The following is a 111594-nucleotide window of genomic DNA, read 5'->3' on the forward strand; positions in this document are numbered from 1 at the left end:
CGGAAAAGTCCGGCGGCGCGGTGTGCCATATCGCGCGCGACGACCGCCGCATGGCGCAGATGCGCGATGCGCTGCGGCTTTATGCGCCCGACATGCCGGTGTTCGTGTTTCCGGGCTGGGATTGCCTGCCCTATGACCGGGTATCGCCCAATCCAGAGATCTCGGCGGCCCGCATGGCGACATTGGCGGCCCTGACGCACGCCATGCCGTCGGCCTATGTGCTGCTGACCACCATGACGGCGGCGACGCAATATGTGCCCGCACGCTCGGTCCTGCGCGAAGCAGCGTTTACCGCGGTCGTGGGCAAGCGTGTGAACGAAGACGCGCTGCGTAACTTCCTGGTGCGCATGGGATTTTCGCAATCGCCAACGGTGCTTGAGCCGGGCGACTATGCCATTCGCGGCGGCATCATCGACATCTATCCACCCGGAGAGGGCGGTCCGGTGCGGCTCGATCTGTTTGGCGACGTTCTCGACGGCGCACGCCGCTTTGATCCCGCGACCCAGCGCACCACCGAGAAACTGGACGTGGTCGAACTCGCGCCGGTGTCCGAGGTTATTCTCGACGAGGCGGCAATCACCCGGTTCCGGCAGAATTACCGCATTGAATTCGGCGCGGCCGGCAGTGACGACCCGCTTTACGAAGCCGTCAGCGCAGGCCGCAAGCAGGCCGGGATGGAACATTGGCTGCCGTTCTTCCACGATCATCTGGAAACGCTGTTCGATTATCTGCCCGGTGTCAGCGTCACGCAGGATGACCAGATCACCGCCGCGCGACTGTCGCGCTGGGACGGGATCGTCGATCAGTACGAAACGCGCAAACTGGCGCTGCAACAGAAATCCCGCATGGATACGGTCTACAAACCGGTTCCGCCCGCGCAGCTTTATCTGGACGACGCCGCGTGGGAGGCCGCGTTGGGGGACCGGCGCGTGGTGCAGTTTCATCCATTGGCGCAAGCGTCCGGCCCCAATGTCGTGGACGCGGGCGGGCGGATCGGCCGAAATTTCGCACCAGAGCGTCAGCAGGAAAACATCAGCCTGTTCAGTGCCTTGGCCGATCATGTTCGCAAAAAGATGGAAGACGGCCCGGTTGTCATCGCGTCGTATTCCGAAGGCGCACGCGAGCGGCTTTCGGGGTTGATCGAAGACGAAGGACTGTCCGAGACGATTGCCGTCACCGATATGACGCGGGTCGGCAAGCGGGGATTGCACCTGACCGTCTGGCCTTTGGAGCAGGGGTTCGAGGCGCCTTGGAACGGCGGCAGGATAACGGTCGTATCCGAACAGGACGTGCTGGGCGACCGGTTGATCCGCACCTCGAAAAAGCGCCGCAAGGCCGAGAATTTCCTGACCGAAACGCAATCCCTGAGCCCCGGTGATCTGGTTGTCCATGTGGATCACGGCATCGGGCGGTATCTGGGAATGGAGGTCATCACGGCGGCGGGCGCTGCGCATGAATGCCTGCTGCTGGAATATGCCGAAGGCTCAAAGCTTTACCTTCCGGTCGAGAATATCGAATTGCTGTCGCGCTATGGTCACGAGGAGGGCTTGCTTGACAAACTGGGCGGCGGCGCGTGGCAGGCCAAGAAAGCCAAGCTGAAAGAGCGTATCCGCGAGATGGCGGACAAGCTGATCCGCGTGGCCGCCGAGCGCGCCTTGCGCAAAGCGCCGATCATGGATCCGCCGCCGGGCGCGTGGGACGCGTTCTCGGCGCGCTTTCCCTATCAGGAAACCGACGACCAATTGCGCGCCATCGAGGATGTGATGGCCGACATGCACTCCGGTCAGCCGATGGATCGGCTGATCTGTGGCGATGTGGGGTTCGGCAAGACCGAAGTCGCCATGCGCGCGGCCTTCGTTGCGGCCATGTCGGGCGTTCAGGTGGCGGTGATCGCGCCGACCACGCTGCTGGCGCGCCAGCACTACAAGAGCTTTGCCGAGCGCTTCCGGGGTTTCCCGCTTGAGGTGCGCCCGCTGTCGCGCTTTGTGTCGGCCAAGGACGCCAACGCCACCCGCGATGGGCTGGCGCGCGGCACGGTGGACATTGTCGTCGGCACACATGCGCTGCTGGCAAAAAGCGTTCGATTTCAAAATCTTGGCTTGCTCATTATCGACGAAGAGCAGCATTTCGGCGTCGGTCACAAGGAACGGCTCAAGCAGTTGCGCACCGACATTCATGTGCTCACCCTGACCGCAACGCCGATCCCGCGCACGTTGCAACTCTCATTGTCAGGCGTGCGCGATCTGTCGATCATCGGCACGCCCCCCGTCGATCGTCTGGCCATCCGCACCTATGTCAGCGAATTCGACGCGATCACCATCCGCGAGGCGCTTTTGCGTGAACATTATCGTGGCGGGCAAAGTTTCTTCGTGGTACCGCGCATCTCTGATTTGCCTGAGATCAAGGAATTTCTGCGCGAACAGGTGCCCGAAGTGTCCTACATGGTCGCGCATGGCCAGATGGCGGCGGGTGAGCTGGATACCCGCATGAATGCCTTTTACGACGGCAAATACGATGTGCTTCTGGCGACGACCATCGTGGAATCCGGCCTTGATATCCCGACCGCCAACACGATGATCATTCACCGCGCCGATATGTTCGGGTTGAGCCAGCTTTACCAGATCCGGGGTCGGGTGGGCCGCTCGAAAACCCGCGCCTATGCGTATCTCACAACCAAGCCGCGCGCGAAGTTGACCAAGACCGCCGAAAAGCGCCTGCGCGTTCTGGGCAGCCTCGACACGCTGGGTGCCGGGTTCACGCTGGCGTCCCAGGATCTCGACATTCGCGGCGCTGGCAACCTCTTGGGCGAGGAGCAGTCCGGCCAGATGCGCGATGTGGGGTACGAACTTTACCAATCCATGCTGGAAGAGGCGATTGCCAAAATCCGCTCGGGCGAAATGGAAGGGCTGTCAGAAGCCGACGATCAATGGGCACCACAGATCAATTTGGGCGTCCCGGTGCTGATCCCCGAGGAATACGTGCCCGACCTCGACGTGCGGCTCGGCCTTTATCGGCGTCTGTCCTCGCTCACCACCAAGGTGGAACTGGAAGGCTTTGCCGCCGAGCTGATCGACCGGTTCGGAAAGCTTCCCAAAGAGGTCAACACGCTAATGCTGGTGGTGCGCATCAAGGCGATGTGCAAGCGCGCCGGAATTGCCAAGCTCGATGCCGGGCCCAAAGGGGCGACGATCCAGTTCCACAACGACAAATTCGCCTCTCCCGAAGGGCTGGTGGATTTCATCAAGGATCAGAACGGGCTCGCCAAGGTGAAGGACAACAAGATTGTCGTGCGCCGCGACTGGAAGAAAGACAGCGATAAGATCAAGGGCGCGTTCTCGATCGCTCAGGATCTTGCCCGCAAGCTCAAGGACGCCAAGACCGCAAAAGCCTGATCGTGGTCATAGGCCAGGAGGAGCAGCGGTGATCCGGGAAGGTGAGGGGTGATCTGGAGCGGGTGAAGGGAATCGAACCCTCGTCTGGAGCTTGGGAAGCTCTCGCTCTACCATTGAGCTACACCCGCCGTGATGATGTTCTTACGACGACAATCAAACGCCCTCAAGACAAATTGCGCGCCGTGACCCATAGCACCTTCGATGGGTGCATCATGAATCGAACACGTCCGTGATGTCCAAGTCGCGGCGCAACCGCGCGCGGGCGCGGGCCAGGCGCGACATGACGGTGCCGACGGGAATATCCAGTTCTGCGGCCAGTTCCGACGGCGTCAGCCCGTCGAGGGCAACGCGGCGCAGCAGGGCGCGGTCGGTCTCGGGAAGCGTGTCGAGATGGGCCAGCACTTGCGAACACAGACACGCGAGCCCGGCATCCTCGACATTCGGTCCGCAATCATCCTCAAGCGGGGCTTCCCGCGCCGCGCTGCGTGCGCGGGCGAGGGCTGCGTGCCGCAGCGCGGTCATCATGTAGGGCAGCGGGCGATCGATGCGCGCTCCGTCCGCTTTGCGTTGAAGAACCGCCAGATACACCTCGTGGCACAGGTCTTCGGCGTCTTGCGGGCTGCGTGACAGGCGACGGGCGCGGGCCAGCAGACGGGTGTGGTTTTGTATGTCCATGAGCTTGGTATGACAGCGGGAAAATCCCCGACCAGCCCGGCGTTTTCCGCCGATGGCGGATCGCGGCTCTTTTTCAGCAAGCCTTCGCGCAACCGGCAGCGGTATTTGGGCAGGACGGCGCCGCTCTCTGGCAGAGTGGGACGCCCCGGGCGATTGCCGCCTCATACATCGTGAAGGCCGCAACGATGCGGTGCTTCTGATAAACGACAAACTTGGAGAGACCCATGAATACGACATTTACACGCCTGATCGCCGCAACCATCGTTGCCCTGCCGGTTGCTGCAATGGCCGCAGATTACACGACGGCGGACGCCAATGCCGACGGAATGCTCTCGATGGAAGAACTGCAAACCATCTTGCCAGAGATCACAACCGACACCTTCATGGCGGCGGATACCGATGGCGATGGCCTTCTCAATGCGGACGAGCTTGCGGCGGCTCAGGCAGACGGCGTTCTGCCGGCGTCTGACGGCTAAGGCTTCAGTCACACGCGTGGCCCCGTCGGCACCCCGCTCTTGGGGCCACGCAACTCATCACTGGCAACGGCCACTTGCGACAGTCGGTGATTTCACTCCCGCAGGGCGTGAAAATCCTTCAGCCGTTTGCCCACTTCATCGACGAACAATCCCGGAAGCGGGCTGAGATCGCTGATCCGATCCATCCGGAAGGTCGCGAAGTCACCCGCTGTCTCGTCCCAGACGACGCAGGTCCAGATGCGACCCCAATAATCGAGATGCAGCGGGCGGATGTCGTGATACATGCCTTCGCCGTCAAGTTTCACCCGCAATTTCTGTCGCGCCCGGATCGCCTTGCGAAACGTGGGCATGTGGCGAAACCCCTGGGCGGCTTCGGCGAACGGGTAGGTGGCAAAGCCGAACCGTGCCTTCGGGGTGCCCACATCCTCGGGCAGTACGGCGTCGATCTTGTCTGACAGGGCGCGCGCGGCGTCGGCAAGTTCCGCCTCGTCCCCCGCGCCGACAGCAGCCAGCCCGATATGCAGCGCCTCAAGCTCTGTTTGTGTCAGGTTGAGCGGTGGCAAGGTGATCATCGCCCGCGCGGTATAGCCCGATCCCCGCGCGCCCTCGACGGGAACACCGGACGCGGCGAGGGTTTCCATATCGCGGTAGATCGTGCGGATCGACACGCCAAGATCCTGCGCCATCGCTTCGGCGGTATGCAACCGTCCATCCTTGAGACGCTGCATCAGCGCGTAAAGACGGTCGGCGCGTTTCATCTGATTCCCCTCGCAATTGCGGGACATACTGACAAAAACCTGACAAGTGACAACCTCTTGACAAAAAACCTCTCCAATTCGCCGCACGCGCGGCGCTTTGGCGCTTTTCGGCAGGCTCCAAAACACATAGATACGCAGCGAAACGCGCCGCTCGGGGCGGCAAATCTATTCAAAGGAGAGAGCCATGCTCAACAATATCGGCCTTCCCGGCCTTCTGCTGATCGCCGTCGTGGTGCTGGTGCTGTTCGGCCGCGGCAAGATTTCTTCGCTGATGGGCGAAGTGGGCAAGGGGATCACCGCGTTCAAAAAAGGCGTCAGCGAAGGTGGCAAGGATGACGAGTCCGACGACGCGCACAAGGCCGTCGACGCCAAGGATGTCACCCCGACCACCGACACAAAGACCGAGCACGCAGCCCGGCCCGTGACCGACAAGGACAAGGTGTAAGCCCCAATGTTCGATCTGGGCTGGACCGAGCTTCTGGTGATCGGCATTGTCGCGCTGATCGTCGTGGGACCCAAAGACCTGCCGGTGCTGTTTCGCAGCCTTGGCCGGTTCATGGGCAAGGCCCGCGGCATGGCGCGCGAATTTACCAACGCGATGAATGACGCGGCGGATGACGCAGGTGTGTCCGATATAACCAAGACATTCAAATCCGCGACCAACCCGGTGTCATCGGCGATGGACAGCGTGAAAGAGGCGGCAAAATCCATGACCGATCTCGACCCCACCAGCCACACCGGCAAACTGTCCGCCGAACGCGAGGAAGCCCGCAAGAAGATCGAACTGTCGGCTGCCAAGGCCGCCGCCGAACGCAAGGCCCGCGAAGCGACCGAAGCCGCCACCAAGGTGGGTGAGCTGGAAGCCGCGCTGGAAGCGGAACCGCCTGCCAAGACGCCTGCCAAATCGCCTGCCGCGACGAAAGACAAGACATGAGCGCGCCCGACGAGATCGAGGACAGCTCTGCGCCGCTGATCGAGCATCTGGCCGAACTGCGCAACCGGCTGATTCATTCGGTGGTGGCGTTCATCATCGGCATGATCCTGTGTTTCACCGTGGCCACGCCGCTGTTCAATTTCCTCACTAACCCCCTGTGCGAGGTGCTGGCCGAACGCGGGCAGGATTGCGACCTGATCTTCATCAGTCCGCAAGAGGGCTTTTTCGTCGCCATCAAGATCTCGCTTTTGGGCGGGTTCATGTTGGCCTTTCCCTATATCGGCTTGCAGATGTGGCGCTTTGTGGCGCCGGGTCTGTACAAGACCGAAAAAGGCGCGTTCCTGCCGTTTCTGATCGCCTCGCCCTTCATGTTCATCCTCGGCGCGTCCTTCGCGTTCTACGTCGTCACGCCGCTGGCCTATGATTTTTTCCTCGGCTTCCAGCAATTCGGTGCCGAAGGCCAGGCTGTTGTGGACGAAGATGTCACGCAGGGCCTGTCGGTGGTCTTTCAGGGCTCGGCGCAGGAATATCTGAACCTGACGGTCAAGTTCATCGTGGCGTTCGGGCTGTGCTTTCAACTGCCCGTTCTTCTCACGCTGATGGGCAAGGCAGGGCTGGTCAGCGCCGAAGGTCTGGCAAGGGTGCGCAAATACGCGGTCGTGGCGATCTTGCTGCTGGCCGCACTGGTTACACCGCCCGACGTCATCACGCAGGTGATCCTGTTCGTCGTGGTGTACGGCCTCTACGAAGTGTCGATCCTGCTCGTCCGCCGCGTCGATCGCAAGCGCGAGGCAGACCTGCGTGCGCAGGGGCTTTGGATGGACGATGACGATGTCGACGATGATCCGCTGATGAAGGAGTTCGACATCGAGGAAAACGAGGACGAGGATCCCCTGAAGTGAGCGAGCCGATAGAGCGGATCGCAGCGGCGCTGGAGCGTTTGGCACCGGCGCCCTATGCCGCCCCCGATTTCGATGCGGCAGACGCCTTCGTGTGGCATGTCGATCCCGACCACTTGCAGCCGGTGCGCGATGTTTCTCGGGTCGCGGTGGATCTGCTGGTCGGCGTGGATCGCAGCCGCGACACGCTTCTGGCCAACACCCGCCAGTTCGCCAAGGGTCTGCCCGCCAACAATGCGCTTCTCTGGGGCGCGCGCGGGATGGGGAAATCCAGTCTCGTCAAGGCGATCCACGCCGCCATCCTGGCCGAGGGCGCGACGGTGAAACTGGTCGAACTGCAACGCGAGGATCTGCCAAGCGTGGCGCGATTGCTCAACCTGCTGCGCGCCTCGTCGCATCGCTTCCTGCTGTTTTGCGACGATCTGAGCTTCAGCCATGACGATCAGCATTACAAATCGCTCAAGGCGGTGCTGGACGGTGGTGTCGAAGGGCGGCCGGAGAACGTGGTGTTCTACGCCACCTCGAACCGCCGCCACCTGATGCCGCGTGATATGATCGAAAACGAACGCGGTTCCGCCATCAACCCCTCCGAGGCGGTTGAAGAGAAGGTGTCGCTGTCAGACCGGTTCGGCCTGTGGCTGGGTTTTCACCCCTGCGATCAGGATGCCTATCTGCAAATGATCCGCGGCTATTGCGATGCGTATGGCGTCGAGATCGACGACGCCACCCTGCGCGCCGAAGCGATCGAGTGGCAAGCCACGCGCGGTGCGCGCTCTGGCCGGGTGGCGTGGCAGTATTTCACCGATCTTGCGGGCCGTAAGGGCAAGTCCATCTAGACGCCGTCGGCTCGCTGCGCGAGCCGACCTGTCGGGAGCACGCCCCGTTTTTGTGCTATACAAGACAAGACGACGTCAGGCGCGGCGACGTCGTCCGCCGGTTCGGCCCGCGCGGCCACGGCCTTCATGGCCGGCCTTGGGGGCCTGCTTGTTGAACTCGATCCAGGCGCTGCCACCGGCATCGTTGTTTGTCAGGAAATTGGCGGCACGGATTGCTTCCATTTCCTTGCCGGGGCGCGGTTTGGTTGATCCAAGGCCGAACAACACGCAAAACGTCTCGTCGTCCATATCGGGCAGCACGATTCCGGCCGCTTCGACTTCGGCTTTCTTCTCGGCAATCTTTGTGGGACCGACGGCGATTTGCACCGGGTTCATGATGGCTGACGTCATGCCGGCGGTGATCGCCATCGGCAGGAACGCGTTGTTGATGCCGTGCCGATTGGGCAGGCCAAAGCTGATGTTCGATGCGCCGCATGTGGTGTTGACGCCCAGTTCGTCGCGCAACCGGCGCACGAGGGTAAAGACCTGCAATCCGGCGGTGCCCATCGCGCCGATCGGCATGACCAGCGGATCGACCACGATGTCATGCGCCGGGATGCCGAAATCGGCAGCCCGCTCGACGATCTTTTTCGCCACGGCAAAGCGCACGTCCGGGTCTTCGGAGATACCCGTGTCGTCATTGCTGATCGCGACGACCGGCACGTTGTATTTCTTGACCAGCGGCAACACCAGTTCCAGCCGTTCTTCCTCGCCGGTGACCGAGTTCAGAAGCGGGCGGCCTTCGGCGGCGGCAAGGCCGTTTTCCAATGCGCCGGGAACCGAGCTGTCGATGCAGAGCGGGCAATCGGTGACCGCTTGAACATGCTCGACCAATTGCTTCATCAGTGCGGGTTCGACAAAGTTGTTGTCGGCATAGCGCGGGTCTTCGGCCATCTTGTTGGAGAACACCGCACCCGAGTTGATGTCGAGCACGTTGGCACCGGCGGCGACCTGTGCCAGCGCATCCGCTTCGACGCGGGAAAAATCGCCGCGCTCGAGTTCCTCGTTCAGGATCTTGCGCCCTGTCGGGTTGATCCGCTCTCCGATCACGCAAAAGGGTTGGTCGAACCCGATGATGGCGGTTTTGGTTTTTGATTCAATGATCGTGCGGGTCATGCAACGACTCCTTTGAGGCGCGCCAGCAGATCTGGCAACGCGATATCTGTAAAATCCTGAATGCTGTCCTGCGCACCGTGCGCGCGCAGATCCTGATCGCTCAGCCCGGAGCGGACACCGATGGTGTAGGCTCCGGAAGCGGCGGCGGCCTGAACGCCGGTTGTGCTGTCCTCGAATGCAATGCATTGGGCCGCCGGCATATCAAGCGCCTTCATCGCTTGCAGATAGGGTTCGGGATGGGGTTTGCCACGGGCACATTCCTCACCGATGACCATCGTCTCGATGGCCCCGCGTGCGCCGATGGCCGACAGCATGGCTTCGGCATTGAGGCGCATGGCATTGGTCACCACCGCCACACGCCAGCCGTCGTTCTGCGCGGCATGAAGAAGGTCGAGCACACCCGGCATCGCCGGGTAGGGGGTTGGCAAGCGGTCCCGGAATTGCGCCTCTTTCCATTCGCTCAACCCTTGCGGGTCTCCTTCGTCCGGCAGGTATTTGGCGAACACATCGACATTGAGACGGCCGTGCACGTTCTCCATGTAAAACCCGTCTTCCATCACCAAGCCGCGGTCGGCCCAGAGTTCCCGGTAGACCTGTTCGTGGATGTCGTCGGAGTTCAGCATGGTGCCGTCGAGATCGAAAAGCAGTGCAGGCATATGCGTCAGTGTCCCGTGGCCGGAGCGGTCGCCGCGCCGCCGTGCTCGATCGCCCAATTGGCGTTCGAGCTGATTCCGCCCAGCGGGAAGAAATGGACCTGTTCGATATTGAAATCGGGATTGGCGGCCTTGTGTGCGGCCAGCTTTGTCACGATGTCGGTCGGCTCATAGGGCAACAGCAGTTTGGACACATCCATCGCGCGCTTTTGCAGCACCCGCAGCGACGGGCCGACACCGCAGGCGATGGCGAACTTGATCAGGGTTTGCAACTTGGCCGGACCGGCGATGCCGATGTGAATGGGCAGGGTGATCCCGGCCTCCGCCAGATCGTTGGCCCATTGGATGATCGGCTCCGCTTCGAAGGCAAACTGCGTGGCCAGTGCCATCTTCGCGTCGGTGCGCTCGGAGAACGCCTGCTTCCAGCGCAGCGCATCCTCGACATTGCGCGCGCCGCCATCGGGGTCGATGTCGCGGTTGCCTTCCGGGTGGCCTGCAACATGCAGGCGGGTGAACCCTGCCTTGTCGAACAGACCGGTCTCCATCAGTTGCATCGAACTGTGAAACTCGCCATGCGGTTCCGCCACGCCACCGGCCAGCAGCAACGCCTGATCCACACCGGCCTCGCCCTGATAGCGGGCAATCCAGTCGGCGAGGGTGGCCTGGTCCTTGATGATCCGGGCCGGGAAATGCGGCATCACCGGAAAGCCGTCCTCGGCCAGACGGCGCGCGGTGGCGACCATGTCTTGGATCGGCGTGCCGTCGATATGGGCGATATAGACGCGGGTGCCGGGGGCGAGAAGGGCGCGGAAATCGGCGATCTTTTCGGCGGTGCGCGGCATCACCTCGATCGAGTAACCGGCAAGAAACGCTTCCATTTCGGGAGTGCCGGATGGACGCTCGATCTCGCGCTTGCGGAAATTCAAAAGTGCCATGATGGCCTCCCTCAGGGTCATGGGGCCTTAGGCCCAACCTTCGTTGTCGATCAGCGCGATCAGCCGCGCCTTGTCGTATTCCGCCTCGATGCGCGCCACTTCGGCGGCGCAGACCTCTTGCGGGTCGCCCTCGACCGCGTAGGGCTTGGCCTTGCGCCATTCGGCCAGATAGCTGTCGGTGTCTGCCGCACCGATCTTCATCGCGGCGCGGTCAATAGCCTGTTCAAACCGTTCGGCCAATTGTGCCTTGGCCCCCCGGCGGCCCTTGCCGACGATCACCTGCGCGGGAATATCGCGCCAGTAGACAAGTGTTACGTCCGCCATCGGGTGAATCCTTCGTGTTCTGAATGCCTTCGTAAGCGAGAGCGCCATGCGCAAAGGGTCGGTTTTCGACTTAACCGCTTCTGTCCGCGACGCTGATCGCACAATAGAACAGGGCTGTGGCAAATACGATGCTGCCGGAGGCCCAAAATCCTAAGGCTTTGCATGAGCGCGCTTCATAACGCAGCCGTGTGCGTGACGAATCTTGCGATAGTTCCTCAGCGCGCATAGAGTCGGGGTAACTTACATATTCGGAAGGCGCGTAGTTATGGCGCCAAAGCGTCCCAAAGGTGCGGGCGCATTCCCGAAACCGGTAGAGAGCCCCGCGCCGTCCAGGCCCGATCCATCCGAGCTTTATGCCGCGCTGGATTTGGGCACGAACAGTTGTCGCATGTTGATTGCCCAACCCAAGGGCAACCAATTCCATGTTGTCGATAGCTTTTCGAAATCCGTACAGTTGGGGGCCGGGCTTGAAAAGTCGGGCCGGCTCAGCCGCACGTCCATGAACCGCACGATTTCGGCCTTGCGCGTGTGCCAGCAAAAGCTGCGCCGTCACGATGTGAGCCAGATGCGTCTTGTCGCGACCGAGGCCTGCCGCCGGGCGCTGAATTCGCGTGAGTTCATCCATCAGGTCAAGCGCGAGACCGGTCTCAACCTGGAGATTATCCAGCCCGAGGAGGAAGCGCGGCTTGCGGTGATTTCCTGCGCGCCGCTGGTCAGCACCAAGACCGAGCAATTGCTGGTGGTCGACATCGGCGGCGGGTCGACCGAACTCGTCTGGATCGACCTCAGCGCGGTTCCGGCTTTCGAGCGTCCGCGCGCGATCATGCGGCTGCACGCGGGATTTCATACCAAGGACAGCCTGTTTCCCGCCGCCCGTGTGGTCGACTGGATCAGCGTGCCGTGGGGCGTTGCCACCCTGCGCGACCAGTTCTCCGATGTGGAGAGCGACAGCGCGCGATACGCGCTGATGAGCTGGTTCTTTGAGGAAAACCTGACAGAATTTGCGCCCTACAAGGACGAGCAGGCCCGCGAGGGGTTCCAGATCGTCGGCACCTCGGGCACCGTCACCACTGTTGCGGCCAGCCATCTCGGGCTCAAGCGGTATGATCGCAACAAGGTGGACGGGTTGCGCATGACCTCGGACCAGATCGAAAAGGTGATTTCCAACTACCTGCACCTTGGCCCCGAGGGGCGTTTGCGTGACCCGCGGATCGGATCGGACCGTCAGGCGCTGATCATGTCGGGGGCCGCGATCCTTCAGGCGCTGTTGCGCTGTTGGCCGACCGATCGCCTGTCAGTGGCCGATCGCGGGCTGCGCGAAGGATTGCTGTATGCACAGATGTCGGCAGCCGGCGTGCTGGAAGACGGCACCTACTAGCCAAGCAGGCTGATGATGCGTCGCAGGGCAAGTTCATAGCCCTCGACGCCGAACCCCGCCAGAACGCCGTCGGCGCGGGCCGAGACGTAGGAGTGGTGCCGGAACGACTCGCGCTTATGGACATTGGAAATGTGCACTTCGAACACCAGACCATCATAGGCGTTGAGCGCATCGAGAATGGCAACGGACGTGTGGGTGAAGGCACCGGGGTTGATGATGATCGCCGCCGCCTCGTCGCGGGCGCGGTGGATCATGTCGATCAGGTCGCCTTCGTGGTTGGATTGCATTGCCTTCAGATCAAGCCCACCCGTACGGGCAAGACGGTCGCACCGTACGGTTACGTCCTCCAGCGTGTCGGACCCGTACACCTCCGGCTCTCGCTGTCCGAGCAGGTTGAGATTGGGACCGTTGATGAGGAATACAGTCTGGGACATGCCGCCGCTCCGCCAAGTGATGTGTCAGCAGTGCCAGCTTGCCACCACGCGCGCAAGACGGGCGCGAGCGTGGCACGCCGGCCCGTGTCAGCGGGGTGACAGGCGATGTGTCAGCTGTCGGCCCGGTCCATCAGGGTGCGGATGTGGCGCGCGAAGACCCAGGTGACGGGCACGCCCAGAACGGCACCACCCCACAGCGCCCAGTGGAGCGGCAGGACCGGCGCGCCGAGCCATGTGGCAATAAGGTTGGCAAAGAACAGGTTCACCGCCACCGCCCCGACGCCGAACGGGTAGAGAACCAGAGCAATGCGGCCCACGCCCCAACCCGACGGTTTCATCTGCGCTTCACCAGCACGTGCACCGCGACGAGCGAGGCGACGAGTGCAAGAGACGCGCCAAGGAACAGCCATTCGGCGGTGGCCGATTGCGCTTGGGGAATGGGGCGCTCGAAAGTTTCGGCAAAGGCCAGCGCGGGGAACACCGTGAATACGGCGCAGAGTAGTCTCAGCATGGTCAGCTCTCCTGAGTCAGGGTGCGATAGATGTCCGGCAACACGCGGGTGAGCCGGGAAGGACGGGGCAGCAGGTGAAAGCCGCCGCGTCCGAAGATGCGGGCAAACCAGTCCTGACCGTCTTCGTCAACCACGATCCCGTGGACGGTCTGGCCGAGACGCCGCGCTTCCGCGACGGCCATGTGGCTGTCCTCGATGCCGTGCTGGCCTTCGTAGTGGTCCAGATCGTTGGGTTTGCCGTCGGTCAGCACGATCAGCAATTTGCGCGCCGCCGTTTCCTCGGCCAGTTGCGCGCTGACATGGCGGATCGCGGCACCAAGGCGGGTGTAATGTCCGGGCTTGAGGGCGCAGATATTGTCGATCACCGCACCGCTCATTTTCTGGTCAAACGACTTGCAGCGGGACACGAAGATCCGGTCGCGCTTGAGCGACGAAAATCCCCAGATCCCCAAGCGGTCCCCCGCCGCGTCGATGCCACCGGCCAGAGCGGCCAAAGCGTCGCGTGCCACGTCGATGACACAGGTGTCGCCCACGGCCGATTCCGTTGAACGGGACGTGTCGATGAGAAAGGCCACCGTCAGATCACGCTGGGTCTGACGCGAGGCCATGAACACCCGGTCATCGCAGCGCCCCGTCGCCTTGAGTTCGACCTGCGACGCTATCAGCGCATCCAGATCAAGCTCGGAGCCGTCGATCTGGCGCGTTTGCATGATCCGGCGCGGGCGCAGCGCCTCAAACTGGCGGCGCACTTCGGCCATGCGCTTTTCGTTGGGCACGAAGCTGTTGTCGGGATCGGGTTCGACCTCGGCCTCAAGCACACGGCAGTGATCGGGCATGTAGTCGCGCGAGCGGTGGTTCCACTCGGGATAGGTGTATTGCGCCGACAGACGTTCGTGATCGGCGTCTGCCGGCGACAGATCAAGGTGCAACCGCAACCGCGTCGCCGCGCGGCGGTTGTTCTTGGACAGGGTGATGTTGTCGTGATCCTCCGCCGCTTTCTGGGCGTTTTCGTCGTCATCATCATGGATCGAGCGGTTGAGGTTCATCGATTCGACCCAGGACAGGATCGATTCAAACCGGTGCAGGATGAAGCTGTCCTTGCGATTCGCCTGATCGCGATCCTTGCGGAACCCGAGCTTGCGGGTGGTTGTCGCGGCAGCGGCGGGCAGGGGCGCGGGGTCTTGGTCGGATTCCTCTGCGGCGGCGTCGCCGCGACCGGCGGGCGCGAATTCGAGCCAGATAGGAACCGGTGCGAAGGTCATGTATTTCTTGGTGGTTGCGGCATCGGATTCATCGGTCAGCGTGTCGCCACCCAGACCCCGGCGCAACGCCTGTTCGATCTCGGCTTCGGCTTTCGGCAACCGCACCTTGGGGCGGGTCGACAGAATGTGGACGGCCATTGCGGCATAATCCTCGCGCAGTCCGGGGCAGTTGGCAAAGACCGTCTGTCCAGCCGCGATATTGGCGCGGATCATTGCGAGATCGCGCGCCGGGCCGTTTTTGGCCTCGGTGTCCAGTTCGTCGGGATCCCCGAGTGCCGCAAGCGCGGTGAGCCAGAAATAGGCGCTGCGGTTCAGGGCGGCATCGGGAAAGACGTCGATCACCGGCGGCAGGCGCAGGCGTTCGCCGTCAAACGCCGGCAGATAGAATTTATCGCGTTCCGTCGCCAGCTTGCGGGTGTGCGAGCGGCGATGGCGGGTGACGATTTCGGGGGCCTCGCAAAACTCGACCCCCGGAGCGCCGCCAAGAGCGCGGAACATCATCGTCAGGCTAAGGCGCAGCGACGCCAGCGTCACCGCGGCGTCCGGATAGGACGCCTCGGCGCCGATCCCCACGGCGTAATCGTGCCAGATATTGCCGACGGTTTCTTCCGGCTCCATCAAGTCAAGAGGATGCAGCGCCATAGCTTTTTACCCGTATACAGTCGTGACCAGATCGCGCAACGCGGTCTGGATGTCTTTGTCATCGCTCAGCGGTTCGATCACCGCAGCCTCAAGCGCCTTTTCGACGCCCATGCCACCGGCCATCAAGGTGGCCGCGTAGATCAGCAACCGGGTCGAGACGCCTTCTTCTAGGTCCATGCCCGACAGGTTGCGGATATGCCCACCCAAACGAACCAAAGGTGCCACACGGCCTTTTTCAAGGCCGCTTTCCTCGGCGACCACCTGAATCTCGGTCTCGGGATCGGGAAAGTCGAACGTGATCGCAAGGAACCGCTGGCGGGTCGAGGGCTTCATGCGTTTCAGCACGTTCTGGTAGCCGGGGTTGTAGCTGGCGATCAGCATGAAACCGGGAGGGGCGACAAGCTCTTCGCCGGTCCGGTCGATCATCAGCGTGCGGCGGTTGTCGGTGAGCGGGTGCAGAACGACAGTCACGTCCTTGCGCGCCTCGACAACCTCGTCAAGATAACAGATCGCACCTTCACGCACCGCGCGGGTGAGCGGGCCGTCGACCCACTCGGTCTCGCCGCCGCGCAGCAGGTAGCGGCCGATCAGGTCGGCCGCCGACAGGTCGTCATGACAGGCAACGGTGTAGAGCTTGCGCCCCGATTGTGCCGCCATGTGTTCGACAAAGCGGGTTTTGCCGCAGCCGGTCGGCCCCTTCAAAAGAAGGGGCAAACCGTTTTTGTGAGCCGCATCGAAGAGCGCACATTCATTGCCGGACGCGGCATAGAACGGCGCGATGGGCGGTTTCGTATGGGCGTTCATCTTCATTCCCCCGGAATAGGCTCGGATGTGCCCTGTGCAGGGTTGGCGATGCCCGGTTGGACGATCTCGCGCTTGCGGACGACGAAGATCGAATAGATGAACAGAATCGCACCGATCACGACCGCCAGACCCGAGCCGAAGCGCATGATGTAGAACAGGATAAGCTCATCCTGCACACTCATGAAATACTCTCCCAGCACACGCTGCATGTGCGTCTGGATCACGCCTGCAAAGGTCAGCGTGAAGGTCATGAACGCCATGCCGCTGGTCATCAGCCAGAACGATCCCATGTTGAGCACCTGGTTATAGGGCTCGCGGTTGCGCAGGATCGGCATTGCGTAGGTGATGATCGCAAGGTTCATCGCGACATAGGCACCGTAGAACGACAGGTGGCCGTGAGCCGCGGTGATCTGCGTGCCGTGGCTGTAGAAGTTCACGCCGTGCAGCGTGTGCAGGAAGCCCCAGACGCCCGCGCCGAAGAAGGCGACGGTGGCAGACCCAAGCGACCACAGGAGGGCGGCCTTGTTCGGGTGATTGCGGCGGCCCTTCCAGACCATGATGAAGGCGAACGACATCATCAGGAAGAACGGGATCACCTCGAAGGTCGAGAAGATCGAGCCGACCCACTGCCAGTAACCCGGCAGACCGATCCAGTAGAAATGGTGCCCGGTGCCGAGGATGCCCGAAAAGAGCGCCGTGGCCACGATGACGTAAAGCCATTTCTCGATCACCTCGCGGTCAACGCCGGTCAGTTTGAGCAGCAGGAAGGCGAGGATCGCCGCCATGACCAGTTCCCACGTCGCCTCGACCCAGAGGTGAACGACGAACCACCAGTACATCTTGTCGAGCGACAGGTTGTCGGGGTTGATGAACGCAAACACCCAGAGCAGCGAGAGCAGCCACAGACCCATCAGCAACACGCCGGTGATGGCCGTCTTGCGCCCGGCAAGAACCGTCATGGAGATGTTGTAGAGGAAGATCAGTGCGGCCACGAGGATGCCGACCTTGACCCAAAGGGGCTGTTCGAGGAACTCACGTCCGCCATGCACCTTGAAGCCATAGCTGATCACCGCACCAAGCGTGCCGATCATCAGTATCGCCAGTTGCAGATAGGCCAGTTTGGTCGAGTGAATCTCACGCTCTGATTCCTCGGGGACGAGGAAATACGCGGCACCGAAGAAGCCGAGCAGCAGCCACACGATCAGCGCGTTGGTGTGCACCATGCGGACGATGTGGAACGGGAAGATTTCCGCGATGAAGTTGGGCTGGACATAGATCCAGCCGACGGTCAGGCCACCCAGGACCTGCACGGCGAACAATGCCATCGCACAGGCGAAATAGGCATAGGCCACTTGTTGTGATTTATATTTCATATCTTTGCCTCCTTAGCCTGCGTCGTTGGGCGGCCAGCCCTGCGTATCGGTCTGATCGGCCCAGCGAAGGAATTCCGCCAACCCGCGCTTGTCCTCTTCGGACAGCTCGAAATAGGGCATCTGGCGACGTCCCTCGATGCGGCTTGGCTGGGCTTCGATCCAGGCATCCATCATCTCGTATGCCCCCTCGGGATCGTCGGCCACACCCCAACGGGTCATCACGTTGCCAAGTTCGGGTGCGAAATACGCCCCTTCACCGTGCAAGGTGTGACAGTTGATGCAGCTGTTGCGTTCCCACACGTGTTTGCCATGCGTGACCTCTTCGGACAGCGGCATTCCGGCGGTTGACGTATTTACCACGTATCGGTGGCTTTGCACGGTTAGCGCGATAAAGACGACGACGAAAAAGATCGATCCGCCGTAAAAGATATTTCGCGCCCGCGACTTGGTCAGGAATTCGGCCATTCACGGGCCCCCCTCATCTGGTTGCAGTCAGCCCGCTTTCTATCTGCGGCCGCCCGAACAAAGTTTGCGCAAACGCAACGTTCGGGGCAAATGAATGTGGAAATATCGCATTCCTGATCGGGAGCGTCGGAACGCGGTGGTTCAAGAAACAAGGACATGGGACGAAGCCGATCTGTCGGTGTTCGACATCATGGGACAATGGCCGGAAACGGCGCGGGTGTTCCTGCGGCACAAGATGTTATGCGTCGGGTGCCGGGTGGCCCCGTTTCACACGATTTCAGACGTTTGTGCGGCGTATCATCTGGATGAAGCGGCCTTTCGCGGCGAATTGGCCGGAGCGGTCAGCGAAACGCGCCGTTCTCCGCCAGTATGACAAGCTCATGCGGGCGCGACACGATGATATGCTTGCGCCGGCTTTCGACGATTCCCTTTTTCTCCCACGCGCTCATCAACCGGCTGACCGTGTGCAGCGTGGAGCCGGTCATCTCCGAGAGATCCTGACGGGTGATCGGAAAATCGACCTCGATTCCGTGCTCGGTCTTGCGGCCCATCTGGCTGATGAGTCGCAACAGCGCGTTTGCCACACGTTGCTCGACCTGTTGCGTCGCCAACTCGACGATCCGGTCATGCATCTCCTGCACGCGCCGCCCCATTGTCGTGGTGTTGGCCAGCGAAAACCCGCTGTAGCGCGTGTTGAATTCGGGCCAGAGGCGCATCGGCCAGGACAGGGTGATGGTGTCGGACGCTGCAATCGCGCTCGCGGGGTAGTGAGTGTGGCCGAGGGCGACCGCAATGCCGAACAACTCGCCGGCAGGGATGTGCAGGACGGTGACATGCTCGCCCTGCGGCGTGACGCGCACGACGCGGATATAACCGTCCAGCAGAACGTGAAAACGTTCGGCCGGATCGCCCTCGTGGAATATCGTGCTGCCGTTGGGAAAGCGCTGCGACGTCGATTGGTCCAGCACTTCTCGGATCTCGGCTCTGGTCATCCCGGCGAAGGGTGCGAGATGGGTCAGCAGGCTTTCATCGAGTTTTCGCATGGTTAATCCAATTCAAGATCATGCGTCTGATACCTAACGCGGAGGGGAAAGCCGACCCCTCATTTTGCATAACGACTGGCACAGAATCAAAGACCCGGCGCAGCGGCCCGGAGCGACGGAGCTTGACATTCATCAAGGTCCGCCGATGCCTGTGCGGGTAGGGTGGAACGTGATAGAGATCGAGGCCGAAGATTTCTGGCAGACGTGCATTCCAAAACCGGACAGGAGCGCCATGAGACATTCGACAACCCGCCGCCGGTTCCTGACCATTCTGGCCAGCTCGGCCGCCTGCGCCGCGCTTCCGGCGCAGGCGCGCGAACAGCACAGCTGGACCGGTCGGGCGATGGGTGCCGAGGCGCGATTGACGATCTCTGGGGCGATGTCGGCGCGTGATGCACGAGCGGTGTTCCGCGCCGTCGAGCATGAATTGGCGCGGCTGGAACGGGTGTTCAGCCTCTACCGCTCGGAGTCGCAGATCGTTCAACTGAACGACACCGGAGTTCTGAAGTTTCCGGCACCCGAGTTGTTGGACGTCTTGAGCCTGTGCGGTGTTCTGAACGACGCAAGCGGCGGCGCTTTTGATCCCACGGTGCAGCCGCTTTGGCTGGGCCATGCAAAGGCGACGACGCAGAACCGCGCCTTGAGTGCCAGCGAAGAGGCCGCGTTGCGCGATGCAATCGGGTGGAAATCGCTGCGTTTCGATGCCAGCGAAGTGCGGTTTGAGCGATCAGGCGGCGCGCTGACGCTAAATGGTGTCGCGCAAGGCTATGTGAGCGACCGCATCGCCGCATTGTTGCGCGCACGCGGGTTGAGCGACGTTCTTGTCGACATGGGAGAGATTTCCGCAGGCGGGCAAACCGGATGGCCTGTCGGTATCGCGACGCCGCAGGGCGCTATCGTGGAGCGGATCACCTTGAGCGATCGCGGGCTTGCGACCTCGGCTCCGATGGGAACCTTGCTTGCGCCCGAGCGGGGGCTTGGCCACATCCTCGATCCTCGCAAGACAGGCGATGCGCTGCACAGCCTTGTGTCGGTCTCTGCACCTTCGGCGGCATTGGCGGACGGATTGTCGACCGCGTTTTGCCTGATGCCGAAACCGGCCATCACGACCGCTCTGGCCCGGTTTCCCGATGCCAGAGTGGAAGCGCTGACCTGAACACGGGCCTAGTGGCTGGTGCCTTCCGAGAACGTGATCTTGTTGAAAACGTTATACTTTCCGGACGGCTTGCGCATTGGCAGGCGTTGGAGTTCTTCGAGCGTTTTGGCGTCGTAAACAATCACTGCGCCGTCATCTTCCCAGACCGACACAAGCGCATGATTTCCATCGCGGGTAAATTCGACATGCGCGACTGTCGCGCCCGGTTCGGGGCGCATCGTCTTGACGATCTCAAGGCTTTCCTTGTCGATGATGTGCATCACGTCCTTGTTGGGGCCGAAAAACACGTCTGCCCAGATGTAGGGCGATTTTTCGTGGCTGCGCAAAAAGAAGCCCGGCCCCTTGGTGTCGATGGTTTTCAGCACGCTCCAATCATCAGTGTCGATGACCGACAGCTTGCCTTCCTTGAGGTGCGGCGTCGCCATGACGCGGCGGCCATCGAGTTCCCAACTGATGCCCGACCCAAGGTGCGGCATACCGGGAAGGGGAAGTTCGGCAATCTCGCGCCCGACATTGAGGTTCACCACGACGCCACGCGCGCCATCGCGGGACGCGCCGATCAGGTGGCGATAATCATCGGTGAAAAAGAAGTCGTCCAAAGGCTCGGCAATCTCGATCCGACGGCGGGCAAACAGCCCTTCGGAGGAGGCAATCGCCTCGATCATCCCCTTTTCGCGGCTGTGCACGAAGCCTTCGTAAACCGGCTCTGCATCAGGGTCGGTCGCCACTTCCCAGATCTCGGGCGCGTCTTTTAGCGCTAGAATGAAACTGTCGCGTTGCGGTGCCTGATACACCGCCGAAACGCGGCTTTCCTCGCCGCTTTTGGAAATGATCGGCATCACCCGCTCGACGCTCAGGTCGTCCGCGGACAGCAGGGTCAGGGTCATCGGCAGGTAATTGGCGACCGCCAGATGTTTGCCATCGGCGCTGATGGCGATGTTCCGGCTGTTCAACCCGGCGCGGACGCGGCCCACCTGTTGCAGCGACCAGATGTCGTATTTCTGCACAAAGCCGTCGCGCGACATGATGTAGACATAGCGCCCATCGGGCGAAAACTTTGGCCCGCCATGTACCGCGAACGGGGTCTCGAACCGGTCCAGAACCTCGAACGTGTCGCCATCCAGAACGCTCACATGATGATCGCCGGTTTCCACCACGAGCGTGATGTTGAGCGGATCCGCGTCAAACACCGGGGCGTCGGCGGCGGTGTAGTCGTCATCGAGCACGCGGGTGGCGGCGATGTCCTCCGGACCCCATTGCGGCACCTGCGCCAAAGGTGTTTGCAGAAATTCGCCAATCGCGGCGATCTCGGTGGCGTCCAGTTGACCCGAAAAGCCGGGCATCTGGGTCGAGACACGGCCCTCGGCGATGACCGCTTCAAGGTTCGGGCCACGCATCCGGCCCAGCGTTTCCGGGATCAGGGCAGGGCCGATGCCGCCCAAGCGGTCATCGCCATGGCATTCGGCGCAATGGTCGATGTAATCCGAGGCAGCATCGGCCAGGGCGAAATTGACGTTTGCGGCAACCGCGCCGGCGGCCAGAAGACTAGGTAAAACGATGCGCCGGATCATGGCGTTTTCCTCGGAATGGAGTGACGGTCAGGCGGTCGGCATCGGCGATGCCGATCTCTTCGTTGCTGAGATAGCAGGCCGGATCTTCGGCCCAGGGGTCGCCCGTCAGTTGCAGCGCCCGGATACGGGTGTTGCCGCCACAGATGGATTGATGCGCGCAGGCCCCGCACCGGCCTTTCAGCGGGCGCGGACGGGTGCGCAGCTGCGCCAGCATCGGATCATCGCCGCTCCACAATTCGGAGAAGGGCGTGTCCTTGACGCTGCCGATGGTGTAGTCGGACCAGTAGGTATCGGGGTGCACCTTGCCCTGCGGGTCGATATTGGCGACGCCCAGCCCCGAGGAATTGCCGCCCCAGGCTTCGAGGTGGTCGATCAGGTTCTCCACCTTGTCGTCGTCGAAATGCCGCCGCGCCCAGTTGGTGAAATAGACGGCATCGGCATCGTTATTGCCGGTGACGATATCGAGCGGATAGCCTGCACCGGACGCGCCCGCCCAGGCGTGATCGATGAGCATGTCGAGCGCCTTTCGCGTATGCTCGTGCATCGCATCCTCGCCCCGGTTCTTGTCGCCGCGCCCGGCATAGACGAGGTGGGAGAGGTAGAACTTGTCGACCCCCTCGTCCTCGCAAAGCTGCAAGAGGCCGGGCAGGTGTTCGGCATTGTCCTTAGTCAGGGTGAAGCGCAGGCCGACCTTGATGCCGCGGGATTTGCATTCGCGCACCCCGCGCACGGCATCGTCGAACGCGCCTTCGACGCCGCGGAACCAGTCATTCGTGGCGCCGATCCCGTCGATGGAGATGCCGACATAGTCAAAGCCGATCTCGGCAATCTTGTCGGCGTTTTCGCCGTGGATCTTGGTGCCGTTGGTCGACAGCGCCAGCATCCGCGTATGGGGGCGCGCCGCGCGAGCGATGTCGAAGAAATCGAACCGGTCAAGCGGCTCGCCACCCGACAGGATCAGCGCGAAGACGCCGTAATTCTTCATGTCCTCGACATTGGCCATCGCCTGTTCATGTGTCAGCTCGCCGGGGAAATGCACATCGGCAGACACCGTATAGCAATGGCGGCACTTGAGGTTGCAGCGCCGGGTCAGGTTCCAGATCACCACCGGCTTGACCGGTCCTGCGCCCCGGCGCGTGCGCACCGGGGTGGGGTGAACCAATTGCTCCATATATTCTGACATGCGAAACATGGGCTATCCTTTCTGTTGCCGAAGCCGCAGCCCGGATTTCTTGAGTATGCGAGTCGAATAGAGAATGTCGTTGCCACGGCACGCATCCCCCAGCACCGCCGCCACTTCGGCGCGCAGCGCCTCGACCTCGTCGCGCGACGATCCGTGGATCATCGCGAAGAGGTTGTAGGGCCAATCGGGCAGGGCGCGCGGGCGTTCGTAGCAATGGCTGACAAACTCCAGATCGCCGACCCTCTGGCCAAGTTCGGCAATCCGCGCATCATCGACATCCCAGACGGACATGCCATTGGCGGTCATGCCAAGCGCATAGTGGTTTGGCGCAACGGCGATCCGGCGGATCACGCCGCTGTCCTGCATGGCGCGCATACGGGCGCAGACCTCGTCCTCGTCCAGCCCCAGATCGGCGGCAATCTTCGCGTAAGTTTGCGCAACCAACGGCAGGCCTGACTGGGTTGCGGTGATGATGCGGCGGTCGGTGGGATCAATGCTCATGCTGCCACCCGGAAGCGCACGAAAAATTCCTGAAGCTTGGGGAAACACAGAACCGGATGCCCGGTTTCTTCTTCGATCTTGGCCGCAACGGTGCCGATTTCATCTTCGGTTTCGGTTGCCAGAACAAACCACATGTTGAGATGGTGCGTGCGTTCATAATTATGGGCCACTTCGGGATGTGCGTTCACCTGTTCGACCACGGCGTCGAACGACTCTGGCGGAATCGCCATCGCGCAGAGGCAGAACGCGCCGCCCATTGCGGCTGCGTCAAAGAAGGGGCCGAAGCGGGTGATGATGCGCGCCTCTTTCATCGCGCCCAGACGGGTCAGCAATTCGTCCTCGCTCAACCCGAACTCGCGGCCCGCCTGTTCAAACGGGTGCGACGTGATCGGGAACCCGTCCTGCAAGGCATTCAGGATACGGCGGTCGGTCTCATCAAGCGTCATGCGGTTTCCTTTGCGGCGGCAGCGTCGATCATCGCGCCGGTCTGTTTGAAGCAGCGGGTCGAGAACAAGGGTTTGCAGGGCACCCCCTGAAACGCGGGCAGGGCGCGGACTCGATCAAGAACAGCAAACGCATCCTGTCGGCTGCGCGCGTGAATCATCGAATAGAGCCGGTACGGCCAGACGCCCGGCACGATCACCCGTTCGTAACACAGGGTGATGCCGGGTTGAACCGCCAGCACGGGTCCTGCCTCGGTGATGGCGTCATGCGGCATGTCCCAGACCACCATCGCATTGGCGCGCCAGCCAAGCGCGCGGTGACGCACGATGACACCGAGCCGCGATACGATGCCCGCATCGACCAAGGCCCGCACCCGCGCCAGCACATCCGCCTCGGCGCGGCCAAGAGTTGCGGCGATATCGGCGTAAGGCGTCGGCGTCAGCGGCAATCCCTTGGTGAGCGCCTGCAACAATGGGCGGTCGTCGTCTTGAAACACCGTGATGTCCACCTGACGCGCGCTGCTCAGCGGAGCTGGCGCGCCGCGCATGGAGAACCCGAGGTCGACATTGAACGGGCGCACCAGACGGAGATCAAGGACACGCCGTCCGGTCTGCTTTTCGATCCGCGCGATGGTTGCATCGACATGCGCGCGGTCCGGGCCGGTGACGACGAACCAGAGGTTCCAGTGATCTTCGCGCAGATAGGAATGGTTCACACCCGGTTGCGCGCCGATGATCGCTGCAATCTCTTCGATCCGGTCTTCTGGTGCTGCAAGGGCTGCCAATGTGCTGGCCGAGACGGTGTTGGGCGCACAGGTCGCACCAACGCGCGTCACCCGGCCGTTTTGGCAGTGCATTTTCAGCCGGTCGAGCACGTCTTGCGTGCTGATCCCCAGCGCATCGGCCAGTTCATCGAACGGACGCGACGTGACAGGGAAATCGCGCTGCCATTGGTCAAGCAGGGTTTCGTTGATCGGATCGGTAACGCCGTCCATGACCTACAATCCCATCTTGTGCGCGCGGCTGGTGAAGAAAATACCGGACGGGCTGCTGGCGTCGATTTCGCGCAGCTTTTCAAATGATTGCGTGTCATACACCATGATCTTGTCGGCATCGCGCACGGACAGCCAGATTTCACGCCCGCGCGGGGTAAACTCCATGTGCAGAACACCGGGGCCGGGCGAGAATTGGTGGATCACTTCTTTTGTCACGGAATCAATGACTTGAATGGTGTCGTTCAACGGATGCGCGAAGTTCACCCAGACCTGCCGCCCATCGGGGCGCGCCATTGCAAAGATCGGCTGGCCATAGGTTTCGGTGCGCCCGGTTTGGGTCAGGCTGCGGGCATCGACCCACAGAACCTCGTGCTGGCCGACAGCGGGCAACACGAATTCATGGCCTGCCAGCGCCCAGCCTTCCAGATGGGGCATCTTGTAGACCGGCAGGCCTTCGCGGCCCGCGGAGTATCCGTCGAGGATTGCCGTCGGCTCGGGGGTGTCTTGCCAGAGATCGATCGCGGTCAGATGGTCTTCGCCGAACAAGCCGGTGATATAGGTGCGCCCGTCAGATGTGACCAGCGCGTCATAGGGGTTGGTGCCGATGCCGGTGATCTTGGTGATCTCGGGCTCTGCGCCGGAAAGATCCGCGATCCATGTCTCGCCAGCGTCCCACAGGCTGAAGACAAAGCGGGTGCCGGGAATATCGACCAGCCCGACGGTTTTGGAATCCGTCGGGATATCGGCCACAGGAGCCAGTGTGTCGGCGTCAAAAATCCGCACGCCGCCGGGTTCGTAATTCGACACGGCGATGTAGCGGCCATCATCCGAAATCGCGCCGCCGATGGCATTGCCGGCCTGAAGCACGCGGTTGACGACTTTCTGTTCCAGAATGTCGACTTTCGTCAACCCGCCATCGCGCCCGAACACATAGGCGAACCGTTGATCGGGCGAATAGACCAGCGAGGCATGGGACAGATCGCCCAGACCGGTGATGCGTCCGACGCTTGCGCGGTCGGATTGATCGACAACCAGCAAGGAGCCGTCGGCCCGTTCCACCACAAGGCCGAGATCGCCTGTGGATTGCGCAAGCGTGGTCGTGCCGAACAGGGCCAACGCCAAGGCGGCGGCCGTCAATCGCGTGCTCATCACTCTTCTCCGGTCAGTAGGTAGTCGACGATCCATTCCACTTCGGGATCGCTCAGAAGTGGCCTCCACGGTGGCATGGCCGTACCGGGGATACCCTCAAGGATGACCCCGCGCAGAACGTCGGGGTCATAATGTTGCAACGTTTCGACCCGGATATCGGGGCCGAGGCCGCCTTTCAGCGTCATGCCGTGACAGGACCCGCAATCCTGATGCACAAAATGCTTGAGCACCTCGGGATCGCGCTGCGTCTCGGCTCCGACTGCGGTGGTGGCGCAAAAGACAAGAACAAGGGCCCTAATCACCGACCATCGCCATTTTTTGCAGCGGCACTTCCTGGAAGGCCGGGGATTGATAGAGCGACACGACGCGGCCGATGACGAACAGCACAGGCGTGCGCAGGATCAGCGTTTGCGCATCGACACCGATCTGGCCGAGCGACGACAGAACATGCGTCTCGCGCGGTGTGGTGACGTTGGACACGGCCAGCACCGGCAATTTCGAGGGCAGGCCGGCGCGCATCAGGCGCAGCGCGATTTCCGAGATGCTGGATGCGCCCATATAGACCACAAGCGTCGTGTCGATGTCGGCCAGACTGTCCCAGTTGAGGTTCAGCGTCTTGTCGGCGGCCATGTGTCCGGTGACATAGCGCACGCCGGTGGCAAGGCCGCGATGGGTGAGCGGCACGCCGGTGGCGGCCGCCATGCCTTGCGCGGCGGTGATGCCGGGCGCGTATTCCACCTCGATGCCGCGCGCCTGAAGGTATTCCGCCTCTTCCGAGCCGCGACCGAAGATCATCGGATCGCCGCCCTTCAAGCGTGCCACGGTTTCGCCCGCCAGGGCGCGTTCGGCCAGAATCTCGTTGATGCGGTCCTGCGGGACTGTGTGGCACTTGGGCGCTTTACCGACCGGCACCATCGTGGCGGTTTTCGGCGACATCGCCAGAATTTCGGGGGACACGAGACGGTCATACACGACCGAATCCGCGTCTTGCAGCATTCGCAGGGCGCGCACCGTCATCAGATCAGGATCGCCCGGGCCGGACCCGATGAGATAGACTTTGCCCGTTACTGTCATTGGTTGCATTCCTGAAGCTGCCTAGAATTTAAGTAGGGAGGGTTCGGGGGCCACGCAAGGCAGCCCCCGATGGCCTGTGTCAGTAGACGTCGGCACGTGTGTTGTAGACGTTGAACTTGCCGGTCGGTGTGATCAGCCGCTCGTCCTTGATGACGTGCTTCAGTTCAAGCGTCTTGTCATCGACCACAACGATGGCCGATTCAAGGTCTTTCGCGTTCCAGACCGAGAACCAGATCTCGTTGCCGTCCTTGTTGAACTCACCCTGCACGACGCGGGGCTGCCCTTCGGCAATGCCGGCCCATTCGACGATCGGAAGAACGGTGTACTCGGGTTCTTCCTGTGCCAGATCGGCCACCTTGAACACCGCGACCGAGCCGGAGACTTCGGCATCGGGGTTCAATGTCGCATCGACGTAGAGGTTCTCGGATTCAGGGTGCGTCTTGACGAACAGCGATCCGCCACCGAGGGCGTAGAGTTGGTGCACCATCTTCCAAGCATGCTCGGGATGCCCTTCCGGGTCTGTCCCGATCAGCGCCACAGTGTCGTCGCCAAGGTGCGATGTCGCCCAGACCGGACCATAGGTCGGGTGGTCGATATTTGCACCGCGGCCCGGGTGTGGAGTGAGACCTTCGGTTTCGACCACGGCCACCAGCTTGCTTTCCTTGGTGTCCACAACCGCAACCTTGCCACGGGCGTTCGCCGCCGTCAGGAAGTAGCGCTGCGTGCTGTCCAGGCCGCCGTCATGCAAGAACCGTTCCGCGTTGATCTCGGTGATCTTCAGAGCGTCGATGTCGGAGTAATCCACCATCATGATCTTGCCGGTTTCCTTGACGTTCACAAGGAATTCAGGCTTGTAGTGGGAGCCGAGGATCGCGGCAACGCGCGGTTCGGGGTGGTAGGTCTGCTCGTCATAGGTCATGCCGCGGGTCGACTTGATCCGCAGAGGCTCGAGTGTGTCGCCGTCCATGATGACGAATTGCGGCGGCCAGTAGGCACCGGCAATGGCGTATTTGTCCTCATAGCCCTCGAACTTGGACGTCTCGACCGAGCGCGCTTCGGCACCGATCTTGATCTCGGCCACGGAGCTTGGGTCTTCCATCCAGAGGTCGATCATGTTGATCTTGGCGTCGCGGCCAATCACGAACAGATAGCGCCCCGAGGCGGAAATCCGGCTGATGTGGACCGCGTAACCGGTCTTGATGATCTTCTTGATCTCATAGGATGAGCCGTCGATCAGGGCAATTTCGCCTGAATCGCGCAAGGTCACCGAGAACAGGTTGTCGATGTCCCAATCGTTCAACTTTTCGGTCGGACGGTCTTCGGGGGCGACAATCACCTTCCAGCTGGCACGCATGTCTTCCATGCCGAACTCTGGCGGCTGGGGAGGCTCGAGCAGCACATAGCGGGCCATCATGTCGACTTCGGCTTCGGTCAGGTCGCCAGAGGTACCCCAGTTCGGCATACCGGCCGGAGAGCCGTAGGTGATGAAGTCGCGCAGGTATTCAAAACCCAGATCCTGGGTGATGTCGGGTGTGAGCGCTTTACCGGTTGCACCTTTACGCAACACGCCGTGGCAGCCTGCGCAACGCTCGAAATACATCGTCGTCGCCTGCTGGAACTCCTCGTCGGTCATGACCGGATCGCCGGGCTTGCGGCCCGGAATCTCGAGATCAAGCTCGCCAAGAGTCGTCATTGAGCCGACATATCTGTCCTGCGGCTGATCGGCGTGGTCCTTTGGCGCGTCTTGCGCATACGCGCCGGTTACGGCCAGGCCCAACGCCATTGCTGCACCGACATAAAGCGACGCGTGGCGTTTGGTTTTGGTTGGTATCATTAGGGATTCTCCAATCTGAGGGTGAGCCTCACGCAATCTTGACGTGCAGACTGGCAAGCGTCCTTGACTTGTGTCAAGGCAAGTCAGGTGACTGACGTAGACAAGAAGATATGAAGCGCTTTTTCCTCCTCGCGGTCCTCGTCGTGTTTTGCACCGCGAGCGGCTTTTTCGGCTCTGGCGTGGTGCGCGCTCAGGATGCCGTATCCACCACACGCGACGAAGCCGCCCTGATCCCTCCCAGTCGGCAGATGGCCGCGCAACTGTTCGGCGTCAGCGATCCGCCCACGGTTCTGCGCGAGGATGCTGCCGTGCCGGGCTGGTCGGTGTCGCGCGGTGGCGAAACCCTGGGCCACATCGCGTCGACCTGGGACGTGATCCGCTCGGTCGGGTATTCGGGGCGTCCGATTGATGTGTTGGTGGCGGTGTCCAGCGACGGCGTGATCACCGGCGCGCGTCTGGTGCGCCACAGCGAACCGATCCTGACGCTGGGTTTGTCGGACGCGGATATTGAGCGGTTTGTTGCCGGTTTCGAGGGGATCGACCTTTCTGATCCCGAAGGCCGGGCCGCCGGACCGGACATGCCGGACATCATTTCGCGTGCCACGGTATCCACCGGCGTGATCCGCGATTCCATTTTGCGCACCGCGCGCCTGTTGGCGATCAACCGCGGGCTTGTGCCGGGCGGCGGCATCGACCGGTTGACCTTCGAGCCGCTTGGCTGGCAGGATCTTGAGACCATCGGTGCGGTGCGCGGGCAGACCGTGACCCTCAGCGAAGCGCGCGCCGCGCTGCCGGGAGCGACACCGGACATCCCTGAAGGCACGGGGGCTTTTGTGGCGCTTTGGGGCGCTCTGATGGACCCGCCGACGATTGGCCGGAACATTCTGGGGGAAACCGCATATAACCGCATGATGGCCAATCTCGGGCCCGATCGCCATGTTCTGTTCCTTGGATCGCACGGCCTCTATTCCCATCGTGGTATCGATTGGCGCCGCAGCGGCGTCTTTGATCGTTTGCAACTGGTTCAGGGCGAGGTCGCCTATCCACTGACCGAAGATGGCTACACCCGGCTTGATGAACTGGCGATCGAGGGCGCGCCGCCGTTCAAGGAGCGCAGCCTGTTTCAGGTTGGCGGGGCAGGCTTTGATCCGGCGCTGCCGTTCGAGGTCGTGTTGACCGCCAGCCGCGCCACCGAAACCGGCGGTGAAGTGTCGTTTTCTACGACGCTCGATTACCAGTTGCCGACCCAGTTCGTCACCAAACCACCCCCCGAGGCAGCGCCCTTGTGGCACCGCACTTGGGAGGAGAAGAAATTTGCGGTGATGTCTGTCGCCGCGATGCAGATCGCGCTGACGCTCATCATGCTGTTCCAGCAACCGCTGGTGCGCCGCAAGCGTCTATGGGCGGGCATCCGGATCGGCTTTCTGACCCTGACGCTGGTGTGGCTGGGCTGGGTACTGAACGGTCAGCTTTCGGTCGTGCAGGTGGTCGCCTTCGTGCAATCGCTGCTGACCGGCTTCCGCTGGGAGACGTTCCTGATCGAGCCGGTGATCTTCACGCTTTGGGCCGGTGTGGCTTTGGGGATGCTGTTCTGGGGCAGGGGCGTCTTTTGCGGCTGGCTGTGTCCGTTCGGGGCATTGCAGGAACTGTCCAACCTCGTCGCCCGCCGCTTTGGCGTGCGCCAGATCGCGGTGCCGCCGGCGTTGCACGAACGGCTCTGGATCATCAAGTACACGCTGTTCATGGCCATTCTGGCGCTATCATTCTACTCGATGCGCGATGCGCTGATCCTCGCCGAGGTGGAGCCGTTCAAAACCGCGATTTCGATGCGGATGATGCGGGCGTGGCCCTTTGTCGCCTTTGTTCTGGTTCTGCTGTTCGCCGGCCTGTTCATCGAGCGGTTTTATTGCCGCTACCTGTGCCCGCTCGGCGCGGCATTGGCGATCCCGGCCAAGCTCAAGATTTTCGACTGGTTGCGCAGACGTCCGCAATGTGGGAGGGAATGCAGATTATGTGAAACCAAATGCACCGTCGGCGCGATCGACCCGTTGGGCCGCATCAACCCGAACGAATGTGTGCTCTGCATGCGCTGTCAGGTCATTCTGCACGATGCCGACACCTGCCCGGTGCTGAAACGAAGAGCCCGCTCCAAAGCCGCCTGAGACGTCCGAAAGCCTGAGAGTTATGACTGAAAAAAGCGCCCTCGACGATGTGCCGGGTGAATTGTTGATGTGGATACTGATCATCAGCGAATTGCTGGTGTTCGGAGCGGGACTGGTGGTCTTTCTGGCGGTGCGCGTGACCGATCCCGAAGGGTTCGCGCAAGCGCAGGGCATGCTCGACCGGACCGGCGCGGGGATCAACACGGTGATCCTCATCTCCAGCGGGTTTCTGGCCGCGCTGGCTTACCGGATGCGCTTGGCAGGCGAACGGGGTCATGCGCGGCTGGCGCTGGTGGGGGCGGCTGTGCTGGGCATGGCGTTCCTCTGGATCAAGGGGTCGGAGTTCGCCGCCAAATCCGCCGCCGGCATCGTTTGGGACACGCATGCGTTCTTTAATTTCTACTACATGCTGACCGGCTTTCACGCCGCTCATGTCGTGGCCGGTGTCGTGTTGCTGCTGTTGGTGGCGTGGCGCGATGATCCTGACAATATCGAGGATGCGACGATGTTCTGGCATATGGTCGATCTGGTCTGGGTGTTGCTGTTCCCTGTGATCTATCTGCTGCAATGACACGCAAGAGCTTATATACCGCGTGGGCCGTGCTGATCGTGCTCAGCCTTGCTTCGACCTTGCTGTCGCACACGGCTGTCTGGTCGCTTTGGCCGCTGGGGGCAGGGATTGCCGTGCTGGCGCTTGCATGGCTCAAGGCGCGGATCATTCTGGCGCAGTATCTGGGGCTGGCCGAAGTGCCGTCCTGGCGACGTGGCTTCGAATTTGCCCTGGCCGCCCTCTGCCTGTTGATGCTGGGAATTTATCTCATGCCGCTGGCTCTTTGAAGGCAGCCGCGAACGCGTCCGGGAGGTCGAATTCTTCCAGCACACGGGCGCGCGCCTCGGGTGACATCTTGCGCGCCGTCTTTTCCACGATCCGCAACAGCTTGTCGGGGTCTTGCGTGGTCGAGAAGGGTTCAAAATACCACTTCAGGAACACGAAACAGATGATGTCCTCAAGTGCCTGAACATCCGCCTCTCGCTTGATGCCCTGTTTCATCAACATACGCCGCGCGGCGTCGATGTCGGCAGCGTCATAGCCTGCATCGGCCATGATTTCGGCCACCCGGTCAGCGTGATGACGCGCCAGATCGCGCCGCCATGTCAGGTAGCCTTCGCGCCCCTCGGGATATTGCGCACGCCGCAGCACCCAGCGTTCGATATGCTGGCCGCGCGCGGCGATCCGCAACGCGTCGCGGGCATCAGGAAACAGGCGTTCTTGTTCGGCCGTCATGCGCTGGCCGTACAGCAGGCTTGCGGGCTGATCGTCGACCAGATCTGGATCGCGGGAATTGGCCGCGTCGATTGCGGCGAGGGATGTGTCCAGCTTGGTCATAGGGCTTTGTTCCATGCGGTTGCAGGATCGGTGATGGCATAATCGCGCAGCGCGTCGACATCGCTGATCGAAGCGTGATTTCGGGAAATCTTCACCCCGACTTCGCGCAATCGGGAAAACGCGCGCGACAGGCTTTCGGGTTTCATGCCCAGACGTCCGGCGATCAGAAGCTTGTCATAGGGCAGGGTGACGACACAACTGCCGCTGTCGCACGGGCTGAGGTCGAGCAGGAAATCGGCGACACGCTGTGCGCCCGTTTGCGCTTTGATCTGTTCGAGTTGCGCGACCATGTCATGCAGGTGCTGGAAGGTCGATGCGAGCACCGCGATGCAGAGTTCGGGCTCTTTCTTCATCACCGCGACAAGCATCCGTGCCGGGATCTGCATCAGTTTGCAGTCGGTCACCGCTTCTGCCGAGACGGGGTAATTCTGATCCTGAAACGCGACCGCCTCACCGAAAGAGTGACTGCGGGTGAAGACGTTCATGATCGCCTCGTTGCCATTCGGCGCGATGCGATACAGCTTGACCCAGCCGTCCAGCACGATGTGGATAACGTTGGCTTTTTCGCCCTGCATGAACACCGTCTCGCCGCGCTCGAACCGCAGCGTGACCGCTTCTTTCAATAGCGACTCCACCACCGGATCAGGAAGGTTCCGCATGAGAACCGAGTCCTTGGCGACATGCAGATCTTGGTTCTGAACCATGGCTACACCTCCTGTGACGCGCGATCATTTCACCCCCTGCCTCAGACCATGCTTGGGCCCGGAATGAAAGACCATTCGGTCCGGAAACCTTGACGATCACGCCCGTGATTTACTAAGTTCAAATTTGTATTTGGCGCGCGTAAAGCATAAAGTGGGCCATCCACGTTGTCTGGAACGGTGGCACGATGAGCGAACAAAAGATCAAGAACATGGAGGAGTTCGCGGCGAAAAGCGGTGTGTCACGTCCCACCGTGTCGAAGTATTTCAACGATCCGGGCAGCGTGCGCAAATCGACCCGCGACAAGATAGAAGCAGCGCTGAAGAAATTCGACTTTCGCCCCAACCTCTATGCCATCAACCAGAACCGGCGCTTGACGAAAAACATCGGTATCGTGGTGCCCTATGTTGCGGATCCCTTTTTCGGCGAGATGGCGCGCATCATCGAGCGGCGCATCATCGACGCAGGCTACTCGCCTTCCACCTTCAGCTCCCACGGCGATCTTGATCGCGAGATCGAAATTCTTGACACGTTGCGGTCCATGCGCCCGGCGGGCGTGTTGCTGGCGCCGCTGGGACGTGCATCCGACCGCAAGGTGATTGCCGCGTTTTGCAACGAGGTGCCAACGGTTCTGTTCGACAGCAATATCGAGGATGTGGATGCGTCGTTTGTAGGCTCAAACAACTTCCAGTCGGTTCCGTTGGCCGTGGATTACCTGTGCCGAACCGGTGAGCCGCCGTGTTTCTACGAAATGCCGCCAATCAACCCCAACGCCAACAAGCGGCGCGACGCGTATATCCAGGCGATGGAATCGCTTGGCCACACGCCACAGGTCGTGCGCGTCGACGGGCAGGGCTGGGGCTTTGAGGAGATCGGATACAGCCAGGGTCTGCGGTTGCTTGCCAACAATGACCTGCCCAGCCGAACGGTCTTGTGCAGCAATGACCGACTGGCGATCGGGATGCTGGCGGCAGCCTATGAAAGCGGCGTGCGCGTCGGCATTGCCGACGGGTGCAGCTTGCGCATTGCCGGACACGACGATCACCCGTTCTCGCGCTTCACTTGCCCCGCGCTCACCACCGTGTCGCAAGACTATGAAGCGATTTCGGCGCGCAGTGTCGAGACGCTGTTTGACCGAATCGATGGTACGATCAAGGTCGATTCTCCGAGGGACACATTGTTTGACGGGCGATTGGTCATGCGGGCATCCGCCTGAAATTCGGTAATAAGTTTACGCGCGTAAAAAATATATTGACGTCGCGTAGCGTGATTGTTTACGGTCATCCCCAGGAAACACCTTCAGGGAGGAAGACCTAATGAGACCAACGAAATCCATGGCGCTGGTGAGCGTTCTTGCACTGACAGCCGCAGGCATTGCGCAGGCCGAGACCACTCTCACCATCGCCACCGTGAACAACGGCGACATGATCCGCATGCAGGGTCTGGCCGATGATTTCACCGCCGCAAACCCCGACATCAAGCTGGAGTGGGTGACGCTGGAAGAGAACGTGTTGCGCCAGCGCGTCACGCAGGACATCGCCGCCAACGGTGGCCAGTTCGACGTGATGACCATCGGCACCTACGAGGTTCCGATCTGGGGTGCGCAGGACTGGCTGGTGTCGCTGAACGATCTGCCCGCCGAATGGGATGCGGATGACATTCTGCCGGCGATCCGCGATGGTCTGACCGTGGACGGCGAACTTTACGCTGCGCCTTTCTACGGCGAAAGCTCGATGGTGATGTATCGCACCGACCTGATGGAAGCCGCAGGCATGGAAATGCCCGAAGCGCCCACATGGGACGATATCGCCAAGGCCGCCGAGGCAATGACCGACAAGGATAACGAGATTTACGGCATCTGCCTGCGCGGCAAGGCTGGCTGGGGCGAGAACATGGCGTTCCTCACAGCGATGTCCAACTCCTTCGGCGCCAAGTGGTTCGACGAGGACTGGACCCCGCAGTTCGACAGCGAAGAGTGGAAGACCACGCTCAACACCTACATGGACCTGATGAACAACTATGGTCCTCCGGGCGCGTCGACAAACGGCTTCAACGAAAACCTGTCGCTGTTCCAGCAGGGCAAATGCGGCATGTGGATCGACGCAACCGTGGCGGCGTCCTTCGTGACCAACCCCGAAGATTCCAGCGTCGCAGACAAGGTCGGCTTTGCGCTGGCGCCGGACAACGGTCTGGGCAAGCGCGGCAACTGGCTCTGGGCATGGTCGCTGGCCATTCCTGCCGGTTCGGACGCCACGGAAGAGGCCAAGACCTTCATCGCCTGGGCGACAAGCAAGGATTACACCGCGCTGGTGGCCGAGAACGAAGGCTGGGCCAACGTTCCTCCGGGCACAAGGACATCGCTTTATGAGAACCCCGAGTACCAGAAGGTGCCGTTCGCCGAGATGACGCTGAAATCCATCAACTCGGCCAATCCGAGCGAGCCTTCGGTCGATCCGGTCCCGTATACCGGCGTCCAGTTTGTCGCGATCCCGGAATTTGCAGGCATCGCAACGCAGGTCGGGCAGGAATTCTCTGCCGCGCTCGCCGGTCAGCAAAGTGTCGACGAAGCGCTTGAAAAGGCTCAGGCTTTGACCACCGACGAAATGGAAGCCGCAGGCTACTAAAACGCTGATCCCGGGGGCGGTACGTCCGCCCTCGGGTTATCGCTTCGTCACGTTTCAGATTTGCAATCCCCGGCAGGAGTTCGGTTATGGCGACCCAGCATTCGAGATCCGCGGCCCGGTTCATGATGGCCCCCGCCGTCGCCCTGCTTCTTGGCTGGATGCTGGTGCCGCTGACGATGACGCTCTACTTCTCGTTCAAGAATTATCTGCCGCTGCGCGGTGGCGATCTGGGATGGGTCGGATTTGACAACTACGTCCGCTTCGTCACCTCAAGCGCCTTCTGGCCGTCGGTACAGGCAACGCTGGTGATCGTCGGGGCGGTGCTGGTCATCACCATCGTGTTCGGCGTGTTGCTGGCGATGCTGCTGGATCAGCCGATGTGGGGGCAGGGCGTTGTCCGCATCCTCGTGATCGCGCCGTTCTTCGTGATGCCGACCGTCTCTGCACTGGTCTGGAAGAACATGTTTATGGACCCTGTGAACGGCCTGTTCGCGCATCTGTGGCAACTCTTCGGACTGGCCCCGATCGAATGGCTGAGCCAGGCCTCCATGACCTCGATCATCATAATCGTGGCGTGGCAATGGCTGCCCTTCGCGACGCTGATCCTGCTCACCGCCATTCAATCGCTTGACGGCGAACAGATGGAAGCCGCCGAGATGGACGGCGCCCCGCCGCTGTCGCGCTTTTTCTGGCTCGTGCTGCCGCATTTGTCGCGGGCCATCACCATCGTTGTGCTGATCCAGATGATCTTCCTGCTGGGCATCTTTGCAGAGATCTTCGTGACCACCCAAGGCAGCTTCGGCACCCGCACCCTGACCTACCTGATCTACCAGCGCGTGTTGGAAAGCCAGAACGTCGGACTGGGCAGCGCTGGTGGCATCTATGCCGTCATCCTGGCCAATATCATCGCGATCTTCCTGATGCGGATCGTTGGCAAGAACCTGGACGCGTGAGGAGATAAAATCATGGCCCGCGCAGTGACCAACAACCGCAAGATCATCAACACCGTCCTCGCCTGGACGATCGGTCTGCTGATCTTCTTCCCGATCCTCTGGACGATCCTCACCAGCTTCAAATCCGAAGCGACAGCCATCGCCGATCCTCCGGTGTTCCTGTTCTTTGACTGGTCGCTCGAGAACTACCGCGTCGTGATGGAGCGTTCGAACTATGGCCGCTACCTGATGAACTCGATCATCATCGCGGGCGGGTCGACAATCTTGGGCATCATCGTTGCGGTGCCTGCGGCGTGGTCGATGGCCTTCGTGCCGTCACGTCGCACCAAGGACATCCTGCTCTGGATGCTCTCGACCAAGATGCTGCCAGCGGTGGGTGTTCTTTATCCGATCTACCTGATCTTCATCAAGATGGGCCTGCTCGACAGCCTGATCGGCCTGACCATCATCCTGATGCTGATCAACCTGCCAATCATCGTCTGGATGCTCTACACCTACTTTCGCGAAATTCCCGGCGAGATTCTCGAAGCGGCACGGATGGACGGGGCCACACTGCGCTCGGAGATTCTTTATGTGCTTACGCCGATGGCGGTGCCGGGCATTGCGTCGACCTTGCTGTTGAATTTCATCCTGGCATGGAACGAGGCGTTCTGGACGCTCAACCTGACGGCAGCCAAGGCGGCACCGCTCACCGCGTTCATCGCCAGCTACTCAAGCCCCGAAGGCCTGTTCTACGCCAAGCTCTCGGCGGCGTCGACAATGGCCATTGCGCCGATCCTCATCCTTGGCTGGTTCAGCCAGAAGCAGCTTGTGCGCGGCCTCACCTTCGGCGCGGTTAAATAAGGAAATTCCTCATGGGCAAGATCCAACTCAAACAGGTCACCAAAAGCTTTGGCGACGTTCAGGTCATCCCGCCTTTGGACCTGACCATCGAAGACGGGGAATTCGCGGTTTTCGTCGGTCCCTCGGGCTGTGGCAAATCCACCTTGCTGCGGATGATTGCCGGGCTTGAGGATCTGACCTCGGGCAGCGTCGAGATCGACGGCGCGGATGCCACCAACACGCCGCCCGCCAAGCGCGGTCTGGCGATGGTGTTCCAGTCCTACGCGCTTTATCCGCACATGTCGGTGCGCAAGAACATCGCCTTTCCGATGCGCATGGCAGGGATCGACAAGGCCGAGCAGGACCGTCGGATCGACGCGGCCGCAAAGGCGCTGAACCTCACCGATTACCTTGATCGCCGCCCCGGACAGCTTTCGGGTGGACAACGCCAGCGTGTCGCCATCGGACGGGCGATCGTACGCGAACCTTCGGCGTTCCTGTTCGATGAGCCGTTGTCCAACCTCGACGCTGCCCTGCGCGTCGGGATGCGGCTTGAGATTTGCGAGATGCACGAGCGCCTGAAGACGACGATGATCTACGTCACCCACGATCAGGTCGAAGCGATGACGATGGCTGACAAGATCGTGGTGCTTCAGGCAGGCGTGATCGAACAGGTGGGCAGCCCGCTTGAACTCTATCACGCGCCGCGCAATCTGTTTGTCGCAGGCTTTATCGGGTCGCCGAAGATGAACCTGATCGAAGGACCGGAAGCGGCCCAGCACGATGCGATGACCATCGGCGTGCGACCAGAACATATCGACGTGTCCGGCAAAGATGGTCTTTGGAAAGGCCGGGTCGGTGTGGCCGAGCATCTCGGGTCCGATACGTTCTTCCACATTCACGATACCGGGCTGGCTGAAACAATCACAGTCCGCGCGCCGGGTGAGGTCAGCTACGATCACGGCGACACCATCCATCTGACGCCACGCGCCGACCAGATTCACCGGTTTGACGCAACGGGGCTTCGGATCGCATGAAACGTCTGGATGGAAAAACCGCGCTGATCACCGGTGCGGCGCGGGGCATCGGCCGCGCCTTTGCCGAGGCCTATGTGCGCGAAGGCGCACGGGTGGCAATCGGGGATATCGACATGACGCGGGCGCAGGCAACGGCGTCCGAGATCGGAGATGCGGCCATCGCGGTCAAGATGGACGTGACCGATCAGGCCAGCATCGATGCGGCCGTCGCGGAAACCGTCGATGCCTTTGGCGGCATCGACATCCTGATTAACAACGCCGCGCTGTTCACCGCCGCTCCGATTGTTGACATCGAGCGCGCCGATTATGCGCGGGTCTTTGACATCAACGTGGCCGGCACGCTGTTCACCTTGCAGGCCGTCGCCCGACATATGATCGCGCGTGGGCAGGGGGGCAAGATCATCAACATGGCAAGCCAGGCGGGCCGTCGCGGCGAGCCGTTGGTCGCCGTCTATTGTGCGACCAAGGCGGCGATCATCTCGCTGACCCAATCGGCTGGGCTCGATCTGATCAAGCATGGCATCAACGTGAATGCGATTTCTCCGGGCGTTGTCGATGGCGAACACTGGGACGGGGTTGATGCGTTTTTTGCCAAGCATGAAAACAAGGCGCCCGGCCAGAAAAAGCGTGAAGTCGGCGCTGCGGTGCCCTTCGGGCGAATGGGAACGGCGGAGGATCTGACCGGCATGGCAATCTTCCTGGCGAGTTCCGAGGCTGATTACATCGTGGCGCAAACCTATAACGTGGATGGCGGCCAATGGATGAGCTGACGCCCCTCTCAAACGCGACGCTTGGCGATCTTGCCCGGACCGCGCGCGTTCCGACCTATGATCGCAGCGCGCTGTCACCGGGAATCGTGCATATCGGGTTGGGCAATTTTCACCGCGCGCATCAGGCCTGGTATCTGCATCGCCTGTTTGACACCGGGCAGGACCACGATTGGGCCATCATCGGCGCAGGCGTGCGTCCGGGCGACGCGGTGCAACGTGAAAAATTGCTCGCGCAGGATTGCCTGACCACGCTGATCGAGCTTGATCCGGCAGGCAAATCCGCTGAGATCTGCGGCGCGATGATTGATTTTGTGCCGGTCGAACCGGGCAATGGTGCGCTGATTGCGCGCATGGCCAAATCCGACATCCGCATCGTGTCCATGACGGTGACCGAAGGCGGCTATTTCATCGACCCCGCGACGGGCGGCTTTGATGCCACGCATCCCGACATCCAGCACGACGCTGCAAACCCCGATCACCCGCGCACGGCCTTCGGTGCCATGATCGCGGCGCTGAAGCAGCGGCGCGACGCAGGGCTCGGGCCATTCACCTGCCTGAGCTGCGACAATCTGCAAGGCAACGGCGCGGTTCTACGCCAGACGAGCGTGTCGCTGGCGCGCCTGTCGGATACCGCGCTTGCGGAGTGGATCGAAGAGACGTGCAGCTTTCCCAACTCGATGGTAGATTGCATCGTCCCCGCAACGGGGCCGAACGAAATCGCTCTGGTTCAAGGGTTCGGCATCGACGACGCCGCCCCGGTGACGCATGAAAACTACCGTCAATGGGTGATCGAAGACGCGTTCTGCGCGGGCCGTCCGGACTGGGACGCGGTTGGCGCGACGTTCTCGGACCGGGTGCATGATTTCGAAATGATGAAGATCCGCATTCTGAACGGCGGACATCAGATCATCTCGGATCCGGCTGACATTCTGGGGTTGGCAACGATTGCCGAGGCGATGGCGCATCCGGGAATTTCCGCGCTGCTGCACAAGGTTGCCCTGACCGAGATTGCGCCGCATGTCGCGGATGTGCCGGGATGCAGCGCGCAGGAATATCTTACCTTGATCGAGCGCCGCTTTGCCAATCCCGAGATCGCGGATACCCCGCGCCGGGTTGCCTTTGACGGATCAAGCCGGCACCCCGGCTTCATCGTGCCCTCGATCCGTGACGGGCTGAAGGCGGACACCCCGGTCGAGGGATTGGCGCTCGTGTCGGCGGCATGGGCGCGCTATTGCACGGGGCTGCGCGAAGACGGCAGCGTGGTCGCGCCAAACGATCCGCACTGGGACAGTTTGCATCCGGTCGCGGAAGCGGCAAGATCGACTCCCGACCTCTGGCTGGAGCAACGGCAGTATTACGGTGATCTGGCGGATGCACCAAGATTTGCCAGTGCGTTTTCAAGATGGCTGGACATGATCCACAGCGACGGGATCGAAGCGGCGATGGACGCCTATATCACCGCCTGATCCGGCATCGGAGAGGAAAGAAAAAGGCCCGCAAACTTGCGGGCCTTTTCGGTTTCTTTGGATCAATTCGCGCAAGCGCGGATTGCTTCGACATCAGGGCCGTTCGGCGTTCTGCCCAGATTGAACGGGGCAGATGCGTCACGCCATTTGGCGTAATCGGCAAGGTACTCAAGCTGGCTCAGGTACACCTTGGCGGAATCCGGGTTTTCGCACGCGGTCTGCTCGATCACCTCGTTTGCCATCTCCTGAATCTTGGCAAGGGTTTCGTCGTCATAGCGCGTGATCTCGATACCTGCGTCCTTGAACTGCTGGTAGGCTTCGGTCGCTCGCTTCTCGGTGAAGGAAAGCGACCAGATCAGGTTGGCCTGCGCCGCGATCTTGAGGTCTTCCTGTGTTTCCGGCGACAGAGCATCCCACGATGCCTGGTTGATCATCACACCGAAGACGGACGCGGACTGGTGCCAACCGGGGGTTGCCCAATGGGTCGTGACCTGCTGGAAGCCGCCCGAGAAGTCGACGTTCGGGGTCGAGAATTCGGCACCGTCAATCACGCCACGCTCAAGCGACTGGTAAATCTCGCCACCGGCCATGGAGACCTGGCTGCCACCCAGCTTTTCAAGCAAGCGGCCCTGCTCCAGACCCGACAGGCGCAGGCGTTTGCCTTGCAGGTCGTCCAGCGTGACGATGGCCTCATTGGTGCGGAAGCCGGATTCGTTGTTGGTCACGCCGTAGGGCAGGTAGACCATGCCGAACTTGCCGTAGATCTCGTTATACAGATCCGCGCCGCCCCACTGCTCGATCCAGTTGACGTAGTCGATCGCGTTGAACAGGCTGGCCGTAGTGGCCAGAGGCGAGAAGGCAGAATTGCGACCGGCCCAGTAGCCCGGCCAGTCTGCACCGGCCTGAATGGTGCCGGATTCAACCGCGCCGAACACTTCGCCCGCCGGCACAAGCGCGCCGCCTTCGAAGAATTCGATGGTCAGCGCATCGCCGGTCAGCTTGTTGGCAAGGTCCACGAAATGCTTGTCGATCTCGATCAGCTCAAGCGATGTGGGCCATGTGGTTGTCATGGTCCAGTTTTCTTGTGCGGCGGATTGCGTGGCAATCCCCGTGGCCAGTGCAATACCAGCCATTACAGTTTTCTTAAGTGTCATTTAGACCTCCTCTGTTTATTTGGAATAGAGCGTTTCGGGCAGCCAGGTGACCAGCTGCGGGAACAGGGCGATGGCGACGCACATCATCAGGATCAAGCCGATGAACGGCAGCACACCGACGATGATATGCGATGTCTTGACCGATTTGGGCGCAATGGCGCGCAGGTAGAACAAGGCATATCCGAAAGGTGGCGTCAGGAACGACGTCTGCAACACGACCGACATCAGCACGACGAACCACAGCAGGCTGACGTCCATCTCCTGAATGATCGGCAGGAAGATCGGGAACGACAGCAGGACGATGCCGGTCCAGTCGAGGAACGCGCCAAGAATGAAGACGATGAACATCATCATCGCGATCAGCAGCCACGGCGCCATGTCGAGCCCGCGGATGATTTCCTGCGTTGCGCGCAGACCGCCGGTGATGTTGAACACGCCGGTAAAGGCAGTGGCTCCGATCACGATGAACAGGATCATTGCCGAGGTTCGGCCCGTCTCGAGCATCGCGCCGTAAAAGCTCGACCAGTGAAACTTGCGGCGCATGATCACGATGACCAGCGCAAGGGCGGCGCCGATGGCCGAGGCTTCGGTTGCGGTGGCGATCCCGGCCAGCAATGAGCCGAGGATACCGAGGATCAGCACCAGCGGCGGCACCGCCTCGATCGCCAGCATCCGCAAGAGGGCGGGCTTGCTGATCTTCTCGTCGGGTTCGACCGCCGGAGCCATGTCGGGGCGCACGATGGAGACGATGTAAACCCAGACGGCATAAAGCAGGCCCAGCACCACGCCGGGGATCATTGCACCGGCAAACAGCTCACCCACCGAGAGCGGCGAATAGCTCGCCATCAGGATCAGCATGATCGACGGTGGAATGAGGATGCCAAGACAGCCCGAGGCCGCGATCACGCCCGTGGTCAGCGTCGGGCTGTAGCCATATTGCAGCATCGGGCGCAGCGCCATCACACCCATGACGGTGATCGACGCGCCGATGATGCCGGTTGTTGCAGCCAGCAGGATCGAGATGAACACGACAGCGAGGGCAAGACCGCCGCGCACGTTCGACATCAAAAGACGCAACGATTCGAACATCTTGTCGGTCACGCCAGAGTCGGACAGGAACCGCGCCATCAAGATGAAGAGCGGAATCGCGATCAGCGTGAAATTGTCGAGCACATCGCCGAAGATGCGGTTGATGACGATGCCCAGCACCATCGGCTTGCCCGCAATCAACGCGCCGAGCACGGCCGTGCCACCCAGCACAAAGGCCAGCGGATGACCCATGAACAGGCCGAGAAGCAACAGGCCGAACATGGCCAATGCGATAAGTTCAGGCGTCACTTGGAATCTCCTGACGGTTCAGAACGAGTTTCAGGAATTCCGAAATGCCCTGCAAAAGCAGCAATCCGGCAGCGACAGCCATCGCCATCTTGAGCGGATAGACCGGCAGCTGCACAGAGCCGTAGGTCGTTTCCCCCTGTGCGTAGGAGCGCATCGCGAATTCGTATGAACGGGTCATGAAGACCCAGGCAAAGGGGAAGAAAAAGATGATGTATCCCGCCGCTTCGACCCAGCGCCGTATCATCGGGCCCAGCGTTTCGGTCACCAGATCGACCCGCACATGCGCCTGGTGGCGCAGCGCATAGCCGCCCAGCATGACGAAGTAGAAGCCGTATAGCTGCTTGGTGACATCGAAGGCCCAACGGGTCGGATCGTTGAGCACGTAGCGCATGAAAACGTCATAGATGATGATCGCCGCGAAGACGACCGCCACAACCGAAACTATCCTGCCGACGACCTCGTTCAGACCGTCGATGAAGCGAAAAATCATAGTGCTATCCCCATTGCAGGTGCGACCATATTGCCGAATGTGAGAGACACAAGAGGAAAGTTATTTATCTTTTTCCGTCATAATATTACTTGCCCAAGATGTACCTTTACGCCAGATCGAAGGATCTTTTCCGGTTCTCGCCGCCCCGATTTGCACCGGTCCAGACGCGCCGGCCCGGTCGCGCAGGGCGCCTTGCCGATCTGTTGACCGCGCAATCCGCCCATCCGCTTGACGCGGACGTCCGGGTCACTCTGCTTGAAGTTGAACCTTTGCCTCGCGTCACGTACGTGCGGTACTTGCAAAGCAGATGAAGTTGAACAAATATGGGCCCGGTTTCATTTTCCGCCGCCAAGAGCGGGGACAAGACCACCCATCAGAGGAGGATTAATATGCAACGCCGGACCATTCTTTCCATGACGACCGCGGCCGTGCTGGCCCTTGGCCTGTCACCCGCCAATGCCGCCACCGTGGCCGAAGGCGACACGCTTGCCGATACACAGACGTTTTCCTATCGCCTGCTAGACCAATTCCCGACACTCGACCCGCAGTTGAACGAAGAAACCGCCGGCAGCCACGTTCTGCGTCAGATCATGGAAGGTCTGATGATTCAGGAGGCTAATGGCGATCTGCGCCCCGGTGTCGCCACCGGATTCGAGGCCAGCGAAGGCAACACGGTTTACACGTTCACGTTGCGCGACGATGCAAAATGGTCGAACGGCGATCCGGTCGTGGCACAGGATTTCGTCAACGCCTGGCGGCGCGCTGCCGATCCGGCCACCGCATCGCCCTATGCGTGGTATGTCGAACTGACGCAGATGAAGAACGCCAAGGAAATCGTTGCCGGTGAGATGGAGCCGAGCGAACTGGGTGTCGAGGCGGTGGACGATCACACGCTCAAGGTCACTCTGAACCAGCCGGTTCCGTATTTCCCCGCGATGACATCCTATGCCACGCTGATGCCGATCCACATGCCCACGGTCGAGAAGTATGGCAGTGACTGGACGTCGCCCGAGAACTATGTCGGCAACGGTGCGTACAAGCTGTCCGAACTGGCGCTGAACGAGTATTTCAAGCTGGTCAAGAACCCGGAATACTGGGACGCCGAGAACGTGATCATCGACGAAGTGACCGGTCTCATCATCAACGACGTGAACCAGGCGCTGACGCGGTACGAATCGGGCGAATACGACATGCTCGAACCGCTGCCCGCCGGCACGTTCCCGCGCCTGAAGGAAGAGCGCCCGGACGAGGCGAAATCGGTGCCGCGCCTGTGTTCCTACTATTACGCGGTGAACCAGCGTGAGGATGCCAAGCCGGAGCTGAAAGACCCCCGCGTGCGCCGCGCGCTGAGCCTTGCCGTGGATCGCGACATCATCGTCGATCAGATCCTTCAGGGTGGTCAGAAGCCGGGTTACTACTTCTCGCACAACGCGACCGCCGGTTTCGAAGCGCCCGACATCGACTATGCGAACTGGACCCAGGCCGAGCGTGACGAGAAGGCCAAGGAACTGATCGAGGAAGCCGGTGTCGAGAACCTCGATCTCAAGCTGATCTACAACACCGACGAGAATCACAAGAAGATCGCCACCGTTCTCAGCCAGATGTGGAAGCAGAAGCTGGGCGTCGACGTGACGTTGTCGAACATGGAGTGGTCGACCTATCTCGACGTGCGCCGTGGCGGCAATTTCGATCTTGCGCGCGTTGCGTGGTGTGGCGATTACAACGAAGCGTCGACCTTCCTCGACATTCTGACCACCGATCAGGAGCAGAATGACGGCAAGTGGTCGAACGAGGAGTATGACAAGGTGATCGCTGCGTCCAAGACGTCGGAAAACCCGGCTGCCGAGTACAAGAAGGCAGAGGAAATCCTGTCCGAGGACATGGGCATCATCCCGATCTACCACTACGCCAACACCTTCCTGCTCAACCCGGCGATCAAGGGGTTCCCGATGGAGAACGTCGAGAACAACTGGTACGTCAAGGATTTCTATCGCGTCGCAGACTGACGTGTTGACATGATCCGCGAGGGGGCGATAGGCCGCCCTCTCGCACCCTGGTTTCGGAAGGATCGCATTTGACCGCTTTCATTCTCAAACGGCTGGCCATTGCCGTGCCGACGATCCTGCTGCTGATCGTCTTTTCCTTCCTGCTGATGGAGGCCGCACCGGGCAGCCCGTTCGCCACCGAACGCGGCGTGCCGCCTGCGGTTCTGGCGAATCTTGAGGCGAAGTACGGCCTCGACAAGCCGCTGTTGCAGCGCATGGCCATCTACATCTGGGATGTCGTGGTTCATTTCGATTTCGGCCCCAGCTTCAAATTCAAGGACCGCACGGTCAACGATCTGATCGCGCAGGGCTTTCCGGTCACGCTGACCTATGGCTTCTGGTCTTTCGTCGTCGCGGTTGCCGTTGGCGGCACTTTGGGCGTGCTGGCGGCGGTGTTTCACAATTCGTGGCTCGACTACCTTGCCGTCGGCGTCAGCATCGGCGCGCAGGTCTTGCCGAACTTCGTCATGGCGCCGATCCTCGTTCTGATCTTCACGCTCTGGCTGGGCTGGCTGCCGGGCGGAGGCTGGCGCGGCGGGCAGATCGAGTATCTGATCCTGCCGGTGATCGCGCTCTCGACCTCCTATATGGCCAGCATCGCGCGGATCACGCGTTCGTCCATGCTCGAAGTGCTCAATGCCGGGTTCATCCGCACCGCGCGGGCCAAGGGGCTGCCGATGCGCCGTGTGATCCTGCGCCACGCGCTCAAGCCCGCGATGCTTCCGGTGATCTCCTATCTGGGGCCGGCCTTCGTCGGCATGATCACCGGCTCGGTCCTGATCGATGTGTTCTTCTCCACCGGCGGGATCGGGCAGTTCTTCGTCAACTCGGCGTTGGCGCGCGATTACTCGGTGATCATGGGGATCACCATCCTGATCGGGACGCTGACGGTTCTGTTCAACCTTGTGGTCGATGTGATTTATGCATGGATCGACCCGAAAATCCGGTACTGAGGGGATGGCGATGCTTGCAGGACGCCCGGCAGTCGAAGCCGCCGAACAGGCCAGCCACATGGAGCCGGTCAAGGGCCGGTCGCTCTGGCAGGATGCGCGGGTGCGGTTCTTCCACAACAAGGCCGCCGTGGCGAGCATGGTGGTGCTTGTGCTCGTGGGGCTGTTCGCTGCCTTTGGCCAGTTCGCGACCCCCTGGAGCAACGAGGAAATCGACTGGGCCATGCTGGGCTCGATCCCCGATGTGGGTGGTCCGTCCTGGGAGAACCGGCACTATTTCGGCGTCGATGAATCGGGCCGCGATCTTTACGCGCGGGTGGTGCAGGGCACGCGGATCTCGCTCATGGTGGGCATTGTCGGCGCGCTGATCTCGGTTGTCGTGGGCACCGCTTGGGGCGCAGTTGCAGGTTATGTCGGCGGGCGCACCGATACGGTGATGATGCGGATCGTCGATCTGATGATGTCGATCCCCTACATGTTCGTTCTGATCCTTCTGCTCGTGGTGTTCGAGCGCTCCATCGTGATGCTGTTCATCGGCATCGGCCTGATCTCGTGGCTCGACATGGCGCGGATCGTGCGCGGGCAGACGCTCAGCATCAAGAACAAGGAATTCGTCGAGGCCGCCATCGCCACCGGAGTGAGCACGCCGCGCATCATCGCGCGTCATATCGTGCCGAACCTTTTGGGGGTGGTGATCGTCTATGCGACGCTGCTGGTGCCGCAGATGATCATCTTTGAATCCTTCATCAGCTTCCTTGGCCTTGGCGTGCAGGAACCCAGCACCAGCTGGGGCGCGCTGATCAACATGGGCGCGGACAACATGCGCAACCAGACACCTTGGATGCTTGGCTTCCCGCTGGCCTTCTTCGTCGTATCGCTGTTTGCATTTTTCTTCATTGGAGACGGGTTGCGCGACGCGCTCGATCCGAAGGATCGGTAAATTTATGGCTTTGCTGGAAGTAGAAAACCTCGCGGTGTCGTTCCGCACCGCGGATGGTATCGTCAATGCGGTCAACGGGTTGTCGATGTCGATCGAAGCGGGCGAGACGCTGGCCATCGTCGGAGAATCCGGATCGGGCAAAAGCCAGACCGCCTTTGCCGTGATGGGCCTTCTGGCGCGCAACGGGACGGCCACCGGGTCGGTGCGCCTTGACGGAACCGAACTTCTGGGACTGTCGCAATCGGCGCTGAACAAGGTGCGCGCCGAGCAGGTGGCGATGATCTTTCAGGACCCGATGACCTCGCTCAACCCCTACCTGCGGGTGGGCGATCAGATGGCCGAAGTGCTGACATTGCACAAAGGGCTCAGCAAGCGTGCCGCTCTCAAGGAGTGTGTCGCGATGCTGGAAGCGGTGCGCATTCCCGATGCCGCAGGGCGGCTGAGCATGTATCCGCACGAATTCTCTGGCGGGATGCGGCAGCGCATCATGATTGCCATGGCCTTGCTGTGCCGCCCGCGTCTGCTGATCGCGGATGAACCGACAACCGCGCTGGACGTGACCGTGCAGGCGCAGATTATGGAATTGCTGGCCGAGGTGCGCCGCGAATTCGGCACCGCGATGATCCTGATCACACACGACCTTGGCATCGTCGCCGATACCTGCGCGCGCACCGTGGTGATGTATGGCGGTCGGGTGATGGAGCAGGGGGCAACGACGGATCTGTTCGCCAACCCGAGCCATCCCTACACGCTGGGTCTGCTCAAGGCGGTGCCGCGGCTTGACGTCGATCAGGACGAATTGGAAACGATCCCCGGCGATCCGCCGGATATGTCGCGCCTGCCCAAGGGGTGCCCGTTCACGCCGCGCTGCGCATTCCGGCTGGACCAGTGCGGCGACGTGCAGCCCGACCTGCTGCCCTACCGCGATGTTCTGCGCGCCTGTCACGCTGACCCTGAGGTGGTGAAATGACCCTGCTGAAAGTCCGCGATCTGGACGTGACCTTCGACGTGACCCCGCGCGGGGCGTGGCCCTGGACAAAACCCGGCAAGCTGCAAGCGGTCAACGGGATGAATTTCGACCTGTCCGAAGGTCAGACGCTGGGCGTCGTCGGCGAATCCGGGTCGGGCAAATCCACATTGGCGCGCGCCATCGTCGGCACCGTGCAGGCAACCGGCGGCGAGATTCTGTGGAACGGGACCGACCTGCGCACGATGTCGGCACGCGACCGGCGCGCGCACCGGCGCGAGGTGCAGATGATCTTTCAGGATCCCCTCGCCGCGCTCAATCCGCGCATGACAGTCGGCGAGATCATCGCCGAGCCGCTGACGACGCACCAGCCCGACGTCTCCAAAAAGAAGGCCCGCGAAAAGGCCGGCGAGATGATGGAGCGGGTGGGGCTCCTGCCCAACCTTCTCAACCGCTATCCGCATGAATTTTCCGGTGGCCAGTGTCAGCGCATCGGCATCGCCCGCGCGCTGATCCTCAATCCCAAACTGGTGATCTGCGACGAGCCGGTCAGCGCGCTCGACGTGTCCGTGCAGGCGCAGGTGGTCAACCTGCTCAAGCGGTTGCAGCGCGAAATGGGGCTGTCGATGATTTTCATCGCGCATGACCTGAGCGTGGTGAAACATATCAGCGACCGCACATTGGTGATGTATCTGGGCCGTCAGATGGAACAGGCCGATGCCCGCGAACTGGTGCGTGGTCCGCGCCATCCCTATACGCAGGCGCTGATTTCCTCGGTGCCGATCCCCGATCCGGTCCGCGAAGCGGCGCGTCAGCGTCCGGTGCTCGAAGGCGAGTTGCCCTCACCGCTCGATCCGCCGTCAGGATGCGTTTTCCGCACCCGCTGCCCCAAGGCCCAACCCGATTGCGCCGTAAACCGTCCGCCGTTGGAAGAGGCAGAGCCCGGCCATCTGGTGGCATGCCCGTATCAGGAAGTGATGTCACCCCTCGTGACCGCCTGACGGGCGTCAGAGATCAAGACTGCACCACCAAAGCGCAGAATGGATCGGCGGCGCAGTTCACGCCCGTTTGCGCCTCCGTTTGCGGCCACCCTCGACCTCGCCCTTGGTGTTGAAGCTGACATGGGGCAGGGAGACGATGCTGTTGAGTTCGGGGAACGGATCGGTGGCGTGGGGGATCGCGTTGGCGTTGACGAAATGTTCCTGAAACTTCGGCGCGATTGCGGTTTCGACCTTGGTGATCTCGCGCACGGTGCGTTCGATCTCGGCCCGCGCGGCAAGGTTGCAGAGCGCGATGCGCGCGCCGGTGCCTGCGGCGTTGCCCGCACTGGTGACCTTGTCGAGCGGCGCATCGGGGATCATGCCAAGCACCATCGCGTGTTTGGGGCTGATATGGGCACCAAAGGCACCGGCCAGGACGACGCGGTCCACCTTGTCGACGCCCATCTCGTCCATCAACAGCCGCGCACCCGCGTAAAGCGCTGATTTGGCGAGCTGAATGGCGCGGATGTCGCCTTGGGTCACGGTGATCCGCGGGCCGCCCTGATCGGTGGCGTCATGGATCAGGTAGGCGTTGGTGCGCCCTTCGGCCACGCAACGCTCGGTGCCGGTTTGCGCGGCGCTTCCGATCAGACCGGAGGAATCGAGCAAACCCGCGATGCGCAGTTCGGCCACGGCCTCGATGATACCCGAGCCGCAGATGCCGGTGATGCCGGTCGCCTCGACCTCTTGCCAGAAGCCGTCTTCGTCGGACCATTTGTCATTGCCGATCACCCGGAAGCGCGGCTCTTTGGTGGCCGGATTAATCCGGATCGCATCAATGGCACCGGGCGCGGCGCGCTGGCCCGCGCTGATCTGGGCGCCCTCAAATGCGGGTCCGGTCGGGGAGGAACAGGCGAGCACGCGGGTGGTATTGCCCAGCAGGATTTCGGCATTGGTGCCGACGTCGACCACCAGCACCAGATCTTCGGATTTCCCCGGCTGCTCGGACAGAGCAACGGCGGCGGCGTCAGCGCCGACATGGCCCGCGATGCAGGGCAGAATATAGACCTGCGATGCCTCGGGCAGGGTGCTCAGGTCGAGGTCGCGGGCACTCAGGTTCAGGTGTTCGGACGTGGCGAGCGCAAACGGTGCCTGACCCAGCTCGACAGGGTCGATGCCCAGCAGCAAATGGTGCATCACCGGATTGCATACCAGCACCGTCTCCAGAATGACATCGGTGTCGACGCCCGCGTCGGCGGCAATCTCGCTGACCAGCGTGTTGATGGCCTCGCGCACGGCGCTGGTCATCTCGACATCGCCACCGGGGTTCATCATCGAATAGCTGACCCGGCTCATCAGGTCTTCGCCAAAGCGGATTTGCGGGTTCATGATGCCCGACGAGGCGATCACCTCGCCGGTGTCAAGGCTTGTCAGATGCGCGGCGATGGTGGTCGAGCCAAGGTCGATCGCCAAACCGAAAAGCGTGCGCTCCAGCAGACCCGGCCATGCGCCGATCAAGTGGGGAGTGGCGTCCTTGTCGGTCTTGTGAAGCGCGACGGTAATGCTCCAGTCGCCCTTGCGCAGAATGGTTTGCAGACGGGTCAACACCGGGAAATCGCAGGTGATTGCCGGAATGTCCCATTGCTCGGCAAGCGCACGCGCGATGCGCTCCAGATCGCCGGTCGGGATATGCATGTCGGGTTCTGCGACCTCGATATAGTAAAGCCGTGTCGCGGCATCCATTTCGATGACGCGGGCGCTGGCGGCCTTGCGCACCACCTGCCTGTGCACCTGGCTTTCGGGCGGGACGTCGATCACGATGTCGCCCTGAACCTGCGCCTGACAACCCAGACGGCGGCCCGGTCTCAATCCACGCTTTTCGTCATAGCGCGCCTCGACGCTGTTCCACTCGGACAGCGCGCCGTCGCGGGCGGTGACCCCGTGTTTGGAGAATTCGCCGTATGACGGGGTGATCTGGCATTTCGAGCAGATCCCACGCCCACCACAGACGCTGTCGAGGTCGACACCCAACTGGCGCGCCGCGGTCAGCACCGGCGTTCCGACCGGGAAACGCCCCCTCTTTCCCGAGGGGGTGAACACGACGAGCGGATCTGAATCGGACATGGGAATCCCTTTTTGTATATCTGCCGGGATCATAGGCAGACGCGCCGCAGGAAAAAGGTGAATTACGTCATAATGATTATGTGCAGCGGCACGGATGGCTCGCGCGGTCGTCTAACACCGCGCACAATGGCATCATTCCTCAAGCCAGCGCAGAATTTCGCCCCGGTTGCCGTCCAGATCCGGCGCGGCGCGGCGTGTGGTTGCATCGGGAATGCCTGACATCTTGATCGGGTTGCCTGCCGCCTTGAACGCAGCCCGCCCGTTCCGGTCCAGCACATCCACCACCATGTTGCGCGCCAGAATTTGAGGATCGCGCATCGCCTGATCAACATTCTGGATCGGCCCGCTTGGTAGCCCGGCGGCGCCCAGTTTGGCGATCCAGTAAGCGCAGGTGTTGTCAATCGTCACCGCCTCGATCAGCCGTTTGAGCAGGCGCACATTGTCGACGCGCGCCGGATTGGTTGCAAAGCGCGGATCGTCGGCCAGTGGCAGGTTCAATGCCACGCAGAGCTTTTCAAACAGAACATCATTGCCCGCCGCGATGACAAACCGGCCGTCGGCAGCCTGAAACGCCTCGAATGGTGCGATGGTCGGATGGCGTGTTCCGCCCGGCGCGGGCGGCGTGCCGGTGACCGAGGTGATGGCGATGGCAGTTTCGAGCAGTGCAAGCTGAGCGTCGAGCATCGAAATGTCGATCTTACGCCCCTTTCCGGTATGGTGACGGTCCAACAGCGCGGCAAGAATGCCTTGGCTCAGATACAACGCCGCCGCAAGATCGCCGACCGATGCCCCGGTGCGCACCGGAGCCCCCCCGACATGACCAGTGATCGACATCAGCCCGCCCCGGGCCTGCGTCACCAGATCGTAAGAGGGCCGCTTGGCATCCGGCCCGGTATGGCCAAACCCGGAAACCGCACCGTAGATCAGGCGCGGGAACCGTGCGTGCAGGTCCGTCCAGCCGTAGCCCAGCCGCTCCACCGCACCAGGGCGGGAGGATTCAATCAAAACGTCGGCGCGCGCCAGAAGCCGCTCGAACACCGCGCGATCCGGTTCGGACTTCAGATCGAGCGCGATGGATGTCTTGCTGTGGTTGACCGCCGCGAAACAGGCCGATTTCCCGGCTTTGAACGGCGGCACGGAGCGCGATTCGTCGCCTGTGCCGGGGCGTTCGATCTTGATCACGCGGGCGCCGAGGTCGGCAAGCGTCATGGCGCTGAACGGCCCCGCCAACCCCTGTGACATTTCGAGGATCGTGATGCCCTTCAGGGGATGTGCCATGCGTGCTGCCTGTGCCTTCTTTTTTATGTGTAGTGAAAGCGTGCTTGGATGCGCGGTGCAAGCACGCTTTTGCAACCGAGACGAAATCGGCGGTTTTTCGAGCTTGCGACAGGGTGAATCAAAAACTCAGGCGCGCTGGGAGCGTGCGTGGAAGACAAAGCCGAGAAGATTCATCAGAAGTTGCGCGGCGAGGATCGACGTGGTCCCGGTGGGGTCATAATCCGGCGCGACCTCGACCAGATCAATGCCGACAATGTCGTGATCCTGCGCGACTTTCTGCAAGAGTTCGAGGATTTCGTAATAGAGAAACCCGCCATGGCTGGGCGTTCCCGTGCCCGGTGCGATGGAGGGGCAAAAGCCGTCGATATCGATGGTGATATAAACCGGCGCGCCAGCCGGGATGCGCGCTGCCACGGCGTCGGTTCCCAGCTTGCGGGTCTGGCGGACCGACAGGATGTCGGCGCCGAATGCGTGCGCTGCGTCATAGCCGTCGCGGGCGGTGGAACTGACATTGCGGATGCCGATCTGCGTCATTCCCGACACCCAGGCTTTTTCAGAGGCGCGCCGCATCGGGTTGCCATGCCCGTTGCGCACGCCGTGGCGTATATCGACGAAATCGAGATGGGCGTCGATTTGCACGATATGGAACGGCGCGTGTCCCTCGAACGCGTCGATGCAGGGAATATTGACGGAGTGATCGCCGCCGATCACCACCGGCAAGGCGCCCGCGTCCAATATCTTGCGAACGCCTGTCTTGATGTTGGCGTGGCTTTGCACGGTATCGGTGTGCACGATGTCGGCATCGCCGAGATCGACGATGGTCGTATCGGCCAGATAGGTCACGTCGTCTTCGTGGTCATAGGCTCCGGCGTGGCCGAAACTGAACAGGGTGGACGCATCGCGCACGCCGCGCGGGCCGAACCTCGCACCTGCACGCCATTGCGTGCCGGCATCGAATGGCGCGCCGAGGATCGCGACGTCGGCGTCAATCACTGTCCAGTCGGGTTGGTAAGGGCTGCGTGCAAAGGTGCAGATTCCGGTGAAAGGCAGGTCAAGGCGTCCGGTGGCGTGGGTCATTGCGTGCATCCATAGCTCAGTCAGGTTGCAGGCAGACTGGAGCAAGGCGGGTGTCTGGTAAAGCCTGCTCATGCTGAAGGCCGCGTGGATGGCAAGCGCCGGGGGTTTTCCACCCCCGGACCCCCGGAAGGTATTTCAGGCCCAAAGAAACCCCATGCGCCGCGCGATTGCGCGAAAAGGGGGTTTCCCTTGGCATCATTGGATGCAATAGGGACGTGCCTAACGATGCTGCCTAAGGAAAGGAATTCCGATGGAGATTCGCGAGGCTCTCACCTTTGATGATGTACTGCTGGTGCCCGGCGCCTCGGAGGTCCTGCCGTCCACGGCGGACACCCGCACCCGCGTGACGCGCCGGATCGCGCTCAACATCCCGCTCTTGAGTTCGGCGATGGACACGGTCACCGAGGGGCGCATGGCGATCAGCATGGCGCAAGCGGGTGGTATGGGGGTCATACACAAGAACCTCAGCGTCGAGGATCAGGCCCGCGAGGTGCGCCGCGTCAAACGGTTTGAATCGGGCATCGTCTTCAACCCGGTGACGCTGCGCGCCGATCAGACGCTGGCGGATGCCAAGGAATTGATCGACCGATATAATTTCACCGGTTTCCCGGTGGTCGACGACAAGGGCCGGGTGACCGGCATCGTCACCAACCGCGACATGCGCTTTGCCACATCCGACGACACGCCGGTCAGCGTGATGATGACGTCCGACAACCTTGCCATTCTGCGCGAGCCTGCGGATCGGCAGGAAGCGATCAGCCTGATGCGCGCGCGCCGGATAGAAAAGCTGCTTGTGGTGGATGGCGACAACCGGCTGACGGGACTTTTGACCCTGAAGGACACGCAACAGGCCGTGTTGAACCCGACCGCCTGCAAGGACGAGCTGGGGCGTCTGCGTGTTGCCGCCGCAACCTCCGTGGGCGATGCGGGGTTCGAGCGCACAGAGGCCTTGGTCGACGCCGGTGTCGACATCGTTGTGATCGACACCGCGCATGGCCACAGCGCTGGCGTGATCGCGGCGGTGAGCCGCGCCAAGGCGCTCTCGAATGAGGTGCAGGTGATCGCGGGGAACGTGGCAACCGGCGAGGCGACGCGCGCGCTCATCGATGCGGGCGCGGATGCGGTGAAGGTGGGGATCGGGCCGGGCTCGATCTGCACCACGCGGATGGTCGCAGGTGTGGGTGTGCCGCAACTGACTGCCGTCATGGATTGCGCGGCGGCTGCTGGTGACACGCCGGTGATTGCCGATGGCGGCATCAAGTTTTCCGGAGATTTTGCCAAGGCGATCGCAGCGGGCGCGTCATGCGCAATGGTCGGCAGCATGATCGCCGGAACCGACGAAAGCCCCGGCGAGGTGATCCTCTATCAGGGCCGCAGCTTCAAAGCCTATCGCGGCATGGGGTCCATCGGCGCGATGGCGCGCGGATCGGCGGACCGTTATTTTCAGAAGGATGCCGCCAGCGACAAGCTGGTGCCCGAAGGGATCGAAGGACAGGTGCCTTACAAGGGGTCTGCGGGGGCGGTGATTCACCAACTCGTCGGCGGCTTGCGCGCCGCGATGGGCTATACCGGCTGCGCCACGATCGAGGACATGCGCGCCTATGCGAAATTTGTCAAAATCACCGGCGCCGGGTTGAAGGAAAGCCATGTACATGACGTTCAGATCACCCGCGAGTCGCCCAATTACCGTATCGGATAGGCCATGACCCCCGCTGCACGCTGGGCCGCCGCGGCCGAGATCATGGATCATGTCACCCAAGGCGAACCGGCCGAGAAGGCGCTAACGAACTGGGCACGCCGGTCGCGCTTTGCCGGCTCGAAAGACCGCGCTGCCGTGCGCGATCATGTGTTTGATATCCTGCGCTGCTGGCGAAGTGTTGCGGCGGTGGGTGGTGGCTCTGACGGTCGGCAATTGGTTCTGGGCCGCCTGCGCCAATTGGGCGTTGACCCGGACTCGATCTTTACCGGTGACGGCTACGCCATGCCGCCTCTCAGTGATATGGAGCGCGCCGCTGGCTCCGAGCCTGCCGGGGCTGAGGCCTGGGATATGCCGGATTGGCTTTACGATCTTGTTTTCAAAGATTTGGGCGACGAAGCTCATGCATATGCTAAAGCATTGCGGCATCGCGCATCGGTTTTTTTGCGGGTGAACACCGCGAAAACCGATCGTGACGCCGCGCAACGCGCCCTAGCGGATGCCGGAATCGACACCGCGGTCCATCCTCTTTCGCAGACAGCGTTGGAAGTGCTTGATGGTGCGCGCCGCGTCGCGCAAAGCGCGCCCTATCTTGACGGGCGTGTCGAGTTGCAGGATGTCGCCAGTCAAGCGGTGATCGATGCTTTGGACATCACGCCCGACATGCGCGTCCTGGATTTCTGCGCCGGTGGCGGTGGCAAGACGTTGGCGATGGCCGCGCGGTTGAACACCGTGGTCGAGGCGCACGACACCGATCCGCGCCGCATGTCCGACCTGCCGGCGCGCGCCGACCGTGCGGACGCGCAAGTGGAGCGCATCGACTCGCCCAAGGGGCCCTATGACCTTGTTCTGTGCGACGTTCCTTGCTCGGGAAGCGGCGCGTGGCGGCGCGCACCGGAAGGCAAGTGGCGTTTGACCTCGGAAGGCTTGTCATCGGTCTGTGAGGTGCAGGCCGACATTCTGGACCACGCTGCTAACCTGGTCGGGACTGGCGGAACGCTGGCCTATGTTACCTGCTCTGTGCTGAATTGCGAGAATGAAGACCAGATCGGCAAATTTTTGCGCCGAAATACGGCTTGGCACTGTATTAGACAGCAGCGGTTTCACCCGAATGAAGGCGGCGACGGCTTTTTCGTCTCTATCTTGACGCGCGGAAAAAACGAAAATACAACCTGAGGGTGTTTCAGCTTTAAGTATCGCTTAATTCTCTTGCGGTCATATGGCGGGAACGAGATGTCCCCGAGGGCCGCATTGATGATTCTTTCAAACCGCTCAACGCATGCGTCGCAGCGGCTATACTCCGCAAAAATCCTGCTTGCCGTGTTTTCGGCAGGGTGTCTGATCGTCGGCTTTGCGGCACCGTACCCGGCTGTGAAGTCAGGGTTCTACGCCGCAAGCCTCGCCTTCGGCATCGCCGTCCTGTTTGTGCTCGTGACCGCCTTTTGGCGCAACCGACAGCAGAAGAAAGCGTTTTCCCATATCGCTTTGTTGGTCGAGCATGATGTAGCGGCTTGCGTTCTGGCGGATCTGGACGGGTGCATCCTGCGCGCCAATCTTGCAGCGGGAAAGACGTTTCGCGCGATGCCGGGGCAGTCCTTGCGCGCAACGCTTGATGCGCAGGCTGCCGATGCGGCGGGGCTTCTGCACCGCGTTCAAAGCGCGGCGCTCGAAGACGGTATTGCTTCGGAAAATGTGGTCTTGCCCGATAGCCACATGCGGGTTTGCGCGCATCAGGTCGGGCCCAATGCCTTGCTGTGGCGGCTGGAATTGTTCGAGGGGCGAGGCGCGGACAGCTCCGGCAAGGTGTCCTACCCCACGCTTACCCTGGGGCGGAGCGGGACCGTGCTATGGATGAACGAGGCGGCACGCACGCTCGCTGGCGGACGGGTGCGGCGGATCGACGATCTGATCGACGATACACCGTTACGACCCGGTGACGTTCATCAAGTCGGCGCGCACGGATCGGCGCGCGATTTTGTCGTCAATATTCAACAGGCTGGTTTGGGGCGTGAAGAGGTGGTTCTAGTGCCCTCCGCCGGACCCAGCAGTTGCCCTGCCGAAAACACAGGGTTCGAAGCGTTGCCCGTGCCGCTGCTGAAGTTGTCGCCGCAAGGCCGGATCGAAGTGGCCAACCGGTCCGCTCGCGAATTGTTGCGGTTCGATCAGAATGATGTTCCGGCACTGCCGGATGTCATGGAAGGTTTGGGTCGGTCAATTCCCGACTGGCTTGGCGATGCTGCGTCAGGAAAAGGGCTGGGACGGTCGGAATTCCTGCGACTCACTCGCTCGGACCGCGAGGTGTTCGTTCAGGTGACGCTCACACGGGTGGTAGAGCGCGGCCGGACATTTCTGGTGGCAGTTTTGAATGACGCCACCGAGTTGAAGAGCCTCGAGGCGCAATTTGTGCAAAGTCAAAAGATGCAGGCCATCGGCCAGCTAGCTGGAGGCGTGGCGCATGATTTCAACAATCTTCTGACCGCAATTTCGGGCCATTGTGATCTGCTGCTTTTGCGCCACGACCAAGGGGATCCCGAATATGGCGATCTGATCCAGATACACCAGAACGCCAACCGCGCGGCAGGGCTCGTTGGTCAATTGTTGGCGTTTTCGCGCAAACAGACGCTGCGGCCCGAACGGCTCGACCTGCGCGACACGTTGTCCGATCTCACGCATCTGTTGAACCGGCTGGTTGGGGAAAAGGTGGTGCTCGAACTTCGCCAGAACCCGGTGCTGCCCTCGATCCGCGCGGATAAACGCCAGTTGGAGCAAGTCATCATGAACCTCGTCGTCAACGCCCGTGACGCGATGGCCGATGGCGGGACGATCCTGATCGAAACCGATGAACACATGCTTGATGCGCCATTGCAAAACGGTCGTGCCAAGGTGCCAGAGGGCGACTACGTGGTTGTGCGTGTACAGGACGAGGGCACAGGCATCCCTTCTGACAAATTGGAAAAGGTGTTCGAGCCGTTCTTCACCACCAAGCGAACCGGCGAGGGCACCGGGCTTGGCCTGTCGACGGTATATGGCATCGTCAAACAGACGGGAGGGTATATTTTCGTCGACAGCGCGCCGGGCAAGGGCAGCGTGTTTACGTTGATGTTCCCCATTTGCGACGATCCGGTGACGGAAATCCCGACCGTGCCGGAACGACCCGTCCCGCAGACGGCCGGCTTTGGCGACGGCGTGGTCCTGCTTGTCGAGGACGAGGCACCGGTGCGTGCCTTTGCCTCCCGCGCGTTGGCGCATCGCGGCTTCAAGGTGATCGAGGCTGCAAGCGCCGAAGATGCGCTTGAACTGCTCAAAGACGAGGATTTGAAGGTGGACGTTTTTGTCACCGACGTGGTCATGCCAGGGCTCGACGGGCCGAGCTGGGTCCGCAAGGCGCGGGCGAAACGGCCCGACGTGCCGGTGGTGTTCATGTCGGGCTACGCGGAAGACGTGTTCAAATCTCAAGGTGCGCGGATCGAATCCTCGGCATTCATTGCAAAACCGTTCTCGCTCACCGATCTGACGGCGATCGTTAATCAGCAACTCGTCACCCCGGACACACACGCCACAGCGTCACCGGCAGAATGATGTGCGTCAGGGTCGACCTGGCGCAATCCGATCCCAAAGATCGAAATCCGCTGCGCGATATCTGCGCACCAGTTCTTCGGTTTCGGCGGAAACCTGCAAGTCGCGCTTTGGCGAGACGTTGATCGGGACAATTTCCGGTAGCACCCCGAGTTTCGATTGCAGGAATGTTTGCAGCGCTGCCTGCTCTTCATACCGAAAAAGGTGCGTGACTTTGATGCCGTTCGGCCGAGCTTCCACGAATTTCGATTGCGCACCGACATTGGCAAACGCGGGGGGCGCGTCCTGACAGGCGGCGTGCAGGAATTGGTCGAAAGTCACGTCTCGTGTCGATGTGGGCTGTCCGGTCAGGTTTTCGCGCTGTCGATAGCGATACCAGCTTCCCAACCATGAAAGCGGCTCGCGAATGACGGCAGCCAGTTCGAGATCATCGCCGCCCATCTTGTCGAACATCGGTCTGAAGAACCGGTTGTAGCGGTAGAGCGGCGCGTGTTTCAGTTCTGGTGGATCATTCACCACCATCGACGCGCGCGGAGCCAGTGCGCGCATATAGGCCTGGGTTCCGGTCTTGGGCACCGATAGCAGCACAAGCCGTTCTTTCCAGAACACCAACATTCACGCCCCCCACGTTTTCAGTGTCCATAAACCACTCCTTAATCATTCCACGCAACAGTCGTTATCAGAATTAAGTTGATTTGTTCTTGTTTTGATCTCATATACGAAAAGAACAAGAGGCGAACAAAAGCAGCAATTGCCGCCCGTGACCGGGTGTGGAATAAGGATCAAAAGCAATGGCAACGGCAGATCTCCTGACTATGGACAGCAAGCGCGACGCGAACAAACAGAAAGCCCTCGATTCTGCCCTGGCGCAGATCGAACGCCAGTTCGGCAAAGGGTCGATCATGAAACTGGGTGGCGAAAATGCGATCCGCGACATCGAGTCGACATCGACCGGATCGCTGGGCCTTGATATCGCGCTTGGCATCGGCGGCCTGCCGAAGGGCCGCATCATCGAAATCTATGGCCCCGAAAGCTCCGGCAAGACGACGCTTACGTTGCATGTCGTTGCGGAAGAACAGAAAAAAGGCGGCGTTTGCGCCTTTGTGGATGCCGAGCACGCGCTTGATCCGCAATATGCCAAGAAACTGGGCGTCGATCTGGACGAACTGCTGATTTCGCAGCCCGACACCGGTGAACAAGCTCTTGAGATTGTGGACACATTGGTCCGCTCCGGAGCCGTTAACCTGGTCGTCGTCGATTCGGTCGCGGCGCTTACGCCGAAATCCGAACTCGAAGGCGATATGGGCGACAGCAGCGTCGGCGTTCATGCCCGACTGATGAGCCAGGCGATGCGCAAACTGACCGGTTCGATCTCGCGGTCCAACTGCATGGTCATATTCATCAACCAGATCCGGATGAAGATCGGCGTCATGTTCGGGTCTCCCGAAACCACGACCGGCGGCAACGCGTTGAAATTCTACAGTTCGGTGCGGCTCGATATTCGCCGTATCGGCGCGATCAAGGATCGCGATGAAGTGGTCGGCAATGCCACGCGCGTGAAAGTGGTGAAAAACAAGGTGGCGCCGCCGTTCAAGCAGGTCGAATTCGACATCATGTATGGTGAAGGTATCTCGAAAATGGGAGAACTCATCGATCTGGGCGTCAAAGCCGGTGTGGTTGAAAAATCCGGCGCCTGGTATTCCTATGGCGACGAACGCATCGGGCAGGGCCGCGAGAACGCCAAGACGTTCTTGCGCGAGAACAAGCGCGTGGCCCTTGATATCGAAGACAAGATCCGCGCCGCGCATGGTTTAGAATTCGACATGAGTGCCGAAAAAGACGGCGACGACGATATCGTCGAATCCTGACGAAACGCAGACGGCGACTGCAGAAATGCCCCGGATCGGGACGTCGATCTGAGAATACTCGGGAACAGGGCAGCCGACGGGCGGCCCTGTTTCCGTTATGGGGCCGCAATCCGGTAGACAGCGCTGGGGCCAAACGATATTCGAAACCGAACCCAAAATACCCGCAGGTCAGGTCTTGTCATGCCAACGCTGAACGATATTCGCTCCACTTTTCTGAACTACTTCGAAAAGCAGGATCATGAAGTGGTGCCATCAAGCCCGTTGGTGCCGCGCAACGATCCCACGCTGATGTTCGTCAATTCGGGCATGGTGCAGTTCAAGAACCTGTTCACCGGGGTCGAACACCGCGACTATCAGCGCGCCGCGACTGCGCAGAAATGCGTGCGCGCGGGGGGCAAGCACAATGACCTCGACAATGTGGGCTACACCGCGCGCCACCACACGTTTTTCGAAATGCTCGGCAATTTTAGTTTCGGTGATTACTTCAAATCCGAGGCGATTCCGTACGCATGGGAACTGCTCACCAAGGAATTCGACATTCCCAAAGACCGGTTGCTGGTCACGGTGTACCACACCGACGACGAGGCGGCGGAGATCTGGAAGAAAGTGGCCGGCTTGCCGGACGACCGGATCATACGGATCGCCACGAACGACAATTTCTGGATGATGGGCCCGACAGGACCATGCGGACCATGTACCGAGATTTTCTTTGACCACGGCGACAAGTATTGGGGCGGCCCTCCGGGAACGCCCGAGGAGGATGGCGACCGGTTTGTTGAAATCTGGAATCTGGTTTTCATGCAGTACCAGCAATTCGAGGACGGGACCCGCACCGAATTGTCGGCGCAATCCATCGACACCGGCATGGGGATCGAGCGGGTGGCGGCGCTTCTTCAGGGCACCAACGACAATTACGCCACCGATCTCATGCGCTCTCTGATCGAAGCCAGCGCCGATGTGTCCTCGACCTATCCGGATGGACCGGGCAAGACGCATCACAGGGTGATCGCGGACCACCTGCGCTCGACATCGTTCCTGATCGCGGATGGCGTGATGCCAAGCAATGACGGGCGCGGTTATGTCCTGCGCCGGATCATGCGGCGCGCGATGCGGCATGCGCATCTGTTGGGCGCGCAAGATCCGATGATGTATAAACTTGTGCCGGCTTTGGTGCGCCAGATGGGTGCAGCCTATCCCGAACTGGGCCGCGCGCAGCCGCTCATCGAAGAGACATTGCGGCTTGAGGAGACACGTTTTAAGCAGACGCTGGATCGCGGGTTGAAACTGCTTGATGACGAACTGGGCGGCTTGCCCGAGGATGCGCCGCTTCCCGGTGCGGCGGCGTTCAAGCTTTACGACACTTACGGGTTTCCGCTCGATCTCACGCAGGATGCGTTGCGCGAAAAAGGTCGCAACGTTGACACGGCAGGTTTCGACACTGCCATGGCCGATCAAAAGGCCAAGGCGCGTGCGGCTTGGTCCGGTTCTGGTGAAGCGGCAGACGCGGCGATCTGGTTTGATCTGGCCGAGACACATGGCGCCACCGATTTTCTGGGCTATGACACCGAAACAGCCGAGGGTCAGATTCTGGCGCTCATCAAGGACGGCGCGGAGGTGAACTCTCTCTCGACGGGCGAAAGCGGCTGGGTCGTGTTGAACCAGACGCCGTTTTATGGCGAAGCGGGGGGGCAGGTGGGTGACACCGGCTGGCTGCGCCGATTGGCCAACGAAGACGATCAGGCCGAAGTGACGGATACGCATCGGATGGGCGGAGGCAAGGTGTTTGCCCATCACGTCACCATCCAAGGCGGCACCTTCGGCAAGAACGACGCGGTGCAACTTGAGGTCGATCATCGCCGCCGCACCTCGATCCGCGCCAACCACTCTGCGACCCACCTGTTGCACGAAGCGTTGCGCCGCGCGCTTGGGGATCATGTGGTGCAGCGCGGCTCGTTGAACGCGCCGGATCGGCTGCGGTTCGATTTCAGCCACGGCAAGGCGTTGACGCTGGAGGAATTGAATCAGGTCGAGGCCGAGGTCAACGACTATATCCGCCAGAACGCGACGGTCGATACCCGCATCATGACTCCCGATGACGCGCGCAACATTGGCGCGCAGGCGCTGTTTGGTGAGAAATACGGCGACGAGGTTCGTGTCGTGTCGATGGGCAAGCGGTCGGGTTCGGGCAAGGGTGGAACCGGCGACACCTATTCGCTGGAACTGTGCGGCGGCACCCATGTCGCGCGCACCGGAGATATCGGCGTGTTCGTCACGATGGGCGACAGCGCGTCGAGCGCGGGCGTGCGTCGGATCGAAGCCCTGACGGGCGCGGAGGCGTTCGCGTATCTGTCGCAGCAGGATCATCGTCTGGCCGAAACGGCGCTGGAATTGAAGGCGCAGGCCGCCGATGTTCCGGCGCGGGTGCGCGCGTTGCTGGACGAGCGCAAGGCACTCTCCAACGAGGTTGCGCAACTGCGCCGCGAATTAGCGATGTCGGGCGGCGCCGGGCAGACGGGCGGCGCTGAGTCGCGCGAGATCAATGGCGTCAAGTTCATGGCGCAGGTGCTCTCGGGTGTGTCGGGAAAGGATTTGCCACCTCTGATCGACGCGCACAAATCGCAGTTGGGCTCGGGCGCGGTGCTGTTGATCGCGGATACCGGCGGCAAAGCGGCTGTTGCGGCAGGCGTCACGCCGGATTTGACGGCGACGCTATCGGCGGTTGATCTGGTCAAAGCCGCCGTGGCAGAGTTGGGCGGCAAGGGCGGCGGTGGCCGTCCGGACATGGCGCAGGGCGGCGGCGCGTCGGCAGAGAATGCTCAATCCGCCATCAAGGCCGCCGAAGCTGTTTTGGGAGGATAAGTCATGCCCGCACTCTGGATTGCGCACGTTACCGTGACCGACGCCGAGGCATATGCCAAATACGCCGAGCTTGCCGGACCGGCGATTGCCAAGCATGGCGGGCATTTCATTGCCCGCGGCGGTCGTTACAAACAACTGGAAGGTCAGGAACGGCCGCGCAATGTGGTGGCCCAATTCCCGTCGCTGGAGGCGGCCGAGACCTGCTACAACAGTCCTGAATACCAACAGGCGCTCGACCACGCGCGCGATGCGTCCCAGCGCGAATTGCTGATCGTCGAAACCTCTGAGTAACGTGGATGGGCCTTGAAACGCCCATCCGACGCTTTCCAGATTAGCTTATACCGATTTTGACATCCGCTTGCGCTCATGCGGATCAAGATAGCGCTTGCGCAGACGGATGGCGTTCGGCGTCACCTCGACCAGTTCGTCGTCGTTGATATAAGCGATCGCTTCTTCGAGCGACAAGGTGATGGGCGTGGTCAGGCGAACCGCGTCATCCGTTCCGGACGCGCGCACGTTTGTCAGCTTCTTGCCCTTCAGCGGGTTCACTTCGAGATCGTTTTCGCGGCTGTGTTCGCCGATGATCATGCCTGTGTAAATCGCCTCCTGCGCGCCGATGAACATGCGGCCCCGATCTTCGAGGTTCCAGAGGGCGTAGGCCACCGAGGTGCCGTTTTCCATCGAAATCAGAACGCCTGCGCGACGGCCCGGAATGGCACCCTTGTGCGGGGTCCAGCCGTGGAAGACCCGGTTGAGAACGCCGGTGCCACGGGTGTCGGTCAGGAATTCGCCGTGATAGCCGATCAGCCCGCGCGACGGGACATGCGCGATGATCCGCGTCTTTCCAGCGCCTGCGGGGCGCATCTCGACCAGTTCGCCTTTGCGCGAGCCTGTCAGTTTCTCGATCACAGCGCCGGAGTATTCGTCATCGACGTCGATCGTCGCTTCCTCAACCGGCTCGAGCATTTTGCCGTCATCGCCTTCCTTCATGATCACCTGCGGACGCGAGATCGACAATTCGAACCCCTCGCGGCGCATGTTTTCGATCAGAACGCCCATCTGCAATTCGCCGCGTCCCGACACCTCGAAGGCTTCGCCGCCCGGAGTGTCGTTGACCTTGATTGCAACGTTGGATTCCGCCTCTTTCATCAGACGGTCCCGGATCACGCGAGACTGTACTTTCTTGCCGTCCCGACCGGCCAGCGGGCTGTCGTTGATCCCGAAGGTCACGGTGATCGTGGGCGGGTCGATGGGCTGTGCTTCCAGCGGCTCATCAACCGCCAGCGCACAAATCGTGTCGGCCACGGTCGCCTTGGACATTCCGGCGAGGCTGACGATATCGCCCGCCAGTGCCTCGTCGATGTCTTGCGGACCAAGGCCGCGGAACGCCTGGATCTTGGTGACGCGGAACTGCTCGATCTTCTGGCCCACGCGGCTCAGCGCCTGCACGGTCTGGCCCACCTTGAGCCGTCCGGTTTCGACACGCCCCGTGAGAATGCGACCGACAAAAGGGTCCGATCCCAGTGTCACGGCCAACATGCGGAAATCCTCGTTCTGCTTCTTGACCTGCTTGGGCGGGGGGACGTGGTCGATCACCAGTTTGAACAGGGCATCGAGGTTCTCGCGCTTGCCGTTCAGATCGGTGTCGGCCCAGCCCGACCGGCCAGAGGCGTAGAGATGCGGGAAGTCGAGTTGGTCTTCGTTGGCATCTAGCGATGCGAAAAGATCGAAGCATTCGTCCAGCGCGCGGTCGGGCTCGGCGTCGGGTTTGTCCACCTTGTTGAGCACCACGATCGGACGCAGCCCAAGCGCCAGCGCCTTGGAGGTCACGAACTTGGTTTGCGGCATCGGCCCTTCGGCCGCATCGACCAGCAGCACCACGCCATCCACCATCGACAGGATCCGTTCCACTTCGCCACCGAAATCGGCGTGGCCGGGGGTGTCGACGATATTGATGCGCGTGCCTTTCCATTCGACCGATGTGGCCTTGGCCAGAATCGTGATGCCGCGCTCGCGCTCCAGATCGTTGCTGTCCATCGCCCGTTCGGCGACGGCCTGATTGGCGCGGAAGGCTCCGGATTGCTTGAGCAATTCGTCCACCAGTGTGGTCTTGCCGTGGTCAACGTGGGCGATAATCGCAATGTTGCGAAGGTCCATGAAATTCTATCTCGTGCTGGAATGATGTGGGCGGGGGTTACAAGCCTGCGTCTGAGAACACCAGCAAAAAAGGCGATGCTTTACAGATCGAAAAGCTGTCTCATAAATATCACCACTGCGGTATCACCTGCGCGTGATCGAAAACAGGCGGAAATTGACCTATTCGCACCCGTTTCCTAAGCAGGGAATGGCCGGAATTTCATCTTAATTCTCAAAGCCGTGTCCGGCCTCTTGAAACTTTCCGCTGCATACCGAAGTTAAGGCCAAGAGCGGGGCACATATTGTGTCGCGCTGCTTGAACGCGAAACAACCCCTGAGAAAGGACATCGCATGAAACGAATTCTATTGAGCACCGCGTTTGTCGCATCCGCCGCAACTGCAACCTATGCCGGCAGCGCCGACATGGCAGTGGTCGAGCCCGTCATTGCCCAGCCCGTAACTGTCGCGCCCGCGCAGATCGGTGGCAACTGGACTGGCGGCTACGGCGGTCTGAGCCTTGGCAAAGCCTGGGTCGAGGACGACAACTTTGACGACAGCGAAATGGTCTATGGCGTCCACGGCGGTTACGATTACGATTTCGGTAGCTTCGTCCTCGGTGGCGAACTCGACTACCAGACCGGTGAAGACCTCAACCTCGGTGCCGAAGATGTCGATGACGTTGTGCGCCTGAAGATGCGTGCCGGTTACGACCTTGACCGCACACTGGTTTACGGTGTTGTCGGTGCAGCGCAGCTGAACACAGACAACTTCGACGACACAGGTTGGGTTGCAGGCCTTGGTGCTGAATACCTCGTGACCGACAATGTCAGCCTCGGTGCGGAATATCTGTACCACCAGTTCGACGATTTCGACGACACTGGCAATGACATCGACGCCGACACGTTTTCGCTGCGGGCCAACTTCCGCTTCTAAGTTCGCGACCCTGTCGTAAGTCATCTAGCGCGCATCGCCCCGGCGGTGCGCGTTTTTCGTTCGCTCAGTGTGGCGTGGTGTTGGAAAAGAGATTGATCACCACGATGCCCGCGAGAATGAGCCCGATTCCCAAAATCGCGGCGATGTCGAGCTTTTGATTGAAGATCGCGGCCCCGATGATCGCGATAAAGACGATCCCCAGCCCCGACCAGAGCGCATAGGCGATGCCGACCGGAAAGGTCTTGAGCACAACCGACAGCAGATAAAATGCAGCCGCATAGGACACGACGACGATCACCGAAGGCAGCGGCCGCGAGAATTGCTGGCTTGCCTGTAGCGCCGTTGTGCCGATGGTTTCGGCCAGAACGGCGAGCATGAGTGTGACATAGGCCATGTGCGGCTCCTGAAGCGATGATGCGCACACTGGACCAAAGCGGCCACGGGGGCCAGCCCCCGCACCCCCGAAGTATTTTACAACCAGAGACGCTGTATCAGGACCGAGCGACGTAGCGGTCGCGGCGGTGGTTGATGGTGATGATCGTGTTCAGGATCGCCGCGCCGAACAGTGACCAGAGCACCGATGGCCACGGCAGCACGAACAACGCCAGCACGAAGACCAGCAGGTCAAATCCGAGTTGGACATGCCCCGCCTTGATCCCTCGTGTGTCCTGCAACCAGAGCGCCACGATCCCGACGCCGCCCAATGTCGCGCCGTGACGAAACAGCAGCAAAAGCCCGACGCCCGTGACCATGCCCGCCAGCGCCGCGCCCATGCCAGGATGCAGCGAATTGATCGTCAGCGCGAGGGGCATCAGCTCGGAGATGACGGACATCAGCGCGACGGCGGCAAAGGTCTTGATCGTGAATTGCCAGCCCATCTGGATCACACCGAGAATGTAGAACGGCAGGTTCAGCACGAAAAAGATTGCGCCGAACGACCAGGGGGTGGCGTAGGCCCCCAGCAGAGACAGACCCGCGATCTGGCCGGTGAGCAGGTTGGAGGCCGTGAGGAACTGCACCCCAAGCGCCACCAGTGTCGCGCCGACGAGGATGGCTTGCGCATCTTCGATCAGGGTGTGCCGGTCGGTTGTCGGGTCGCTGAGAACAATCATCGCGACGTCAGCCGGTCAGGGCCGCGTTGAGGCGCTGGTCGAGTTTTTCGAGGAATCCCATCGTGGTGAGCCAGCTTTGCTCCGGCCCGACCAGTAGCGCCAGATCCTTGGTCATGTAGCCGGCTTCTACCGTTTCCACGACCACCCGTTCGAGTGTTTCGGCAAAGGCGCGCAGGCTGATGTTCTCGTCGAGCTTCGCGCGGTGCTTGAGCGCGCCGGTCCAGGCGTAGATCGACGCGATCGAGTTGGTCGAAGTCTGCTCACCGGCCTGATGCTGGCGGTAGTGGCGCGTGACGGTCCCGTGAGCCGCTTCGGATTCGACGATCTTGCCGTCGGGCGTCATCAGTTGCGACGACATCATCCCCAATGAGCCAAAGCCCTGCGCCACGGTGTCCGATTGCACGTCGCCGTCGTAATTCTTGAGCGCCCAGACAAATCCGCCCGACCATTTGAGCGCCGAGGCGACCATGTCGTCGATCAGGCGATGCTGATATTCGATGCCCTTGGCCTCGAATTTCTCCCGGAACTCGGCTTCGTAGATGTCGTTGAAAATCTCCAGAAAGCGGCCGTCATACTGTTTGAGGATCGTGTTTTTTGTTGACAGGTACACCGGCCAGCCGAGGTTCAGGCCATAGTTGAACGACGCCCGCGCGAAGTCGGTGATGGAGGCGTCAAGATTGTACATCGACATGAACACGCCCGCCGAGGGGGCATCGAACACGTCACGCTCGATCACCGTGCCATCTTCGCCCTCGAACTTCATCGTCAGCTTGCCGGCGCGCGGGAATTTGAAATCGGTGGCCTTGTACTGATCGCCAAAAGCATGCCGTCCGACGACAATGGGCTTGGTCCAACCCGGCACGAGGCGCGGCACGTTGCGACAGATGATCGGCTGGCGGAAGATCACGCCGCCTAAAATATTGCGGATCGTTCCGTTCGGGCTGCGCCACATCTCCTTCAGGCCGAACTCTTCGACCCGCGCTTCATCGGGCGTGATCGTCGCGCACTTGACCGCAACGCCGACCTCTTTGGTTTTCTCGGCCGCTTCGACCGTGACCTGATCGTTGGTGCGGTCGCGTTCCTCAATGCCCAGATCATAGTACAGAAGATCAATGTCGAGATAGGGCAGGATCAGCTTTGTCTTGATGAAGTCCCAGATGATCCGGGTCATTTCATCGCCGTCCATTTCGACGATCGGGTTATCGACTTTGATTTTCGTCATGATCCATCCTTGTCTTGAACGTGCGGTGCAGTCAGGTGGCCAGTCTGGAGTCGGCCCGCACCATGAAGCGCATCAACACCAATCCTGCCGCAGCTTGCAAGAAAATGGCAATCGCCAATGGCACCGGCGTGCCGTCAAACATCAAGCCCGCAGGTGCGGCAAATGCGACGCCGACAACGGTTGCCACCGATCCGACGACGCTTGCCGCCATGCCCGCGATATGGCCCATCGGTTCTTGCGAGATCGCGTTGAGGTTGCCCAAGGTCATGCCTGCCTGAAAGAAGATCGAGATCTGCCAGAGGATGAAGGCGCCGAAGAACAAATCGTTTGAAATGTGACCGGCAGAGGCGGCCACGCCGATGGCGACCATCAGTGCGGAAAACACCACCTGGGCGATCAACATGGAGCGCACCATGAACATCATGCCGAGCCGCACCACAAGCGTCGCATTGACCACCCCCGAGGTCGCGGCGACGAGGGCGATGCCGCCGAACCACAATGGAAAGCTGTCACCGCGCCCGAAGGTGATATCATAGATCTGCTGCACGCTCGACAACATGCCGAACAGCATCCCGAAACACAGGGCCTGCACCGCCATCGACAGCCGGACCACCGGATGCGCGAACATCTCGGCGACGGCACCCCGCAACGCGGCAAAGCGAAACGACCGACGCCGCTCGGGCGGCAGCGTTTCGGGCAGACGCAGCGCCAGCCAGAGCGCGGAAATGGCCGAAAAGACGACGAAGCCGTAGAACACTTCGCGCCACCCCGCCAGGTCGATCACGATGGAGCCCAGGAGCGGGGCAACCGCAGGGACGATGGTGAAAACGATCATGATGAAAGACAGGATCTGCGCCATTCCCCGCCCGGCATAGAGATCGCGCACCACAGCCATGGACACCACGCGCGGACCGGACGCGCCCGCACCCTGAACCACCCGCGCGATCAGCAAAACTTCCAGCGATTGCGCCCGCGATGCCACGAGCGCCGCGACGATATAGACAAAGGTGCCGCCCAACATGACTGTCTTGCGTCCGAACGTATCCGACAGCGGGCCGGTGACGAAGGTGCCCAGCCCCATGCCGAGCACAAAGCTGGTGAGGATCAGCTGCGCCTTGTTCAGATCGTCCGGGCTCAGTTCGGACCCGATCGCGGGCAGCGCGGGCAGCATTGCGTCGATCGACAACGCTACGGTCGCCGCGAGCATCGCCATCAGCGCGATAAATTCGGTGCGCGACATCGTGGTGGACATGGACTCTCCTGTGGCGGCTTGGGCGAGCCGTAGCACCAGGCCCAGAGGGGCAACAGGGGGTCAACGGTTCTGTGAAAACTGGGCGGCGTCAGGCCTCTTGCGCGGCACCGTTGCCCAGATCGTCAAGCACCTTGAGCCACAGCTCGGTGGGTTGCGCGCCCGGAACGGCGTGTTGGCTTGCCACGATGAAGGTGGGCACCGAGGTCACGCCCATGCCGCGTGCGGCAGCGTCGCGTTCCACGATCTCTTTCTTGTCTTCGTCGGTGGCCAGCAAGCGCAGGATGACGCTGGCATCGAGACCGGAGATGTCGGCTATATCGGCCAACACGTCATGATCGCCGATGTCGCGCCCGTCCACGAAATAGGCCTGAAACAGCGCATCCACCACTTCGGTCTGGCGTTGCTCAATGCCCGCCCAGTGGATCAGGCGATGCGCGTCCAAGGTATTTGGCGTGGTTTCAATGCCTTCCAGATTGATCTTAATGCCTGCCTTTTCGGCATGTTCCAGCACCGGAGCATAGGCTTTGACCGCCTTGTCCTTGCCACCGAACTTGCTTTCCAGATAATCGCGCCGGTTCATGCCACCAACTGGCATATCGGGATTCAGCTGGAATGGGTGCCATGTGATCGTGAACGGATGATCGGGACGCTGCTCCAGCGCGCGATCCAGATTGGCCTTGCCGATATAGCACCACGGGCAGATCGGATCGGACATGATGTCGAGTTTAACCATTCCAGGCCCTTTCAAGTCAGCGTTTTGCTTCGTCTAGCAGAGTGAACGGCGAATGGTAAGCCACAGCTAGAACGGTACCAGATCGGGCAAGGCACGCCTGACCAGCTTGCCGTTGGGATTGCGCGGCATCGTTTCGACCCGCCGGTACATACGCGGCTGTTTGTAACGCGCCAGCGTGGTCTCGGCAAACGCCTTTAAATCCTCTTCTTTCAGGGGTTTGTCGGACGTATAGAAGGCGGAAATGATCCGTGTGTCGGCCTTGATCTCGATATCGGTGACGCCGACTTCGTGGATGTCGGGATGCGCCAGCAGCGCAGCCTCGACCTCAAGCGGACTGACGCGATAGCCGCCTGCGTTCATCATGTCGTCCGCCCGACCGTGATAGCGAATATCGCCGTGCTCGCTCACTTCTCCGGTGTCGCCGGTCAGGAACCAGTCGCCGTCAAACCGCGCTTGGGTGGCATCGGGGTCGTCGAGATAACCCAGCATGAGGCCGGGGTCGTCCTTGTGAATGGCGATAATCCCGGTGTCCCCGACAGGAACGGGCGCGCCGTCGGCAAGAATGCTGACGCGCCGCCCAGCTTGCGGCCAACCAAGGCTGGACGCGGGGAGGTCAGGCGTTCCCGGCGCGGTCGAAATGAAGGTCGAACATTCCGACATGCCGAAGGCTTCGTAAATCCTGGTGCCGGTCGCATCGAACCAGGCGTCACGAACGCTCGCGGGCAGCTTTTCGCCCGCGGACAGGCCGTGCCGCAGCTTGGGCGCCCGAAAGCTGCCGGACTTCAAGATGTTTCTGTAAACACCCGGTGCCGCTGCAAAAATAGTGACATCATTTCGTTTCAGCAGCAGCGAGATTTGCGCGTGATCGACGCCTTGAGCCGGGATCAGCGCGGTCGCCCCTGCGGTCCACGGATCAAGCAAACCGGTGCCCAGCGTATAGGTCCAGTTGAATGCACCGGCATGCATCAAACGGTCGGTTTCGGACAGGCCGTACCACCCGTCCATCATCATCCCGCGCGCCCAGATGGCGCGGTGCGCATGGCAGACCGCACGCGGTGTGCCGGACGTCCCGGAGGTGAAAATGATATAGGCCAATCGGTTCGGATCGCCGTAGTCGAACGCGGCGGGCGGGAGTTCGTACCAGTCCGCCATCTGATCTGTGTGCAGAACCGTCGGAAAATTCGGACACGCTGTCGCGCCGTCATGCAGGATTGCGCGCGGGTGTGTGACGTCGATCAACACCTGCACCTCGCGCTCTGTCAGTTGCGACGATGTCGGAACCGGAACGATCCCGACGGCGATCGCGGCAAGGTAGGCGATGGGAAACTCAACCGTATTGCCGACCCGCATCAAGAGGCGATCACCGGGTTTCAGACCGGCATCCAGCAATCCGCTGGCGCAGCCCAGAACCGATTGCAACATCCGTTGATAGCTCCAGCGCTGCGCGCCCGTCACATCGACGACGGCAAGCGCGATCTTGTCGGGCAAACGCTCCGCCGCGCCAAGCACATGGGCGGCGAGATTAAAGGGGGTCGGGCAGGGCGGAAAGGGCGTTGGATCATGCGTCATGCCCCTGATCTATGGCGCAAGTTTGGGCGAAGCAAGCGTGGCTTGTGGCGCGCTTGTATTCCGACGCGATTGCTGGGCACCTGTGTGAAAGAAACCGCGGGCGGTTCCATGCGATCTGCGCCGCGAAAGTATGCAAAGCAGCGTTATTTCTTTCTATATCAGAGAATTATAATACGTAATTAGTGCGATACCTAAAAAACAGGACGCAACTCACTCAAAACCATGACTGAACCGTTCTCGATCCGGTGGAGATATCCTGACCAACGCCGTCAACGGTGGCGCAAGCGGTCAGGGTGACTGCGAGGAAAATCACAAGCAACCAGCGTGCCACACATCACTCCTCTTCCCACCACCAGACATCCGGCTGCCAACCGATCCAGTCGCCGTAAATCGGCAGGGTTTCGGGAAATTTCAGCTCTTTGGCGTGCGCAATCCGGCTGATGTTCCATTGGTAGATCGGGATCACATAACGGCCGGTCGTCAACACCCGGTCAAGCGCGCGGGCCGCTGCCACGAAATCGTCGCGGCTGGTGGCGTTGAGCAGGGTGTCGATCATCGCTTCAGCCGCTGGCGAACACATGCCCATCAAGTTGCGCGAGCCTGGGTTCTCGACTCCGTCACAGCCCCAATACAACATCTGCTCATTGCCCGGACTGAGCGACAGACCGCGCCGGTAATAGGTCATGTCGAAATCGTAGGAATTGGTGCGCTCGGTGTATTGCGCGCTGTCGATAGTGGTGATTTTCGGCGCAATCCCCATGCGTTCGAGCGACTGGGTGAACAGGTCGATGATCGCCTCGTTCTCGGCGCTGCCCTGTTTCAGCACAATCTCAAAGCTGAACGGCGTGCCATTCGGGCGGGTCATCATCCCGTTCTCGATGGTGTAACCGGCGTCCTCCATCAGCGCGATGGCCTTGCGGATGTTGCCGCGGTTGCGCTCGGTGCCGTCGCTGACGGGCAGGGCGTATCCGTCAAGCGCGCCGGGCAGCAGATCGTCCGCGAAGGGCGCAAGCATGTCACGCACCTGTCCTTCTGCTGCGCCATCCTGCATGCCCAGCACGGAGTTCGAAAAATACGACGTGATGCGCGGCTGCTTGGAGCCGGTCATGGTCTCGTTGATGTATTCGAAGTTGAACGCATGCAGCATGGCGTCGCGCACGCGCCAATCTTTGAACGCCTCTTTGCGGGTGTTCATCACAAAGCCGGTGATTCCCGACGGGCGTTCATGCGGGATGACCGATTTGACGACAGCACCGCTGGTGATGGCGGGAAAGTCGTATTGCGTCTCCCACTTTTCGGCGTTGGTCTCTCTGCTGATATTCAGCGATCCGGCTTTGAACGCCTCGAACATCGCGGTGCCGTCGCCGTAAAACTCCATGCGGATCTCGTCCATATTGGCCTGTCCGCGCATGTAGGGCACGTCTTTGCCCCAGTAGTCAGGATTGCGTTTCAGACTGACAAACCGTCCTGCCTCGTAGCTGTCGATCACATAAGGCGCGGTCGAGATCGGCACTTCGTCAATGCCGGAGGCGGCGAAATCCTTGCCCTCCCATTGCGCTTTTTTCAGGATCGGTCGCATTCCGATCAGCAGCGCAAGTTCGCGGTCTTTTTCGTCAAAGGTAAAGCGGATGGAGCGCGGGCCGGTTTTTTCCATCGATGCAACCTTGGCCCAAGCGCCGTGATAGCGCGGGTGGCCGATGGTGCCGAGGGTTTCGTAGGACCACATCACATCTTCGACGGTGACGGGGGTGCCATCTGAGAACTCCGCTTCGGGGCGCAGGGTGAATTCGGCCCATTCGCGATCTGGACCGACCTCGATTGATTCGGCCAGCAGGCCGTAAAGCGTGAAGGGCTCATCCCAGTTTCGCCCCATCAGGCTTTCATACGCCAGGAAGCCGAGTTGCCAGGGGACTGTTCCCTTCGGGATGTGCGGGTTGAGACTGTCAAAGCTGCCAACCTCGCCGCTGACAGTCGTGCCGCCCTTGGGTGCATCGGGGTTGGCGTAGGGCAGGGACACAAAATCCGGTGGCAACTCAGGCTCACCATACATAGCTATGCCATGCTGCGGCTCTGCGAAAACGGCTTGCGCGCCAAGCGCAAGTGCCAGCGATGCCGCACGGACCCTGTGATTCAGGAAATAAACCGATCTCATTTTCGCAACAATCCCTGTCTGCTCTTCTTTTATTGATCGGGACGGTAACGAGGCTTTTGTGACATTTCAAACTTTTAGCTTGGAACGCTGCGAAACATTGCCTATATTGAAGTCACTGCTCGATAGGTTTCTTGCCTGTATGAAACCTGCCTCAATAACTTAACCCCGGCTTCGCGCCGGGGTTTTTTTTGGCCCGCCATCTGACGGCTATAACCGGCTTTTCCGGCGCTTTGGCGAAGTTATAGACAACCATACATGCCGTTTTGCGCGATACGCGGTGTCGACGGTCCTGCACGGCTGAGGTCACATTTTCGCGAAATGCGGGCATCACCTTGAGGCGTGCAATGCCTCGGTTTCGATTCGCTGAAAACAGGCGATTCTCTTGCGGGAACGGATCAACTCGGCTTTGTGTTATGCAGTTGCAGCATGTAGCGTGCTGCAAGAGCAAACATCGTCGAAGTTGAAAAGGAACCGTTCATGTCGCTTAAGGGAAAAACCGCTGTCATCACCGGATCGAATTCCGGAATCGGTCTGGGTATCGCACGCGAACTGGCGCGCGCGGGGGCGGATGTCGTGATCAACTCCTTCAGCGACGAGCAGGCCGATCACGATCTGGCGCGCGAGATCGCCAACGATCACGGTGTCACGGCACGCTACATTCAGGCCGACATGTCCAAGCCCGATCAATGCCGCGCCTTGATCGAAAAGGCGGGCACTTGCGATATCCTGGTCAACAACGCAGGCATCCAGCACGTTGCGCCGGTTGAGGAATTTCCCACCGAGAAATGGGATGCGATCATCGCGATCAACATGAGTTCCGCCTTTCACACCACCGCCGCCGCGCTGCCGATCATGCGCAAGGCGGGCTGGGGCCGGATCGTCAACATCGCCAGCGCGCACGGGCTGCGCGCCTCGCCCTTTAAATCCGCCTATGTCACGGCCAAACACGGGGTGCTTGGCCTGACCAAGACGGTCGGTCTGGAGACCGCGAAGGAACCGATCACCTGCAATGCGGTCTGCCCCGGATACGTGTTGACGCCCTTGGTGGAGTCACAGATCCCCGATACCGCAAAGCAATACGACATTTCCGAAGACGAAGCGGTCGAAAAGGTGATCCTCGCCAAGCAGCCGTCGAAAGAGTTCGTGACTGTGGAGCAGCTTGCCGGAACGGTGCTGTTCCTGTGTTCTGATGCAGCGGATCAGATCACCGGCACCTCGCTGGCTGTGGATGGCGGCTGGACCTCTGCCTGAGCCTCGCGCCAGATGACACCGTCGAAGCGAGGGGCCAGCCCCTCGCGCTCCCCGAGATATTTTTGAACCAGAGAAGCAGGACCGACATGGTAGAGATCAATCTGGCGCTACAGGGCGGCGGCGCGCATGGTGCCTTTACCTGGGGCGTGCTGGACAGGCTTCTCGAGGAAGACGAGATCGAGATTGCAGCCATCAGCGGAACCTCTGCCGGGGCGCTGAATGGTGCGGCACTCAAGGCAGGGTGGTTGCAGGACGGTCGCGACGGCGCCCGACACAACCTCGACTGGCTTTGGGGGGAGGTGGCGCGTCTGGACGATTTGTCGGTGCCGCGCTGGATGCAGGCCTGGATGCCCGACCCCGGTTTTTTGAGCCAGGCGATCGAATTGTCACCCGCCTATATCTGGGGCGATGCCTTCAACAGGATGATGTCGCCCTATGCGTGGGGGCCGTTTTACCGGAACCCGCTGGAGAAGATTGTCGATCAGTTCGATTTTGGCCGTGTCTGCGCGGATACGGGGCCGGAGTTGTTCATCTGCGCAACGCAGGTGCGCAATGGGAAAGTGCGGATATTCCAGGGCGACGCGATCACGACCCAAGCCATTCTTGCGTCCGCCTGTCTGCCGACCTTGTTTCAGGCGGTCGAGGTCGAGGATCCGGAAACCGGGGCGATGGAAGCGTTCTGGGATGGCGGGTACACCGGAAATCCGGCGCTGTTCCCGCTGTATGCGCGCCATCTTCCGAATGATCTGATCATCGTGAACATCAATCCGCTGGAGCGTGACCTGGTGCCGGTGTTGCCGAGTGAAATCCAGAACCGGATCAACGAGATCAGTTTCAACTCGTCGCTTTTGCGGGAATTGCGGGCGATCGAGTTTGTGCAGCGACTGGTGGCGAGCGAAGCGGTTCCCGAAGGGGCGATGAAAAAGCTGCGGGTCCACATGATTGCAGACGATGATCTGATGAACGACCTGTCGGTCGCCACCAAGACCGTCGCGGTGCCGTCGATCATCAACCGGTTGCGAGAGGCGGGCCGCCGTGCGGCGGGGGACTTCCTGTCGCGTCACGGCGATGATCTTGGCAAGCGCCAGACCGCCGATCTGGTCGAGATGTTCGGTTAAGCGACCTTGAGCGGTTGCGACGGGTCCTTGGGGTTGGGATAGACAAGCCCCGCCGAGATCACCAGCTTCGCGGCGTCCTCGATTGTCATGTCGAGTTCAATGACGTCTTCGCGCGGGAAGAACAGCAAAAACCCAGAGGTCGGGTTCGGCGTCGTCGGCACGAAGATCGACATGAGCTGTCCCATCGTCTCGGCCTTGTGCGCCACTTCTCCGCGCGCGTGGGTCGAGATGAAGCCGATGGCCCAGATGCCCTTGCGCGGATACTGGATCAGGCAGGCTTTTTCGAAATTGCGTTCCGATTGAGCAAAGATCGTCTCGGCGATCTGCTTCACGCCGCTGTAGATGGTGCGCACGATCGGCATCCGCTCCACCAGGCTTTCGGCAAAGCGGATCAGCGAACGTCCGATCAGACCCTTGGCGACCCATCCGACAAAGGTTGTGAACAGCAGGAAGATGATGACGCCAAGGCCGCGCGGATTGATGCCGACAAAATGTTCAAGGCTGAACCGGTCGGGAATCAGCGGCAACACGACGCCATCGACCCACCCCATGATCGACCAGATGAGCCAGATCGTCAGGCTGACAGGTGCGATCACGACGATGCCAGTCAGAAAGCTCGCACGCAGCCGGGCGAACAGGCCCGCGCGGCGGGCTTTCTTGTCGAATGGGGTGCTCATGTCTGGTCCATCGCAGGTTCGGGCAAAACCTAAGAGCTTCGGGCCGTCTCTACAATGGCCGCGCCACGCGAGGGGCCGATTTTCAATCCAGTGACGCCAATTCCCGTGCGATTTCTGCCCCGAGACGCGCATTGTTGAGCACCAGCGCAATATTCGCGTCAAGCGAGCGACCGTCGGTCAGCTCGAAAATGCGTTGCAGCAGGTAGGGTGTGAGCGCCTTGCCCGCGATGCCATGCGTCTCGGCATCTTTGGTGGCGCGCAGGATGATCGGATGAATTTCGGAGTGCGGGATCTCGGCATCTTGCGGGATCGGGTTGGCGACAAGCTGTCCGCCTGGCACACCAAGGGCCGCGCGCATGCGGTGGCATTTGGCGATCTCGGCAGCGGTATCGGCGCGCAGGGGCGCTTTGAGCGTCGAGGCGCGCGACCAGAAGGCGGGCAGGGTATCCTGACCATAGGCCATCACCGGAACGCCGAGCGTCTCCAGTACCTCAAGCGTCTTGGGCAGATCCAGAATGGCCTTGGCCCCGGCGCAGACCACGGTGACGGGGGTCTCGGAGAGTTCCTGCAGATCGGCTGAGATGTCAAAGCTCTGATCGGCACCGCGATGCACGCCGCCGATGCCGCCGGTGGCGAACACCGCGATGCCTGCGCAATGGGCCGCGATCATGGTGGCGGCGACCGTGGTTGCGCCGGTTCCACCGCGCGCGATGCAGACGGCCATGTCGGCGCGGCTGAGCTTGGCGACGTTTTTCGCCTGGGCCAGCGCGTCAAGTTGTTCATCGCTCAGCCCGACGCAGAGCCGCCCGTCGATCACCGCGATCGTGGCGGGTTCTGCTCCGGCGTCGCGCACCTCGGCCTCGATGGCGCGGGCGGTCTCGAGGTTTTGCGGCCACGGCATGCCGTGGGTGATGATGGTGGATTCAAGCGCCACAACGGCGCGGTTCTCGTCCAGAGCGGCCTTGACCGGGGCAGAAATATCCAAGGGCAGTGTCGTCATGTTCCGGGTCCTCCTGCGACGTAGGCCGCGGCTGTTGCGAGGGCGCGGTGCAGCGCGACCTCTCGGTTGGCACCGCGCAGTTCGGATGCGATATGCGCGGCCATGAAAGTGTCGCCCGCACCGGTGACGCGGGTGACCATTACTTCGGGCGGGCGTTCGGCAAGGATACCGTCCTTGGTGGCATCACAGGTGACATTGCCGCCATCGGTGACAAGCGCCCGCGAGGCGCCGCGTTCGATCAGAGCGGCTCCGGCCTGGGGGGCATTGGTGAAACTGGTCTGGCACAGCAGCCCGGCCTCTTCGAGATTGACATATAGCACGCCACGTGCGGCGCGCAGGAAGGGCAGCAGCCTTTCGGCCTTGCCCGGCGAAGCCGGCGCGATACGCATGTCCGCGGCGGCAAAGGCAGGGTGCCGCGCGATTTGGTCCAGCAGCGATTCTGTCAAATTACCGTCAAGGGCGACGGTTCCGGGGAAGGGGGCTTCGACAAAGCCGAGCGGCCCATCGATGAGCGGCCGCAGGATCTTGTCGCCTGCCTGTTCCAGCGAATGGGCATCGGCAATCGCTGCAATCAGGCCGTTGGCACCTTCGATGGCCATGTATTGATCTGTCGGCAGATCGTCCGAGCGATAGAGGTGATCGGTCTGCAACCCCAGACGGTTGCACGCCAGCACCAGTTCCTCGCCTTCGGGATCGCGGCCAACCACGCTCAGGACCGCAGGGCGCAGATCGAACCGCGCCAGTGTCATCGCGATGTTGAGCGCGACGCCGCCGGGCAGGCGGGTGATGTGGCCGGGCACGTCGCTTCCGGGCTTCATGTGACGGTCCGAGCGGCCGATCACGTCCCACAGGACGGAGCCAATGCAGAGTATGTCGGGGCGCTGGGTCATGGCCTGTCATGGCGCGATGGCGCGCGCAGTGCAAGAGGAAGCTGGTCGCACAAGCGGTCAATCGCACCATTGTTGCGGACACCGCTTTATGGCAGTGCGGTTGACGAGAATTGTTGTACAAGCCACGGATAAGCGAGCCATGATGAAACCCACTCTCATCCGTCCGGGCGGACTTTCGCAAAGCGCGTCAACGTCGCTGGTCACGCCATTGATGCCGTCGGTCGCCTATGCCAGCGAGACACCCGATCAGTTGGACGATCAATATGAGGGGCGCGCGCAGGGCTACACCTATGCGCGTGAAGGCCATCCCAATGCCGATGTGCTGGCACGCCGGATCGACGCCATGGAAGACGCGCCACAGCCCGGAATGATGGTCGGCTCCGGAATGGCGGCGGTGACGGCCGTTCTGTTGGGCTTGTGCAAGGCGGGCGATCATGTCGTCGGCGGCGATCAGCTATACGGGCGCTCCTTGCGCATGATGCGGGACGATCTGCCGCGACTCGAAATCGATACAACATTGGCGGATCCGACCGATGTGCAGGCGGTCGAAAAGGCGTTGCGGCCCGAGACACGGCTTGTTCTGATCGAGGTTGTGTCGAACCCGACGCTGCGCATCGCCGATTTGGCCGGTATTGCCGATCTGTGCCGTGCGCGGGACGTTCTGCTGGTGGTCGACAACACGTTCACCACGCCGCGCGCTGTGCAGCCGTTTGCGTTTGGTGCAGATGTCGTGCTGCATTCCGTGACCAAACTGTTGGCGGGCCATTCCGACGTCACGTTGGGATGGGTGGCGGCACGGGCGTCCGGGCATGCGAAAGCGATCTATGATTTCGCGGTGACCACTGGCCTGACACCAAGCCCGTTCGATTGCTGGCTGGCCGAGCGCGGCCTGATGTCGTTCGATCTGCGATTTGATCGTGCCGAGACGACTGCGGCGCGCCTGGCCGAGCATTTGGGGCAGCATCCCAAGGTCAAGCGTGTGCTGTATCCGACGCGACCGGACCATCCGGATCGCGCGCGGGCGCAAGGGCTGTTGAAGGGACGCGGCTGCAACATGGTCAGTTTTGAACTCGACGGCACACGCGCGGCGGCCAACGCCTTTACCAAGGCCGCCGACAGGATTGCGTTTGCGCCGACATTGGGCGACGTCGGCACGACGCTGTCGCATCCCGCCAGCTCGTCGCACCGCGCTTTGTCATCCGATCAACGCGCCGCTATGGGTCTGAGTGAGGGCTTCTTTCGTGTTTCCGTAGGTTTGGAGGATCCGGACGCACTGTTCTCGGTATTTGACGCCGGGCTTGCTGCGGTCGGGGAGAACGCTTGAGGCAGTAAATGAGCTTCAGCCGTCAGCGCTTTGTTTTTGCGGAATTACACACATTGTACACTCAGCGCCTGGCCGGATGAGCAAAGCGTATAATCAGTATTATGTAAATACACTAGTGCTGCCGAATATTGCGCTTGCGCTCGTCTTGATGGGCTAGTCACACATTGCCGCTGGCCGATAGCAAGACGGCAATCGGGCGTGTTGTCTTGATTTCGGCCAGCACGAGGATGAGGCTTGCTGTCAGTGGCACCGCCAGCAAAGCCCCCGGCAGTCCCCACAGCGCGCTCCAGAACGCCAGAGCGAACAGCACGACGAACGGGCTGAGATTGAACGCTCGGCCCATCATGCGTGGCTCCAGATATGCGCCGACAAACATCTGTGCGCCCGTTAGCGATACCAGAACCACACCCACCATCGGCAGCGTTCCAAATTGCGCGAGGCTGAGCAGAACCGGGAAAATCACGCCGATCAGCGAGCCGATATAGGGAATGTAGTTCAGGAACGCGATCAGGACCGCCCAGAACAGCGCGAATTCGATCCCCAGAAGCAGCATGATGGCAAAGGAGATTGCGCCCAGGATCACATTGAGCACGGTTTTGACGAACAGATATTGCCCAATCCGGTCGTTCACCCGCGACAAAAGCGAAATCGCCCGGCTGCCAGCCTCTTCGCCGCCCATGGCGATCACCACCTTGCGCGCCATCACGCCGCGCTCTGCGATGAAAAAGCTGGCGTAAAGGACGACGAGGAACAGCGTCGCTCCGAACCCGCGCAAGGACAACAGCGCCGGGGCAATCCAGGAGCGGAAATCAACCTGATCCAGCGTCGCGCCGCGCAGGTTTTCCCAAGTTGGTTCATCCTCGATCCCCAGCAGGCTCGCATAGCGTGTGACAAGCATCTGAAGGTTGCTTTCATAGCGCGGCAAAACAGCAGCAACTTGTGCCAGGTTGTTGATAACAAGGATAAACAACAAGACCATGACCACCGTAAACACGATCAGGATCACGGCCCGCCGGGCCCAGTCGGGCAGACGCCCGATGATCGGCAGTTTCTGCATGCTCGCAGCGGCGGCCAGCAGAACATAGACCGAAATCGCCGCAGCAAGCACGGGCAGAAGAACCGGTTTTCCGATCCACAATAGCCACCCGAGCATCAGGGTCAGCGCTGTGCCGTAGGTCGCATTCCGCATTCCGTCATCCAAACCATTCAAGGAGCTAGAGCCTTGCATATGTGGAGGAAACCGGCCGGACGTGTCAATTCATTGCGGTCATCGTCCCTGCCCCGACATGTCTGTCCGCGCAAAAAAGCGGCGCTGGTGGAGTGCCAGCGCCGCTTGCTTTGTCGCAAAAATTTGAAAGATCAGCCGCGTGCCGCTTTGGCGACCTCGGCAGCAAAATCTTCCTCTTTCTTCTCGATGCCTTCACCAACTTCAAGACGCACGAAACCGGTGATCTCGACGCCCGCTTCCTTGGCCGCGGCCTCGACGGTGAGGTCGGGATTGATGACGAAGGACTGGCCCAACAGCGTGACTTCGCTGAGGAACTTCTTCATCCGGCCTTCGATCATCTTTTCGATGACCTGCTCGGGTTTGCCCGACTCGCGTGCGATGTCGATCTGGATCTGGCGCTCTTTTTCGACCACTGCCGGGTCAAGGTCGTTCGAGGACAGCGACGCCGGGTTCACAGCCGCGATGTGCATCGCAACCTGCTTGCCGAAGGTTTCGTTTTCGCCCGACAGTGCCACCAGAACGCCGATCTTGCCCATGCCGTCAGCCGCGGCGTTGTGCACATAGGACACAACCTGCGCGCCCTGAAGGGTCGCCATGCGACGCACCGACATGTTCTCGCCGATCTTGGCGATCTTGTCGGTGATGGTTTCGGCCACGGTCTTGCCGCCGATGTCGGCGGATTTGAGCGCCTCGATATCGTTCACGTTCAGCGCCGCTGTCGCGATGGAATCGACCATGCTCTGGAATTCAGCGTTCTTGCCGACGAAATCGGTTTCCGAGTTCACCTCGACAGCAACGCCCTTGCCGTCTTCGACCTTGACGGCGACAAGGCCTTCGGCTGCCGTGCGGTCGGATTTCTTGGCCGCCTTTGCCAGACCCTTGGTGCGCAGCCAATCGACCGCGCCGTCCATGTCGCCATCGGTTTCCACCAGCGCTTTCTTGGCATCCATCATGCCCGCGCCGGTCATTTCGCGCAGTTCTTTAACCTGTGCTGCTGTGATCGCCATATCGGCTCTCCTTGAATAAAGCTTGGGGTGCAGGGCAGAGAGGTCCGCCCCGCAGCGCAATTCAAACGGGCCTAGCCCTTGTTCGCCAAGTCGTAGGGCGCATCTTTCGCCATGACATCGTCATGGACCGTCTCTTCGGAGGGCGCCTTGGCGGCGGCCTCGGTCGGAGCATCTGCGGCCACGGTCTCTTCGACCGGCGCATCTTCGAGCGCTCCGAGGTCGACGCCAGCGGCACCCATCTGCGCGGTCATGCCGTCAAGCGCGGCGCGTGCCACGAGATCGCAGTAAAGGCTGATGGCGCGTGCGGCGTCATCGTTGCCCGGAATGATGTAATCCACACCGTCGGGCGAGCAGTTGGTGTCAACGATCGCGACGACGGGAATGCCGAGCTTGTTGGCTTCGGCCACGGCCAGCGCTTCTTTCTTGACGTCGATGACGAAAAGCAGATCCGGCACGCCGCCCATTTCGCGGATGCCGCCCAGGGACGCCTGCAGTTTGGTCTGCTCGCGCTCCATGCCAAGACGCTCTTTCTTGGTCAGGCCTTCGGCGCCCTGCTCCATCTGCTCGTCGATGTTCTTGAGACGCTGGATCGACTTGGACACGGTCTGCCAGTTGGTCAGCGTGCCACCCAGCCAGCGGTGGTTCATGTAGTACTGGGCGCATTTCTCGGCGGCGTCGGCAATCGGCTGTTGCGCCTGGCGCTTGGTGCCGACGAACAGGATGCGGCCGTTCTTGGCGACGGTGTCGCGGATCAGTTTCAGCGCCGCGTCCAGCATCGGGACGGTCTGCGTGAGATCCATGATGTGAATGCCATTGCGCGCGCCATAGATGAACTCGCCCATACGGGGGTTCCAACGCTGCGTCTGGTGGCCGAAGTGAACGCCAGCTTCAAGCAGCTGACGCATGGAGAACTCTGGAAGAGCCATGGTCGTTTCCTTTCCGGTTTCATACCCTGGCGGGGGTATCAGGTCGTGCGACCCAACCGGTGGACGATCAGGGATGTCTCCCCCAATGGCCCGACCCCGCCTGCGGAGTTAGTGGCGCGCGTATAGCGCCCAACTCCGGCGGGTGCAAGCCGCGTTTTGAACCGGTCAGAGAAACACGCGCTCGATAAACCAGTAGGCCCCGACCAGCGCGATGGCGGCGGAGGCGGGAACCGCGACATACCGGCGGTAGGCGTCGAGGTGATCGACCAGCGTCGCCGAGATGGCACAGAGTACCGACAATGCCGCCAGCGGCCAGAAGAAGATCATCGCGGACGCGCCCATGAAATCTTGAAATGCCGGCGTGTCGAGCAGAACGCCAAGCGCCGCAAAGATGACCGCGAGCACACCGTAGAGTCCTTGCGCCGGTGCCACCGCGGCTTCGCCGCGATCGACCTTGAGCGCGTACCAGACCAGCAAAAAGGCAAGCGCGATGACCGAGAGCTGGCCGAATTCGACCCCGACGTTGAACCCGATCAATGCCGGGATCACCTGCCCCTGCGGCAGCCCGAATTCGCCCAGCACGCTTGCAAAGCCCAAACCGTGCAGCAGGCCAAAGCCGAAGATCACGAAGGGCCGCCACGGAGTGAGCTTGTCGGAGACGATATTCTCGACCGCGACATAAACGATGGAGGCCGCAATCAACGGCTCGACGATATGGGCGGGAACCGACACCACTCCCAGCACAGCCATCGCAAGCGTCACCGAATGCGCCAAGGTGAACGCCGTCACTTGCCAGAACAGCGGTTTGAAGCGTGTGGACAGGAAAAACAGACCAAGCACGAACAGGATATGATCAAGACCCTTGGGCAGAATGTGGTCGAACCCGACGGGCACATAGGTGGCCAGGGTCTGCCATCCACCAGCTTCGTCGCCGCCGCCAAGCGCGATCTCACCGCTTCCCTGCCCGCCTTCGAGATATCCGGTATAGGGTTCATCAACCCCCTGTTGGCGCAGCACCAGCGCACCGTACTGCGCGGGCCAATCCAGCGTCAGCGTGTCTGCGCCCTCCGGCAGTGGTCCTTGCAACTGAACAACCGAGTCGCGCGGCAGATCGGTATTGTCGACCGCGCCGACCTCTATGGAACTGACGGTCATCGGGATGGCTGTGTCGCCAGCCATGACGTTCAAACTGTCGGCAAAGCTGCCCATGCGAGGCTCAAGCTCTTGGCGCAGCGCGTCAGGCTCCAGGCTGCGGAGGCGGTCCACCTCGTCGGAGGCGTCCAGGGCATCGGTGTCTTGCAGCCCGTGAAGATCGGCCTCGGCCGCCAGGGCTTCGCCATTGAGCGTCAGGGTCAGCATCACCTGCCCGTCTAGTATCTCCAGATCGCCAATCGCCGGTCTGACCTCATGCGCCGCAGCGGCGGTGATCCACACCAAGGACGCAAGAAGTGTCCAGATCGTTTTCATGGCCTCATCCCTTTTTTGCTTATCGCAACACTGGCGTGAACGCTCGAAGGTTCAAGGGTTTTTTTGAAAAAAGCCAAACGATTACGCGTCTGTGCCCCGAATTTCAGATTGCGACAAGCCCATCCCGGAAACGCCGCGTATTGGCCTGGTAGCCCTTGGCGCTTTGACGCAGGCCGTCGATGGCCGCGTCATCGAGTTGCCGCACAACCTTGCCCGGCACGCCCATGACCAGCGATCCGTCGGGTATTTCCTTGCCTTCGGTGATCAGCGCCCCGGCTCCGATGAGGCAGTTGTTTCCGATCTTTGCGCCGTTCAGGATCGTGGCCCCCATGCCGATCAGGGAATTGTCTCCGATGGTACAGCCGTGCAGCATGACCTTGTGACCAATCGTGCAACCCGCGCCGATGGTCAGCGGATAGCCCATGTCGGTGTGCAGAACGCAGTTTTCCTGAATGTTGCTGCCCTGCCCGACGGTGATCGGCTCGTTATCGCCGCGCAGGGTCGATCCGAACCAGACGCTTGCGCCGTCGCGGATGATGATGTGACCGATGATATTGGCATCCGGTGCGATCCATGTGTCGTCGTCCACCTGTGGAGACACACCGTCGAGTGTGTAAAGCGTCATGTCAACTCCTCGAATTCCTGTTGCAACTTGCGGACATGTTCGACCAGATCGGGCTGTTGCAGACGCCGCAACCGGGTGGCAGTCACGATAGTTTTCAAATCCTCGAAACTGCGATCGAGATCGTCGTTGACCAGCACGAAATCATAGCTGCCCCAATGGCTGATCTCGTCCCAGCTTTTGAGCATCCGTTTGCCGATGGTCTCCGCACTGTCCTGTCCGCGCGCCTCCAGCCGGCGACGCAGTTCGGCGATGGAGGGCGGCAGGATGAAGATCGACAGCGTGTGCGGGCCGAGCGAGGAGTTGACGATCTGCTGCGCGCCCTGCCAGTCGATGTCGAACAGCACGTCATTGCCCGCGTCGATGGCGGTTTGCACGGGCGCGCGCGGCGAGCCGTAGAAATTTCCGAACACATGCGCGTGCTCCAGCATGTCGCCCGCGTTCACGTCGCGCTTGAACGCGTCTTCGCTCAGGAAATGGTAATGTTCCCCGTCCACCTCGCCGGGCCGAGGCGCGCGGGTGGTGGCGGAGATCGAAAAGCTCAGGCTGTCGTCCCAGTCAAGCAACCGCCGTGAGAGCGTGGATTTGCCTGCGCCCGACGGCGAGGACAGGATGATCAGAAGGCCGCGCCGGTGTCTCATGTCTCACTCCACATTCTGTACCTGCTCCCGCATCTGTTCGATCACCGATTTCAACTCAAGCCCCAATGCCGTCAGAGGCGCGGACTGGGCCTTGGAACACAGCGTATTCGCTTCGCGATTGAATTCCTGCATCAGGAAATCAAGTTTGCGACCCACGGCACCCTCTGCGGCAAGAAGGTCGCGCGCGGCGTCAACATGAGCGCGCAGGCGGTCGAGCTCTTCGGTCACGTCCGCCTTGACGGCGATCAGCGCCAGTTCCTGCGCAATGCGCTGTTCATCGACGGTCTCCTGTGTCTCGAGCACCCGCGCCATCGCGGCGCGCATCCGTTCGGCCTGTTCGTCGCGGCGCGCGTCGGCCAATGTGGCAGCCTGCGACACCAGTTCGGCCACTTGCGACACCTGCGCGGTCAAGACAGCGCTTAGTGCCGCGCCCTCGGCGGCGCGCGATGCAAGGAAGCTGTCGATCACCGGTTCGAAATCGTTGACGAGCAACGCGCGCATCTCTGCCGGGTCGATCTGATGCTGCGCCACGTCCATCACACCACGGAGCGCGATCAGGTCTGCCGCACTCGAGGCGGTGAGCGACAGGCCACGGGTCATGGCCTCTGCCTCGATCCGCAGCATGGCGCCTAGAACGCGGTCAAGCTGCGCTTCGTTCAATTCCTGTGCCGACTCGGTGCTTGCGCCTTGCAGGCGCAACGACACCGTCACACTGCCCCGCGCCAGCCGTGTGCTCAGCGCACCGCGCAAGGCTTGTTCAAGCCCGTCGATCCAGTCGGGCACGCGGATACGAATGTCGAGGCCACGGGCGTTGACGCTACGCAGATCCCACGACCACGCGACGCCCAGCGCTTCGCCCTGCCCCGAGGCAAAGCCTGTCATGGATTGACGCATTCCGCTCTCCCTGCCCTCGCGATCCTTGCTCGGGGTTAAGCGCTGGAACGTCGCGATGCAAGCCGCGCGGGTGCCGCAAAAGGTTAACCAAGGCTTAAGAATGTCGATCCATTTTGCGCAAATTTGTGTTAAAACGGTTCTTGGGTATGGCGAGAGGGAAGGTATGACCGACATGTCGATGATCGACGCGGCAGTGTCACGCCATCAGTCACGCGCGGTCGAGATCATCGACCGATATTGGCATGATCTGTCGGCAGCCTGCCCTGTTCCGCGGCGATCGGCAGTTGATGCAGGCGCCATTCAGGACGCGCTCGAATACGCTTTCATGGCCGACCACCTGTCTTGCGGACACGCCCGGCTCCGGGTCGCGGGTGGCGCATTGTCGGCCATCATGGGGATGGAAGTTGCAGGGATGCCGCTGTCCGTTCTGGCGATACCCCCTGCCCGCAAGGCGTTCAACCTTCACATCGCGCGGGTGTTCGACGAACCGGTTCAGCTGTGCATGAACCTGCACGCGGCGGCGCAATACGGTAAACCGTCAATCGAGGCCCAGTTGCGGCTTTATCCGCTGCGCGACGATGTCAACGACATCACCAAATGCATTGGCACCTTTATCACCTCCGGCCCGACCGGTCGCACGCCGCGCCGCTTTGATATCGGTGAAGTAGCGACGGCCGCGATCACAACGCCGATGCTGCCCCCGCCACCCGCGTTGGCGCGGCGCGGACATCTGCGGCTGGTGGTGTCGAACTGACGCCACTATTGCAGCACTGAGCCACATGTACCGCCGCAAGCCTCGCGCTGGGCAGGTCGTGCCGGTGAACGGCATAAAAAATGGCGGGCCAAAAAGCCCGCCACCCCTGTTTCAAAAGACCGCGTTCAGCCTGCCTTGGCCTCGTCGGACGCCTGGCGACGTGCTGTGAGTTCTTCGGCCACAAGGAACGCCAGTTCCAACGATTGCGACGCATTGAGGCGCGGATCGCAAGCGGTGTGGTAGCGGTCGCTCAAATCCTCTTCGCTGACAGCGCGGACGCCGCCGGTGCATTCGGTCACGTCCTGACCGGTCATCTCGAAATGCACACCGCCGGGGATCGTGCCTTCGGCGTTGTGAACCGCGAAGAAATCCTTGACCTCGCGCAGCACCAGGTCGAACGGCCGGGTCTTGTAGCCAGTCGAGGATTTGATGGTGTTGCCGTGCATCGGATCACAGACCCAGGTCACGTTCGCGCCCTCTTCGGCAACCGCTTTGATCAGCGGCGTCAGATGTTCGCCCACCTTGCCCGCGCCAAACCGCGCGATCAGCGTCAGCTTGCCCGCCTCGTTTTCGGGGTTGAGCTTGGACATCAGCACTTTGAGATCGTCTGTCGTTGTGGAGGGACCACATTTCAGCCCAACCGGGTTCAGAACGCCGCGGGCGAATTCCACATGCGCGCCGTCGGTCTGACGGGTGCGATCACCGATCCAGATCATGTGACCAGAGCCCGCAAGCCATTTGCCCGAGGTCGAATCCTGACGCGTCAGCGCCTCTTCGTATTCCAGCAGCAGCGATTCATGGCTGGTGTAGAAATCCACCGTCTGCAAAGACGGCGCGCGGTCGCTGTTCAGACCGGCGGCGTTCATGAAGTCGAGCGTGTCGCTGATCCGGTTCGCCATGTCGCGGTATTTCGCGGCGTTCTCACCCTCGGTGAAACCGAGCGTCCACTGGTGCACCTGATGCACATCGGCATAACCACCGGTCGAGAACGCGCGCAGCAGGTTCAGCGTGGCGGCCGCCTGTGTGTAGGCTTGCAGCATCTTGGCCGGATCGGGAATGCGCGCCTCGGGTGTGAAGGGCAATTCGTTGATAATGTCGCCACGGTAGCTGGGCAATTCCTGCCCGTTCAGCGTTTCCGTCGGAGCCGAGCGCGGCTTGGCGAACTGGCCCGCCATGCGGCCCACCTTGACCACGGGAACCTTGGCGCCGAAGGTCAGCACCATCGCCATCTGCAACATCACCTTGAATGTGTCGCGGATCGCGTTGGCGCTGAACTGATCGAAGGACTCAGCACAATCGCCGCCCTGAAGCAGGAACGCGTCGCCACGCGAGGCCGCCCCAAGCTCAGTTTTCAAACGTCGCGCCTCGCCGGCAAAAACCAGCGGCGGATACTTTGCCAGCTGGGCCTCGACAGCCTCCAGCTTGGCGCTGTCCGTATAGTCAGGCATCTGCACCCGCGGTTTCGCGCGCCAGCCTGATTTTTTCCACTCGGTCATTGTCGTTACTCCGGATTGATCCAATATCATCGTTAGCGTTAGCGGCCCCGCTATACAGAACCCGGCCCCTGCTGACCAGTCGCGAATTGTCCCGCGACTCTTGACCCGGCGCGCCACATCTGCCCTTGTGACGCGCAATGTGCCGCAGAGCACGGGTCTGGGTCTTGGGAGGGCTCCGCTCAATGTTGCCAAAGCGCCAAACGGTCGATCTGGATCATGTCCCGAGCAAGGCACGGAAATTCGTCTTTGTCTTGCTGCCAGAGTTTACCATGCTGTGCTTTTCCGCAGCCGTGGAATCCCTGCGCATCGCCAACCGGATGGCCAACCGGCAATTATACGATTGGACGATCATCAGCGAAGGCGGCGGCGAAGTGAGCTGTTCCGCCGGTGTGGCGTTTCGTGTCGACAGCGATCTGGTCGAGTTGAACCGCGACGACGTGATCCTGATCTGCGGCGGCCTCGACGTACAATCGGCCACCTCCAAACGCCTGCTCAACTGGATGCGTCGCGAAGCCCGGCGCGGCTCGACGGTGGGTGGGCTTTGCACCGCCGCCTATTCCCTTGCCATCGCCGGTTTGCTTGACGGAAAACGCGCGACGATTCATTGGGAAAATCAGGACAGCTTTGCCGAGGAGTTTCCCGAGGTCGATCTGACCAAGTCGATCTTTGTCGTGGATGGAAACCGTATCACCACGGCGGGCGGCACGGCCTCGGTCGATCTGATGCTCAAGATCATCGCCGACGATCACGGCGAAGAGCTGGCGGGCGCGGTGGCCGACCAGTTGATCTACAATTCGATCCGCACCGATCAGGACACGCAACGCCTGTCGGTCCCCACCCGCATCGGCGTCCGCCATCCCAAGCTGAGCCGGGTGATCCAGATGATGGAGCAAAATATCGAAGAGCCGATCAGCCCCTCCATCCTGGCCCAGCATGTCGGAATGTCGACTCGGCAACTCGAACGCCTGTTCCGCCGGTATCTCAATCGCAGTCCGAAGCGGTACTATATGGAATTGCGGCTTCAAAAGGCGCGCAACCTGCTGATGCAGACCGATATGAGCGTCATCAACGTCGCCCTCGCCTGCGGTTTCGCGTCACCGTCGCATTTCTCCAAATGCTACCGCGCGCATTACGAGACGACCCCCTACCGCGAACGCGGTGCACATGCGTCGCGTGCGGTGGAATAGGCCATTGAAGCACGAATTGGACACTGTGCCCCTTCCGAATGATCGCTAGATGCGCCGTGCAGCGGACGTAACGGCACCTCGAAGACATCCCGAGAGGGCTTTTCTTTTTTTTCACACGACTCTAGGCTTCGTGTCGGACAATTTGTTGTTCCAACATGGGAGTGAAAAATGAAAAAACTGCTGACGGCCACTGCGGCTGGCGCATTGATGGCGGGGTCTGCATTCGCAGCCAGCCATTCCGACGAAATCAAGATGGGCATCATCGTGGGCTTCACCGGCCCGATTGAATCTCTGGCCCCTGCAATGGCCGCCGGTGCCGAAATGGCGATGGCGGAAGTCACCGAAAGCGGCAAGCTGCTGGACGGTGTCACGGTCACACCGGTGCGCGCCGATTCCACCTGTGTTGACAGCGCCGCTGCAACGGCCGCAGCCGAGCGTCTGATCACTGGCGACGGAATCAAGGGCATCATGGGTGCGGACTGTTCCGGCGTGACCGGCGCCATTCTGGCCAACGTCGCCGTACCCAACGGCATGGTCATGATTTCTCCGGCAGCCACATCGCCGGCCCTGTCCACTGCCGAGGATAACGGTCTGTTCTTCCGCACTGCCCCCTCTGACGCGCGTCAGGGCGCGGTTCTCGCCGAAATTCTGGCCGAGAAAGGCATCATGTCGGTTGCCGTGACCTATACCAACAATGATTACGGCAAAGGATTTGCGGACGCGTTCCAATCGTCGTTCGAGGACGCGGGCGGAACGGTCACGCTGACGGCACCGCACGAAGATGGCAAGGCGGACTACTCGGCCGAAGTCGGCGCGCTGGCGTCGGCCGGTGGCGACGCGTTGGTTGTGCTCGGCTATGTCGATCAGGGTGGCGCTGGCGTCATTCAGGGTGCGCTGGACACCGGAGCGTTCGATATGTTCGCGTTCGGTGACGGTATGGTCGGCGATCAGCTGACGGCCAATTTCGGCAGCGACATCGGCGGCAGCATCGGCACGGCGCCGGGCAGCGACAATGAAGGCGGCGCGAAATTTGCCGAGATGGCCTCGGCTGCGGGCATCGACGGAACCAGCGTCTATGCGGGCGAAAGCTATGACGCAGCGGCGTTGATGTTGCTTGCGATGGCGGCGGCCGGATCGACCGAACCGGGCGACTATGTTGGCAAGATCGAAATGGTCGCCAACGCACCGGGCGAGCCGATCATGCCGGGTGAGCTGGACAAGGCACTGGAAATCCTTGCCGGCGGCGGCGACATTGATTACGGCGGCGCAACCGGCGTGGAATTCGTCGGACCCGGCGAAGCGGCTGGCAGCTACGCCGAATATGTCATCGAGGATGGCGCGCTGAAAGTGGTTGGCTACCGCTGATCGTGGATTGCAAATAGCAGATCAAAGCGGCGCGGGGTTTCTCGCGCCGCTTCAATGTGTTGGGGGGCGTTTTGAACGTTTTGGGTGAGGAATGATCGAGGTTAAGAACCTCCATCGGCATTTTGGTGGATTTCGCGCGGTCGATGGGGCCACGCTTGAGATCGAGACCGGGTCGATCACCGGGCTCGTCGGTCCGAATGGCGCAGGAAAAACCACGCTTTTCAACGTGGTGGCGGGCGTTCTTCCGCCAACGTCCGGCCAGGTCTTCATGGCTGGCGAGGATATCACCGGGCTTGCGCCGCACACTCTGTTTCACAAGGGGCTGCTGCGCACGTTCCAGATTGCGCATGAATTCAGTTCGATGTCATGCCGCGAGAACCTGATGATGGTGCCGGGGGATCAAACCGGAGAAACGCTTTGGAACACCTGGTTCGGACGCAAGCGCATTGCCGACCAGGAACGCGCGTTGCGGGCCAAGGCTGACGAGGTGCTGGAATTCCTGACCATCGAGCATCTGTCGGATCACAAGGCCGGGCAGGTATCGGGCGGGCAGAAAAAGCTTCTCGAGCTTGGCCGCACGATGATGGTCGATGCCCGGATCGTGTTTCTCGATGAAGTGGGCGCCGGTGTGAACCGGACCCTTCTGAACACCATCGGCGACGCCATCATCCGCCTGAACAAGGAGCGCGGCTACACGTTCTGCATGATCGAACACGACATGGATTTCATCGGTCGCCTGTGTGATCCGGTGATCGTGATGGCCGAAGGCAAGGTGCTGTCGAAAGGCACAATAGACGAGATCAAATCGGACGATCGCGTGATCGAAGCGTATCTTGGCACCGGCCTCAAGAACAAGGAGGCGGTCGGGTGAGCAACAATCCCTATCAGGACGATCGCGGCAATCGCGACCGCTCGATCACCAATCCGCACGGACAGGGCACGATGCGCGGCACCGGCACGCAAACGCGTCCGATGCCCGCGCCAGGGGGGCCGTACCTGATCGGCGAGACCATGACGGGCGGCTATGGCAAATCCGGGCCGGACATCCTGCATGGGTGTACCATCGCGGTCGAGCGCGGAGAGATTGCGGTGATCGTCGGCCCCAACGGTGCCGGCAAATCAACGGCGATGAAAGCCGTGTTCGGCATGCTCGATCTGCGCGAGGGCTCGGTGCGGCTGGACGGACAGGACATCTCGGCGCTGACACCGCAAGCGCGGGTGCGCGAGGGCATGGGGTTTGTGCCGCAAACCTCGAATATCTTCACGTCGATGACGGTCGAGGAAAACCTCGAGATGGGGGCGTTCATCCGCGAGGACGATTTCGCGCCAACGATGGAACAGGTTTACGAATTGTTCCCGATCCTGCGTGAAAAGCGCCTTCAGGCGGCGGGCGAACTCTCGGGCGGGCAGCGCCAGCAGGTCGCGGTCGGACGTGCCCTGATGACAAAACCCAAGGTCCTGATGCTGGATGAGCCGACCGCCGGTGTGTCGCCGATCGTCATGGACGAGCTGTTCGATCGCATCATCGAGGTGGCGCGGACTGGGATTTCGATCCTGATGGTGGAGCAGAACGCCCGCCAGGCGCTTGAAATTGCAGACAAAGGGTATGTGCTGGTTCAGGGGCGCAACGGCCATACGGGAACGGGCAAGGAACTGCTTGCCGATCCGGATGTGCGGCGGTCTTTCCTTGGGGGATGACAGGGATGTGCCAGTGCAAGGCACGCGCGACCCAAAGGCAACGCGGGATGGAGATGGTGGATTTGCATTTTATTGAAGAAAAGAAGCACGGGACGGCGCGGCGCTCCTGTGGAGGGGCGACTTGATGGACCTGTTGAACGGCTTTGTGGCGCTGGCCAATTTCGTGCTGATCCCGGCGATTGCCTATGGCAGTCAACTGGCGCTCGGCGCGCTTGGGGTCACGCTGATCTATGGCATCCTGCGCTTTTCCAACTTCGCCCATGGCGACACGATGGCCGTTGGCACCATGTTCGCGGTGCTGGCGACATGGGGGTTGCAGTCGCTGGGCGTGTCGCTTGGCCCCTTCCCGACTGCGCTGTTGGCGATTCCGTTCGGGATCATCGGCGCGGCGGCGTTGATCTTGCTGACCGACAGATATGTCTACAAATTCTACCGGGCACAAAAGGCCAAGCCGGTGATCCTCGTGATCGTGTCGATCGGGGTGATGTTCATCTATAACGGCTTTACCCGTATCATCATCGGCCCAGATGACCAGAGGTTTGCCGATGGCGCGCGGTTCGTGATTTCGGCGGGCGATTTCAAGAAGTTGACCGGGCTGGAGGAAGGACTGGCGTTGCGCACCTCTCAGGTGATCACCGTGATCGCTGCGGTGGTGATCGTGGCGATCCTGTTCTGGTTCCTGAACAAGACGCGCACCGGCAAATCCATGCGCGCGTTCTCTGACAACGAGGATCTGGCGCTGTTGTCGGGCATCAACCCCGAGCGTGTGGTGCTGGTCACATGGCTGATCGTGGCGACGCTGGCGACGGTGGCAGGTGTGCTTTATGGGTTGGACAAGTCCTTCAAACCGTTCACCTATTTCCAGCTTCTCTTGCCGATCTTTGCCTCGGCCATCGTCGGCGGTCTGGGCAACCCGCTGGGCGCCATTGCGGGCGGATTCGTGATCGCGTTTTCCGAGGTCGGGATCACCTATGCCTGGAAGAAAGTGTTGGTCTACTTCATGCCGCCCGCATTGGAGCCTGACGGCTTGGTGCAAATCCTGAGCACCGAATACAAGTTCGCCGTCAGCTTTGTGATCCTCGTCATCGTGTTGCTGTTCCGGCCAACCGGCCTTTTCCGGGGGAAGTCGCTATGAGAGCGCTTGTACTGTTTGCGATTGTCGCCTGTCTCATAATCGGAACCGGTTTCTTGCAAAGCTGGAATTCGGCCCTGTTGATCCTGAACATGGGTCTGGTCAGCGCGGTGATGGCGCTTGGCGTGAACTTGCAATGGGGATTGGCGGGACTGTTCAACGTCGGTGTGATGGGCTTTGTCGCGCTTGGCGGGCTTGCGGTTGTTCTGGTGTCGATGCCGCCAGTGCCTGCCGCCTGGGCAGCCGGTGGCATTCAGATATTGCTGGGTCTGGTTCTGGGGGCCGCGTCGGTCGTGGCGGCGGTGCTGATCTGGTCGCGCACCTCCGGACGTTTGCGGGGATGGGCCACGGCGGCGGTGCTGCTCGTTGGGCTGGTCGTCTGCCGCATGGTGCTCGATCCGGCGGTGCAATCTGTCGAGAGCGTGGATTCCGCGGTGTCGGGCTATCTCGGAGGGATGGGTTTGCCGGTACTTCTTGCCTGGCCCGTCGGTGGGCTTCTGGCGGCTGGTGTTGCATGGATCATCGGCAAGACCGCGCTTGGCTTGCGGTCGGATTACCTCGCCATCGCGACGCTGGGGATTGCCGAAATCATCATCGCGATCCTCAAGAACGAGGATTGGCTTGCGCGCGGCGTCAAGAACGTGATCGGCCTGCCCCGTCCGGTGCCTTACGAGGTTGATCTGCAAGCCGATCCCGCCTTCGTGGAGCGTGCCACCGATTTCAATCTGGACCCGACAACCGCGTCGACGCTCTACGTGAAACTGGAATACGGACTGCTCTTTGCGGTGGTTCTGATTATCTTGCTGGTGCTGTCGCAACTGGCGTTGAAAAGCCCGTGGGGCCGCATGATGCGGGCCATCCGCGACAACGAAACCGCAGCGCGCGCGATGGGCAAGGATGTCACCGCCCGGCATCTGCAAGTCTTTGTTCTGGGCTCGGCCATTTGCGGTATCGCGGGTGCGATGATGACCACGCTTGACGGGCAATTGACGCCCGGCACCTACCAGCCGCTGCGCTATACGTTCCTGATCTGGGTGATGGTGATTGTCGGAGGATCGGGGAACAATCTGGGTGCGGTTCTGGGCGGATTCCTGATCTGGTTCCTGTGGGTTCAGGTCGAACCGATGGGACAGCTCGTGATGACGCTCGTGACCGCTGGAATGGCGGATGGTTCGTGGCTCAAGACGCACCTTCTGGACTCTGTGCAGCATATGCGTCTGTTGACAATGGGAGCGATCCTGCTTCTGGTTCTTCGGCTGAACCCGCGCGGGCTGTTGCCGGAGCGCTAAAGGCCCCGGGCAAAAGCGCGACATCCGTGGTGAGGGCAATGGACGACGATGGCGACACATCCCTAACGGCGTTGGTGATCGACGATCATCCGCTATACCGTGACGCGCTGACGCAGATCTTGCAGGAAATGGTGAAGTTTGGCCATGTCCACGCAACCGACACAGTGACGTCCGCGCTATTCCTTCTGGAATCTCGCGTGCGCGTGGATGTCATTGTCGTGGATCTGGAACTGCCCGACGCTCATGGAGTCGACGCGCTGGTCGCCATGCACGCGGCCGCGCCAGAGGCCGCAATCCTCGCCGTGGGCGCGGACATGACCAGCGGCCTTGCCAGGGACGCCCTGGCCGCAGGAGCGGTTGGGTTCATCACGAAACTGTCTTGCCGCGCCGAGATCCGCGCGGAAATCGAACGCCTGTGCGTGGGACACGCGTTTCCATCCGCTAGCGTACTCGATGAGACAGAGGCCGCCGGGCGCCTCGCGTCATTGACGCCGCAACAAGCGCGCATCCTTGATTTGATTTGCCAAGGCAAGTTGAATAAGCAGATTGCATTTGATCTGTCGATCGCCGAAACGACGGTGAAAACACATGTCACGGCCATTCTTCGAAAACTTGACGTACACAGTCGCACACAGGCGGTTTTGCTTGCTCAGACGGCACGGGCCGACGGACCAACAGGACACTGACCGGCGCGTTCGTTCGCCCTGCGCTCAACGCGCAATCACGATGTCGGCGCACAATCCTCCCAAGGCCTGGCTTTCGCCAAGACGCAGAACACCACCGTGAACGCGGGCGATGTCTGCGGCGATGGCCAGCCCCAATCCGACACCCGAACCCTTGTCCTGATTGCGCGCCGGATCAAGGCGGACAAACGGGCGCAAGGCTGTGTCGCGGTGCTCGGGCGCAATGCCGGGGCCGTTGTCTTCGACCCGAATGCGCAGCGATTTTTCGGTCAGCGACACGGACACCTCGCACCGCGTTCCATAGCGCACGGCGTTGCCGATCAGGTTTTCGATCGCGCGCCGCATCGCGGTGCGCCGCAGCATCACTTCGCCCTGCCCCCGGATCTCCCCAAGCTCGACCGCCATACCGGCGCGTTGGCATATGGAAACAATGTCTTGCACGAAATCCGGCACCCTGGTCGGTTCGGCGGGCGTGCCGTCCGAATTGCCTCGCGCGAATTCGAGAAACGCATCGATGAGCCTTTGCATATCGTCAATGTCACGCTCAAGCGGTTCTCGGTCCTCGTCCTCCAGCATCGAAACGCCCAGCCGCAAGCGGGTCAGCGGCGTGCGCAGGTCGTGACTGACCCCGGACAACATCATGGTGCGCTGCTCGATCTGCCGCTCGATCCGCGAGCGCATTTCCAGAAACGCGTGCCCGGCCGAGCGGACCTCGACCGCGCCCGAAGGCGAGTAAGGCACATGCCGACCGCGGCCGAAGGCTTCGGCAGCCTCGGACAGACGGGTGATCGGACGCAGTTGGTTGCGCATGTACATATACGCGATCAATGTCATCAGCGCGCCGAAGACCACCATGTTGACCAGCAGTTGATGCGGATTCGACGCCGACGCGCGTTCGCGATTGAACTCGATCTTCACCAACGGCTGATCATCCCGCCGGACCCATACGTACACCGTGTGATCATCCACCAGATGGAGACGCTGAAATCCCTCGACGTCGCGTTCCAGCGTGCGCGTCACGACGATGCCGGAGAAATCATACCATCGGCGCAAATTTTGCGCCGGCATGTCTTCGGCAGAGGTGTCCAGGAAATCCAGCCGCAAGGCGCGCGCCAATGCCGGTTCATCGACCCACTCATCATCGAGCGCGGCATTGATCTCGCGCGCAAGCTCGACGCTCATCTGTTCGGTGACGCCCTCGAAATGCCGCTGGATGAACACCACCGACACGACAAGTTGCAACGTCACCACCGGCAGAATCAGGATCAGCGCGGCGCGACCGTAAAGCCCGCGAGGCATGTAGCGTTTGAGCCAGTCAAAATTCATGCCGCCACGCTACTGCACTGCCTGACAAAACGGAATGACCCGTCATCAAGAGGTTGCAAATCACGGCGCAGCCTGATGCTGTCGGCGCCATGCAGAACGATCCCCAACCCGAGTTCCGGCCGATTCCAGGCGTGCCCGACATAGTGTCGCCGGGCCTGCGCCGCATCCTTGCGCCGAACCCGTCGCCGATGACATTTCGCGGCACCAACACCTATCTGCTGGGCACGTCCGACATCGCGATCATCGACCCCGGTCCGGACGACGAAACCCATCTCGACGCGATCCTCAGCGCGGTTGGCGCGGCCAAAGTGTCGGCGATTTTCGTCACTCACGCGCATCTCGACCATTCCGCGCTTGCACGTCCGCTTTCGCGCCAGACCGCCGCGCCGGTCTATGCCTTTTCAGGCGCGCTTGGCGGGCGCAGCGAGCTGATGCAAGATCTCGCCAATCACGGCCTGATGCGCGGTGGCGAAGGCGTCGATCTCGGGTTCCAGCCCGATGTCGAACTGCATGACGGCGCAGAGATCCACGGCGCGGAATGGAGCGTGCAGGCGCTGCACACGCCCGGGCATTTCGGAAATCATATGTGTTTTGGCTGGAATGACACGCTTTTTTGCGGCGATCTCGTCATGGGCTGGGCCAGTTCACTGGTCTCTCCGCCCGACGGCGATCTCACCGATTTCATGCATTCGTGCCGCCGTGTGCAGAGTGGAATTTGGTCCGTGCTCCACTCGGGCCACGGCGCGCCGATCACCGATCCCGCGTCCCGGCTCGACTGGCTGATCGCGCACCGCCACTCGCGCGAAGCCGCGCTCCTGTCCGCCCTGCGCGACGGCCCTGCAACCTGCGCCGATCTGGCCAGGCGCATCTACACCGACACGCCCCCTACTCTGATGCGCGCCGCGACACGGAATATCCTTGCGCATATGATTGATCTTTATCGCAAAAAAACGGTTATTCCCGATGGCCAGCTGACCGCAGAGGCATGCTTTGAACTTTGTCACAAATAGGCGCATTTTTTTGCCAAACCCTCTGGACGCGCCCCACCACTGTTGCTAAACCCCGCCTCGTGTTCCGGCGTAGCTCAGCGGTAGAGCAGTTGACTGTTAATCAATTGGTCGTAGGTTCGATCCCTACCGCCGGAGCCAAAAATCCCCCAAGAAACCAGATTTCTTGAGATTTTGGCTTTTGGACGCCGTGGCGCCAAAGCCGATCCCTTCCTAGATTGTCGCGCGCAGTCCAGAGACTATCGTGCGCACTTGCCGCTTGCGGTGACCGTGTATCGGCACGGCGTTGCGGCCGCGAAATGGTAGGAAATTCAACGCAAAGGTATCATAATTTCGACCCTTTCTAAGGCGCTAATCCATTGATGTGTTTCGCCGCTTGGGAACGACCGAATTTATGTACCGTACATCACCCGTTCTTGTGCTGGACGAAGGTCCCTTGCGTATCCGTTACGTGCCCGGGGACAGCAAAAGGCTTGTGGTGAGTTTTTCGGGTGTCGGACGGGTGCGATCCGAAGAACCTCCGATCGAGTTCTTTTCGAGCGCTTCAGACAATGGCAGGAACCACGTGCTTTTCGTGACCGATCGATCCCGGTCTTGGCTGAATGGGACAGGCATCGCCGCGATCATACGGTCTGCCATCGACGCGATACGCGATGACATCGGTGCCGTGAGCGTGGTTGGCCTTGGCAATTCCATGGGCGGCTTTATGGCCCTTGCGCTATCCAGGGACGTGGCATTTGACGCTGTGTTCGCGCTCACGCCGCAGTATTCGATCCTGCCAAACGAGGTGCCCGAGGAAACGCGGTGGCGGTATTTCAGAAAGCGGATCGAAACGGTCCATTATCCGCGTGCGGATACGTTTCGCCCCGATCGCACCAAGTATTTCATCCTCCACGGCAGCGATGAAAGCGAACTTGTCCATGCGCTGCGGTTTCCCATGGCCAATGGAGTATCGCACTTCATCCTGCCAGGCTGTGGCCACCAGTTGGCGTCACAGATGAAGCGAAAAGGTCTCCTGACCCCGATCGTGCGTGATCTGATCGATGGGCGGTATCGGCGCATGAGAACGCGTTTGAACGCGCTTGATGCGATGAGACGGATAGATTTCGAGGCACGCCGGCGCACTGCAAATCAACATCTCAGCATCGCTGCCGAATAGACCCTGGCCCTGCGTGTGGGTGGGACGCCTGGTCAGCCATCGAACCCACAGCGTATTTCTGTGAAGAAAAACGGGCGCCCAAAGGGACGCCCGCAAGGTTCGCAAATCAGGCTCTGTTGGTTCACCGCTCGGTTTGTTTTCTGCCTGCGGCCTGATTGGCGTTCAGGGCGAGCGCACCCGCCCCAAATCTCTCATGCATGATCGACAGGTCTCTCCGATCTCAGCTACACCCGCTCGTTCCGCCACAGGTGTTGCACTTCATGCAGGTGCCGTTGCGCACCAGCGTGTAGTTGCCGCAATCGCCGCAGGCTTCGCCCTCATAGCCTTGCATCTTGGCGCGGGTGACGGCGGTCATGGCGGTGGCGCTGGTGGTTCGGGTCATCGAGGTGGCGACGAACGTGGTTTCAGGAACCAGCGTGCTCAGCGCCGAGACCGGGTCACCGCCAACGGCTACCGCACCGGACTGGCCACCTTGCAACACCACCAATTCCTGCGGCATCCGCTTGCGCAGGTAGCCGGTGGAGCTGATCTGCTTGAGCACTTCGAGCGAGCGTGACGCGGCCGTTTCCGACAGTTCCTTGACGTTGGAAACGCCCTCTTCCTCGCCGCGTCCGATATCATCGAAGGAAGCACCTTCCGGTTTGACATGCGCCAGGTCGGTGCGGTCGAGATAGGACACGGCCAGTTCGCGGAAGATGTAATCGAGGATCGAGGTCGCGTTCTTGATGCTGTCATTACCCTGCACCATGCCCGCCGGTTCGAACTTGGTGAAGGTAAAGGCGTCCACGAACTCTTCCAGCGGCACACCGTATTGCAGACCGACCGACACGGCGATGGCGAAGTTGTTCATCATCGCGCGGAAGCCGGCGCCTTCCTTGTGCATGTCGATGAAAATTTCGCCAAGCTGGCCATCGGCATACTCGCCGGTGCGCAGGTAGACCTTATGGCCGCCGATGATGGCCTTCTGGGTATAGCCCTTGCGTCGCTCCGGCATTTTCTCACGCTGCTGCGCGACCTCCTTGATGACGATCTTCTCGACAATCTTTTCCGCCAGAACCTGCGCCTTTTCGTGCATGGAACCGGATTCCAGCACCTCTGCCGCGTCCTCGTCCTCGACCAGCGCGGCTGCCAGAGGTTGCGACAGTTTGGAGCCGTCGCGGTAAAGCGCGTTGGCCTTGGTGCCGAGCGACCAGCTCAGCTCATAGGCGTTCTGGCAATCCTCGATGGTGGCGTCATTGGGCATGTTGATCGTCTTGGAGATCGCGCCCGAGATGAAGCTTTGCGCCGCTGCCATCATGGTGATGTGGCTGTTGACCGAGAGATAGCGCTTACCCTTCTTGCCGCAGGGATTGGCACAATCAAAGATCGACAGATGCTCGTCCTTCAGATGCGGTGCGCCTTCCAGCGTCATGGTTCCGCAGACATGATCGTTCGCGGCGTCGATCTGGGCCTTGCTGTAGCCCAGGTGGCGCAGCAGGTCGAAGGCCGGATCGTTGAGTTTTTCGGCCGGGATGCCCAGCACCTCGCGGCAGAATTCCTCGCCCAGCGTCCACTGGTTGAAGACGAAGCGGATGTCGAATGCCGCCGCCAGCGCGCCATCGACTTTTTGCAGTTGGGCCGGTCCAAAGCCGTGGCCCACCAGCGACGTATGGTTGATGCCCGGCGCGTTGCCGATGGAGCCGTGACCGACGGCATAGGCCACGATCTCTTCGATCTGCGCCGAGCCGTACCCGAGCTTTTCAAGCGCGGCAGGAACCGACTGGTTGATGATCTTGAAATAGCCGCCGCCCGCCAGCTTCTTGAATTTCACCAGCGCAAAGTCCGGCTCGATCCCGGTGGTGTCGCAATCCATCACCAGACCGATGGTGCCGGTGGGCGCGATCACGGTGGACTGTGCGTTGCGGTAGCCGTGCTTTTCGCCAAGGCGCAGCGCTTCGTCCCAGCTCGATTTGGCCAGTTCGACCAACGTCGGATCGGGGCAGTTGCCGTGATCCAGCGCGACCGGCTTGACCGACAGCGCCTCATAGCCATCGGTCTTGCCATAGGCGGCGTTGCGGTGATTGCGGATCACCCGCAGCATGTGCTCGCGGTTTTTCTTGTAGCCGGCAAAAGCACCCAGCTCTCCGGCGATCTCGGCCGATGTGGCATAGGAGACACCCGTCATCACAGCGGTCAGTGCGCCACACAGCGCGCGGCCCTCGTCGCTGTCATAGGAATAGCCCATGTTCATCAGCAGGCCGCCGATATTGGCATAGCCCAGACCCAGCGTGCGGAAGTCAAAGGAGCGCTGCGCGATCTCCTTCGACGGAAACTGCGCCATCATCACGCTGATTTCCAGCGTCAGCGTCCAGAGGCGCGTGGCATGCATGTAGTCCTCGGACTGAAACACACCGTCCTTGAGGAAGGTCAGCAGGTTCATGGACGCGAGGTTACAGGCCGTGTCATCGAGGAACATGTATTCCGAGCATGGGTTGGAGCCGCGAATCTCGCCATCCGCCGGGCAGGTGTGCCATTCGTTGACGGTGGTGTGGAACTGGATGCCCGGATCGGCGCAGGCCCATGCGGCGTGGCCCACGTCTTCCCACAGGTCGCGCGCCTTGATCGTCTTGGCGACGCTGCCATCGGTGCGGCGGATCAGCTCCCAATCTGCGTCGTCCTTGACCGCTTGCAGAAAGGCGTTGGTGACGCGGATGGAGTTGTTGGAGTTCTGGCCCGAGACCGACGCATAGGCCTCGGAGTCCCAATCGGTGTCATAGGTCGGGAATTCGATGGTCGCATAGCCCTGCCGCGCGTAATCGAGCACGCGCTTGATGTAGGTCTCGGGGATCATCACCTGCTTGGCTGCCCGGATCGCGCCTTTCAGGGCGTCGTTCTTCTTGGGATCATAGGCGTCTTCTTCCGCGCCGTCCCATGTGCCGATGGCCGCAAAGATCGCGTTCAGCATCTTCTCGTGCATCTTCGATCCGGCGACAATGGAAGCGACCTTCTGCTCTTCCTTGACCTTCCAGTTGATGAATTCCTGAATGTCCGGGTGGTCGGCATCGCAGATCACCATCTTGGCCGCGCGACGTGTGGTGCCGCCCGACTTGATCGCGCCCGCCGCGCGGTCGCCGATCTTGAGAAAGCCCATCAGGCCCGACGATTTGCCGCCGCCCGACAGCGGCTCATTCGCCGCGCGCAGGCTGGAGAAGTTGGTGCCGGTGCCGGAGCCATACTTGAACAGACGCGCCTCGCGCACCCAGAGGTCCATGATGCCGCCCTCGCCCACCAGATCGTCGGCAACGGACTGGATGAAACACGCGTGCGGTTGCGGATGCTCGTAGGCGGAGGTGGATTTCGTGAGCTTGCCGGTCTTGTAATCGACATAGAAGTGGCCCTGCCCCGGACCGTCGATGCCATAGGCCCAATGCAGGCCGGTGTTGAACCATTGCGGGGAGTTGGGCGCGGCCATCTGGGTCGCCAGCATGTGGCGCATCTCGTCGAAATAGGCCTGCGCGTCCTCTTCGGTGGTGAAATAACCGCCCTTCCAGCCCCAATAGGTCCAGGCGCCGGCCAGACGATCAAAGACCTGCTTGGAGGAGGTCTCTCCTGTGGTTTCGGTCTTGGCGGAGGCCGGTTTGCTGCGCCACAGGAAGCTCGGGACGTCGTTTTCCTCGATCTTCTTCAGCTCGTCAGGCACCCCGGCCTTGCGGAAATACTTCTGCGCGATGACATCGCTGGCGACCTGGCTCCAGCTGGCAGGAACCTCGACATTGTCGAGATGGAAGACAATCGTTCCGTCGGGATTGCGGATCTCGGAGGTGGTCGAGACGAACTCGATCCCCGCATATGCGTCTTGGCCTGCCTTGGTAAATTTCCGCTCTATTTTCATCGTGCCGTTCTCATTTCTAATTCAACCCCAACCAATGGCCCTAAATGGCCGACAGAGACGCAGGCACACGCCATCCACGCGCTAAATCGCGCGGATGCAAACGATGACGTTCGAAACTTGGTGTGTTCGTCCCTCGGCCGATCAAACACTATATCTTGTGTGTGTCCGTATCGGCCTGCACAAATTGGCGTATCTTCTGCCATCGCGTCAACGCTTTTTTCACGAATTTGAACATAGATTTTGGGTTGACCGGCAATCGGGACACAAGGGGTGGTGATTCACATGTGGACGGGCCGTGTATAGGTCTGTGGATAACCTGCGGGCAAAAAGTGTTCGCCCGACCAGCGAGTTATCCACAGGATTTCAACAGGCACCTCAAGCCATTGGGGCGGCGGAACCGTGCGACAGCAGTCAGAGGATTCGCATTTGCGTGTTGGAACTGCTGTGGCACTATGCACACAATCAACCCTCACCGGACATACCGGTGAAAAGGATTGTGCGAGTGACATGTTTTTTATGAATGGTCGGGACGGCAAGATTCGAACTTGCGACCTACGGTACCCAAAACCGTCGCGCTACCAGGCTGCGCTACGCCCCGACTGAGGCGTCGTTTAGCGGTCGTCGTCCGATTTGGAAAGCGGTTTTTTGTCACCTTCACACGGCCATGCTGCGACATCGTCCGGGATGGCCGGATGGCGCAACTCGGTGCCAACGTCGACCCCGAGTCGCCTCGCCATACCGGCGTTAAGCTCCAAAACGAACTGGATGTCACTGCCGCCGGAAATCGCCGTCAGATCGCCCGGCACCGCATTTTCATGCACCCGCTGCACGACGCCCGCGTCGTCGGCAAAGATCATATCCAAGGGAATAAGCGTGTTCTTCATCCAGAACGTGACGGGGCGCGCGCTGTCATAGACAAACAGCATCCCCTGCATGGTCGGCATCGACTCGACGAACATCAGGCCGCGACTGCGCAACTCGGTGGTATCAGCGACATCCGTCGCGATTCGGGCACTGCCCCAATCGCCGCGCATGAATACGGTATCGTCACGGCAGGCTTCCATTGCGACCGCCTGCGAGCAGGCCATCGCGAATACAAGGCTCAGGCCAATCCGGCTTCCCATGCGAACACCTCTACCGCCATCAGCCCGCGTGCGCTTTCGATGGCACGCAACGCCAGGGCTTCGCCGGGAAACAAATCCGAAAGCCCGGATCGGCGCAAGACCTCGACATGGATAAAGATGTCTTCGGCGCGCCCATAGATATTGGCAAAGCCAAATCCCTTGGCCTTGTCAAACCACTTGACGCGCGCAGGCGCCAATGGCGCGGCCGCGATTTCCTCGGGCGTCACGCCGCTGAAATCCTCAAGCGGGGCAATGTCGTCCGGGTTGGGCGGGGTAATCGCCCTGATCGTGATTGCCTGAAGGCCCCGATCCGTTTTCTGAACGTCGACATCGACCCGCGCGCCATCGGCGACAGACCCCTGACCGAAGTTCCGCAACACGTTTGCGTGCAGCAGGATATCCGGGCCGCCCTCGTCGGACACCAGAAACCCGAATCCCTTCGCCGGATCGAACCATTTTACATGTCCCGAAACACGCGCATCCACTTTTTGCGACTGTTCCGCGTTGCTATCAAACATCTGATTACCGCCTTCCATCATGGCGACTAAAACCTGCACTGCCGCTCAAGACATATGAAAATATGCCCGAAAACAAGAGCTGCAATTCACGTGACGTGACGGTCATGGATTTAATCTGCTGATTATCCACGACTTCTTTTTTGGCTCCCATGACCAACGAAACCGGTCGTGCAATCGAAACGTCCCATCCGCCCAGAACTCGATCTCCGTCGGAGCGATCCGGTAACCGCCCCAGAACGGCGGCCGCGCCGGATGAGTCCCATGCTTCGCCGTCACCCGCGCCACTTCGGCCATCAACTTGGAGCGCGACTCAAGCGGCTGTGACTGCTTCGATGCCCACGCACCCAGACGGCTTTTCAGTGACCGTGACGCGTAATAGGCATCGGCCTTTTCCCCATCTTCGCGCGTCACAGTCCCCCGCACCCGGATTTGGCGATGCAGCGATTTCCAGTGCATCACGAACGCCGCTTTGCCGGACGACTCGATTTCCTGCGCCTTCCGGCTCTCGTAGTTCGTATAAAAGACAAAGGCATCCTCCTCGATCTCCTTGAGCAGCACCATGCGCACATTGGGCATGCCATCGGCATCGACCGTTGACAGCGCGATCGCGTTCGGGTCGTTGACCTCCGAAGACTCAGCGTCCTTCAGCCACGCGCGGGCAATCCGGAAGGGGTCTTCACCCGCAAATATTCCTGTGCGATCGCTCATTCTGGTCTCCTAGGCAGCACTTGCCTCTATCGGATAGTCGTTCAAACTGTCCAACTGTTCTTTGTTGCAACGCACATACGCGCAAAATTCCGCCGGAATCCGAGCCTTGCCCGAACTGCAACCTTCGCCTAAACGAAGAGAATACATATCGGGAAAGGGCGGCACGCCATGCAGAACAAGATTATGGCCGGAAAGCGCGGGCTTATCATGGGGCTGGCCAATGACAAATCCATCGCATGGGGCATTGCACGCGCCCTGGGCGAAGCGGGTGCCGAACTGGCATTCTCCTATCAGGGAGACGCCCTGAAGAAACGCGTCGCCCCGTTGGCCGCGAAACTCGGCTCGGACATCGTTCTGCCCTGTGACGTCAGCAGCGAAGAATCGATCGACTCGCTGTTTCAGGGACTCAAGGAGCGTTGGGATTCCCTGGATTTCATCGTCCACGCCATCGGCTTTTCCGACAAGAGCGAATTGCGCGGCCGCTACGTGGACACCACACGCGACAATTTCACCATGACGATGGATATCTCGGTCTATTCCTTCACCGCCGTGATGCAGCGCGCCGAAAAGATGATGACGAATGGCGGCGCAGCACTCACCATGACCTATTACGGCGCCGAACGGATCATGCCCCATTATAATGTGATGGGCGTGGCGAAGGCGGCACTGGAAAGCTCCGTGCGCTATCTGGCCGAGGATCTGGGCAAGGACGGCATCCGGGTCAACGCGATTTCCGCCGGTCCGATCAAGACGCTCGCCGCGTCCGGCATCGGGGATTTCCGCTACATCATGAAATGGAACGAATACAACTCGCCGCTGCGTCGCAACGTGGATATCGACGACGTCGGAAAGTCGGCGCTCTATCTTTTGTCCGACCTTGGGTCCGGCGTGACCGGAGAGACGCATCACGTCGATGCCGGATACCACGTAGTTGGCATGAAAGCCGTCGATGCGCCGGATATGTCCAAGGAATAGAGCCCCGTGACAACAGCCGCGCTCCTTGCCTTCAACGTCGCCATTCTCGGTGCGCTTGTCTCTCCAGGTCCGGCATTCGTCGCGATGCTGCGCGCCACCTTGGGCAACGGACAACGCGACGGTCTGATGTGCGGGCTGGGTCTTGCCTGCGGCGCGCTGGTCTGGAGCTTGCTGGCCGTGCTCGGGCTCACCGCGATATTCGCGGTGGCGCCCTGGGCCTATCTCGCGCTCAAGATCGCCGGCGGGCTGTATCTTGCATGGTTCGCCTATCGCCTCTGGAGTGGTGCCGATACACCCGCGAATGCCGACGCTCCGAAAGGGCTTTCGGGTTTCCGCCTCGGTTTCGTGACCAACCTTGCCAATCCCAAGGCCGTGGTGTTCATCGCCGCGATCTTCACAGCGGTCTTTCCGACGATGCCGAAGGGCAGCGACGCGGTGCTTGTCCTCGCCAACCACCTCGCGCTTGAAGCTGCATTTTACATTCTGCTGAGCATCGGCCTCGCCATGCCCGCTGTGCGCGCGCTATACAGCCGATGCAAATCCATCGTCGATCGCGCCGCCGCCGTCCTGCTCGGCGGAATGGCATTGCGGATTGCCACCTGAGCCACACTGACCCAAGGAGACCTCCATGTCAGACCGCCTGCCCCACGAAAAAGGCTTCCACGTCAGCTGGGACCAGCTGCACCGCGACGCGCGCGCGCTCGCCTGGCGGCTTGACGGAGAAGGCCCGGATGATGGCGCATGGCGCGCTGTGGTTGCGATCACCCGCGGCGGCATGGCCCCGGCAATGATCGTGGCGCGCGAACTCGACGTCCGCGTTGTCGATACGATCAGCGTCAAGAGCTACAACCATCAGGCACAATCCCAGCCCAAGGTGATCAAATCCCCCGATATGACCGTCGTCGGCGACGGCACCGGCGTTCTGGTGGTCGACGATCTGGTCGACACCGGCCGCACCATCGAGGTGGTGCGCCAACATATGCCCAAAGCCCATATCGCCACCGTCTACGCCAAGCCGAGCGGCAAGCCACAGGTCAACAGCTTCATCACCGAAGTAAGCCAGGACACCTGGATTTTCTTTCCGTGGGATATGGCCCTGCAATACGTCCAGCCCTATCGCGGCACCGACTGATCGGGTTTCTTTGGGCCCGAAATACCTCGGGGTAAATTGGCCAAAGGCCAAGAGGGGCAGCGCCCCTTTAGCCCGCAATTGTGGAAAGACCGACCATGACCACGCGCACCCGATCCACCTTTGCCCCGCCCGTCCCCGAGGCGCGCCGCTGGCTTGACGGCGTGACGCTGCCCGATGACATGCCCTTGATCAATGTCAGTCAGGCCGCCCCGGTCGAGCCGCCGCCGCCAGCCATGCGCGCGGCGATGGCAGAGGCGCTGCACGCCACGCAGACCCATCTTTACGGTCCCGTTCTTGGTCTGCCAGCATTGCGCGAAGAACTCGCGGCGCAATGGTCGGCGCATTACGGCGGCACCGCGACGCCGGATCAGGTGGCGATCACCTCGGGTTGCAACCAGGCGTTTGCGGCCACGATCACCGCGCTCTGCACCGAGGGTGACGAGGTGATCCTGCCGACGCCCTGGTACTTCAACCACAAGATGTGGCTCGACATGTCGGGTGTTTCCGCGGTGGCCCTGCCCACCGGCGACGATCTGATCCCCGACGCAGGTGCGGCGCAGGCGCTGATCACGTCGAAAACCCGCGCAATCGTTCTGGTCACTCCGAACAATCCCGGCGGCGTGGAATATCCCGCAGACACACTGGCCGCGTTTTTCGCGCTGGCACGCGCACAGGGCATCAAACTGATCATCGACGAAACCTACCGCGATTTCGACAGCCGCACCGCACCGCCACATACGCTGCTGTCCGATCCCGTATGGGACGACACGCTGATCCAGCTCTATTCCTTTTCCAAGGCCTATCGCCTGACCGGCCACCGCGTTGGCGCGATCATCGCCAACGCGCGCCTTCTGGACGAGGTGGAGAAATTCCTCGACACGGTTGCGATCTGCGCGCCGCAACTGGGGCAGATCGCGGCCCTTTGGGGATTGCAGAATCTATCCGGCTGGCTGGCCGATGAACGCCGCGAAATCCTCGACCGGCGCGCAGCGATCTACGAGGCGATGCCGATGATCGCGGATAAGGGCTGGCGGCTGATGGGGTGTGGCGCGTATTTTGCCTATCTGGAGCATCCGTTCGCCGAAAGCAGCGCCACCCTCGCCCCGAAGCTGGTGCGCGAGATCGGGGTGCTGGCCCTGCCCGGCACCATGTTCGCACCCATGGACGATCCGGCGGGTCACCGCCAGTTCCGTGTCGCGTTTGCCAATGTTGACCGCGTCGGGATCGCGGCCCTGTTCACACGTCTTGCAACCCTCGACTGGCCCCTTGCGAGCCCCGATCCTGCCGCGTAGACACAACCGCAGAACCGGCACTAGGAAGAGGCGACAATTGCATGGCGATGGGCAAAGGAAAGCTGTCGAAAACCCTGATTTGGGTGCTCATGGGCCTGTTGTTCGTGGGGCTTGCGGGCTTTGGCGCGACAAGCCTCACCGGATCGGCGCGCAGTGTGGCCACCGTGGGCGATGAAGAGATCACGACCGACGCCTATGTCCTGGCGCTGCGCAACGAAATCAACGCCTTCGCGGCGCAAGCAGGCCGCACGATTCCCATCTCCGAGGCGCAATCCCTCGGACTTGATCGCCAGGTTCTGGCGCAACTCGTCACCGCGCGCGCGCTCGACAACGAGGCGGGCAAGATCGGGCTGTCGGTGGGCGACGAGGTGGTGGCCGAACAGCTTTTGCAGGTGCCCTCATTCCAAGGTGCAGATGGCAGCTTCAACCGCGAAGCGTATCGGTTTGCTTTGCGCAATCAGGGTCTGAGCGAAGCCGAATTCGAAGAACGCCTGCGCGACGACACCGCCCGCACCATCCTGCAAAGCGCGCTTGTTTCGGGCAACGCGCTGCCTGACACCTATGTGGACACGCTGCTGGCTTATACCGGAGAAACCCGCGATTT

General features: G+C 61.1%; 106 protein-coding genes and 3 tRNA genes (2 of these 109 cut by a window edge). 50 read left to right on the forward strand and 59 right to left on the reverse strand.

Annotation, left to right across the window (positions count from 1 at the left end; genetic code table 11):
- Window positions 1–3392: the 3' portion of a transcription-repair coupling factor gene (gene mfd, locus ACGKZZ_RS07005; protein WP_411222793.1), read on the forward strand. 73 nt of this gene lie to the left of the window's left edge; 3392 of the gene's 3465 nt are visible here — the last part of the coding sequence; the start codon falls outside the window, past its left edge; its stop codon occupies window positions 3390–3392.
- A gap of 54 nt (window positions 3393–3446) precedes the next feature.
- Here the strand turns inward: mfd and ACGKZZ_RS07010 are convergent.
- Window positions 3447–3520: transfer RNA gene (locus tag ACGKZZ_RS07010), tRNA-Gly, on the reverse strand.
- An 82-nt stretch (window positions 3521–3602) separates the two neighbouring features.
- On the reverse strand, window positions 3603–4067 hold the full coding sequence (locus ACGKZZ_RS07015; protein WP_411222794.1) for an RNA polymerase sigma factor: 465 nt from the start codon (window positions 4065–4067) through the stop codon (window positions 3603–3605).
- A 224-nt stretch (window positions 4068–4291) separates the two neighbouring features.
- On the opposite strand from ACGKZZ_RS07015, the gene ACGKZZ_RS07020 reads away from it, so the two are divergent.
- Window positions 4292–4543 (forward strand): EF-hand domain-containing protein, encoded by a 252-nt coding sequence (locus ACGKZZ_RS07020; RefSeq protein WP_411222795.1) that lies wholly within the window; start codon window positions 4292–4294, stop codon window positions 4541–4543.
- A 92-nt stretch (window positions 4544–4635) separates the two neighbouring features.
- Here the strand turns inward: ACGKZZ_RS07020 and ACGKZZ_RS07025 are convergent, their stop codons facing one another.
- Window positions 4636–5301, reverse strand: coding sequence for a helix-turn-helix transcriptional regulator (locus ACGKZZ_RS07025; protein WP_411222796.1), 666 nt, complete (start codon window positions 5299–5301; stop codon window positions 4636–4638).
- Between the two features lie 184 nt (window positions 5302–5485).
- Between ACGKZZ_RS07025 and ACGKZZ_RS07030 the strand changes: the two genes are divergently transcribed.
- The 4 genes from ACGKZZ_RS07030 to ACGKZZ_RS07045 are packed head-to-tail and all read left to right on the forward strand — an operon-like array spanning window position 5486 to window position 7970.
- On the forward strand, window positions 5486–5746 hold the full coding sequence (locus ACGKZZ_RS07030; RefSeq protein ID WP_411222797.1) for a twin-arginine translocase TatA/TatE family subunit: 261 nt from the start codon (window positions 5486–5488) through the stop codon (window positions 5744–5746).
- 6 nt (window positions 5747–5752) lie between these two features.
- The gene (gene tatB / locus ACGKZZ_RS07035) at window positions 5753–6235 is read left to right on the forward strand and encodes a Sec-independent protein translocase protein TatB (protein ID WP_411222798.1); all 483 of its coding nucleotides are present in this window, start codon (window positions 5753–5755) and stop codon (window positions 6233–6235) included.
- Complete coding sequence (gene tatC, locus ACGKZZ_RS07040) at window positions 6232–7137, forward strand: twin-arginine translocase subunit TatC (RefSeq protein ID WP_411222799.1); 906 nt, start codon at window positions 6232–6234, stop codon at window positions 7135–7137. Before tatB ends, tatC begins: the two co-directional genes overlap by 4 nt.
- Window positions 7134–7970 (forward strand): ATP-binding protein, encoded by an 837-nt coding sequence (locus ACGKZZ_RS07045; protein ID WP_411222800.1) that lies wholly within the window; start codon window positions 7134–7136, stop codon window positions 7968–7970. The genes tatC and ACGKZZ_RS07045 overlap by 4 nt, the downstream gene beginning before the upstream one ends.
- 75 nt (window positions 7971–8045) lie before the next feature.
- Here ACGKZZ_RS07045 and ACGKZZ_RS07050 read toward each other — a convergent pair whose 3' ends face one another.
- From ACGKZZ_RS07050 to ACGKZZ_RS07065, 4 genes are read right to left on the reverse strand one after another with little or no spacing between them, the layout of a single operon-like run.
- Window positions 8046–9125, reverse strand: coding sequence for a methyltetrahydrofolate cobalamin methyltransferase (locus ACGKZZ_RS07050; RefSeq protein ID WP_411222801.1), 1080 nt, complete (start codon window positions 9123–9125; stop codon window positions 8046–8048).
- Window positions 9122–9781: an HAD family hydrolase gene (locus ACGKZZ_RS07055; RefSeq protein WP_411222802.1), complete on the reverse strand. Its 660-nt coding sequence runs from the start codon at window positions 9779–9781 to the stop codon at window positions 9122–9124. Before ACGKZZ_RS07055 ends, ACGKZZ_RS07050 begins: the two co-directional genes overlap by 4 nt.
- A 5-nt stretch (window positions 9782–9786) precedes the next feature.
- Window positions 9787–10713 (reverse strand): methylenetetrahydrofolate reductase, encoded by a 927-nt coding sequence (locus tag ACGKZZ_RS07060; RefSeq protein WP_411222803.1) that lies wholly within the window; start codon window positions 10711–10713, stop codon window positions 9787–9789.
- 27 nt (window positions 10714–10740) lie between these two features.
- Window positions 10741–11037 carry a virulence factor gene (locus ACGKZZ_RS07065; RefSeq protein WP_411222804.1) on the reverse strand — a complete coding sequence of 99 codons (297 nt, stop codon included), beginning with the start codon at window positions 11035–11037 and terminating at the stop codon, window positions 10741–10743.
- 265 nt (window positions 11038–11302) lie between these two features.
- Here ACGKZZ_RS07065 and ACGKZZ_RS07070 point away from each other — a divergent pair, with 265 nt between their 5' ends.
- Window positions 11303–12415: a Ppx/GppA phosphatase family protein gene (locus tag ACGKZZ_RS07070; RefSeq protein ID WP_411222805.1), complete on the forward strand. Its 1113-nt coding sequence runs from the start codon at window positions 11303–11305 to the stop codon at window positions 12413–12415.
- On the opposite strand, the gene aroQ is transcribed toward ACGKZZ_RS07070, so the two are convergent.
- From aroQ to ACGKZZ_RS07105, 7 genes are all read right to left on the reverse strand, one after another.
- Window positions 12412–12849: a type II 3-dehydroquinate dehydratase gene (gene aroQ, locus ACGKZZ_RS07075; RefSeq protein WP_411222806.1), complete on the reverse strand. Its 438-nt coding sequence runs from the start codon at window positions 12847–12849 to the stop codon at window positions 12412–12414. The genes ACGKZZ_RS07070 and aroQ overlap by 4 nt on opposite strands.
- A gap of 110 nt (window positions 12850–12959) precedes the next feature.
- On the reverse strand, window positions 12960–13187 hold the full coding sequence (locus ACGKZZ_RS07080) for an NnrT protein (RefSeq protein ID WP_411222807.1): 228 nt from the start codon (window positions 13185–13187) through the stop codon (window positions 12960–12962).
- Entirely contained in the window at window positions 13184–13360 is a 177-nt protein-coding gene (locus ACGKZZ_RS07085; RefSeq protein ID WP_411222808.1) for a protein NnrT, read from the reverse strand. The genes ACGKZZ_RS07080 and ACGKZZ_RS07085 overlap by 4 nt, the downstream gene beginning before the upstream one ends.
- A gap of 2 nt (window positions 13361–13362) precedes the next feature.
- Complete coding sequence (locus ACGKZZ_RS07090; protein WP_411222809.1) at window positions 13363–15264, reverse strand: nitric oxide reductase activation protein NorD; 1902 nt, start codon at window positions 15262–15264, stop codon at window positions 13363–13365.
- Between the two features lie 6 nt (window positions 15265–15270).
- On the reverse strand, window positions 15271–16068 hold the full coding sequence (locus ACGKZZ_RS07095) for a CbbQ/NirQ/NorQ/GpvN family protein (RefSeq protein ID WP_411222810.1): 798 nt from the start codon (window positions 16066–16068) through the stop codon (window positions 15271–15273).
- A gap of 2 nt (window positions 16069–16070) precedes the next feature.
- Complete coding sequence (locus tag ACGKZZ_RS07100; RefSeq protein WP_411222811.1) at window positions 16071–17441, reverse strand: cbb3-type cytochrome c oxidase subunit I; 1371 nt, start codon at window positions 17439–17441, stop codon at window positions 16071–16073.
- A gap of 12 nt (window positions 17442–17453) precedes the next feature.
- Window positions 17454–17906: a c-type cytochrome gene (locus tag ACGKZZ_RS07105; protein WP_411222812.1), complete on the reverse strand. Its 453-nt coding sequence runs from the start codon at window positions 17904–17906 to the stop codon at window positions 17454–17456.
- 94 nt (window positions 17907–18000) lie between these two features.
- Between ACGKZZ_RS07105 and ACGKZZ_RS07110 the strand changes: the two genes are divergently transcribed.
- On the forward strand, window positions 18001–18279 hold the full coding sequence (locus tag ACGKZZ_RS07110) for a DUF1858 domain-containing protein (protein ID WP_411222813.1): 279 nt from the start codon (window positions 18001–18003) through the stop codon (window positions 18277–18279).
- Here the strand turns inward: ACGKZZ_RS07110 and ACGKZZ_RS07115 are convergent.
- Window positions 18248–18949: a Crp/Fnr family transcriptional regulator gene (locus ACGKZZ_RS07115; protein ID WP_411222814.1), complete on the reverse strand. Its 702-nt coding sequence runs from the start codon at window positions 18947–18949 to the stop codon at window positions 18248–18250. The genes ACGKZZ_RS07110 and ACGKZZ_RS07115 overlap by 32 nt on opposite strands.
- Window positions 18950–19181: 232 nt before the next feature.
- Here ACGKZZ_RS07115 and ACGKZZ_RS07120 point away from each other — a divergent pair, with 232 nt between their 5' ends.
- The gene (locus ACGKZZ_RS07120) at window positions 19182–20105 is read left to right on the forward strand and encodes an FAD:protein FMN transferase (RefSeq protein ID WP_411222815.1); all 924 of its coding nucleotides are present in this window, start codon (window positions 19182–19184) and stop codon (window positions 20103–20105) included.
- A gap of 8 nt (window positions 20106–20113) precedes the next feature.
- On the opposite strand, the gene ACGKZZ_RS07125 is transcribed toward ACGKZZ_RS07120, so the two are convergent.
- From ACGKZZ_RS07125 to ACGKZZ_RS07165, 9 genes are all read right to left on the reverse strand, one after another.
- Window positions 20114–21676 carry a cytochrome D1 domain-containing protein gene (locus ACGKZZ_RS07125; RefSeq protein WP_411222816.1) on the reverse strand — a complete coding sequence of 521 codons (1563 nt, stop codon included), beginning with the start codon at window positions 21674–21676 and terminating at the stop codon, window positions 20114–20116.
- Window positions 21651–22868 carry a heme d1 biosynthesis radical SAM protein NirJ gene (gene nirJ, locus ACGKZZ_RS07130; protein WP_411222817.1) on the reverse strand — a complete coding sequence of 406 codons (1218 nt, stop codon included), beginning with the start codon at window positions 22866–22868 and terminating at the stop codon, window positions 21651–21653. The genes ACGKZZ_RS07125 and nirJ overlap by 26 nt, the downstream gene beginning before the upstream one ends.
- Before the next feature lie 3 nt (window positions 22869–22871).
- On the reverse strand, window positions 22872–23360 hold the full coding sequence (locus tag ACGKZZ_RS07135; protein WP_411222818.1) for an Lrp/AsnC family transcriptional regulator: 489 nt from the start codon (window positions 23358–23360) through the stop codon (window positions 22872–22874).
- Complete coding sequence (locus ACGKZZ_RS07140; protein WP_411222819.1) at window positions 23357–23806, reverse strand: Lrp/AsnC family transcriptional regulator; 450 nt, start codon at window positions 23804–23806, stop codon at window positions 23357–23359. The genes ACGKZZ_RS07135 and ACGKZZ_RS07140 overlap by 4 nt, the downstream gene beginning before the upstream one ends.
- Window positions 23803–24798 (reverse strand): Lrp/AsnC family transcriptional regulator, encoded by a 996-nt coding sequence (locus tag ACGKZZ_RS07145; protein ID WP_411222820.1) that lies wholly within the window; start codon window positions 24796–24798, stop codon window positions 23803–23805. Before ACGKZZ_RS07145 ends, ACGKZZ_RS07140 begins: the two co-directional genes overlap by 4 nt.
- A gap of 3 nt (window positions 24799–24801) precedes the next feature.
- Complete coding sequence (locus ACGKZZ_RS07150; protein WP_411222821.1) at window positions 24802–25947, reverse strand: cytochrome D1 domain-containing protein; 1146 nt, start codon at window positions 25945–25947, stop codon at window positions 24802–24804.
- Window positions 25947–26249: a c-type cytochrome gene (locus ACGKZZ_RS07155; protein ID WP_411222822.1), complete on the reverse strand. Its 303-nt coding sequence runs from the start codon at window positions 26247–26249 to the stop codon at window positions 25947–25949. The genes ACGKZZ_RS07150 and ACGKZZ_RS07155 overlap by 1 nt, the downstream gene beginning before the upstream one ends.
- A complete protein-coding gene (gene cobA, locus ACGKZZ_RS07160) occupies window positions 26242–27021 on the reverse strand; it encodes a uroporphyrinogen-III C-methyltransferase (RefSeq protein WP_411222823.1) in 780 nt (259 codons plus the stop codon). Before cobA ends, ACGKZZ_RS07155 begins: the two co-directional genes overlap by 8 nt.
- 79 nt (window positions 27022–27100) lie before the next feature.
- Window positions 27101–28804, reverse strand: coding sequence for a cytochrome D1 domain-containing protein (locus ACGKZZ_RS07165; protein WP_411223147.1), 1704 nt, complete (start codon window positions 28802–28804; stop codon window positions 27101–27103).
- Between the two features lie 161 nt (window positions 28805–28965).
- Between ACGKZZ_RS07165 and ACGKZZ_RS07170 the strand changes: the two genes are divergently transcribed.
- Genes ACGKZZ_RS07170 through ACGKZZ_RS07180 form a run of 3 tightly spaced genes read left to right on the forward strand, consistent with a single transcriptional unit; the run spans window position 28966 to window position 31854 of the window.
- Complete coding sequence (locus ACGKZZ_RS07170) at window positions 28966–31017, forward strand: 4Fe-4S binding protein (RefSeq protein ID WP_411222825.1); 2052 nt, start codon at window positions 28966–28968, stop codon at window positions 31015–31017.
- Window positions 31018–31039: 22 nt separating this feature from the next.
- Window positions 31040–31588, forward strand: coding sequence for a cytochrome c oxidase subunit 3 (locus ACGKZZ_RS07175; RefSeq protein WP_411222826.1), 549 nt, complete (start codon window positions 31040–31042; stop codon window positions 31586–31588).
- Window positions 31585–31854, forward strand: a complete 270-nt coding sequence (locus ACGKZZ_RS07180; protein ID WP_411222827.1) for a hypothetical protein — start codon at window positions 31585–31587, stop codon at window positions 31852–31854. The genes ACGKZZ_RS07175 and ACGKZZ_RS07180 overlap by 4 nt, the downstream gene beginning before the upstream one ends.
- On the opposite strand, the gene ACGKZZ_RS07185 is transcribed toward ACGKZZ_RS07180, so the two are convergent.
- A complete protein-coding gene (locus ACGKZZ_RS07185) occupies window positions 31835–32404 on the reverse strand; it encodes a DUF4202 domain-containing protein (protein WP_411222828.1) in 570 nt (189 codons plus the stop codon). The two genes, ACGKZZ_RS07180 and ACGKZZ_RS07185, sit on opposite strands and share 20 nt — an antisense overlap.
- Window positions 32401–33108, reverse strand: a complete 708-nt coding sequence (locus ACGKZZ_RS07190; RefSeq protein WP_411222830.1) for a Crp/Fnr family transcriptional regulator — start codon at window positions 33106–33108, stop codon at window positions 32401–32403. The genes ACGKZZ_RS07185 and ACGKZZ_RS07190 overlap by 4 nt, the downstream gene beginning before the upstream one ends.
- 185 nt (window positions 33109–33293) lie before the next feature.
- Here ACGKZZ_RS07190 and ACGKZZ_RS07195 point away from each other — a divergent pair, with 185 nt between their 5' ends.
- From ACGKZZ_RS07195 to ACGKZZ_RS07225, 7 genes are all read left to right on the forward strand, one after another.
- Window positions 33294–34322 (forward strand): LacI family DNA-binding transcriptional regulator, encoded by a 1029-nt coding sequence (locus tag ACGKZZ_RS07195; RefSeq protein ID WP_411222831.1) that lies wholly within the window; start codon window positions 33294–33296, stop codon window positions 34320–34322.
- A gap of 118 nt (window positions 34323–34440) precedes the next feature.
- On the forward strand, window positions 34441–35730 hold the full coding sequence (locus tag ACGKZZ_RS07200; protein ID WP_411223148.1) for an ABC transporter substrate-binding protein: 1290 nt from the start codon (window positions 34441–34443) through the stop codon (window positions 35728–35730).
- 86 nt (window positions 35731–35816) lie between these two features.
- A complete protein-coding gene (locus ACGKZZ_RS07205) occupies window positions 35817–36683 on the forward strand; it encodes a carbohydrate ABC transporter permease (protein WP_411222832.1) in 867 nt (288 codons plus the stop codon).
- Window positions 36684–36695: 12 nt separating this feature from the next.
- On the forward strand, window positions 36696–37526 hold the full coding sequence (locus tag ACGKZZ_RS07210; protein WP_411222833.1) for a carbohydrate ABC transporter permease: 831 nt from the start codon (window positions 36696–36698) through the stop codon (window positions 37524–37526).
- Between the two features lie 11 nt (window positions 37527–37537).
- Entirely contained in the window at window positions 37538–38542 is a 1005-nt protein-coding gene (locus ACGKZZ_RS07215; RefSeq protein WP_411222834.1) for an ABC transporter ATP-binding protein, read from the forward strand.
- Window positions 38539–39312, forward strand: a complete 774-nt coding sequence (locus tag ACGKZZ_RS07220; protein ID WP_411222835.1) for an L-iditol 2-dehydrogenase — start codon at window positions 38539–38541, stop codon at window positions 39310–39312. Before ACGKZZ_RS07215 ends, ACGKZZ_RS07220 begins: the two co-directional genes overlap by 4 nt.
- On the forward strand, window positions 39300–40778 hold the full coding sequence (locus tag ACGKZZ_RS07225; RefSeq protein ID WP_411222836.1) for a mannitol dehydrogenase family protein: 1479 nt from the start codon (window positions 39300–39302) through the stop codon (window positions 40776–40778). The genes ACGKZZ_RS07220 and ACGKZZ_RS07225 overlap by 13 nt, the downstream gene beginning before the upstream one ends.
- 62 nt (window positions 40779–40840) lie before the next feature.
- Here ACGKZZ_RS07225 and dctP read toward each other — a convergent pair whose 3' ends face one another.
- Genes dctP through ACGKZZ_RS07240 form a run of 3 tightly spaced genes read right to left on the reverse strand, consistent with a single transcriptional unit; the run spans window position 40841 to window position 43760 of the window.
- Window positions 40841–41932 (reverse strand): TRAP transporter substrate-binding protein DctP, encoded by a 1092-nt coding sequence (dctP, locus tag ACGKZZ_RS07230; protein ID WP_411222837.1) that lies wholly within the window; start codon window positions 41930–41932, stop codon window positions 40841–40843.
- A 15-nt stretch (window positions 41933–41947) separates the two neighbouring features.
- Window positions 41948–43243 carry a TRAP transporter large permease gene (locus ACGKZZ_RS07235; RefSeq protein ID WP_411223149.1) on the reverse strand — a complete coding sequence of 432 codons (1296 nt, stop codon included), beginning with the start codon at window positions 43241–43243 and terminating at the stop codon, window positions 41948–41950.
- Window positions 43244–43259: 16 nt separating this feature from the next.
- Window positions 43260–43760 (reverse strand): TRAP transporter small permease subunit, encoded by a 501-nt coding sequence (locus ACGKZZ_RS07240; protein WP_411222839.1) that lies wholly within the window; start codon window positions 43758–43760, stop codon window positions 43260–43262.
- 389 nt (window positions 43761–44149) lie between these two features.
- On the opposite strand from ACGKZZ_RS07240, the gene ACGKZZ_RS07245 reads away from it, so the two are divergent.
- The 5 genes from ACGKZZ_RS07245 (at window position 44150) to ACGKZZ_RS07265 (ending at window position 49663) form a co-directional block, all read left to right on the forward strand.
- The gene (locus ACGKZZ_RS07245) at window positions 44150–45766 is read left to right on the forward strand and encodes a peptide ABC transporter substrate-binding protein (protein ID WP_411222840.1); all 1617 of its coding nucleotides are present in this window, start codon (window positions 44150–44152) and stop codon (window positions 45764–45766) included.
- Window positions 45767–45834: 68 nt separating this feature from the next.
- Window positions 45835–46758 (forward strand): oligopeptide ABC transporter permease OppB, encoded by a 924-nt coding sequence (gene oppB / locus ACGKZZ_RS07250; protein ID WP_411222841.1) that lies wholly within the window; start codon window positions 45835–45837, stop codon window positions 46756–46758.
- Window positions 46759–46768: 10 nt separating this feature from the next.
- Window positions 46769–47695 (forward strand): ABC transporter permease subunit, encoded by a 927-nt coding sequence (locus ACGKZZ_RS07255; protein WP_411222842.1) that lies wholly within the window; start codon window positions 46769–46771, stop codon window positions 47693–47695.
- A gap of 4 nt (window positions 47696–47699) precedes the next feature.
- Window positions 47700–48665 carry an oligopeptide/dipeptide ABC transporter ATP-binding protein gene (locus tag ACGKZZ_RS07260; protein ID WP_411222843.1) on the forward strand — a complete coding sequence of 322 codons (966 nt, stop codon included), beginning with the start codon at window positions 47700–47702 and terminating at the stop codon, window positions 48663–48665.
- Window positions 48662–49663 carry an oligopeptide/dipeptide ABC transporter ATP-binding protein gene (locus tag ACGKZZ_RS07265; RefSeq protein WP_411222844.1) on the forward strand — a complete coding sequence of 334 codons (1002 nt, stop codon included), beginning with the start codon at window positions 48662–48664 and terminating at the stop codon, window positions 49661–49663. Before ACGKZZ_RS07260 ends, ACGKZZ_RS07265 begins: the two co-directional genes overlap by 4 nt.
- 57 nt (window positions 49664–49720) lie before the next feature.
- Here the strand turns inward: ACGKZZ_RS07265 and ACGKZZ_RS07270 are convergent, their stop codons facing one another.
- The 3 genes from ACGKZZ_RS07270 to speB all read right to left on the reverse strand — a co-directional run bounded on the left by ACGKZZ_RS07270 (window position 49721) and on the right by speB (window position 54121).
- The gene (locus ACGKZZ_RS07270) at window positions 49721–51766 is read right to left on the reverse strand and encodes an ASKHA domain-containing protein (RefSeq protein WP_411222845.1); all 2046 of its coding nucleotides are present in this window, start codon (window positions 51764–51766) and stop codon (window positions 49721–49723) included.
- Between the two features lie 132 nt (window positions 51767–51898).
- Window positions 51899–53044, reverse strand: coding sequence for a CaiB/BaiF CoA transferase family protein (locus tag ACGKZZ_RS07275; RefSeq protein WP_411222846.1), 1146 nt, complete (start codon window positions 53042–53044; stop codon window positions 51899–51901).
- A 126-nt stretch (window positions 53045–53170) separates the two neighbouring features.
- A complete protein-coding gene (gene speB, locus ACGKZZ_RS07280) occupies window positions 53171–54121 on the reverse strand; it encodes an agmatinase (protein ID WP_411222847.1) in 951 nt (316 codons plus the stop codon).
- A 250-nt stretch (window positions 54122–54371) separates the two neighbouring features.
- Here speB and guaB point away from each other — a divergent pair, with 250 nt between their 5' ends.
- The 3 genes from guaB to ACGKZZ_RS07295 all read left to right on the forward strand — a co-directional run bounded on the left by guaB (window position 54372) and on the right by ACGKZZ_RS07295 (window position 59396).
- Window positions 54372–55820 (forward strand): IMP dehydrogenase, encoded by a 1449-nt coding sequence (gene guaB / locus ACGKZZ_RS07285; protein WP_411222848.1) that lies wholly within the window; start codon window positions 54372–54374, stop codon window positions 55818–55820.
- A 3-nt stretch (window positions 55821–55823) separates the two neighbouring features.
- Window positions 55824–56993, forward strand: a complete 1170-nt coding sequence (locus ACGKZZ_RS07290; RefSeq protein WP_411222849.1) for an RsmB/NOP family class I SAM-dependent RNA methyltransferase — start codon at window positions 55824–55826, stop codon at window positions 56991–56993.
- Between the two features lie 78 nt (window positions 56994–57071).
- The gene (locus ACGKZZ_RS07295; RefSeq protein WP_411222851.1) at window positions 57072–59396 is read left to right on the forward strand and encodes an ATP-binding protein; all 2325 of its coding nucleotides are present in this window, start codon (window positions 57072–57074) and stop codon (window positions 59394–59396) included.
- A gap of 6 nt (window positions 59397–59402) precedes the next feature.
- Here the strand turns inward: ACGKZZ_RS07295 and ACGKZZ_RS07300 are convergent, their stop codons facing one another.
- Window positions 59403–60008, reverse strand: coding sequence for a gamma-glutamyl kinase (locus ACGKZZ_RS07300; RefSeq protein WP_411222852.1), 606 nt, complete (start codon window positions 60006–60008; stop codon window positions 59403–59405).
- A 176-nt stretch (window positions 60009–60184) separates the two neighbouring features.
- On the opposite strand from ACGKZZ_RS07300, the gene recA reads away from it, so the two are divergent.
- From recA to ACGKZZ_RS07315, 3 genes are all read left to right on the forward strand, one after another.
- Window positions 60185–61261: a recombinase RecA gene (recA, locus tag ACGKZZ_RS07305; protein WP_411222853.1), complete on the forward strand. Its 1077-nt coding sequence runs from the start codon at window positions 60185–60187 to the stop codon at window positions 61259–61261.
- A gap of 180 nt (window positions 61262–61441) precedes the next feature.
- The gene (alaS, locus tag ACGKZZ_RS07310; RefSeq protein ID WP_411222854.1) at window positions 61442–64120 is read left to right on the forward strand and encodes an alanine--tRNA ligase; all 2679 of its coding nucleotides are present in this window, start codon (window positions 61442–61444) and stop codon (window positions 64118–64120) included.
- A gap of 3 nt (window positions 64121–64123) precedes the next feature.
- Window positions 64124–64411 (forward strand): DUF1330 domain-containing protein, encoded by a 288-nt coding sequence (locus ACGKZZ_RS07315; RefSeq protein ID WP_411222855.1) that lies wholly within the window; start codon window positions 64124–64126, stop codon window positions 64409–64411.
- Window positions 64412–64456: 45 nt separating this feature from the next.
- On the opposite strand, the gene typA is transcribed toward ACGKZZ_RS07315, so the two are convergent.
- Window positions 64457–66277 (reverse strand): translational GTPase TypA, encoded by a 1821-nt coding sequence (gene typA, locus ACGKZZ_RS07320; protein ID WP_411222856.1) that lies wholly within the window; start codon window positions 66275–66277, stop codon window positions 64457–64459.
- A 330-nt stretch (window positions 66278–66607) separates the two neighbouring features.
- Here typA and ACGKZZ_RS07325 point away from each other — a divergent pair, with 330 nt between their 5' ends.
- Window positions 66608–67189, forward strand: a complete 582-nt coding sequence (locus tag ACGKZZ_RS07325; protein WP_411222858.1) for an outer membrane protein — start codon at window positions 66608–66610, stop codon at window positions 67187–67189.
- Window positions 67190–67253: 64 nt separating this feature from the next.
- Here ACGKZZ_RS07325 and ACGKZZ_RS07330 read toward each other — a convergent pair whose 3' ends face one another.
- The 8 genes from ACGKZZ_RS07330 to ACGKZZ_RS07365 form a co-directional block, all read right to left on the reverse strand.
- Window positions 67254–67583 (reverse strand): DMT family transporter, encoded by a 330-nt coding sequence (locus ACGKZZ_RS07330; RefSeq protein WP_411222859.1) that lies wholly within the window; start codon window positions 67581–67583, stop codon window positions 67254–67256.
- A 97-nt stretch (window positions 67584–67680) separates the two neighbouring features.
- Window positions 67681–68301 carry a YitT family protein gene (locus tag ACGKZZ_RS07335; RefSeq protein WP_411222860.1) on the reverse strand — a complete coding sequence of 207 codons (621 nt, stop codon included), beginning with the start codon at window positions 68299–68301 and terminating at the stop codon, window positions 67681–67683.
- A gap of 7 nt (window positions 68302–68308) precedes the next feature.
- On the reverse strand, window positions 68309–69523 hold the full coding sequence (locus ACGKZZ_RS07340; protein ID WP_411222861.1) for an NADP-dependent isocitrate dehydrogenase: 1215 nt from the start codon (window positions 69521–69523) through the stop codon (window positions 68309–68311).
- A gap of 31 nt (window positions 69524–69554) precedes the next feature.
- The gene (locus ACGKZZ_RS07345; RefSeq protein ID WP_411222862.1) at window positions 69555–70775 is read right to left on the reverse strand and encodes an MFS transporter; all 1221 of its coding nucleotides are present in this window, start codon (window positions 70773–70775) and stop codon (window positions 69555–69557) included.
- An 88-nt stretch (window positions 70776–70863) separates the two neighbouring features.
- A complete protein-coding gene (locus tag ACGKZZ_RS07350; protein ID WP_411222863.1) occupies window positions 70864–71508 on the reverse strand; it encodes a DsbA family oxidoreductase in 645 nt (214 codons plus the stop codon).
- A 66-nt stretch (window positions 71509–71574) separates the two neighbouring features.
- The gene (locus tag ACGKZZ_RS07355) at window positions 71575–73077 is read right to left on the reverse strand and encodes a class I adenylate-forming enzyme family protein (RefSeq protein WP_411222864.1); all 1503 of its coding nucleotides are present in this window, start codon (window positions 73075–73077) and stop codon (window positions 71575–71577) included.
- A gap of 214 nt (window positions 73078–73291) precedes the next feature.
- Complete coding sequence (locus ACGKZZ_RS07360) at window positions 73292–73408, reverse strand: entericidin EcnA/B family protein (protein ID WP_411222865.1); 117 nt, start codon at window positions 73406–73408, stop codon at window positions 73292–73294.
- Window positions 73409–73411: 3 nt separating this feature from the next.
- A complete protein-coding gene (locus ACGKZZ_RS07365) occupies window positions 73412–75229 on the reverse strand; it encodes an extracellular solute-binding protein (protein ID WP_411222866.1) in 1818 nt (605 codons plus the stop codon).
- 477 nt (window positions 75230–75706) lie between these two features.
- Between ACGKZZ_RS07365 and ACGKZZ_RS07370 the strand changes: the two genes are divergently transcribed.
- Both ACGKZZ_RS07370 and ACGKZZ_RS07375 read left to right on the forward strand, forming a co-directional pair.
- The gene (locus ACGKZZ_RS07370; protein ID WP_411222867.1) at window positions 75707–76480 is read left to right on the forward strand and encodes a 3-hydroxybutyrate dehydrogenase; all 774 of its coding nucleotides are present in this window, start codon (window positions 75707–75709) and stop codon (window positions 76478–76480) included.
- Window positions 76481–76566: 86 nt separating this feature from the next.
- Window positions 76567–77598, forward strand: a complete 1032-nt coding sequence (locus ACGKZZ_RS07375) for a patatin-like phospholipase family protein (protein WP_411222868.1) — start codon at window positions 76567–76569, stop codon at window positions 77596–77598.
- Here the strand turns inward: ACGKZZ_RS07375 and ACGKZZ_RS07380 are convergent.
- The 3 genes from ACGKZZ_RS07380 to ACGKZZ_RS07390 all read right to left on the reverse strand — a co-directional run bounded on the left by ACGKZZ_RS07380 (window position 77595) and on the right by ACGKZZ_RS07390 (window position 80165).
- Entirely contained in the window at window positions 77595–78275 is a 681-nt protein-coding gene (locus ACGKZZ_RS07380) for a DUF502 domain-containing protein (protein WP_411222869.1), read from the reverse strand. The two genes, ACGKZZ_RS07375 and ACGKZZ_RS07380, sit on opposite strands and share 4 nt — an antisense overlap.
- A gap of 82 nt (window positions 78276–78357) precedes the next feature.
- The gene (locus ACGKZZ_RS07385; RefSeq protein ID WP_411222870.1) at window positions 78358–79275 is read right to left on the reverse strand and encodes a pseudouridine-5'-phosphate glycosidase; all 918 of its coding nucleotides are present in this window, start codon (window positions 79273–79275) and stop codon (window positions 78358–78360) included.
- On the reverse strand, window positions 79272–80165 hold the full coding sequence (locus ACGKZZ_RS07390) for a PfkB family carbohydrate kinase (protein WP_411222871.1): 894 nt from the start codon (window positions 80163–80165) through the stop codon (window positions 79272–79274). Before ACGKZZ_RS07390 ends, ACGKZZ_RS07385 begins: the two co-directional genes overlap by 4 nt.
- A 142-nt stretch (window positions 80166–80307) precedes the next feature.
- On the opposite strand from ACGKZZ_RS07390, the gene ACGKZZ_RS07395 reads away from it, so the two are divergent.
- Window positions 80308–81489 (forward strand): trans-sulfuration enzyme family protein, encoded by a 1182-nt coding sequence (locus tag ACGKZZ_RS07395; RefSeq protein ID WP_411223151.1) that lies wholly within the window; start codon window positions 80308–80310, stop codon window positions 81487–81489.
- A 157-nt stretch (window positions 81490–81646) separates the two neighbouring features.
- Here the strand turns inward: ACGKZZ_RS07395 and ACGKZZ_RS07400 are convergent, their stop codons facing one another.
- The 7 genes from ACGKZZ_RS07400 to ACGKZZ_RS07430 form a co-directional block, all read right to left on the reverse strand.
- Window positions 81647–82678 (reverse strand): AI-2E family transporter, encoded by a 1032-nt coding sequence (locus tag ACGKZZ_RS07400; RefSeq protein WP_411222872.1) that lies wholly within the window; start codon window positions 82676–82678, stop codon window positions 81647–81649.
- A 170-nt stretch (window positions 82679–82848) separates the two neighbouring features.
- On the reverse strand, window positions 82849–83724 hold the full coding sequence (gene tsf, locus ACGKZZ_RS07405; RefSeq protein WP_411222874.1) for a translation elongation factor Ts: 876 nt from the start codon (window positions 83722–83724) through the stop codon (window positions 82849–82851).
- A 71-nt stretch (window positions 83725–83795) separates the two neighbouring features.
- Window positions 83796–84650, reverse strand: coding sequence for a 30S ribosomal protein S2 (rpsB, locus tag ACGKZZ_RS07410; protein ID WP_411222875.1), 855 nt, complete (start codon window positions 84648–84650; stop codon window positions 83796–83798).
- Window positions 84651–84815: 165 nt separating this feature from the next.
- A complete protein-coding gene (locus tag ACGKZZ_RS07415) occupies window positions 84816–86117 on the reverse strand; it encodes a HupE/UreJ family protein (RefSeq protein WP_411222876.1) in 1302 nt (433 codons plus the stop codon).
- 103 nt (window positions 86118–86220) lie between these two features.
- Complete coding sequence (locus ACGKZZ_RS07420) at window positions 86221–86742, reverse strand: gamma carbonic anhydrase family protein (RefSeq protein ID WP_411222877.1); 522 nt, start codon at window positions 86740–86742, stop codon at window positions 86221–86223.
- Window positions 86739–87380: a guanylate kinase gene (gene gmk / locus ACGKZZ_RS07425; protein ID WP_411222878.1), complete on the reverse strand. Its 642-nt coding sequence runs from the start codon at window positions 87378–87380 to the stop codon at window positions 86739–86741. The genes ACGKZZ_RS07420 and gmk overlap by 4 nt, the downstream gene beginning before the upstream one ends.
- Before the next feature lie 3 nt (window positions 87381–87383).
- Window positions 87384–88274, reverse strand: a complete 891-nt coding sequence (locus ACGKZZ_RS07430; protein ID WP_411222880.1) for a YicC/YloC family endoribonuclease — start codon at window positions 88272–88274, stop codon at window positions 87384–87386.
- Window positions 88275–88437: 163 nt separating this feature from the next.
- Here ACGKZZ_RS07430 and ACGKZZ_RS07435 point away from each other — a divergent pair, with 163 nt between their 5' ends.
- Window positions 88438–89028, forward strand: coding sequence for a PAS domain-containing protein (locus ACGKZZ_RS07435; protein WP_411222881.1), 591 nt, complete (start codon window positions 88438–88440; stop codon window positions 89026–89028).
- Between the two features lie 125 nt (window positions 89029–89153).
- Here the strand turns inward: ACGKZZ_RS07435 and ACGKZZ_RS07440 are convergent, their stop codons facing one another.
- Complete coding sequence (locus ACGKZZ_RS07440; RefSeq protein WP_411222882.1) at window positions 89154–90524, reverse strand: class II 3-deoxy-7-phosphoheptulonate synthase; 1371 nt, start codon at window positions 90522–90524, stop codon at window positions 89154–89156.
- A 182-nt stretch (window positions 90525–90706) separates the two neighbouring features.
- Here ACGKZZ_RS07440 and ACGKZZ_RS07445 point away from each other — a divergent pair, with 182 nt between their 5' ends.
- The 7 genes from ACGKZZ_RS07445 (at window position 90707) to ACGKZZ_RS07475 (ending at window position 97881) form a co-directional block, all read left to right on the forward strand.
- Window positions 90707–91711, forward strand: coding sequence for a GlxA family transcriptional regulator (locus ACGKZZ_RS07445; RefSeq protein WP_411222883.1), 1005 nt, complete (start codon window positions 90707–90709; stop codon window positions 91709–91711).
- Window positions 91712–91879: 168 nt separating this feature from the next.
- On the forward strand, window positions 91880–93076 hold the full coding sequence (locus tag ACGKZZ_RS07450) for an ABC transporter substrate-binding protein (protein WP_411222884.1): 1197 nt from the start codon (window positions 91880–91882) through the stop codon (window positions 93074–93076).
- Window positions 93077–93167: 91 nt separating this feature from the next.
- Window positions 93168–93947, forward strand: coding sequence for an ABC transporter ATP-binding protein (locus tag ACGKZZ_RS07455; RefSeq protein WP_411222885.1), 780 nt, complete (start codon window positions 93168–93170; stop codon window positions 93945–93947).
- Window positions 93944–94774 (forward strand): ABC transporter ATP-binding protein, encoded by an 831-nt coding sequence (locus ACGKZZ_RS07460; protein WP_411222886.1) that lies wholly within the window; start codon window positions 93944–93946, stop codon window positions 94772–94774. Before ACGKZZ_RS07455 ends, ACGKZZ_RS07460 begins: the two co-directional genes overlap by 4 nt.
- Window positions 94775–94898: 124 nt before the next feature.
- Window positions 94899–95909 (forward strand): branched-chain amino acid ABC transporter permease, encoded by a 1011-nt coding sequence (locus ACGKZZ_RS07465; protein WP_411222888.1) that lies wholly within the window; start codon window positions 94899–94901, stop codon window positions 95907–95909.
- Window positions 95906–97195 carry a branched-chain amino acid ABC transporter permease gene (locus tag ACGKZZ_RS07470; protein ID WP_411222889.1) on the forward strand — a complete coding sequence of 430 codons (1290 nt, stop codon included), beginning with the start codon at window positions 95906–95908 and terminating at the stop codon, window positions 97193–97195. The genes ACGKZZ_RS07465 and ACGKZZ_RS07470 overlap by 4 nt, the downstream gene beginning before the upstream one ends.
- A gap of 38 nt (window positions 97196–97233) precedes the next feature.
- A complete protein-coding gene (locus ACGKZZ_RS07475) occupies window positions 97234–97881 on the forward strand; it encodes a response regulator transcription factor (RefSeq protein ID WP_411222890.1) in 648 nt (215 codons plus the stop codon).
- Window positions 97882–97905: 24 nt separating this feature from the next.
- On the opposite strand, the gene ACGKZZ_RS07480 is transcribed toward ACGKZZ_RS07475, so the two are convergent.
- Complete coding sequence (locus ACGKZZ_RS07480; protein WP_411222891.1) at window positions 97906–99204, reverse strand: ATP-binding protein; 1299 nt, start codon at window positions 99202–99204, stop codon at window positions 97906–97908.
- A gap of 89 nt (window positions 99205–99293) precedes the next feature.
- Between ACGKZZ_RS07480 and ACGKZZ_RS07485 the strand changes: the two genes are divergently transcribed.
- The 3 genes from ACGKZZ_RS07485 (at window position 99294) to ACGKZZ_RS07495 (ending at window position 101370) form a co-directional block, all read left to right on the forward strand.
- Window positions 99294–100214: an MBL fold metallo-hydrolase gene (locus ACGKZZ_RS07485; protein ID WP_411222892.1), complete on the forward strand. Its 921-nt coding sequence runs from the start codon at window positions 99294–99296 to the stop codon at window positions 100212–100214.
- A gap of 63 nt (window positions 100215–100277) precedes the next feature.
- Window positions 100278–100352 (forward strand) — tRNA-Asn (locus ACGKZZ_RS07490).
- A 433-nt stretch (window positions 100353–100785) separates the two neighbouring features.
- Window positions 100786–101370, forward strand: a complete 585-nt coding sequence (locus tag ACGKZZ_RS07495) for a hypothetical protein (protein ID WP_411222893.1) — start codon at window positions 100786–100788, stop codon at window positions 101368–101370.
- Window positions 101371–101590: 220 nt separating this feature from the next.
- On the opposite strand, the gene ACGKZZ_RS07500 is transcribed toward ACGKZZ_RS07495, so the two are convergent.
- From ACGKZZ_RS07500 to pdxH, 5 genes are all read right to left on the reverse strand, one after another.
- Entirely contained in the window at window positions 101591–105241 is a 3651-nt protein-coding gene (locus ACGKZZ_RS07500) for a vitamin B12-dependent ribonucleotide reductase (RefSeq protein WP_411222894.1), read from the reverse strand.
- 521 nt (window positions 105242–105762) lie between these two features.
- A tRNA-Pro gene (locus ACGKZZ_RS07505) sits at window positions 105763–105839 on the reverse strand.
- 13 nt (window positions 105840–105852) lie between these two features.
- Window positions 105853–106365 (reverse strand): DUF192 domain-containing protein, encoded by a 513-nt coding sequence (locus tag ACGKZZ_RS07510; protein ID WP_411222895.1) that lies wholly within the window; start codon window positions 106363–106365, stop codon window positions 105853–105855.
- Window positions 106344–106883: a cold-shock protein gene (locus ACGKZZ_RS07515; RefSeq protein WP_411222896.1), complete on the reverse strand. Its 540-nt coding sequence runs from the start codon at window positions 106881–106883 to the stop codon at window positions 106344–106346. Before ACGKZZ_RS07515 ends, ACGKZZ_RS07510 begins: the two co-directional genes overlap by 22 nt.
- A 102-nt stretch (window positions 106884–106985) precedes the next feature.
- Window positions 106986–107591 carry a pyridoxamine 5'-phosphate oxidase gene (pdxH, locus tag ACGKZZ_RS07520; RefSeq protein ID WP_411222897.1) on the reverse strand — a complete coding sequence of 202 codons (606 nt, stop codon included), beginning with the start codon at window positions 107589–107591 and terminating at the stop codon, window positions 106986–106988.
- A gap of 168 nt (window positions 107592–107759) precedes the next feature.
- On the opposite strand from pdxH, the gene fabI reads away from it, so the two are divergent.
- The 5 genes from fabI to ACGKZZ_RS07545 all read left to right on the forward strand — a co-directional run.
- Window positions 107760–108566, forward strand: coding sequence for an enoyl-ACP reductase FabI (gene fabI / locus ACGKZZ_RS07525; protein WP_411222898.1), 807 nt, complete (start codon window positions 107760–107762; stop codon window positions 108564–108566).
- A 6-nt stretch (window positions 108567–108572) separates the two neighbouring features.
- Window positions 108573–109169 (forward strand): LysE family translocator, encoded by a 597-nt coding sequence (locus ACGKZZ_RS07530; RefSeq protein ID WP_411222899.1) that lies wholly within the window; start codon window positions 108573–108575, stop codon window positions 109167–109169.
- 25 nt (window positions 109170–109194) lie between these two features.
- Window positions 109195–109698 carry a xanthine phosphoribosyltransferase gene (gpt, locus tag ACGKZZ_RS07535; RefSeq protein WP_411222900.1) on the forward strand — a complete coding sequence of 168 codons (504 nt, stop codon included), beginning with the start codon at window positions 109195–109197 and terminating at the stop codon, window positions 109696–109698.
- 95 nt (window positions 109699–109793) lie between these two features.
- Window positions 109794–110990, forward strand: coding sequence for an aminotransferase (locus ACGKZZ_RS07540; protein WP_411222901.1), 1197 nt, complete (start codon window positions 109794–109796; stop codon window positions 110988–110990).
- Window positions 110991–111031: 41 nt separating this feature from the next.
- A protein-coding gene (locus ACGKZZ_RS07545) for a peptidyl-prolyl cis-trans isomerase (RefSeq protein ID WP_411222902.1) crosses the window boundary here: on the forward strand, window positions 111032–111594 show its 5' portion. The gene runs 1282 nt beyond the window's last position; the window shows 563 of its 1845 coding nt (coding positions 1–563); the start codon lies at window positions 111032–111034; the stop codon falls past the right edge of the window.

The organism is Marivita sp. S2033, assembly GCF_046592965.1.
Lineage (GTDB): Bacteria > Pseudomonadota > Alphaproteobacteria > Rhodobacterales > Rhodobacteraceae > Marivita.

Excerpts from the sequence above, each read along its gene's own strand:
- guaB (WP_411222848.1), top strand. The coding sequence starts at position 54,372 with ATGGAGATTCGCGAGGCTCTCACCTTTGATGATGTACTGCTGGTGCCC.
- ACGKZZ_RS07390 (WP_411222871.1), bottom strand. The coding sequence starts at position 80,165 with ATGACCCAGCGCCCCGACATACTCTGCATTGGCTCCGTCCTGTGGGAC.
- ACGKZZ_RS07125 (WP_411222816.1), bottom strand. The coding sequence starts at position 21,676 with ATGATCCGGCGCATCGTTTTACCTAGTCTTCTGGCCGCCGGCGCGGTT.
- rpsB (WP_411222875.1), bottom strand. The coding sequence starts at position 84,650 with ATGGCTCTTCCAGAGTTCTCCATGCGTCAGCTGCTTGAAGCTGGCGTT.
- ACGKZZ_RS07515 (WP_411222896.1), bottom strand. The coding sequence starts at position 106,883 with ATGTTTGATAGCAACGCGGAACAGTCGCAAAAAGTGGATGCGCGTGTT.
- ACGKZZ_RS07220 (WP_411222835.1), top strand. The coding sequence starts at position 38,539 with ATGAAACGTCTGGATGGAAAAACCGCGCTGATCACCGGTGCGGCGCGG.
- ACGKZZ_RS07240 (WP_411222839.1), bottom strand. The coding sequence starts at position 43,760 with ATGATTTTTCGCTTCATCGACGGTCTGAACGAGGTCGTCGGCAGGATA.
- ACGKZZ_RS07300 (WP_411222852.1), bottom strand. The coding sequence starts at position 60,008 with ATGTTGGTGTTCTGGAAAGAACGGCTTGTGCTGCTATCGGTGCCCAAG.
- ACGKZZ_RS07030 (WP_411222797.1), top strand. The coding sequence starts at position 5,486 with ATGCTCAACAATATCGGCCTTCCCGGCCTTCTGCTGATCGCCGTCGTG.
- ACGKZZ_RS07180 (WP_411222827.1), top strand. The coding sequence starts at position 31,585 with ATGACACGCAAGAGCTTATATACCGCGTGGGCCGTGCTGATCGTGCTC.
- nirJ (WP_411222817.1), bottom strand. The coding sequence starts at position 22,868 with ATGTTTCGCATGTCAGAATATATGGAGCAATTGGTTCACCCCACCCCG.
- ACGKZZ_RS07540 (WP_411222901.1), top strand. The coding sequence starts at position 109,794 with ATGACCACGCGCACCCGATCCACCTTTGCCCCGCCCGTCCCCGAGGCG.
- ACGKZZ_RS07210 (WP_411222833.1), top strand. The coding sequence starts at position 36,696 with ATGGCCCGCGCAGTGACCAACAACCGCAAGATCATCAACACCGTCCTC.
- pdxH (WP_411222897.1), bottom strand. The coding sequence starts at position 107,591 with ATGAGCGATCGCACAGGAATATTTGCGGGTGAAGACCCCTTCCGGATT.
- ACGKZZ_RS07140 (WP_411222819.1), bottom strand. The coding sequence starts at position 23,806 with ATGACGCTTGATGAGACCGACCGCCGTATCCTGAATGCCTTGCAGGAC.
- ACGKZZ_RS07050 (WP_411222801.1), bottom strand. The coding sequence starts at position 9,125 with ATGACCCGCACGATCATTGAATCAAAAACCAAAACCGCCATCATCGGG.
- ACGKZZ_RS07215 (WP_411222834.1), top strand. The coding sequence starts at position 37,538 with ATGGGCAAGATCCAACTCAAACAGGTCACCAAAAGCTTTGGCGACGTT.
- ACGKZZ_RS07185 (WP_411222828.1), bottom strand. The coding sequence starts at position 32,404 with ATGACCAAGCTGGACACATCCCTCGCCGCAATCGACGCGGCCAATTCC.
- aroQ (WP_411222806.1), bottom strand. The coding sequence starts at position 12,849 with ATGTCCCAGACTGTATTCCTCATCAACGGTCCCAATCTCAACCTGCTC.
- ACGKZZ_RS07265 (WP_411222844.1), top strand. The coding sequence starts at position 48,662 with ATGACCCTGCTGAAAGTCCGCGATCTGGACGTGACCTTCGACGTGACC.
- ACGKZZ_RS07420 (WP_411222877.1), bottom strand. The coding sequence starts at position 86,742 with ATGACGCTTTACACACTCGACGGTGTGTCTCCACAGGTGGACGACGAC.
- ACGKZZ_RS07175 (WP_411222826.1), top strand. The coding sequence starts at position 31,040 with ATGACTGAAAAAAGCGCCCTCGACGATGTGCCGGGTGAATTGTTGATG.
- ACGKZZ_RS07315 (WP_411222855.1), top strand. The coding sequence starts at position 64,124 with ATGCCCGCACTCTGGATTGCGCACGTTACCGTGACCGACGCCGAGGCA.
- ACGKZZ_RS07195 (WP_411222831.1), top strand. The coding sequence starts at position 33,294 with ATGAGCGAACAAAAGATCAAGAACATGGAGGAGTTCGCGGCGAAAAGC.
- speB (WP_411222847.1), bottom strand. The coding sequence starts at position 54,121 with ATGACCCACGCCACCGGACGCCTTGACCTGCCTTTCACCGGAATCTGC.
- ACGKZZ_RS07275 (WP_411222846.1), bottom strand. The coding sequence starts at position 53,044 with ATGGCACATCCCCTGAAGGGCATCACGATCCTCGAAATGTCACAGGGG.
- ACGKZZ_RS07335 (WP_411222860.1), bottom strand. The coding sequence starts at position 68,301 with ATGATTGTTCTCAGCGACCCGACAACCGACCGGCACACCCTGATCGAA.
- ACGKZZ_RS07295 (WP_411222851.1), top strand. The coding sequence starts at position 57,072 with ATGATTCTTTCAAACCGCTCAACGCATGCGTCGCAGCGGCTATACTCC.
- ACGKZZ_RS07445 (WP_411222883.1), top strand. The coding sequence starts at position 90,707 with ATGTTGCCAAAGCGCCAAACGGTCGATCTGGATCATGTCCCGAGCAAG.
- ACGKZZ_RS07070 (WP_411222805.1), top strand. The coding sequence starts at position 11,303 with ATGGCGCCAAAGCGTCCCAAAGGTGCGGGCGCATTCCCGAAACCGGTA.
- ACGKZZ_RS07370 (WP_411222867.1), top strand. The coding sequence starts at position 75,707 with ATGTCGCTTAAGGGAAAAACCGCTGTCATCACCGGATCGAATTCCGGA.
- alaS (WP_411222854.1), top strand. The coding sequence starts at position 61,442 with ATGCCAACGCTGAACGATATTCGCTCCACTTTTCTGAACTACTTCGAA.
- gpt (WP_411222900.1), top strand. The coding sequence starts at position 109,195 with ATGTCAGACCGCCTGCCCCACGAAAAAGGCTTCCACGTCAGCTGGGAC.
- ACGKZZ_RS07095 (WP_411222810.1), bottom strand. The coding sequence starts at position 16,068 with ATGAACGCCCATACGAAACCGCCCATCGCGCCGTTCTATGCCGCGTCC.
- ACGKZZ_RS07110 (WP_411222813.1), top strand. The coding sequence starts at position 18,001 with ATGTGGAAATATCGCATTCCTGATCGGGAGCGTCGGAACGCGGTGGTT.
- fabI (WP_411222898.1), top strand. The coding sequence starts at position 107,760 with ATGCAGAACAAGATTATGGCCGGAAAGCGCGGGCTTATCATGGGGCTG.
- ACGKZZ_RS07500 (WP_411222894.1), bottom strand. The coding sequence starts at position 105,241 with ATGAAAATAGAGCGGAAATTTACCAAGGCAGGCCAAGACGCATATGCG.
- dctP (WP_411222837.1), bottom strand. The coding sequence starts at position 41,932 with ATGACACTTAAGAAAACTGTAATGGCTGGTATTGCACTGGCCACGGGG.
- ACGKZZ_RS07355 (WP_411222864.1), bottom strand. The coding sequence starts at position 73,077 with ATGACGCATGATCCAACGCCCTTTCCGCCCTGCCCGACCCCCTTTAAT.
- ACGKZZ_RS07400 (WP_411222872.1), bottom strand. The coding sequence starts at position 82,678 with ATGCGGAATGCGACCTACGGCACAGCGCTGACCCTGATGCTCGGGTGG.
- ACGKZZ_RS07100 (WP_411222811.1), bottom strand. The coding sequence starts at position 17,441 with ATGAAATATAAATCACAACAAGTGGCCTATGCCTATTTCGCCTGTGCG.
- ACGKZZ_RS07190 (WP_411222830.1), bottom strand. The coding sequence starts at position 33,108 with ATGGTTCAGAACCAAGATCTGCATGTCGCCAAGGACTCGGTTCTCATG.
- ACGKZZ_RS07115 (WP_411222814.1), bottom strand. The coding sequence starts at position 18,949 with ATGCGAAAACTCGATGAAAGCCTGCTGACCCATCTCGCACCCTTCGCC.
- ACGKZZ_RS07375 (WP_411222868.1), top strand. The coding sequence starts at position 76,567 with ATGGTAGAGATCAATCTGGCGCTACAGGGCGGCGGCGCGCATGGTGCC.
- typA (WP_411222856.1), bottom strand. The coding sequence starts at position 66,277 with ATGGACCTTCGCAACATTGCGATTATCGCCCACGTTGACCACGGCAAG.
- ACGKZZ_RS07055 (WP_411222802.1), bottom strand. The coding sequence starts at position 9,781 with ATGCCTGCACTGCTTTTCGATCTCGACGGCACCATGCTGAACTCCGAC.
- ACGKZZ_RS07365 (WP_411222866.1), bottom strand. The coding sequence starts at position 75,229 with ATGAGATCGGTTTATTTCCTGAATCACAGGGTCCGTGCGGCATCGCTG.
- ACGKZZ_RS07385 (WP_411222870.1), bottom strand. The coding sequence starts at position 79,275 with ATGACGACACTGCCCTTGGATATTTCTGCCCCGGTCAAGGCCGCTCTG.
- ACGKZZ_RS07090 (WP_411222809.1), bottom strand. The coding sequence starts at position 15,264 with ATGGCGCTGCATCCTCTTGACTTGATGGAGCCGGAAGAAACCGTCGGC.
- ACGKZZ_RS07260 (WP_411222843.1), top strand. The coding sequence starts at position 47,700 with ATGGCTTTGCTGGAAGTAGAAAACCTCGCGGTGTCGTTCCGCACCGCG.
- ACGKZZ_RS07245 (WP_411222840.1), top strand. The coding sequence starts at position 44,150 with ATGCAACGCCGGACCATTCTTTCCATGACGACCGCGGCCGTGCTGGCC.
- ACGKZZ_RS07080 (WP_411222807.1), bottom strand. The coding sequence starts at position 13,187 with ATGAAACCGTCGGGTTGGGGCGTGGGCCGCATTGCTCTGGTTCTCTAC.
- ACGKZZ_RS07020 (WP_411222795.1), top strand. The coding sequence starts at position 4,292 with ATGAATACGACATTTACACGCCTGATCGCCGCAACCATCGTTGCCCTG.
- ACGKZZ_RS07345 (WP_411222862.1), bottom strand. The coding sequence starts at position 70,775 with ATGTCCACCACGATGTCGCGCACCGAATTTATCGCGCTGATGGCGATG.
- ACGKZZ_RS07255 (WP_411222842.1), top strand. The coding sequence starts at position 46,769 with ATGCTTGCAGGACGCCCGGCAGTCGAAGCCGCCGAACAGGCCAGCCAC.
- ACGKZZ_RS07340 (WP_411222861.1), bottom strand. The coding sequence starts at position 69,523 with ATGACGAAAATCAAAGTCGATAACCCGATCGTCGAAATGGACGGCGAT.
- ACGKZZ_RS07430 (WP_411222880.1), bottom strand. The coding sequence starts at position 88,274 with ATGCGTCAATCCATGACAGGCTTTGCCTCGGGGCAGGGCGAAGCGCTG.
- ACGKZZ_RS07350 (WP_411222863.1), bottom strand. The coding sequence starts at position 71,508 with ATGGTTAAACTCGACATCATGTCCGATCCGATCTGCCCGTGGTGCTAT.
- gmk (WP_411222878.1), bottom strand. The coding sequence starts at position 87,380 with ATGAGACACCGGCGCGGCCTTCTGATCATCCTGTCCTCGCCGTCGGGC.
- ACGKZZ_RS07270 (WP_411222845.1), bottom strand. The coding sequence starts at position 51,766 with ATGTCCGATTCAGATCCGCTCGTCGTGTTCACCCCCTCGGGAAAGAGG.
- ACGKZZ_RS07225 (WP_411222836.1), top strand. The coding sequence starts at position 39,300 with ATGGATGAGCTGACGCCCCTCTCAAACGCGACGCTTGGCGATCTTGCC.
- ACGKZZ_RS07025 (WP_411222796.1), bottom strand. The coding sequence starts at position 5,301 with ATGAAACGCGCCGACCGTCTTTACGCGCTGATGCAGCGTCTCAAGGAT.
- ACGKZZ_RS07440 (WP_411222882.1), bottom strand. The coding sequence starts at position 90,524 with ATGACCGAGTGGAAAAAATCAGGCTGGCGCGCGAAACCGCGGGTGCAG.
- ACGKZZ_RS07135 (WP_411222818.1), bottom strand. The coding sequence starts at position 23,360 with ATGAGCATTGATCCCACCGACCGCCGCATCATCACCGCAACCCAGTCA.
- ACGKZZ_RS07330 (WP_411222859.1), bottom strand. The coding sequence starts at position 67,583 with ATGGCCTATGTCACACTCATGCTCGCCGTTCTGGCCGAAACCATCGGC.
- ACGKZZ_RS07380 (WP_411222869.1), bottom strand. The coding sequence starts at position 78,275 with ATGAGCACCCCATTCGACAAGAAAGCCCGCCGCGCGGGCCTGTTCGCC.
- ACGKZZ_RS07325 (WP_411222858.1), top strand. The coding sequence starts at position 66,608 with ATGAAACGAATTCTATTGAGCACCGCGTTTGTCGCATCCGCCGCAACT.
- ACGKZZ_RS07015 (WP_411222794.1), bottom strand. The coding sequence starts at position 4,067 with ATGGACATACAAAACCACACCCGTCTGCTGGCCCGCGCCCGTCGCCTG.
- cobA (WP_411222823.1), bottom strand. The coding sequence starts at position 27,021 with ATGACAGTAACGGGCAAAGTCTATCTCATCGGGTCCGGCCCGGGCGAT.
- ACGKZZ_RS07165 (WP_411223147.1), bottom strand. The coding sequence starts at position 28,804 with ATGGCGTTGGGCCTGGCCGTAACCGGCGCGTATGCGCAAGACGCGCCA.
- ACGKZZ_RS07480 (WP_411222891.1), bottom strand. The coding sequence starts at position 99,204 with ATGAATTTTGACTGGCTCAAACGCTACATGCCTCGCGGGCTTTACGGT.
- ACGKZZ_RS07120 (WP_411222815.1), top strand. The coding sequence starts at position 19,182 with ATGAGACATTCGACAACCCGCCGCCGGTTCCTGACCATTCTGGCCAGC.
- tatB (WP_411222798.1), top strand. The coding sequence starts at position 5,753 with ATGTTCGATCTGGGCTGGACCGAGCTTCTGGTGATCGGCATTGTCGCG.
- ACGKZZ_RS07060 (WP_411222803.1), bottom strand. The coding sequence starts at position 10,713 with ATGGCACTTTTGAATTTCCGCAAGCGCGAGATCGAGCGTCCATCCGGC.
- ACGKZZ_RS07475 (WP_411222890.1), top strand. The coding sequence starts at position 97,234 with ATGGACGACGATGGCGACACATCCCTAACGGCGTTGGTGATCGACGAT.
- ACGKZZ_RS07395 (WP_411223151.1), top strand. The coding sequence starts at position 80,308 with ATGAAACCCACTCTCATCCGTCCGGGCGGACTTTCGCAAAGCGCGTCA.
- ACGKZZ_RS07470 (WP_411222889.1), top strand. The coding sequence starts at position 95,906 with ATGAGAGCGCTTGTACTGTTTGCGATTGTCGCCTGTCTCATAATCGGA.
- tatC (WP_411222799.1), top strand. The coding sequence starts at position 6,232 with ATGAGCGCGCCCGACGAGATCGAGGACAGCTCTGCGCCGCTGATCGAG.
- ACGKZZ_RS07455 (WP_411222885.1), top strand. The coding sequence starts at position 93,168 with ATGATCGAGGTTAAGAACCTCCATCGGCATTTTGGTGGATTTCGCGCG.
- ACGKZZ_RS07170 (WP_411222825.1), top strand. The coding sequence starts at position 28,966 with ATGAAGCGCTTTTTCCTCCTCGCGGTCCTCGTCGTGTTTTGCACCGCG.
- ACGKZZ_RS07290 (WP_411222849.1), top strand. The coding sequence starts at position 55,824 with ATGACCCCCGCTGCACGCTGGGCCGCCGCGGCCGAGATCATGGATCAT.
- ACGKZZ_RS07450 (WP_411222884.1), top strand. The coding sequence starts at position 91,880 with ATGAAAAAACTGCTGACGGCCACTGCGGCTGGCGCATTGATGGCGGGG.
- ACGKZZ_RS07200 (WP_411223148.1), top strand. The coding sequence starts at position 34,441 with ATGGCGCTGGTGAGCGTTCTTGCACTGACAGCCGCAGGCATTGCGCAG.
- ACGKZZ_RS07465 (WP_411222888.1), top strand. The coding sequence starts at position 94,899 with ATGGACCTGTTGAACGGCTTTGTGGCGCTGGCCAATTTCGTGCTGATC.
- ACGKZZ_RS07105 (WP_411222812.1), bottom strand. The coding sequence starts at position 17,906 with ATGGCCGAATTCCTGACCAAGTCGCGGGCGCGAAATATCTTTTACGGC.
- tsf (WP_411222874.1), bottom strand. The coding sequence starts at position 83,724 with ATGGCGATCACAGCAGCACAGGTTAAAGAACTGCGCGAAATGACCGGC.
- ACGKZZ_RS07510 (WP_411222895.1), bottom strand. The coding sequence starts at position 106,365 with ATGGGAAGCCGGATTGGCCTGAGCCTTGTATTCGCGATGGCCTGCTCG.
- ACGKZZ_RS07415 (WP_411222876.1), bottom strand. The coding sequence starts at position 86,117 with ATGAAAACGATCTGGACACTTCTTGCGTCCTTGGTGTGGATCACCGCC.
- ACGKZZ_RS07235 (WP_411223149.1), bottom strand. The coding sequence starts at position 43,243 with ATGTTCGGCCTGTTGCTTCTCGGCCTGTTCATGGGTCATCCGCTGGCC.
- recA (WP_411222853.1), top strand. The coding sequence starts at position 60,185 with ATGGCAACGGCAGATCTCCTGACTATGGACAGCAAGCGCGACGCGAAC.
- ACGKZZ_RS07085 (WP_411222808.1), bottom strand. The coding sequence starts at position 13,360 with ATGCTGAGACTACTCTGCGCCGTATTCACGGTGTTCCCCGCGCTGGCC.
- ACGKZZ_RS07205 (WP_411222832.1), top strand. The coding sequence starts at position 35,817 with ATGGCGACCCAGCATTCGAGATCCGCGGCCCGGTTCATGATGGCCCCC.
- ACGKZZ_RS07065 (WP_411222804.1), bottom strand. The coding sequence starts at position 11,037 with ATGGCGGACGTAACACTTGTCTACTGGCGCGATATTCCCGCGCAGGTG.
- ACGKZZ_RS07435 (WP_411222881.1), top strand. The coding sequence starts at position 88,438 with ATGACCGACATGTCGATGATCGACGCGGCAGTGTCACGCCATCAGTCA.
- ACGKZZ_RS07145 (WP_411222820.1), bottom strand. The coding sequence starts at position 24,798 with ATGGACGGCGTTACCGATCCGATCAACGAAACCCTGCTTGACCAATGG.
- ACGKZZ_RS07150 (WP_411222821.1), bottom strand. The coding sequence starts at position 25,947 with ATGAGCACGCGATTGACGGCCGCCGCCTTGGCGTTGGCCCTGTTCGGC.
- ACGKZZ_RS07485 (WP_411222892.1), top strand. The coding sequence starts at position 99,294 with ATGCAGAACGATCCCCAACCCGAGTTCCGGCCGATTCCAGGCGTGCCC.